Annotated in this window: 113 protein-coding genes (2 of these 113 only partly in view); 62 read left to right on the top strand and 51 right to left on the bottom strand. The window is 58.7% G+C overall.

Annotation, left to right across the window (positions count from 1 at the left end; all coding sequences use genetic code 11):
* Positions 1–419, bottom strand: partial view of an aconitate hydratase AcnA gene (acnA, locus tag ACR0L4_RS11505; RefSeq protein ID WP_480513054.1) — the start only. 2,272 nt of this gene lie to the left of the window's left edge; the window shows 419 of its 2,691 coding nt (coding positions 1–419); its start codon is at positions 417–419; its stop codon lies off the left edge, out of view.
* A gap of 226 nt (positions 420–645) precedes the next feature.
* On the opposite strand from acnA, the gene ACR0L4_RS11510 reads away from it, so the two are divergent.
* Complete coding sequence (locus tag ACR0L4_RS11510) at positions 646–1,347, top strand: DUF1223 domain-containing protein (RefSeq protein WP_480513056.1); 702 nt, start codon at positions 646–648, stop codon at positions 1,345–1,347.
* Here ACR0L4_RS11510 and ACR0L4_RS11515 read toward each other — a convergent pair whose 3' ends face one another.
* The 5 genes from ACR0L4_RS11515 to purB form a co-directional block, all read right to left on the bottom strand.
* On the bottom strand, positions 1,348–2,271 hold the full coding sequence (locus ACR0L4_RS11515) for a lysophospholipid acyltransferase family protein (protein WP_170750919.1): 924 nt from the start codon (positions 2,269–2,271) through the stop codon (positions 1,348–1,350).
* A gap of 83 nt (positions 2,272–2,354) precedes the next feature.
* Positions 2,355–3,401: a flagellar motor switch protein FliG gene (locus tag ACR0L4_RS11520; protein ID WP_480513232.1), complete on the bottom strand. Its 1,047-nt coding sequence runs from the start codon at positions 3,399–3,401 to the stop codon at positions 2,355–2,357.
* A 110-nt stretch (positions 3,402–3,511) separates the two neighbouring features.
* Positions 3,512–4,063, bottom strand: coding sequence for a tetratricopeptide repeat protein (locus ACR0L4_RS11525; RefSeq protein ID WP_480513058.1), 552 nt, complete (start codon positions 4,061–4,063; stop codon positions 3,512–3,514).
* 104 nt (positions 4,064–4,167) lie between these two features.
* On the bottom strand, positions 4,168–4,320 hold the full coding sequence (locus ACR0L4_RS11530) for a hypothetical protein (RefSeq protein ID WP_170750913.1): 153 nt from the start codon (positions 4,318–4,320) through the stop codon (positions 4,168–4,170).
* A gap of 110 nt (positions 4,321–4,430) precedes the next feature.
* Positions 4,431–5,735, bottom strand: a complete 1,305-nt coding sequence (purB, locus tag ACR0L4_RS11535) for an adenylosuccinate lyase (RefSeq protein ID WP_170750901.1) — start codon at positions 5,733–5,735, stop codon at positions 4,431–4,433.
* A 416-nt stretch (positions 5,736–6,151) separates the two neighbouring features.
* Between purB and ACR0L4_RS11540 the strand changes: the two genes are divergently transcribed.
* From ACR0L4_RS11540 to ACR0L4_RS11555, 4 genes are all read left to right on the top strand, one after another.
* Positions 6,152–6,601, top strand: coding sequence for a DUF6314 family protein (locus tag ACR0L4_RS11540; protein WP_480513061.1), 450 nt, complete (start codon positions 6,152–6,154; stop codon positions 6,599–6,601).
* Between the two features lie 49 nt (positions 6,602–6,650).
* Positions 6,651–7,238: a biotin transporter BioY gene (locus ACR0L4_RS11545; protein ID WP_480513063.1), complete on the top strand. Its 588-nt coding sequence runs from the start codon at positions 6,651–6,653 to the stop codon at positions 7,236–7,238.
* A 139-nt stretch (positions 7,239–7,377) separates the two neighbouring features.
* Positions 7,378–7,935: a hypothetical protein gene (locus ACR0L4_RS11550; RefSeq protein WP_480513065.1), complete on the top strand. Its 558-nt coding sequence runs from the start codon at positions 7,378–7,380 to the stop codon at positions 7,933–7,935.
* Between the two features lie 11 nt (positions 7,936–7,946).
* Entirely contained in the window at positions 7,947–8,282 is a 336-nt protein-coding gene (locus ACR0L4_RS11555) for a hypothetical protein (RefSeq protein WP_480513067.1), read from the top strand.
* Positions 8,283–8,293: 11 nt separating this feature from the next.
* Here the strand turns inward: ACR0L4_RS11555 and ACR0L4_RS11560 are convergent, their stop codons facing one another.
* Positions 8,294–9,508 carry a bifunctional alpha/beta hydrolase/OsmC family protein gene (locus ACR0L4_RS11560; protein ID WP_480513069.1) on the bottom strand — a complete coding sequence of 405 codons (1,215 nt, stop codon included), beginning with the start codon at positions 9,506–9,508 and terminating at the stop codon, positions 8,294–8,296.
* A gap of 216 nt (positions 9,509–9,724) precedes the next feature.
* Here ACR0L4_RS11560 and ACR0L4_RS11565 point away from each other — a divergent pair, with 216 nt between their 5' ends.
* Complete coding sequence (locus tag ACR0L4_RS11565) at positions 9,725–9,919, top strand: hypothetical protein (protein ID WP_480513071.1); 195 nt, start codon at positions 9,725–9,727, stop codon at positions 9,917–9,919.
* Positions 9,920–9,923: 4 nt separating this feature from the next.
* On the opposite strand, the gene dddP is transcribed toward ACR0L4_RS11565, so the two are convergent.
* Positions 9,924–11,267: a dimethylsulfonioproprionate lyase DddP gene (dddP, locus tag ACR0L4_RS11570; protein ID WP_480513073.1), complete on the bottom strand. Its 1,344-nt coding sequence runs from the start codon at positions 11,265–11,267 to the stop codon at positions 9,924–9,926.
* A gap of 123 nt (positions 11,268–11,390) precedes the next feature.
* On the opposite strand from dddP, the gene ACR0L4_RS11575 reads away from it, so the two are divergent.
* On the top strand, positions 11,391–12,134 hold the full coding sequence (locus tag ACR0L4_RS11575) for a heme-dependent oxidative N-demethylase family protein (RefSeq protein ID WP_480513074.1): 744 nt from the start codon (positions 11,391–11,393) through the stop codon (positions 12,132–12,134).
* 36 nt (positions 12,135–12,170) lie between these two features.
* On the opposite strand, the gene ACR0L4_RS11580 is transcribed toward ACR0L4_RS11575, so the two are convergent.
* From ACR0L4_RS11580 to ACR0L4_RS11600, 5 genes are all read right to left on the bottom strand, one after another.
* The gene (locus ACR0L4_RS11580; RefSeq protein WP_480513076.1) at positions 12,171–13,079 is read right to left on the bottom strand and encodes a hypothetical protein; all 909 of its coding nucleotides are present in this window, start codon (positions 13,077–13,079) and stop codon (positions 12,171–12,173) included.
* 199 nt (positions 13,080–13,278) lie between these two features.
* On the bottom strand, positions 13,279–14,070 hold the full coding sequence (locus ACR0L4_RS11585; protein ID WP_480513078.1) for a lytic murein transglycosylase: 792 nt from the start codon (positions 14,068–14,070) through the stop codon (positions 13,279–13,281).
* Positions 14,071–14,104: 34 nt separating this feature from the next.
* Positions 14,105–14,749, bottom strand: a complete 645-nt coding sequence (locus ACR0L4_RS11590; protein WP_170750878.1) for an MSMEG_1061 family FMN-dependent PPOX-type flavoprotein — start codon at positions 14,747–14,749, stop codon at positions 14,105–14,107.
* A gap of 101 nt (positions 14,750–14,850) precedes the next feature.
* Positions 14,851–16,257 carry a type I glutamate--ammonia ligase gene (gene glnA / locus ACR0L4_RS11595; protein ID WP_170750876.1) on the bottom strand — a complete coding sequence of 469 codons (1,407 nt, stop codon included), beginning with the start codon at positions 16,255–16,257 and terminating at the stop codon, positions 14,851–14,853.
* A gap of 33 nt (positions 16,258–16,290) precedes the next feature.
* Positions 16,291–16,629, bottom strand: coding sequence for a P-II family nitrogen regulator (locus ACR0L4_RS11600; RefSeq protein ID WP_170354532.1), 339 nt, complete (start codon positions 16,627–16,629; stop codon positions 16,291–16,293).
* 169 nt (positions 16,630–16,798) lie between these two features.
* On the opposite strand from ACR0L4_RS11600, the gene ACR0L4_RS11605 reads away from it, so the two are divergent.
* From ACR0L4_RS11605 to tig, 3 genes are all read left to right on the top strand, one after another.
* On the top strand, positions 16,799–18,376 hold the full coding sequence (locus ACR0L4_RS11605; RefSeq protein WP_480513081.1) for an NAD(P)H-hydrate dehydratase: 1,578 nt from the start codon (positions 16,799–16,801) through the stop codon (positions 18,374–18,376).
* A 308-nt stretch (positions 18,377–18,684) separates the two neighbouring features.
* Positions 18,685–19,809: a porin gene (locus ACR0L4_RS11610; RefSeq protein WP_480513083.1), complete on the top strand. Its 1,125-nt coding sequence runs from the start codon at positions 18,685–18,687 to the stop codon at positions 19,807–19,809.
* A gap of 183 nt (positions 19,810–19,992) precedes the next feature.
* Complete coding sequence (gene tig, locus ACR0L4_RS11615; protein WP_480513085.1) at positions 19,993–21,324, top strand: trigger factor; 1,332 nt, start codon at positions 19,993–19,995, stop codon at positions 21,322–21,324.
* A 94-nt stretch (positions 21,325–21,418) separates the two neighbouring features.
* Here tig and ACR0L4_RS11620 read toward each other — a convergent pair whose 3' ends face one another.
* The 6 genes from ACR0L4_RS11620 to rpsF form a co-directional block, all read right to left on the bottom strand.
* On the bottom strand, positions 21,419–22,273 hold the full coding sequence (locus ACR0L4_RS11620; protein WP_170750871.1) for an acyl-homoserine-lactone synthase: 855 nt from the start codon (positions 22,271–22,273) through the stop codon (positions 21,419–21,421).
* 107 nt (positions 22,274–22,380) lie between these two features.
* Positions 22,381–23,082, bottom strand: coding sequence for a LuxR family transcriptional regulator (locus ACR0L4_RS11625; protein WP_170750869.1), 702 nt, complete (start codon positions 23,080–23,082; stop codon positions 22,381–22,383).
* A 236-nt stretch (positions 23,083–23,318) separates the two neighbouring features.
* A complete protein-coding gene (locus ACR0L4_RS11630) occupies positions 23,319–23,804 on the bottom strand; it encodes a lytic transglycosylase domain-containing protein (protein WP_170750867.1) in 486 nt (161 codons plus the stop codon).
* 149 nt (positions 23,805–23,953) lie between these two features.
* Complete coding sequence (gene rplI, locus ACR0L4_RS11635; RefSeq protein WP_480513088.1) at positions 23,954–24,574, bottom strand: 50S ribosomal protein L9; 621 nt, start codon at positions 24,572–24,574, stop codon at positions 23,954–23,956.
* A gap of 12 nt (positions 24,575–24,586) precedes the next feature.
* Positions 24,587–24,814: a 30S ribosomal protein S18 gene (gene rpsR / locus ACR0L4_RS11640; RefSeq protein WP_005608650.1), complete on the bottom strand. Its 228-nt coding sequence runs from the start codon at positions 24,812–24,814 to the stop codon at positions 24,587–24,589.
* Positions 24,815–24,841: 27 nt separating this feature from the next.
* On the bottom strand, positions 24,842–25,195 hold the full coding sequence (gene rpsF, locus ACR0L4_RS11645) for a 30S ribosomal protein S6 (protein ID WP_170750863.1): 354 nt from the start codon (positions 25,193–25,195) through the stop codon (positions 24,842–24,844).
* Between the two features lie 284 nt (positions 25,196–25,479).
* Between rpsF and ACR0L4_RS11650 the strand changes: the two genes are divergently transcribed.
* Both ACR0L4_RS11650 and ACR0L4_RS11655 read left to right on the top strand, forming a co-directional pair.
* Positions 25,480–25,998 (top strand): hypothetical protein, encoded by a 519-nt coding sequence (locus ACR0L4_RS11650; RefSeq protein WP_170750861.1) that lies wholly within the window; start codon positions 25,480–25,482, stop codon positions 25,996–25,998.
* A gap of 140 nt (positions 25,999–26,138) precedes the next feature.
* On the top strand, positions 26,139–26,711 hold the full coding sequence (locus ACR0L4_RS11655; protein ID WP_480513091.1) for a YceI family protein: 573 nt from the start codon (positions 26,139–26,141) through the stop codon (positions 26,709–26,711).
* A 67-nt stretch (positions 26,712–26,778) separates the two neighbouring features.
* Here the strand turns inward: ACR0L4_RS11655 and ACR0L4_RS11660 are convergent, their stop codons facing one another.
* Complete coding sequence (locus ACR0L4_RS11660) at positions 26,779–28,005, bottom strand: cytochrome b/b6 domain-containing protein (RefSeq protein ID WP_480513093.1); 1,227 nt, start codon at positions 28,003–28,005, stop codon at positions 26,779–26,781.
* Between the two features lie 175 nt (positions 28,006–28,180).
* Between ACR0L4_RS11660 and fabD the strand changes: the two genes are divergently transcribed.
* The 7 genes from fabD to mltG all read left to right on the top strand — a co-directional run bounded on the left by fabD (position 28,181) and on the right by mltG (position 34,499).
* Positions 28,181–29,119 carry an ACP S-malonyltransferase gene (gene fabD / locus ACR0L4_RS11665; RefSeq protein ID WP_480513095.1) on the top strand — a complete coding sequence of 313 codons (939 nt, stop codon included), beginning with the start codon at positions 28,181–28,183 and terminating at the stop codon, positions 29,117–29,119.
* 43 nt (positions 29,120–29,162) lie between these two features.
* Positions 29,163–29,900, top strand: coding sequence for a 3-oxoacyl-[acyl-carrier-protein] reductase (gene fabG / locus ACR0L4_RS11670; RefSeq protein ID WP_480513097.1), 738 nt, complete (start codon positions 29,163–29,165; stop codon positions 29,898–29,900).
* Between the two features lie 210 nt (positions 29,901–30,110).
* Positions 30,111–30,344, top strand: coding sequence for an acyl carrier protein (locus tag ACR0L4_RS11675; protein WP_008756330.1), 234 nt, complete (start codon positions 30,111–30,113; stop codon positions 30,342–30,344).
* Positions 30,345–30,482: 138 nt separating this feature from the next.
* The gene (locus ACR0L4_RS11680) at positions 30,483–31,022 is read left to right on the top strand and encodes a GNAT family N-acetyltransferase (RefSeq protein ID WP_480513099.1); all 540 of its coding nucleotides are present in this window, start codon (positions 30,483–30,485) and stop codon (positions 31,020–31,022) included.
* Positions 31,023–31,145: 123 nt separating this feature from the next.
* Positions 31,146–31,889 (top strand): HisA/HisF-related TIM barrel protein, encoded by a 744-nt coding sequence (locus ACR0L4_RS11685; RefSeq protein WP_170750849.1) that lies wholly within the window; start codon positions 31,146–31,148, stop codon positions 31,887–31,889.
* A 186-nt stretch (positions 31,890–32,075) separates the two neighbouring features.
* Positions 32,076–33,341, top strand: a complete 1,266-nt coding sequence (gene fabF / locus ACR0L4_RS11690; protein ID WP_480513101.1) for a beta-ketoacyl-ACP synthase II — start codon at positions 32,076–32,078, stop codon at positions 33,339–33,341.
* On the top strand, positions 33,342–34,499 hold the full coding sequence (gene mltG, locus ACR0L4_RS11695; RefSeq protein ID WP_480513103.1) for an endolytic transglycosylase MltG: 1,158 nt from the start codon (positions 33,342–33,344) through the stop codon (positions 34,497–34,499). It begins immediately after the preceding gene.
* A 39-nt stretch (positions 34,500–34,538) separates the two neighbouring features.
* Here mltG and ACR0L4_RS11700 read toward each other — a convergent pair whose 3' ends face one another.
* Positions 34,539–35,801 carry a DEAD/DEAH box helicase gene (locus ACR0L4_RS11700; RefSeq protein ID WP_480513105.1) on the bottom strand — a complete coding sequence of 421 codons (1,263 nt, stop codon included), beginning with the start codon at positions 35,799–35,801 and terminating at the stop codon, positions 34,539–34,541.
* A 440-nt stretch (positions 35,802–36,241) separates the two neighbouring features.
* Here ACR0L4_RS11700 and ACR0L4_RS11705 point away from each other — a divergent pair, with 440 nt between their 5' ends.
* Together ACR0L4_RS11705 and ACR0L4_RS11710 are read left to right on the top strand one after the other, a co-directional pair.
* Positions 36,242–37,114: an EamA family transporter gene (locus ACR0L4_RS11705; RefSeq protein ID WP_170750841.1), complete on the top strand. Its 873-nt coding sequence runs from the start codon at positions 36,242–36,244 to the stop codon at positions 37,112–37,114.
* A gap of 548 nt (positions 37,115–37,662) precedes the next feature.
* The gene (locus ACR0L4_RS11710; RefSeq protein WP_480513234.1) at positions 37,663–38,949 is read left to right on the top strand and encodes a DNA-packaging protein; all 1,287 of its coding nucleotides are present in this window, start codon (positions 37,663–37,665) and stop codon (positions 38,947–38,949) included.
* Between the two features lie 187 nt (positions 38,950–39,136).
* Here ACR0L4_RS11710 and ACR0L4_RS11715 read toward each other — a convergent pair whose 3' ends face one another.
* Positions 39,137–39,334: a hypothetical protein gene (locus ACR0L4_RS11715; protein ID WP_480513108.1), complete on the bottom strand. Its 198-nt coding sequence runs from the start codon at positions 39,332–39,334 to the stop codon at positions 39,137–39,139.
* A 262-nt stretch (positions 39,335–39,596) separates the two neighbouring features.
* Here ACR0L4_RS11715 and ACR0L4_RS11720 point away from each other — a divergent pair, with 262 nt between their 5' ends.
* The 15 genes from ACR0L4_RS11720 to ACR0L4_RS11790 all read left to right on the top strand — a co-directional run bounded on the left by ACR0L4_RS11720 (position 39,597) and on the right by ACR0L4_RS11790 (position 51,850).
* Positions 39,597–40,760 (top strand): phage portal protein, encoded by a 1,164-nt coding sequence (locus ACR0L4_RS11720; RefSeq protein ID WP_170750837.1) that lies wholly within the window; start codon positions 39,597–39,599, stop codon positions 40,758–40,760.
* Entirely contained in the window at positions 40,753–40,971 is a 219-nt protein-coding gene (locus ACR0L4_RS11725; protein WP_170750835.1) for a GTA head formation protein, RCAP_rcc01685 family, read from the top strand. Before ACR0L4_RS11720 ends, ACR0L4_RS11725 begins: the two co-directional genes overlap by 8 nt.
* Before the next feature lie 14 nt (positions 40,972–40,985).
* Complete coding sequence (locus ACR0L4_RS11730) at positions 40,986–41,543, top strand: HK97 family phage prohead protease (protein ID WP_170750833.1); 558 nt, start codon at positions 40,986–40,988, stop codon at positions 41,541–41,543.
* Positions 41,544–41,576: 33 nt separating this feature from the next.
* On the top strand, positions 41,577–42,755 hold the full coding sequence (locus ACR0L4_RS11735) for a phage major capsid protein (protein WP_480513111.1): 1,179 nt from the start codon (positions 41,577–41,579) through the stop codon (positions 42,753–42,755).
* 174 nt (positions 42,756–42,929) lie between these two features.
* Positions 42,930–43,529, top strand: a complete 600-nt coding sequence (locus ACR0L4_RS11740) for a head-tail connector protein (RefSeq protein ID WP_480513113.1) — start codon at positions 42,930–42,932, stop codon at positions 43,527–43,529.
* The gene (locus ACR0L4_RS11745; RefSeq protein WP_170750827.1) at positions 43,526–43,864 is read left to right on the top strand and encodes a phage head closure protein; all 339 of its coding nucleotides are present in this window, start codon (positions 43,526–43,528) and stop codon (positions 43,862–43,864) included. The genes ACR0L4_RS11740 and ACR0L4_RS11745 overlap by 4 nt, the downstream gene beginning before the upstream one ends.
* Complete coding sequence (locus ACR0L4_RS11750) at positions 43,861–44,274, top strand: DUF3168 domain-containing protein (protein ID WP_170750825.1); 414 nt, start codon at positions 43,861–43,863, stop codon at positions 44,272–44,274. Before ACR0L4_RS11745 ends, ACR0L4_RS11750 begins: the two co-directional genes overlap by 4 nt.
* Positions 44,275–44,294: 20 nt before the next feature.
* A complete protein-coding gene (locus tag ACR0L4_RS11755) occupies positions 44,295–44,708 on the top strand; it encodes a phage major tail protein, TP901-1 family (RefSeq protein WP_170374021.1) in 414 nt (137 codons plus the stop codon).
* Complete coding sequence (locus tag ACR0L4_RS11760) at positions 44,708–45,022, top strand: gene transfer agent family protein (RefSeq protein ID WP_480513116.1); 315 nt, start codon at positions 44,708–44,710, stop codon at positions 45,020–45,022. The genes ACR0L4_RS11755 and ACR0L4_RS11760 overlap by 1 nt, the downstream gene beginning before the upstream one ends.
* Positions 45,019–45,228 carry a rcc01693 family protein gene (locus tag ACR0L4_RS11765; RefSeq protein ID WP_480513118.1) on the top strand — a complete coding sequence of 70 codons (210 nt, stop codon included), beginning with the start codon at positions 45,019–45,021 and terminating at the stop codon, positions 45,226–45,228. Before ACR0L4_RS11760 ends, ACR0L4_RS11765 begins: the two co-directional genes overlap by 4 nt.
* Entirely contained in the window at positions 45,215–45,877 is a 663-nt protein-coding gene (locus ACR0L4_RS11770) for a phage tail tape measure protein (protein ID WP_480513120.1), read from the top strand. The genes ACR0L4_RS11765 and ACR0L4_RS11770 overlap by 14 nt, the downstream gene beginning before the upstream one ends.
* Positions 45,878–45,889: 12 nt before the next feature.
* Positions 45,890–46,522, top strand: a complete 633-nt coding sequence (locus ACR0L4_RS11775) for a phage distal tail protein, Rcc01695 family (protein ID WP_480513122.1) — start codon at positions 45,890–45,892, stop codon at positions 46,520–46,522.
* Entirely contained in the window at positions 46,522–47,409 is an 888-nt protein-coding gene (locus ACR0L4_RS11780) for a DUF2163 domain-containing protein (protein WP_480513124.1), read from the top strand. The genes ACR0L4_RS11775 and ACR0L4_RS11780 overlap by 1 nt, the downstream gene beginning before the upstream one ends.
* Positions 47,406–47,852, top strand: coding sequence for an NlpC/P60 family protein (locus ACR0L4_RS11785; protein ID WP_170750813.1), 447 nt, complete (start codon positions 47,406–47,408; stop codon positions 47,850–47,852). The genes ACR0L4_RS11780 and ACR0L4_RS11785 overlap by 4 nt, the downstream gene beginning before the upstream one ends.
* Positions 47,852–51,850, top strand: coding sequence for a baseplate multidomain protein megatron (locus ACR0L4_RS11790; RefSeq protein WP_480513126.1), 3,999 nt, complete (start codon positions 47,852–47,854; stop codon positions 51,848–51,850). The genes ACR0L4_RS11785 and ACR0L4_RS11790 overlap by 1 nt, the downstream gene beginning before the upstream one ends.
* Positions 51,851–52,131: 281 nt before the next feature.
* Here the strand turns inward: ACR0L4_RS11790 and ACR0L4_RS11795 are convergent, their stop codons facing one another.
* Entirely contained in the window at positions 52,132–52,470 is a 339-nt protein-coding gene (locus tag ACR0L4_RS11795; RefSeq protein ID WP_480513128.1) for a TraR/DksA family transcriptional regulator, read from the bottom strand.
* Between the two features lie 84 nt (positions 52,471–52,554).
* On the opposite strand from ACR0L4_RS11795, the gene cysE reads away from it, so the two are divergent.
* Positions 52,555–53,364, top strand: a complete 810-nt coding sequence (gene cysE / locus ACR0L4_RS11800; protein ID WP_170750807.1) for a serine O-acetyltransferase — start codon at positions 52,555–52,557, stop codon at positions 53,362–53,364.
* Between the two features lie 70 nt (positions 53,365–53,434).
* Here the strand turns inward: cysE and ACR0L4_RS11805 are convergent, their stop codons facing one another.
* The 6 genes from ACR0L4_RS11805 to ACR0L4_RS11830 all read right to left on the bottom strand — a co-directional run bounded on the left by ACR0L4_RS11805 (position 53,435) and on the right by ACR0L4_RS11830 (position 59,197).
* Positions 53,435–54,733 carry a pyruvate dehydrogenase complex dihydrolipoamide acetyltransferase gene (locus ACR0L4_RS11805; RefSeq protein ID WP_480513131.1) on the bottom strand — a complete coding sequence of 433 codons (1,299 nt, stop codon included), beginning with the start codon at positions 54,731–54,733 and terminating at the stop codon, positions 53,435–53,437.
* Position 54,734: 1 nt separating this feature from the next.
* On the bottom strand, positions 54,735–54,995 hold the full coding sequence (locus ACR0L4_RS11810) for a hypothetical protein (RefSeq protein ID WP_480513133.1): 261 nt from the start codon (positions 54,993–54,995) through the stop codon (positions 54,735–54,737).
* Positions 54,995–56,365, bottom strand: a complete 1,371-nt coding sequence (locus tag ACR0L4_RS11815; RefSeq protein ID WP_480513135.1) for a pyruvate dehydrogenase complex E1 component subunit beta — start codon at positions 56,363–56,365, stop codon at positions 54,995–54,997. Before ACR0L4_RS11815 ends, ACR0L4_RS11810 begins: the two co-directional genes overlap by 1 nt.
* Before the next feature lie 15 nt (positions 56,366–56,380).
* Positions 56,381–57,370, bottom strand: coding sequence for a pyruvate dehydrogenase (acetyl-transferring) E1 component subunit alpha (pdhA, locus tag ACR0L4_RS11820; protein ID WP_480513137.1), 990 nt, complete (start codon positions 57,368–57,370; stop codon positions 56,381–56,383).
* Positions 57,371–57,546: 176 nt separating this feature from the next.
* Positions 57,547–57,846, bottom strand: coding sequence for an FtsB family cell division protein (locus ACR0L4_RS11825; protein WP_480513139.1), 300 nt, complete (start codon positions 57,844–57,846; stop codon positions 57,547–57,549).
* A gap of 160 nt (positions 57,847–58,006) precedes the next feature.
* Positions 58,007–59,197, bottom strand: coding sequence for a phosphoglycerate kinase (locus tag ACR0L4_RS11830; protein ID WP_480513141.1), 1,191 nt, complete (start codon positions 59,195–59,197; stop codon positions 58,007–58,009).
* 133 nt (positions 59,198–59,330) lie between these two features.
* Here ACR0L4_RS11830 and ACR0L4_RS11835 point away from each other — a divergent pair, with 133 nt between their 5' ends.
* Positions 59,331–59,837: a peptidylprolyl isomerase gene (locus ACR0L4_RS11835; RefSeq protein WP_480513143.1), complete on the top strand. Its 507-nt coding sequence runs from the start codon at positions 59,331–59,333 to the stop codon at positions 59,835–59,837.
* A complete protein-coding gene (locus ACR0L4_RS11840; protein WP_170750791.1) occupies positions 59,830–60,384 on the top strand; it encodes a peptidylprolyl isomerase in 555 nt (184 codons plus the stop codon). Before ACR0L4_RS11835 ends, ACR0L4_RS11840 begins: the two co-directional genes overlap by 8 nt.
* Positions 60,385–60,436: 52 nt before the next feature.
* On the opposite strand, the gene aqpZ is transcribed toward ACR0L4_RS11840, so the two are convergent.
* The 6 genes from aqpZ to ACR0L4_RS11870 all read right to left on the bottom strand — a co-directional run bounded on the left by aqpZ (position 60,437) and on the right by ACR0L4_RS11870 (position 65,514).
* The gene (gene aqpZ / locus ACR0L4_RS11845; RefSeq protein ID WP_480513145.1) at positions 60,437–61,123 is read right to left on the bottom strand and encodes an aquaporin Z; all 687 of its coding nucleotides are present in this window, start codon (positions 61,121–61,123) and stop codon (positions 60,437–60,439) included.
* A 101-nt stretch (positions 61,124–61,224) separates the two neighbouring features.
* A complete protein-coding gene (locus tag ACR0L4_RS11850; protein ID WP_480513147.1) occupies positions 61,225–62,034 on the bottom strand; it encodes a M90 family metallopeptidase in 810 nt (269 codons plus the stop codon).
* A 121-nt stretch (positions 62,035–62,155) separates the two neighbouring features.
* The gene (locus ACR0L4_RS11855; RefSeq protein WP_170750785.1) at positions 62,156–62,656 is read right to left on the bottom strand and encodes a polymer-forming cytoskeletal protein; all 501 of its coding nucleotides are present in this window, start codon (positions 62,654–62,656) and stop codon (positions 62,156–62,158) included.
* Complete coding sequence (locus tag ACR0L4_RS11860) at positions 62,646–63,974, bottom strand: DUF5930 domain-containing protein (RefSeq protein ID WP_480513150.1); 1,329 nt, start codon at positions 63,972–63,974, stop codon at positions 62,646–62,648. Before ACR0L4_RS11860 ends, ACR0L4_RS11855 begins: the two co-directional genes overlap by 11 nt.
* 174 nt (positions 63,975–64,148) lie before the next feature.
* The gene (locus tag ACR0L4_RS11865; RefSeq protein WP_480513152.1) at positions 64,149–65,024 is read right to left on the bottom strand and encodes a ferritin-like domain-containing protein; all 876 of its coding nucleotides are present in this window, start codon (positions 65,022–65,024) and stop codon (positions 64,149–64,151) included.
* Positions 65,025–65,052: 28 nt separating this feature from the next.
* Positions 65,053–65,514: a peroxiredoxin gene (locus tag ACR0L4_RS11870; RefSeq protein WP_480513154.1), complete on the bottom strand. Its 462-nt coding sequence runs from the start codon at positions 65,512–65,514 to the stop codon at positions 65,053–65,055.
* Between the two features lie 68 nt (positions 65,515–65,582).
* Between ACR0L4_RS11870 and ACR0L4_RS11875 the strand changes: the two genes are divergently transcribed.
* From ACR0L4_RS11875 to ACR0L4_RS11890, 4 genes are all read left to right on the top strand, one after another.
* Positions 65,583–68,966, top strand: a complete 3,384-nt coding sequence (locus ACR0L4_RS11875; RefSeq protein WP_480513156.1) for a YhdP family protein — start codon at positions 65,583–65,585, stop codon at positions 68,964–68,966.
* A gap of 42 nt (positions 68,967–69,008) precedes the next feature.
* A complete protein-coding gene (queA, locus tag ACR0L4_RS11880; protein ID WP_480513236.1) occupies positions 69,009–70,055 on the top strand; it encodes a tRNA preQ1(34) S-adenosylmethionine ribosyltransferase-isomerase QueA in 1,047 nt (348 codons plus the stop codon).
* Positions 70,056–70,166: 111 nt separating this feature from the next.
* A complete protein-coding gene (locus ACR0L4_RS11885; protein WP_170750775.1) occupies positions 70,167–71,441 on the top strand; it encodes an MFS transporter in 1,275 nt (424 codons plus the stop codon).
* Positions 71,442–71,547: 106 nt separating this feature from the next.
* The gene (locus ACR0L4_RS11890; RefSeq protein ID WP_170750773.1) at positions 71,548–72,126 is read left to right on the top strand and encodes a DUF924 family protein; all 579 of its coding nucleotides are present in this window, start codon (positions 71,548–71,550) and stop codon (positions 72,124–72,126) included.
* Here the strand turns inward: ACR0L4_RS11890 and ACR0L4_RS11895 are convergent.
* Positions 72,123–72,557 carry a hypothetical protein gene (locus ACR0L4_RS11895; protein WP_480513159.1) on the bottom strand — a complete coding sequence of 145 codons (435 nt, stop codon included), beginning with the start codon at positions 72,555–72,557 and terminating at the stop codon, positions 72,123–72,125. The two genes, ACR0L4_RS11890 and ACR0L4_RS11895, sit on opposite strands and share 4 nt — an antisense overlap.
* 215 nt (positions 72,558–72,772) lie before the next feature.
* Between ACR0L4_RS11895 and lpdA the strand changes: the two genes are divergently transcribed.
* On the top strand, positions 72,773–74,167 hold the full coding sequence (lpdA, locus tag ACR0L4_RS11900; protein ID WP_170750769.1) for a dihydrolipoyl dehydrogenase: 1,395 nt from the start codon (positions 72,773–72,775) through the stop codon (positions 74,165–74,167).
* Between the two features lie 136 nt (positions 74,168–74,303).
* Here the strand turns inward: lpdA and ACR0L4_RS11905 are convergent, their stop codons facing one another.
* Positions 74,304–75,689 carry a dipeptidase gene (locus ACR0L4_RS11905; protein ID WP_480513161.1) on the bottom strand — a complete coding sequence of 462 codons (1,386 nt, stop codon included), beginning with the start codon at positions 75,687–75,689 and terminating at the stop codon, positions 74,304–74,306.
* 332 nt (positions 75,690–76,021) lie between these two features.
* Between ACR0L4_RS11905 and hemA the strand changes: the two genes are divergently transcribed.
* The 3 genes from hemA to ispG all read left to right on the top strand — a co-directional run bounded on the left by hemA (position 76,022) and on the right by ispG (position 79,769).
* Positions 76,022–77,245 (top strand): 5-aminolevulinate synthase, encoded by a 1,224-nt coding sequence (gene hemA, locus ACR0L4_RS11910; RefSeq protein ID WP_480513238.1) that lies wholly within the window; start codon positions 76,022–76,024, stop codon positions 77,243–77,245.
* 128 nt (positions 77,246–77,373) lie between these two features.
* Entirely contained in the window at positions 77,374–78,576 is a 1,203-nt protein-coding gene (locus ACR0L4_RS11915; protein WP_170750765.1) for a helix-turn-helix domain-containing protein, read from the top strand.
* 71 nt (positions 78,577–78,647) lie between these two features.
* A complete protein-coding gene (gene ispG, locus ACR0L4_RS11920; protein WP_480513163.1) occupies positions 78,648–79,769 on the top strand; it encodes a flavodoxin-dependent (E)-4-hydroxy-3-methylbut-2-enyl-diphosphate synthase in 1,122 nt (373 codons plus the stop codon).
* A 13-nt stretch (positions 79,770–79,782) separates the two neighbouring features.
* Here the strand turns inward: ispG and ACR0L4_RS11925 are convergent, their stop codons facing one another.
* From ACR0L4_RS11925 to ACR0L4_RS11940, 4 genes are all read right to left on the bottom strand, one after another.
* Positions 79,783–80,355, bottom strand: a complete 573-nt coding sequence (locus ACR0L4_RS11925) for a Rieske (2Fe-2S) protein (protein WP_480513165.1) — start codon at positions 80,353–80,355, stop codon at positions 79,783–79,785.
* 125 nt (positions 80,356–80,480) lie between these two features.
* Positions 80,481–81,041 (bottom strand): CHAP domain-containing protein, encoded by a 561-nt coding sequence (locus ACR0L4_RS11930; RefSeq protein WP_480513167.1) that lies wholly within the window; start codon positions 81,039–81,041, stop codon positions 80,481–80,483.
* A gap of 278 nt (positions 81,042–81,319) precedes the next feature.
* Complete coding sequence (locus tag ACR0L4_RS11935) at positions 81,320–82,078, bottom strand: DsbA family protein (RefSeq protein ID WP_170750758.1); 759 nt, start codon at positions 82,076–82,078, stop codon at positions 81,320–81,322.
* A complete protein-coding gene (locus tag ACR0L4_RS11940) occupies positions 82,075–83,457 on the bottom strand; it encodes a M48 family metalloprotease (RefSeq protein ID WP_480513169.1) in 1,383 nt (460 codons plus the stop codon). Before ACR0L4_RS11940 ends, ACR0L4_RS11935 begins: the two co-directional genes overlap by 4 nt.
* Here ACR0L4_RS11940 and ACR0L4_RS11945 point away from each other — a divergent pair.
* The 3 genes from ACR0L4_RS11945 (at position 83,456) to ACR0L4_RS11955 (ending at position 88,490) form a co-directional block, all read left to right on the top strand.
* Positions 83,456–84,619 carry a pyridoxal phosphate-dependent aminotransferase gene (locus ACR0L4_RS11945; protein WP_480513171.1) on the top strand — a complete coding sequence of 388 codons (1,164 nt, stop codon included), beginning with the start codon at positions 83,456–83,458 and terminating at the stop codon, positions 84,617–84,619. The genes ACR0L4_RS11940 and ACR0L4_RS11945 overlap by 2 nt on opposite strands.
* Positions 84,620–84,685: 66 nt before the next feature.
* Complete coding sequence (locus ACR0L4_RS11950; RefSeq protein ID WP_480513173.1) at positions 84,686–85,906, top strand: N-acetylmuramoyl-L-alanine amidase; 1,221 nt, start codon at positions 84,686–84,688, stop codon at positions 85,904–85,906.
* Positions 85,907–86,000: 94 nt separating this feature from the next.
* The gene (locus tag ACR0L4_RS11955; RefSeq protein WP_480513175.1) at positions 86,001–88,490 is read left to right on the top strand and encodes a penicillin-binding protein 1A; all 2,490 of its coding nucleotides are present in this window, start codon (positions 86,001–86,003) and stop codon (positions 88,488–88,490) included.
* Here the strand turns inward: ACR0L4_RS11955 and ACR0L4_RS11960 are convergent.
* Entirely contained in the window at positions 88,484–89,317 is an 834-nt protein-coding gene (locus ACR0L4_RS11960) for an aminoglycoside phosphotransferase family protein (RefSeq protein WP_480513177.1), read from the bottom strand. The genes ACR0L4_RS11955 and ACR0L4_RS11960 overlap by 7 nt on opposite strands.
* A 77-nt stretch (positions 89,318–89,394) precedes the next feature.
* On the opposite strand from ACR0L4_RS11960, the gene prfB reads away from it, so the two are divergent.
* The 3 genes from prfB to ACR0L4_RS11975 all read left to right on the top strand — a co-directional run bounded on the left by prfB (position 89,395) and on the right by ACR0L4_RS11975 (position 92,908).
* Positions 89,395–90,519 carry a peptide chain release factor 2 gene (prfB, locus tag ACR0L4_RS11965; RefSeq protein WP_170750746.1) on the top strand — a complete coding sequence of 375 codons (1,125 nt, stop codon included), beginning with the start codon at positions 89,395–89,397 and terminating at the stop codon, positions 90,517–90,519.
* A 189-nt stretch (positions 90,520–90,708) separates the two neighbouring features.
* A complete protein-coding gene (locus ACR0L4_RS11970) occupies positions 90,709–92,112 on the top strand; it encodes an amidase (protein ID WP_480513179.1) in 1,404 nt (467 codons plus the stop codon).
* Positions 92,113–92,134: 22 nt separating this feature from the next.
* Positions 92,135–92,908: a DUF2189 domain-containing protein gene (locus tag ACR0L4_RS11975; RefSeq protein ID WP_480513181.1), complete on the top strand. Its 774-nt coding sequence runs from the start codon at positions 92,135–92,137 to the stop codon at positions 92,906–92,908.
* Here the strand turns inward: ACR0L4_RS11975 and ACR0L4_RS11980 are convergent.
* From ACR0L4_RS11980 to ACR0L4_RS11990, 3 genes are all read right to left on the bottom strand, one after another.
* Positions 92,905–93,624: a helix-turn-helix domain-containing protein gene (locus ACR0L4_RS11980; RefSeq protein ID WP_480513183.1), complete on the bottom strand. Its 720-nt coding sequence runs from the start codon at positions 93,622–93,624 to the stop codon at positions 92,905–92,907. The two genes, ACR0L4_RS11975 and ACR0L4_RS11980, sit on opposite strands and share 4 nt — an antisense overlap.
* Positions 93,625–93,928: 304 nt before the next feature.
* On the bottom strand, positions 93,929–94,489 hold the full coding sequence (gene ilvN, locus ACR0L4_RS11985; protein WP_170750738.1) for an acetolactate synthase small subunit: 561 nt from the start codon (positions 94,487–94,489) through the stop codon (positions 93,929–93,931).
* Positions 94,490–94,555: 66 nt separating this feature from the next.
* A complete protein-coding gene (locus ACR0L4_RS11990) occupies positions 94,556–96,307 on the bottom strand; it encodes an acetolactate synthase 3 large subunit (protein WP_170750736.1) in 1,752 nt (583 codons plus the stop codon).
* Positions 96,308–96,729: 422 nt separating this feature from the next.
* Here ACR0L4_RS11990 and ACR0L4_RS11995 point away from each other — a divergent pair, with 422 nt between their 5' ends.
* A complete protein-coding gene (locus ACR0L4_RS11995) occupies positions 96,730–97,575 on the top strand; it encodes a HalD/BesD family halogenase (protein WP_480513186.1) in 846 nt (281 codons plus the stop codon).
* 46 nt (positions 97,576–97,621) lie between these two features.
* Complete coding sequence (locus tag ACR0L4_RS12000) at positions 97,622–98,005, top strand: bleomycin resistance protein (RefSeq protein ID WP_170750732.1); 384 nt, start codon at positions 97,622–97,624, stop codon at positions 98,003–98,005.
* Between the two features lie 80 nt (positions 98,006–98,085).
* Here ACR0L4_RS12000 and ACR0L4_RS12005 read toward each other — a convergent pair whose 3' ends face one another.
* Both ACR0L4_RS12005 and ACR0L4_RS12010 read right to left on the bottom strand, forming a co-directional pair.
* Positions 98,086–98,724: a response regulator transcription factor gene (locus ACR0L4_RS12005; protein ID WP_170750730.1), complete on the bottom strand. Its 639-nt coding sequence runs from the start codon at positions 98,722–98,724 to the stop codon at positions 98,086–98,088.
* Positions 98,721–100,154, bottom strand: a complete 1,434-nt coding sequence (locus tag ACR0L4_RS12010) for a cache domain-containing protein (protein WP_480513188.1) — start codon at positions 100,152–100,154, stop codon at positions 98,721–98,723. The genes ACR0L4_RS12005 and ACR0L4_RS12010 overlap by 4 nt, the downstream gene beginning before the upstream one ends.
* 247 nt (positions 100,155–100,401) lie before the next feature.
* Between ACR0L4_RS12010 and ACR0L4_RS12015 the strand changes: the two genes are divergently transcribed.
* From ACR0L4_RS12015 to ACR0L4_RS12025, 3 genes are all read left to right on the top strand, one after another.
* Entirely contained in the window at positions 100,402–101,484 is a 1,083-nt protein-coding gene (locus ACR0L4_RS12015; RefSeq protein ID WP_170750727.1) for a TRAP transporter substrate-binding protein DctP, read from the top strand.
* Between the two features lie 121 nt (positions 101,485–101,605).
* On the top strand, positions 101,606–102,532 hold the full coding sequence (locus ACR0L4_RS12020) for a TRAP transporter small permease subunit (RefSeq protein WP_480513191.1): 927 nt from the start codon (positions 101,606–101,608) through the stop codon (positions 102,530–102,532).
* A gap of 18 nt (positions 102,533–102,550) precedes the next feature.
* Positions 102,551–104,905 carry a TRAP transporter large permease subunit gene (locus ACR0L4_RS12025; protein ID WP_170750725.1) on the top strand — a complete coding sequence of 785 codons (2,355 nt, stop codon included), beginning with the start codon at positions 102,551–102,553 and terminating at the stop codon, positions 104,903–104,905.
* Between the two features lie 137 nt (positions 104,906–105,042).
* Here ACR0L4_RS12025 and ACR0L4_RS12030 read toward each other — a convergent pair whose 3' ends face one another.
* The 4 genes from ACR0L4_RS12030 to ACR0L4_RS12045 form a co-directional block, all read right to left on the bottom strand.
* A complete protein-coding gene (locus ACR0L4_RS12030) occupies positions 105,043–105,432 on the bottom strand; it encodes a VOC family protein (protein ID WP_480513193.1) in 390 nt (129 codons plus the stop codon).
* Between the two features lie 7 nt (positions 105,433–105,439).
* Positions 105,440–106,264 (bottom strand): arginyltransferase, encoded by an 825-nt coding sequence (locus ACR0L4_RS12035; protein WP_170750719.1) that lies wholly within the window; start codon positions 106,262–106,264, stop codon positions 105,440–105,442.
* A 75-nt stretch (positions 106,265–106,339) separates the two neighbouring features.
* Entirely contained in the window at positions 106,340–106,771 is a 432-nt protein-coding gene (locus ACR0L4_RS12040; protein ID WP_480513195.1) for an RDD family protein, read from the bottom strand.
* 66 nt (positions 106,772–106,837) lie between these two features.
* Entirely contained in the window at positions 106,838–107,260 is a 423-nt protein-coding gene (locus tag ACR0L4_RS12045) for a DUF2852 domain-containing protein (protein WP_170750716.1), read from the bottom strand.
* A gap of 143 nt (positions 107,261–107,403) precedes the next feature.
* On the opposite strand from ACR0L4_RS12045, the gene ACR0L4_RS12050 reads away from it, so the two are divergent.
* The 4 genes in view from ACR0L4_RS12050 to ACR0L4_RS12065 are tightly spaced (at most 49 nt apart) and all read left to right on the top strand, a layout consistent with a single transcriptional unit that may run on beyond the window.
* Complete coding sequence (locus ACR0L4_RS12050; protein WP_480513197.1) at positions 107,404–107,793, top strand: DUF4440 domain-containing protein; 390 nt, start codon at positions 107,404–107,406, stop codon at positions 107,791–107,793.
* A 49-nt stretch (positions 107,794–107,842) separates the two neighbouring features.
* Entirely contained in the window at positions 107,843–110,638 is a 2,796-nt protein-coding gene (locus tag ACR0L4_RS12055; protein WP_480513199.1) for a [protein-PII] uridylyltransferase family protein, read from the top strand.
* On the top strand, positions 110,622–110,894 hold the full coding sequence (locus ACR0L4_RS12060; protein ID WP_480513201.1) for a hypothetical protein: 273 nt from the start codon (positions 110,622–110,624) through the stop codon (positions 110,892–110,894). The genes ACR0L4_RS12055 and ACR0L4_RS12060 overlap by 17 nt, the downstream gene beginning before the upstream one ends.
* Positions 110,895–110,932: 38 nt before the next feature.
* Positions 110,933–111,009: the start of an RSP_2647 family RNA methyltransferase gene (locus ACR0L4_RS12065; RefSeq protein ID WP_480513203.1), read on the top strand. Its footprint extends 1,126 nt past the window's final position; 77 of the gene's 1,203 nt are visible here — the first part of the coding sequence; the start codon lies at positions 110,933–110,935; the stop codon falls past the right edge of the window.

The raw sequence follows: 111,009 nt of genomic DNA on the forward strand, positions 1-111,009 counted from the left end.
TCAATCATGACCGAATGGTCGATCACCAGATCCACCGGGTTCAGGGGATTGATCTTTTGTGCGTCGCCCCCCAGTGCCTTGATACCGTCGCGCATCGCCGCCAGATCCACCACGGCGGGAACGCCGGTGAAATCCTGCATCAACACACGGGCAGGACGATACGCGATCTCGCGCGGGTTTTTACCGCCATTTGCGCCCCATTCGGCAAAGGCCTTGATGTCGTCGACCGAAACGGAAAACCCATCATCCTCGAACCGCAGCATGTTTTCGAGTACCACTTTCAGCGCGGCGGGAAGCCTGGAAAAATCGCCCAGGCCGGCCTCTTGCGCGGCAGGGATCGAATAATAGGAAATGGATTTGCCATTCACGCTTAGGCTTCGGCGTGTCTTGGCGGTGTCCTGTCCGACTTTGATGGGCATCTCGTGGCCTCCCTCTCAAATGGCTTGGATTTTGGGATTCGCTGAGGGTTATCTGTATCACGTTTGAGTGTGGTTCAAGGTCTAAGACGCCGAACCTTGGAAAAAATGTATACCATCGCATGCATTTTGCCCAACTCGGCCCGCGCGCGTTTCAAGAAACCTTGATTGGAGGTTGAACGGCAAAGTGTTTATTCCTTTCGCTCAGCCACCCAACCCGAGAGAAATCATGTTCAGAACCTCAGCTGCCACCGCTATCATGTCTGTCCTGTTGACCGTTGCGGCAGCCGCGCAGGATGACCCCGTGGTGATCGAGCTGTTTACCTCACAAGGGTGTTCGTCCTGTCCACCGGCAGATCGGATCATGCATGATCTTGCCAAGCGGGATGACGTGATCGGGTTGGCGCTGCATGTGGACTACTGGGACTACATCGGCTGGAAGGACGAGTATGCCGATCCCGATCATACTTTGCGCCAGCGCGCCTACGCACGAAATGGCGGGCGGTCGATGATCTATACGCCACAGATGGTCGTGAACGGGCAACAAGACGTGGTCGGCGCGCAATTGCGCGAGTTGAACAGTTTGATCGATGCCCACCAAAAGGCCCCCCCCGAAGCGTCTGTGGCAGCAACGCGTGCGGGGCAGGACGTGACAATAAGCGTTGCGCCAGTCGATCTGTCAGTGGCGGATGGTTATGACGTGAGGGTCGTGCAGTATTCCCCCTTGCGCCACGCGTCGATCCGGCGCGGAGAACTGGCCGGGCACGAGCTCGACTACGCCAATGTTGTGGACAGCTGGCAGATTGCCGGACGATGGGACGGGGCTACCCCCCAGGAGTTTTCGGCCCAGCTGGTGTCAGAGCTTCCGGCGGTTGTGTTGATCCAACGTACCGGGCACGGGCCGATTGTTGCGGCTGCGCATGTAAAATGATCAGGGCATATCCTCGGGCTGTACGCCCAGCCCGTTCCACGCCTTCCACCGCCGATGAATCCAGAACCATTGACCCATGTGCCGGCGCACAACCTGTTCCAGATCATCATTGATGTACTGCGTCATGGTCTTGGGGTCGGAATGCGGCACCGGGTCGTGCATCAATATCTCGAAATCCAGACCATTCGGTTGGCGCACGGCGTAGCAGGGGATCATCACCGCATTGTATTTCATCGCAAGTTCCGCATTCAGCACCGAAGTCACGGCAGGTTTTCCGAAGAACATCAACTCTTCGCCGCCATGCACGTGCAGGTCGGAAACGATGGCGATCATTTCTTTGCTTTTTAGTGAGCGCACCATCTCGACCATGCCCCGACGCCCCTGTTCAAACATGGGCGAGCCGGTTTTGTAGAATGCCTTGACGTATGCTTCGTTGAAATACGGGTTGGCCATGCGGCGATAGAGGCAGCCAAGGGGGCGGCCACTGCGCGCCTGCAGAGCAATCCGAATCGCCAGATAGTGGCCAAAATGCGCCGCGATGATCATAACCGGCCGCCCTTCGGCGGCGGCGGCGTCAAAAGCCGCCACACCGGGGCCGGACAGTTTGGCATCACGCTGTCGGGCTGTGAAACCCTCGGGCGAAAAATGCTCCATCATGGCCCGCCCCGCATTGTCCGAGACTTCGCTGCAGATACGGTTCACTTCACTGTCCGACAGATCCGGGCACGTCAGCTTCAGGTTTTGCCGCACCCGTTTGCGGAATCCGACCAGCGGGCCAAGACTTCGCACCATAGCACCCATAGTTGGAACGCGGCGCTCATACGGCAGCAGTCGCATTGCACCGATTATCCCTTTCAGGAACAGACTGGCGACATAGTATTTCCCAAGCTCAAACCGGCTGAGCTCCGACTTTTCGACGGGCATGGAGGTGTCTCACGGCGTGTTGCGAATTGCTGGCCCAGACATACAGGCCGCTGGCTGTAAGCTCAAGCACTCTGCCGCTCGCGTCAGTCCTCGTCCTGTTCAAGGTCGACCAATGTAAGCGTTCCGTCATCGACCAGGGCGCGGATGGCACCGACGATCTCGGCCATGGCGTCCTCGGCGTCTGCCTGTTTGACACGGCCACGCTCGGACATTTCTTCGCGTAGATTTTCGGCCATGCGTGATGAGATGTTGGACAAGATGAACTCGACCGACGCTTTGTCGTTGTCTGTGTCTGCGCCGGCCAGCGCGGTGACAAGTACCGCCTGATCCACACCGCGCAGAATGGCGGGGACATCGCGGGGGGCGATCCGGGCGGGGACATGGGCAAAGGTGAAAATCGATTGCCGCACAAGGTCCGCGAAATCGGCATCCTCTTCGTTCAGGGCGCTAAGCAGGCCGTCGCGTGTCGCTGCTGCGGACTGGTTCAGGATCGCCCCGACCCGTTCTCCGGGCCCGTCAGGGAACGCCTGCGAAGGACGTTGATCAAGTTGCGCGGCCAACGACCAGCCAATACGCTCTACCGCCTCAGGGGTTACATTTGCCGTTTTTGAGATCGCGTAGGTGATGCGCCGTGCGACAGGTCCGGGCAAGTGCCCCAACAATTGGGCGGCCTTGGCAGTGTCCAGCTTGGACAGCATGACGGCAGCGACTTCGGTGCTTTCGGCTTGGGCCATGCTGGCCAGATCCTCGGCTGGTATCTCGCGCAAGCGTTGCCAGGGATCGCCGATCTGTCGAACGCCCGCCACCTTGCGCAGACGGGCGGCAGTGGCCGGGGCAATCTTGCCATTCACAGCGTCCAGCGCGCCCGCAAGACCATGGGGAAAAGACAGGCCCACACTGGCCAGCGCATCGCCGAATTCTTGCGCGACCGCATCCAGTGTGACGCGATCCACCAACCCCATTTGACCAAGTTGATGGGTGAGTATTTCTTGAAGGTCGTCCGGCAATTCCTCAAGCGGAAAATCCGCGCCTTCATTCAGCAACAAACGCACGACAACAGCGGCTTTTTCACGATTGCTGAGCGTTCGCGGGACGACGCGAGGGGCCTCATCCTCAACGCTCGGAGGCATCGCCCCCGGCGCCATCTGTACCAAAGTATGTCTGTCCTGCATCTGCCTGCGGTGCCAAGAATCTGTTCCACAGGCAGACTAGAGGGAATCGGGTAAAGAAAGGCTGAACCCTAGTAGTTGTAGGTCAGCCCGGTCCGGATTGCTTCGCGCAAGGACGCCTCGGCCCATGTGCCTTCCCCGCCGCGCGCTTTGATCTCGCGCCATTGCGCGATGGCCAGATCGGTTTGGCCTTCGGCAACAAAACCCTGACCCATATAGCTGCGGGCCAGAATGTTGTCGGGATTGCTGGTGATGGCTTGTTCGTAATACGCATTCGCCAGATCAGTATTGCCCATCTTGCGGTGGGTGAAGCCCCAGTAAGTCAGGACACGGTCATCTGTCTGATCGCTCATCACGCGCAAGATGTTCTGCGCGTTTTCGAACTGGCCATCATAGGCCAACTCGCGCACTGCATCATAAAGTTCCTGATCGGTGAAATTCGTTTTGTCCGGTTTGACACAGCGTTCCCTCTCTTTGTCCCAGACCCGTCCAAAGAGGCATTTTTTTGTGGTGTTGGTGGGCTTAGGGGGATTGACACTGCCACCCCCGCCGGCCGCTTCGACCGCGATGGGGGAAAAGGCAAAAGAGGTCAGGGCGATTGCAGATGCGAGCACAAGGCGCATAATCTTACTCCGTTCAAAAAAGCTGTTGAGTCAACTTTAGTGCTTTTTACGCAAAAGCTAATAACAGAGTCGTGGTACTACTTCACAAAACGGAAAGAAAAACGTCAACTGTTGACGATTTTTTCGCAGCTATGGGTTGCGCTATCCCAGAAGAGGCCGGGTGCGCAGGATTGCGTCTGTTTCGAATGCGCGCCGCACGCCAGCCCGACCGAGGCTGTGCAGATCAAGGCGACAGAGCAGAGGAGGGTTCGGATCATCGTGTTTCTCCTTGGTGGAAAATACAACTGCATCCTACTTGATTTGTGCCAGTCTGGCAAAAGAAGAAGACCCCGCTTGCGACCGGCAAGCAGGGTCTTGCAGCGTCACGTTATTCGCCGAACACACGCTCGAAAATCGTGTCGACGTGTTTGGTGTGATAACCGAGGTCGAATTTCTCTTCGATCTCTTCGGCGCTCAGTGCAGCGGTAACATCAGCATCCGCCAACAGTTCTTCTTTGAAATCGGTGCGGTGTTCCCAGACTTTCAGCGCATTGCGTTGAACCATGGCATAAGCGTCTTCACGGCTGACGCCTGCTTGGGTCAGGGCCAACAGAACACGCTGGCTCATCACAAGACCGGGGAATTTGTTCATGTTCTCCAGCATGTTCTCGGGGAAGATCAGCATCTTGTCGATCACGCCTGTCAGTCGGGCCAGCGCAAAGTCCAGAGTGATCGTGGCATCCGGACCGATCATGCGCTCGACCGAGGAATGCGAGATGTCACGCTCGTGCCAGAGTGCTACGTTTTCCATAGCCGGGACCACTGCCGCGCGAACCATGCGCGCCAGACCGGTCAGGTTCTCGGTCAGCACCGGGTTCTTCTTGTGTGGCATCGCCGAGGAACCTTTTTGCCCCATCGAAAAGAACTCGGCCCCCTCCAGCACCTCGGTCCGCTGCATGTGGCGGATTTCGATGGCGATGTTTTCAATGCTGCTGGCGATGACGCCCAGTGTTGCAAAGAACGCGGCGTGGCGATCACGGGGGATCACCTGCGTGCTGATTGGTTCGGGCACCAGACCCAACTGATCGCAGACGTGCTCTTCGACGCGCGGATCGATATTGGCGAAAGTACCGACCGCACCGCTGATCGCGCCCGTTGCCACCTCGGCGCGCGCGTCGCGCATGCGGGACAGGTTGCGGTCCATCTCGGCATAGAAACGGGCAAAGGTCAGGCCCATTGTGGTCGGCTCGGCGTGGATACCGTGGCTGCGGCCGATGCGGATGGTGTTCTTGTGTTCGTACGCACGCCGCTTGAGGGCGGCCAACAGGCCTTCGAGATCGGCAATCAGAAGGTCGGCGGCGCGGGTCAGCTGAACGTTCAAGCAGGTGTCCAGCACGTCGGAAGACGTCATGCCCTGATGGACAAAGCGCGCTTCCTCGCTGCCAACATGCTCGGCCAGATGGGTGAGGAAGGCGATAACGTCGTGTTTGGTAACGGCTTCGATTTCGTCGATCCGTGCCACGTCGAATTCCACGTCCTTGGCCTTCCAAACGGCCTGTGCATTCTCACGCGGGATAACGCCCAGATCAGCCATGGCGTCACAGGCGTGCGCTTCGATCTCGTACCAGATGCGGAACTTGGTCTCGGGCGACCAGATGGCGACCATATCAGGGCGGGAATAGCGTGGAATCATTGGCGGCGAGACCTTTGTATGTTTGGAATAGGACGTTGGCGCGGGGTTTAGCCGCGCCTGCGCATCGGAACAAGGCATGAGTGCGTAAATGAGACGGTTTGCCCTGATTTTGGCGATTTTCCCCGGCTTTTGGCGGCGGAAGAGTTTCGTCCTCTTGGTGGGGATGAAATCCTGACTGCCTTGACCGATCAGAAAGTGGACTATGGCAATGGCAGTACGCAGGTATTTGAAGGCACAATGTTTTACCAGTATTTCGCCGACAGTCCGAGCGCGGGTCGATGGGCTGTGCGCGAAGACCGATATTGCTCGCTATGGCCTCCGTCGGATTTATGGGCCTGCTACGACGTTCACCAAAACGGCGATACAATCCGTTTCATCGATGATGTTGGCGGTTTTACGGATGGAGTTTTTGTGAAGTGAGCCTACCACGGCAATTGGCCGATTTTGAAGGACGTTGGGACCTCAAGCGCAGGATACAAGATGACCTCGCGGGACAGGTTATCGCGGCGTCGGGTCAGGCCCGTCTGTATCCCGCGGATGGTGGATTGATCTATGATGAGGAGGTCAAATTGCGCATACCCGGTCAACCCGAAATGACCGGTACGCGGCGCTATCATTGGCGCGACGCGGGCAACCGGGTCGCAATTCACTTCGACGACCAACGCTTTTTTCACAGCTTGAAACTGGGTGGCAAGGATGCGTCCGATCATCATGACTGTGCACCTGATAGCTACGATGCCGTCTATGATTTTTCGGACTGGCCTGTATGGAGTGTTTGCTGGACGGTTTCCGGTCCTCGGAAGTCCTACAGAATGATTACGGAATACCGGCCGCACGCAAGTAATCCTCTTGCAGTCGCAGAATGAAACGGGCATTTTCGCGATCAACGTTTTGCCCCTAAAGGGAGAGGTGACAATGAACACGAATGTTCTGGCCGGAGCTATCGGCCCACGCGAAGGCTCGGCCTTGCGCATAAAACAAGTGGTCCTGGTGACGCTGGGCATCTTGGTCCTGGCAGTTGCAGCCAAGATCAAAGTACCGATGTGGCCGGTTCCGATCACGATGGGCACATTTGCCATTCTGACCATCGGGACGGCCTATGGTACCCGTCTGGGGCTGATCACCATGTTTGGCTACCTGCTGGTTGGCGCGCTGGGCTTTGACGTGTTTGCAGGCTCTTCGGCTGAGAAATTCGGTCTGACTTATATGATGGGTGGCACCGGTGGGTATCTGGTCGGCTATGTGCTGGCAATTGCCTTGCTTGGAACGCTGGCCGCGCGCGGCTGGGACCGATCGTTTGGCAAACTGGCGTTGGCTTTGGTGCTGGCCAACGTGGTGATCTACGTGCCGGGCCTGTTGTGGCTGGGCCAGTTGTACGGTTGGGACCAGCCGATTCTGCAATGGGGCCTGACACCGTTCCTGTTGGGAGATGCCATCAAGCTGGGCCTTGCAGCGCTGCTGATCCCTGCTGTCTGGAAGCTGGTGGGCAACGCCCGGGGCTGACCCTATCTTGCATTGAACAAACGGACCCGCGCCCAGAGCACTCTGGCGCGGGTTTTTCTTTGCTGTGCGGCGCGGTACTGGACAAGGCCGCCCGGTGCGGGCCAATCTGAACGCAGTGGAACTATCAGGCAATTGAGATATGCATATTTGTTTAAGCTCGACATTGGCCGCCTGCACGGCCTTGTGGCTTGGGGCGGCGGCACCGGCTGAGGCAGAGACCCCGGTCACCTATACGGATGCAGGGCGTGCGCTGTTCAGCTTTGCGGTGCCGGATTTCTGGGTGCTGCGCACGGGTGGGCCGCGTGACATCGAAGACACCGAATTGGGAGACCCCCGTGCCGTGGCACGGGTGATGGGATTTCGGCCAGTTACAGATGAGTCGGTCTGGATGGGTTTCGTATCGCCTGCAGGCGTAACCAGCATTCAGGACGGGCTCCGGTATCTGGATGATATCGACAAGTTTCTGGTGAACGAACCAACCGTGACCAGCACCAGCGACACAAGGATTTCAGGCTTGCCTGCCAAAGTGATCCGGGGCACCGGCACGCGTGACGGAGGTGTGACCTTCACCGCGACTATCATAGATCTGCCGCGCAACCGTGTTGCCATCGCGGTGACAATCCTGCGGAACGCTGCTGACCCGGCCTATGTGGATGATCTGAACGCCGTTTTCGCGTCGTTCAGATCCTTGCAGTGAGAGGCGCGCAGATGACAGGTAAACTGATCAAACGGTCCGTTCTGGCGCTGGGTCTGGGTATCTCTGGTCTTACCCTATCCGGCTGCGATGGCGTCAGCGTTGGGGTGGGGGTCGGATACGGGTATGACCCGTTCTATGACTCGATGCTGTGGAATGATTATTACCACGATGTGGATGTGGATATCGACGTTGAACGTCCGGACAGGCCTGATCGCCCACCCACCGGCAAACCGCCTGCACGTCCACAGCCTCCGGTTGCAAAACCGCCCGCGCGTCCGCGTCCACCTGTGGCGCGACCGCCTGCGGCACGACCGCCGATCCATCGTCCGGCACCCCGACGGCGCTAGGCGCCGTCGGATTATGGAAGGAGTTCGGTTGTGATGTGGGCCGACCCTTCCAGTGTCCGATGTACCGGGCATTTATCCGCGATTTCCAACAGACGTCTGCGCTGGTCCTGATCCAGCGGGCCTTCGAGGCGGATTTTCCGTCTGAACTGATCGACCTTGGCATCACCTGCCAACCCGGCGTCCTGCGCGTGAACCTTGTTGTGACAAACATCCACGGTAATCCCGGTCAGTGGCCACCTTTTGCGCCGTGCGTACATGCGAATGGTCATCGACGTGCAAGCCCCCAAACCGGAGGACACAAAGCCATAGGGTGACATTCCGCGATCCGTTCCTCCGTAAGAGGCAGGTTCATCCGCAACCGCGTGATGACGTGGCCCGGCCTGAATGTCTTGCAGGAACCCGTCGGGGTCGGCTTCGGTCACACGAATGACCCCTTCGGGCGCGCCCGGCGGTGGCGCAGGAGGGTTGAGGGGCACATAACGCGACACCCAGGCCGTTATGACCTCGGCGGCATATTCAGCGTCGGCGGCCCGGCTGATCAGGTGGTCTGCGTCGTCCAGCGTGACGAAGCTTTTGGGGTGTTTGGCTGCCAAAAACAACGTGCTTGCATTGTCGATGCTGACCGTTTCATCGCGGGGGGCGTGCAGGATCAAGAGGGCGGCCCTGAGATCGGCAACTGCCGGCGTCAGGGTCGCTTGGGAGATGTCATCAACAAAGGCTTTGCCGATCCGGAAGGGCCGACCACCCAATGAAACATCGGCACTGCCGTCCCGTCGAATGTCGGGCAGGGCCTGTTCGAAATGGTGTGCGACATGACTGGGATCTGCGGGGGCACCAAGGGTCACCACTGCTTTGACCGAGGGGATACCTGCCCGCGCCCGCAACACCGCGGCACCGCCCAGTGAATGCCCGATCAGCACCGCAGGGGCCATGCCGCGATCCGCCAGAAACTGTGCTGCAGCAATCAGGTCTTCGACATTCGACGTAAAGGTTGTGTTCGCAAACTCGCCTTCGGAATGACCCAGACCGGTGAAATCAAACCGCAAAACAGCGATACCCATCACCGCAAGCCGCGCCGAAATGCGGCGCGCTGCCGGAATGTCCTTTGAGCAGGTGAAGCAATGCGCAAACAATGCGGTCGCCAGGACTGGGCCATCCGGCAGATCGAGACGAGCAGCCAAAAGGCTGCCGTCGTGACCGCCAAAAGTGATGCGTTCGGTGGGCATGGCATTTCCTTGAGTGTCGGTATGGTACCAATAGTGTGTAGTTATGCCGGATCGCTCAACCCCATTGTAGGAACCGTCACGGGAAGGTGAGCAAAAAAGCGGGAAATCGAGAGACTTCAAAAAATGTGATGCTTTATCGCTCAAATATTCGTTTTTATAATTTAATGAGTCTCCCCATGTTGCGAATGTCAGAGACAGCAATGTAAGGAGAGTCACATGGCCTATACTGATTGCACCCCACGCGGCAGCGCTTTTGTTCGCCCGGATTTGCTGGTCATTATCGCCCTGAGCGGGGTTCTGGGCTTTTCACTGGGCCAGTCTTGGCCACAAACCACACCATCCGCGTTCGAAGCGGCCATTCCGACCGAGGACTGGCACGGGAATGTCCGGCGCTCGACTTGGACAGACTAGGCGCTTACTCAAGACCCATCAATCGGGGGTCGAACGGGTATTTGGTCAGGTTCTCATACCCGTCCTCGGTTATCAGAACCTGATCCTCAAGCTTGATCGAGAAGTCGCCGCCCACTTCACCGACGGCGGCTTCGACGCAGAGCACCATGCCCGGCTCCAATGGATAGTCATAGGACCCGGCGACCGCCTTGTCGGGATAAGCGACGAGGGGCCATTCATCGCATAGACCGACGCCATGCATCAGGCAGCCGTACTTCTGAGCCTGGAACTTGTCGTCCAGCTTGTGGGTATTGGCGGTAAGTTCCGGGATCATCACGCCGGGTTTCAGCATGTCCATATTGGTCATGATGTGCTCATGTGCGTGTTGCATGGCATAGACCATGTCGGGTCTCGGTTTTTGGTCGCCGATCCACCACGTGCGTGAGATATCGACGCAAATACCATACGAGCCGATCAGGTCGGTATCAAAGGCGATGATCTCGTTTTGTTGGGTGATTCTTGGGCCGCATTCCTGAAACCAGGGATTGGTCCGCTGGCCCGAAGACAAAAGGCGCGTTTCAATCCACTCGCCACCGCGGCGGATGTTTTCGGCGTGCAGAACGGCCCAAATGTCATCTTCGGAGGTTTTTCCATCACCTACATTGGCGCGTGCGAAGGTCTCCATCTTTGCAACGGCGGTTTCGCAGGCATGGCTGGCACAGCGCATGGCCAGAATCTCATCCGGGCCTTTGATCGCGCGGGTCTTTTCTGTCAGTTCTTCGCCTTCCATGATTTCAAACCCCTGCGCTTCAAGCGCGCGCAGGCCGTGCAGCATGATCTTGTCCACGGCCAGGCGCATGTTGCCGCCGCCATGTGCGCTGATCAGAGCACGGACTTCGTTCGAAAAAACGTCCGCCGCAACATCCACTTTGTCGCCCCGATCAAAGTAGAACAGGTCGGCACCAGAGCGCTGTTCGCGCACAAGAGGGTTGAATTTGGACAGGAAGGGCGAGTTCTTGTAGTCCCAGATCACCATGTATCCGTCAGCGCAAAGCAATACGGCGCGGAACGGATTATGCGTATTCCAAAGTTGCATGTTGGTGCTGTCGGTCGCATAGCGGATATTGAGCGGGTCGAACATCAGCAGGCCGCCATAGTCGCGGTCGACAATGCCTGTAGTCAGCCGTTTCCACCGATAGGCGCGCATCTTCTCCAGATTTGGCAGGCTCAGTCCCGCGGCCGCCCATTCATCAAAGGCCAGTTGGGTCGGTCCGATCTCGATCCTGTCGTTGTCATTGGGTGTGCCATCCCCAAGCGTTGCCCCACGGCTGGGGTCGATCTTGCGCGTATCCCGGTAGTGCTGGTTCATGACGGGCCTCCCTGCCTACTGATAGAGCGTGCAAGCTTCTTTTTGAGGCGTCTGGAAAAAATGCGACGGCTGGTTGGTCGCTTTTTGACCGACAATCAAAAGGATGAGTGCTAGGGGGTGGGCATGGCCGTCATTTTGCAAACCGACATTCCCTATGATCCGCGAAAGCCGCGCGCGCTGCCCGGTATTCAGCCTGCAGATATGGAGAGCTGGCTGCATCAGGATGACGCCTTTGCGGCGCAGATGGCGCATCGCGCCGCCCTGTTGGAGACGCACCGAGACGATGTTCTGGCGCTTGATCCGGGGGCAGAACCGGTGGCGCACGAGCTGTTGGACCTGGTATTGCACCACAGCTATCCCGGGTCCACGGACGACGTTCTGCGCCCTGACGGTGTGCGGGTTGCGATTGACCGGGCGCATCCGTTGGACACCCTGTGCAAACTTGTGCAAGAGGATTTCTGCATTCTTCAAAAGCACGGGACTGAACATGTTCTGACCGGCGCAATTCTGTGTTTCCCAGCCAGTTGGCGACTTTCGGAAAAGTTCATGCGACCCTTGGTAGATATCCACCTGCCGGTTGGCAGCTACGACGACAACGTCGCACGGCGGGTACAACGGTTGTTTGACGGGATACAGCCCGGACGACCGCTATGGCGGTTCAATGCGCTGTGGTACGATGACCCAGAGCTTCATCAACCGCGCAGCGCCTGCGATCCGCGAGACATCCGTGACCGCGGTACGACACCTTACCTGCGAAGTGAACGCCAAACCCTTCTGCGACTGCCCAAAACCGGTGCCGTCGTGTTTTCCATTCACACCTACGTGTTAGCCTCAGACCGACTGCCCCAAATGGAAAACCCCGCCTGATGGCGGGGCCTCCAAGGAGGGTCTTCAGGAATTCTGTTACATGCCAAATGCAGTTGCGACCCCAGCAAAGGCGTTGCTGGCATTCAGGGCCACGATGGCGAAGGTAAAGACCAGAACCTGCGTGTTGAGCCGGAAGTCCTCGCCTCGGATCAGATTGACGGCAGCCATCGAAACCGCAATCGGGGCGGAAATGCTGGCGACAACGCCGGTCAGGCACCAGCTGCTAAGACGCAGCACGTCACTGGGGCGGTCCTCGGATGCGTCTTCGGTATCCGGCTGGATGGCCGCAAGGGAAGGTGTGTCATCCGTTGACCGAAACGCAATGCTGAGCAATTGGTCGTCAGTCAGTTGAATTGGACGGGCCGTAGGAGGGGGGGCTTCGGCCGTCGGCTCTGTCGGTTCGGAAAAGCTCAGCCCTGCAAACTGACCGGTCACCGATTGGAATATCTGCCGGCGGTTGCGCGGTTTGGTGGGGGCGAGCGTGTCGAACGCGCTCATGAATTGTTCAACCGTCAACACGGTGTTCGGGGACAGCCATTCCACACGCTGGGACGAGCAGATATCGACCATGCGGTAAAGAATGACAACCAGCATCAATTCGGAAATCTCAGCGTCATCCAGAAGGGCTGAAACCGGTGAAACCGTGATAACCAGACGGTTGCGTGGGCGCGTCGCGGCAGGTTTGACAAGAGTCTTCAGCCCCGCTGCGCGGTCCATGCGCTCGTAACGGTCCTGGGTCTCGGCACATTCGGTATCCAAACTCAGGCGCACAAGGTACTGGCTGGAAACGATGCTGGCCTCCGTGGCACTTAGCAACGCCTTACGCTCGACCAGATGACCGTAGTCTTCCAGCGTCGCGGCAACAATCGTCCCGAACCGCTCGACCGCGCCTTCGGTGTCACCGTCAAACTGCAGGCCGCCATGATAGCTGTGCTTCTTGGTCACCGCACATTCCTTTGTCGCATCCCGTCTAAAGCATCACTCTAGCGACTGATCTGGGGGAGAATTTGACGAAAATGCAAAAAAATGGATTTTCAGATGGATTGATTACGCTTTGGAAACCAAGAAAATGGGGCATTTCTTGTGTCACTGTGGCGGAAATGTGGCCAAACTGTGCGACACTTACGGCCAGAGGGCGACAAAGCTAGCCATCGATTCGGGCTGCCATAAGTGCGATGGACTGTTGGTAGACCGACGCGGCGTTCCACTGCTGAATAACTGCAAAATTGGGCTGACCCGGTTGATACCCGCGACCGGGTTTCCATCCTTTCTTGCGCAGAAAATTCGCGGTTGAGGCGAGTGCATCGGTCATGTTGTAGAAGTCCACCTTGCGATCTCCGGTGGCGTCAACGCCATAGGTCAGGGCGTTGCCCGGCAGGAATTGCGTGTGGCCCAGTTCGCCATGTTTTGCCCCTTTTGTCGCCATGGTGATGCTGCCTTGGTCGACCAGCTTCAGTGCCCCAATTGCGTGGGGGATGAAGAACTCGGATCGGCGACAATCATATGCCAGTGTGGTTATTGCTGACACAACCTGACTGTCGCCCATGAAGTTGCCAAACCCGGTTTCCATACCGTGGATGGCGATCAGAACACCGGCGGGGACGCCATACTGACGTTCAAGCGCGGCATAGAACTGGGGGTTTCTGGCCTTGCGCTTGCGCCCCTGCGCCACAATCGTATCGGCGCCGCGGACGCGCATGAATTTGTCCAGCGAGTATTTGAAGCTTTTCTGATTGCGGTCGGCGGCAATCGTCCGGGTTGCGTATTGCGTTTGGGCCAACGCCTGCAGCCCTCTTTTTTTCACGCCGGCCCGTTTCGCCTGTTTTGAAAAATCAGATTTCCAGACCTCAAACCCGGCGCTTGTGTTCCCGCACTGAGCGCCAAGGCCAAGCGTCGGCATCGTCAGGCCAAGGGTCAGGCATAGAATACGCAGCATTGGAATCCTCCACTTGAAGGCGAGTCTCATTTGTTCAATAGAGGTCCAACTCACCTGTACCTTTGAGGCTTTCGAACCATTCATCGGGCGTTTTGTCGATCTTAGCGTGTTTCACCATCATCGCATTCATATTCGGAAGGTTCGACGAGTCCGGCCAGTTTTCCGGGTGCCACAGGTTGGCGCGAATGACGCATTTGGGGCAATGGGCAAAAGCCGTCTCGACGTGGACAAGTAGCGCAAGTTTGGGGCGGCGGTTGTTGACGGTCATTTTGGCCAAAAGGTCTGTGTCGGCGCAAATGCGGGCTGTGCCACGGATGCGCAGTGTCTCCATCTTGCCCGGTACAAAAAAAATCATGCTGACACGTGGGTCTTTCAGGACGTTATGAAACGTGTCCACACGCTTGTTCCCCGGCCGGTCCGGGATCGCGAGCAAGCTGTCTGAAACAACCTGAACGAAGCCTTCGGGGTCGCCTCGTGGTGAAATGTCCAAATACCCGTCCGGATTGGCCGAAGCGATCAGGCAGAATGTCGATTTGTCTATGAAGTCTCTGCACATCTCATCCAAGGCGGGCAGTTCTTTGGCGATGATCTGAGGAAGTGGGGCACCAGTGATCTCTTCCAGATCTTCCGCCGAGGTCACAAAATCAGTGAAAGGCGCAAAGGTTGCGTCGGATGACATGCGATCTCTCCTAACAGGTCTGGGCCCGAGTTTGGAAGATCACGCCAAACGAAACAAGGGCGCCCTGTTGGGCGCCCTTGCAACTGTAGTCCCGAACCGGATCAGCAGCTGTAGTACATGCCGTATTCTACCGGGTGCGGGGTGTGCTCGTAGGTTTCGACCTCTTCCATCTTCAGTGCGATGTAGCCGTCGATCTGGTCTTTGGTGAACACGTCGCCCTGCAGCAGGAAGTCGTGATCGGATGCCAGAGCTTCCAGAGCCTCACGCAGCGAACCGCAAACGGTCGGGATGTCGGCCAGTTCTTCGGCAGGCAGATCGTACAGGTTCTTGTCCATGGCTTCGCCCGGATCGATCTTGTTCTTGATGCCGTCCAGACCAGCCATCAGCAGCGCAGCAAACGCCAGGTAGGGGTTCGCAGCTGGGTCAGGGAAGCGAGCCTCGACGCGCTTGGCTTTCGGGCTTTCGGTCCACGGAATACGGACACAACCCGAACGGTTACGAGCCGAGTAGGCGCGCAGAACAGGTGCTTCAAAGCCCGGGATCAAACGTTTGTAGCTGTTGGTCGACGGGTTGGTGAAGGCGTTCAGGGTCTTCGCGTGCTTCAGAACACCGCCGATGAAGTACAAGGCTTCGTCCGACAGGTCGGCGTATTTGTCGCCAGCGAACAGAGGCTTGCCGTCTTTCCAGATAGACATGTTCACGTGCATGCCAGTGCCGTTGTCACCTGCGATGGGCTTCGGCATGAAGGTTGCCGATTTGCCGTAGGCGTGGGCCACGTTGTGGATGACGTATTTGTATTTCTGCAGCTCGTCGGCTTGCTTGGTCAGGCTGTCAAAGATCAGGCCCAGCTCGTGCTGACAGGACGCAACCTCGTGGTGGTGCTTGTCGACCTTCATGCCCAGACGCTTCATGGTCGATAGCATTTCCGAACGCAGATCCTGTGCTTCGTCGACCGGGTTCACGGGGAAGTAGCCGCCCTTGACGCCCGGACGGTGGCCCATGTTGCCCATCTCGTATTCGGTGTCTGTGTTCCACGACGCGTCGGTTGCATCAACTTCGTAGGATACCTTGTTGATGCTGTTCGAAAACCGGACGTCGTCGAACAGGAAGAATTCGGCTTCGGGACCCATATAGGCAACGTCACCGATACCGGATGCTTTCAGGTAGGCTTCGGCTTTCTGTGCGGTGCCGCGGGGGTCACGCTCATAAGCTTCGCCGGTGTCGGGCTCAACAACCGAGCAGTGTAGACAGATTGTTTTTTCTGCATAGAACGGATCGACATAGGCGCTTTCGGTGTCGGGCATCAGTTTCATGTCGGAGGCTTCGATCGACTTCCAGCCCGCAATCGACGAGCCATCGAACATGAAGCCTTCATCCAGGAAGTCTTCGTCTACCTGGTCAGACATGATGGTGACGTGCTGAAGTTTGCCGCGCGGGTCGGTAAAGCGGATGTCGACGTATTCTGCGCCTTCGTCCTTGATCAGCTGAAGAACTGCGTCCTTGCTCATTCTCTTGTTTCCTCTGATTTGAAGATGGGTCTGTTACAGGGCTTCCGAACCGGTTTCGCCGGTGCGAATGCGAATGGCTTGTTCAACGGGCGAGACAAAGATCTTGCCGTCGCCGATCTTGTCGGTCTTTGCGGCCGAAACGATGGCGTCAATGGCCGCGTCAACCTGATCGTCGTCCAGAACAACTTCGACTTTCACTTTGGGCAGGAAGTCGACCACATATTCGGCGCCACGGTAGAGTTCCGTATGGCCCTTCTGGCGACCGAAGCCCTTGACTTCGATCACGCTGAGGCCCTGGACGCCCACGTCCTGCAGTGCCTCTTTTACTTCGTCCAGTTTGAACGGCTTGATGATCGCTTCGATCTTTTTCATCCCGGCTCACCTCGCATGGTTGTCAGAAGTGCTCTGATCACGTCTAAGATCAGGCAGCAATGTGAATGCGAAAATGTTGAGCTGCGGGCAGGATGATTTCGGGTCGTAGGTGAATTTTTGATCACGTTGCACAAAAAGTAGTCGAAATTGAATCGCGACGGAGATCGAGATGGCAGACTTGCTGACAGCGGCGCAAATGCGGGCGGTGGAACGGGCGGCCATGGACTCGGGGCAGGTCACGGGGCTGGAGTTGATGGAACGCGCCGGGCAGGGCGTTGTCGATGCGATTTTCGAACAATGGCCAGTGTTGCGCGATCGAGGGGCCAGCCCCTCGAGCTCCCCGGGATATTTCGGGCCAGATGAAGAAGATCCCTTGCGCGCGGTGGTGCTGTGTGGACCGGGGAATAACGGCGGCGATGGGTTTGTTGTAGCCCGGCTTTTGCACGAGTTGGGCTGGGTCGTGCGTGTTTGCCTGTATGGTGACCCGGAAAAGTTGCCCCCTGACGCACGCGTCAATTGTGATCGTTGGACCGCATTGGGTCAGGTGGAGGCGCCTGTTGACGCAGTGATCGACGCTGGGGGCGCGCATCTCGTTGTGGATGCATTGTTCGGCACGGGATTGGCCCGGCCTGTGGAGATCAACCTGCGAGACATTTGTAAAGTACAGCAGGGCGACAAGCAGCCGTTTTGGGTTGCTATCGACGTACCCAGCGGGCTGTGTTCTGACAGCGGACGGGTTTTGGGGTGCTGCCGCGCAGCCGATCTTACAGTCACCTTTCACACAGAAAAGCCGGGCCAACATCTGGCGGACGGTCCAGAGATGTGCGGTCGTTTGTCTGTACGGTCGATTGGATTGGAAGGGTGGACCGAAAGAGTATTGCAGGATGGAAGTGTTCAGCGCCTTGACGCCCCCACGGCGCCACTGAGCAAGGTTTCTGCGCACAAATTCTCGCATGGCCACGCTCTGATCCTGTCCGGCGGTTCCGGTAAAACCGGCGCGGCCCGGCTGTCCGCGCGCGGAGCGTTGCGGGTTGGGGCAGGGCTGGTGACGCTGGGGGTGCCTCCCGCTGCGCAGTTGGAAGTCGCGGCGCAAGTCACGGCCATCATGTTGGCACGGGTAGACGGGGCGCGTGGTTTGTCCGCTGTGCTTTCGGATCAAAGGCTGAACACACTTTGTTTGGGTCCGGGATTGGGGGTCGAGCGGTCGCGAGAACTGGTGCCCGTAGCTTTGAGCTACCGTCGCGCGACTGTGTTGGATGCGGATGCGTTGACGGCCTTTGCCGAGGACCCGTCGACCTTGTTTGCGCAATTGCATCAGACCTGTGTACTGACCCCGCATGGCGGAGAGTTCGCCCGCCTGTTCCCTGATTTGGCCGAGGCGCTGGCAGGGCCTGCCATCAAAGGTCCGGCCTTTTCCAAAACCGACGCGACCCGCGAAGCGGCCAAGCGTGCGGGGTGTATTGTCTTGTTCAAGGGGGCGGACACGGTGATTGCGGCCCCTGACGGGCGCTGTTCGATCCATGCCGCGACCTATGAACATGCAGCGCCCTGGTTGGCAACGGCGGGGGCGGGTGATGTGCTGGCCGGGTTCATTTCCGGATTGTTGGCGCGTGGATTTGAGCCCATGAGGGCGGCGGAAACAGGGGCTTGGTTGCATGCGGAATGTGCACGCAGCTTCGGACCGGGTCTCATCGCAGAGGATTTGCCCGAGGCCTTGCCTAAAATTCTAAAAGAGATGAATATCTGAGTGTGGTGTGACGGGAATAGTCGAAGCCGCGAATGCGGGCGCTGGTCCACGATAGGGCGTTCCCGGCGTGCATGGCGGGTATTTGCGTATCGCATAGCTGCGCCTTGGAATTTACTTGGAGGCAGCTTGGCGGGTTCGAGAGGCACTCTGCAACCTATTGTTAAAAAAGTTTAATTCTTGTGTTCTGCCAAGTTTGATGTGGCAGATTTGCAATAGTCTGGCGGCTCGAATGGCGGGCCATTGGAACGACTGCCCGCGATGCGCATGTGACAAAAAGCTGAAAACAAAACCCTTTCATGGTGAGTGATATGACCCTGAACCTGAAAACCTCTTCTATTGCGGCTGTTTTGGCAGCGACCACTGCTGTTCCGGCCGTTGCGGAACTGAAATACGAAAACAACACCGGCGGCTATGTCCTGCTGTACGGGCAGTTTAACCCGGCTTTGATCTCGGTTGACGATGGGCAGGACACGGACACCCGCGTACTTGACAACGACCTGTCCAACAGCCGGGTGGGTCTGCGCCTGCTGCAGCCGTTTGGAAGCAACGAATTCACTTTTCGGTTCGAAACCGGCCTGGGTTTGCCAAACTCGAGCGAATGGAACCAGTTGGGCACGGATTTCAGTGGCTGGACCCGAGAAGACCTTCGCCACGTCGATTTTGCCCTGAAGGGAAGCTATGGCAAGTTTTCTGCCGGTCAGGGCAGCATGTCCTCAGACGGCGCAGCCGAGGTGGATTTGTCCTATGTCGGAACCGCCCTGTATTCATATACGAATGACGAGAACTCGGGCTTTTTCTACCGGGGAACCGATGGCGTTCTGAGCGATATCACCATCGGGGATTCCAGCAGCAACCTTGATGGCAGCCGCCGCACGCGCGTGCGTTATGACACACCTGAATTCAACGGGTTCAGCGCAGCGGTCGCCTATGGCCAGAACGCGTTGTCCAGCAGTGATGACGACGACTACTACGACCTGGCCCTTTCCTACAACAACACCTTTGGCGGTGGCATAGAATTTGCCGCAAGCGTCGCCTATGCGGTGCGCGACTTCGACGATGGTTCGGGCGAGCGCAAGGATACGATCGGGTCCGCATCGGTGTTGTTGCCCAGCGGGTTCAGCTTTACAGCCGCTGCAGGGACACGTGACGACACCGCAAGCGGCGCGTCGGACCCAAGCTTCTGGTATGGAAAGGTCGCGTATGAGGGCGATTGGGTCTCGTGGGGGAAAACCGGCGTTGGGGTCGACTATTTCGATGGCGCAGACTTTGACAGCGACGGGTCTGACACCAAGGCCTGGGGGATTGCAGTGGTTCAGCGGATCGACGCGATCAACACGGATGCCTACCTGAAATACCGCAACCATGATTTCGACGATGGCACGTCCTTCGACAACAACGAAGCCTGGGTTCTGGGCGCACGCTGGCAGTTCTGAGGGAAGCTGGTCAATCTGAGAAACGCTCCGGCTTGGTCCGGGGCGTTTTTTGTCCATTGGAACGGTAAATCCGGGGTGATAGGGGCTTTGCCCCCTTGCACGCGGGCGGCTGGGCAAATAGAAGGCGTCAAATTTGCCCGGCGCGCCGTTTTGCGCGCCCCGAATCCTATGGGGACTACCATAATGCAGGTTACCGAGACGCTGAACGAAGGTCTGAAACGCGGCTACAACATCACCGTCACAGCGGCCGAGCTGGACGAGAAGGTCAACGAGAAGCTGACCGAGGCACAGCCCGAAGTTGAGATGAAGGGATTCCGCAAAGGCAAGGTGCCCATGGCGCTGCTGAAGAAGCAGTTTGGTCAGCGCCTGCTGGGCGAAGCGATGCAGGAAAGCATCGACGGGGCCATGAACAAGCATTTTGAAGACAGCGGTGAGCGTCCTGCGCTGCAGCCCGAGGTCAAGATGACCAACGAGGACTGGAAAGAAGGCGATGACGTCGAGGTCGCAATGTCCTACGAAGCGCTGCCTGAAATCCCCGAGGTCGACCTGAAATCGGTCGAGCTGGACAAGCTGGTTGTCAAGGCCGACGACGCGGCCGTCGAAGAAGCGCTGAACAATCTGGCCGAAACGGCTCAGGACTTCAAAGCGCGCCGCAAAGGATCGAAAGCCAAGGACGGCGACCAGATCGTGTTCGACTTTGTCGGCAAGGTCGACGGTGAAGAATTCGAAGGTGGGTCAGCGGAAGACTATCCTCTGGTTCTGGGTTCGAACAGCTTTATCCCCGGTTTCGAAGAGCAGTTGGTTGGCGTGAAGGCTGAGGAAGAAAAAGACGTCAACGTCACCTTCCCCGAAGAGTATGGTGCCGAGCATCTGGCCGGCAAAGACGCCGTCTTCAGCTGCACCATCAAAGAAGTGAAAGAGCCGGTCGCAGCCGAGGTCAACGATGAGCTGGCCAAGAAATTCGGTGCCGAGGATCTGGCCGGCCTGAAGGGTCAGATTTCCGAGCGTCTGGAGGCTGAATACACCGGTGCGTCGCGCGCTGTCATGAAACGCGCTTTGCTGGACGTGCTGGATGAGAAGGTCTCGTTCGACCTGCCGCCGTCGCTGGTTGACGCCGAAGCCAAGCAAATTGCGCATCAGCTGTTCCACGAGGAAAACCCAGACGTGGAAGGCCATGATCACGGTGAGATCGAGCCGACAGAAGAGCACACCAAGCTGGCCGAGCGTCGCGTGCGTCTGGGCTTGCTGCTGGCCGAGCTGGGTCAGAAGGCCGAAGTTGAGGTCACCGACGCCGAGATGACTCAGGCGATCATGAACCAGGCCCGCCAGTATCCGGGTCAGGAGCGCCAGTTCTTTGAGTTCGTGCAGCAGAACGCTCAGATGCAGCAGCAGCTGCGCGCGCCGATCTTTGAGGACAAAGTTGTCGACTATGTCTTTGAGCTGGCCACAGTTGCAGACAAGGAAGTCAGCAAGGACGACCTGCAAAAAGCCGTCGAGGCACTGGAAGAGGAGTAGTCCTCTTCCCCCCTTGTCTGGGGCGCAAAATAAAGCGGAGCCGCCTAGAAATGGCGACTCCGCATGGGTGGCTTTGTGCTATGAGGTGAGGGGGTCAGGCCTCATGAGCAAAAGCACGGGGGGTTTGTAGCAGAGCGGTCTTTTGCTCTGGTGTGAAGGTGTCAGTGAGCGCTTCGATCAGCTTGAGGACATCTTGTCTTTCAGCTTCATTTCGCGCAGCACTCATCTGTTCAACGAAATACTTCTCAAGCTCAGTGAGCGGCTTGTGATCGCGGTTCGCCGGGTTCGGCTCGACTGCCTTTTTGCTGTTGAACAGCGCCAAGGCCTCTTCTTCTTCAAGGAAGACGTTCTCATGGATGCCAGCGAATTCCCGGATGCCGGAAATGCGCTCATCCGTGCAATCCAGCAGGGCAGCGAGGGCCGAAACCTTGCCCATTGGCACGGTCTTTCCAACATAGTCATACGGCGCGCAGTTCGAACGCTTGAGGACCCGATCCATCACGGGATCGATAACGGTGATGATATCCTGCATACCCGCATTCTTGGCGAATTCCAGAGAGCCAATCATCAGTTCGCAGGTGGCATAAGACACAGAGTTTTTGTCTTTGCCGCGTTTGAGGCGTTGGGTATCGACGCAGAAGCGCGTGGATTCCCACATCGTCGCACTTCGAATTGGGGGTTCTCCATCCAGAATGGCCGAGAACACGTCTGAAAGCATGTGAGGTCCGGTGGTCTGCAGGGCACGCACGGCTGCGACGACATTCCCCCCGTCGTCGAGTCCGATTACGTATGCAGGATCCAGATGATCGAACTCATCGATCTCTTTGCCATCTTCGATATTAACGTCCCATCCTAGACGCCCACCAAATACGCGCGCTCTCAACTCGAACATTTCGTCAAGAACTTCGCTGAACAGATGTCTGTTCAACCCATCTACCACGATGATCATTTCTTCCCCCTTCGAGTGGTTGTTCGGTAAACTAGACGTTACCGTTTCGGGGGCGAATTTCTATTGGGGGTTTCCCGTATTTTGGCTGAATTGTGGGATTTATGTGTTTATCCCGGGGTGATAAGCCCGATTGCGATGGCACGCCCTACGGCTTGAGGGGTTGTCAGCGCGCTCAGCTTCTCTCGGCTGGAGCGCAGGTGGACCTCAACAGTGCGGTGCGAGATAGACAAAATATCACCGATATCCTGCTGCGACTTCCCCGCCGCGACCCATTGAAGGATCTCTGCCTCACGGGTCGAAAGGTTGGGGTGGTACAGCGCGCCTGTCAGCTCGTCCGAGGTGACGACACTGTCGTGAATATGGACCGCCATGGACTGAAGGTCGCTGATCACGTGCGTATACAGCTTGCGCCATTCTTCTTTGGTGCAGTCCCGTGTTGCGCTGAGAAAACCGATATCTCCATAAGGTCCGCGGACAGGAATCGTAACGCCTTGATTGGAAAGGCCAAAATCATGAGCATCCCGAAAGACGCGCTGAAAATCTGGGCTGCGTTCCAGGCGGCTCCAATCGACTGGAGCGATACTGCGCTTTGTCATGTGAAGGGTCGGATCGATCATAACCAGACCCTGTTTCTGGTAGTGTTCGTTCCAATCATCGTTGTACGTAACGAACCCGGCAACTTTCCCAGCGGCAGGGTTCATTCCGGCATAGGCTGCATGGTCCATGTCATGCTTTTCGCACACCTGCTTAAGAAACTCGGTATACCGAGTTTCTGAGTCCGGCAGAGTGCTCAGATCGACGATCTCCATGTTGCGCCTACGAACTGCGGCCTATCTTGAAGCCCGATGGTGGGGTCGGACTTGCAATTTACCTAGAGTGGAACCCAACTTACCTAACGGCACCAAGCACAACATATATTTTAAAACATGACAAGACAGTGCGGGAATTGTCTGCGCTTTTGGCAAGGATGCTTCGAACCGTAGAGCATTTTTGTCACTATTATGCCTAGACTGCAAATAGTGCGTCATACCTGCTGACCTTTAACCTAAGGCGCGGGCTGCAGACCGGTTTCGACCAGCATTCCCCTTGCTTTGGCCTCGGGCCAATAGCCTTTGGCATACAAAAAGATGGCGCGTTGCTGGTCACCATCCGACAGCAACCAGGCCCCACGCAGGTATTTCCCCGCGAATTCCAGATTTGTATCGGCATTCAAAAGGCCCTGTGCATTTCCGGAATACCCCATCGACCGTGCTGTGGCGGGCAGGATCTGAAGCAAACCATAGTACGGACGGTTCACAGCCCATGGTCTATGGGTGCTTTCCCGAACCGCCAGCTTGTGCACCAGTTCACGGGGCAATTCATAATGGTCGGCCCATGTGTTGATAGAAGCCCGAAGTTCCGGTGTCTCGTTGGGATAGAGCGGAGGATCAAATGTATTGGTTTCACCGCGCGACACCTCGGCACCGCTACAGGCCGCGACTGCGGACAATACAATGAAAGCGATGATGCTGCGGCGGGGGAAAACGGCCATCAAAATTCTCCAAGTGTCAGAGGCGCGATGATATGGATCGCGGTTCATGCCGCAACTGTAGCTTCGAATTTGGGCTGAATTTTGCCTGCTTGGAAAAGAAAAGGGCCGCGCAATCTGCGCGGCCCTTCGAAATGGTCGGCAAGACCCGATCAGGCCTTGGCTTCGTCTTCTTCTGCCGGAGCGGTTTCGGGTGCCAGATCTTCGTCTTCCGATGCAGCCGAGCCGATGTCGTCGAACAGTTCGGCGATTTCGAATTCAGCGGCGGCTTCTTCTTCGGCTGCCAGTTCCTGGATCGATTTGCCCGAAGCCTGCAATTCGGCCTCTTCTTCCGAACGGGCGACGTTCATCTTGATTTCAACGGCGACTTCGGGGTGCAGGTTCACTGCTACAGCGTGCAGACCCAGTTCTTTGATCGGTGCGACCAGAGCAATCTGTTTCTTGTCGACGGTGAAACCAGCGTCGGTCGCGGCATCTGCGGCGTCACGCGGGGTGACCGAACCGTACAGAGCGCCGGCATCCGATGCCGAGCGAATCACGATGAACTGCTGACCGTCCAGCTTTTCAGCCAGGGCTTCAGCTTCTTTCTTGGTTTCCAGGTTGCGGGCCTCAAGCTGCGCTTTCTGGGCTTCGAACGACGCGATGTTGGCGTTCGATGCGCTCAGGGCTTTGCCTTGGGGCAGCAGGAAGTTGCGGGCGTAGCCGGGCTTCACGTCAACGACGTCGCCCATCTGACCCAGTTTCGCAACGCGTTCCAGAAGGATAACTTGCATGTCAGTCTCTCCTTACTTCACAGCGTAGGGCAGCAGGGCGAGGAAGCGGGCGCGCTTGATAGCACGGGCCAGTTCACGCTGCTTTTTTGCCGAAACGGCGGTGATGCGCGAAGGTACGATCTTGCCACGCTCAGAGATATAGCGCTGCAGCAGACGGGTGTCTTTGTAGTCGATTTTCGGCGCGTTCTCACCCGAGAACGGGCAGACCTTGCGGCGGCGGAAAAATGGTTTTGCGGCCATGGTTTATGTCCTTTCGTCAGGCGTTGATCAGCGGCGCTCGCGGCGGCCTTCGCGCTCATCGCGCTTCTGCATCTGGACCGAGGGGCCCTCGTTATGCTCGTCGACCTTGATGGTCAGAACGCGCATGACGTCATCATGCAAGCGCATCAGGCGCTCCATTTCCTGAACGGCGCCAGCGGGGGCGTCGGTCTTCAGGAAGGAGTAGTGACCCTTGCGGTTCTTGTTGATCTTGTAAGCCATCGTCTTGACGCCCCAATACTCGCTGTCGACGACGTTGCCGCCATTGTCAGCCAGAACGGTGCCGAAATGTTCGACGAGGCTTTCTGCCTGCGCGTTGGACAGATCCTGACGCGCGATCATTACATGCTCATACAGTGGCATGTGCACTCCTGTTTATATCAAGGCGCATTTCAAAGGCGGGGCTATCTGGTCCTTCGCGACCCTGCCACGAGAGGCTGCGCGATTCATATGTATTGCGAAGGATGGCCCCATATACACGTTTCAGCGCCCGGGGCAAGGCCTGCCATAGATGCCTTGGTGAAGTCGCCCAATTTCCTTTGCCGCGCCCAATTCCTGACGCTTTTCGGCTCAAAGTTGTTTCTCAAACCGGCGACTAGCCAGAATGCTTAAACAACGAATGTAAGCCTTACAAAGGGTGACATGTTATGACCGCGATACACACAAATACCCTGGATCAGCAGAGAACAGGCGCGAATTTTGAAAATTCGGTTCCGGTCAAGATAGCGTTCGCGGCGAATTGGAAAGCCCGACTGATTTTGGCGCGCGCTGTCGGTGCATTTCTGATCGTGTCGGCCTTTTCGATGTGGCTGATGCCGGGCTCGATGATCGAGGCCGAGGTTTGGCCGATCAAGATGGTGGCTTCGATGCTGTTCCTGATCGTTGGTGTCAGCCTGTTGACCATCGAGGTGATGGACCCCCGTCCGGATGCCTATTTCGATCCCATTCGCCGCGAAGTTCGGGTGCTGCAAAAAAATGAAAACGGGCGCCCTCAGACAGTTTTGCGCCGCAGTTACGATACGCTTGGTGGTGCCAAGTTCGAAGATGATGAAGTGCAGTTGTACGATGTCGATGGCAGCCTGCTGATGAAACTTCCGCTTCAATCGGCGGATGTCAGCCGAGCACTCAAGGGTCAACTGAGCCAGAGTGTTACGATTTTCGCATAAAAACATAAAAAGCTGTCTCTGTTCAAAAAATAACAGAGCCTGTGGAGTAACAAGGATTGTGCGCTACCTCATCGGAGCGCATTTTCTTTTTTGAGCAGTCTACTACGATTGCGCCCACATATTTGATTGCGGAGACTATCATGAAAACCACCCTTATTGCTGCTGCCCTGGCCGTTTCGGCGACTGCTGCTTTTGCCAGCGCCGAGAAATACGTTCTGGACCCCAGCCACAGCCAGGTCATTTTCAGCTATGACCACCTGGGTTTTTCGACCACATATGGCATGTTCTCGGGCTTTGAAGGCGAGATCATGTTCAACCAGGAAGACCCGTCTGCATCCAGTGTGGCGGTTTCGATGCCCGTGATGTCGATGTTCACCGGCTGGGAAGCACGCGAAGATCACTTTATGACTGAAGATTTCTTTGGAGCGTCCGAAGGCGATCTGATCACCTTCACCTCGACCGGGATCGAAGTGACAGGTGACGGCACAGCCAACATCACCGGTGACCTGACCATGAACGGCGTTACCAAATCGGTTGTTCTGGATGCCAAACTCAACAAAGTGGACAACCATCCGATGGCGAACAAGCCATGGGCCGGTTTCAACGCCACCACAACTCTGACCCGCAGCGAATTTGATCTGGGCCAGTTCGCACCCTTCGTGGGTGACGAAGTACAGGTTCAAATCTCGGTTGAGGCACAAAAAGCCGACTAAAGCCGGACAAAACACCGAAGCCCAAACAAACCGCCGGTGGCCAAAGCCCCGGCGGTATTTTGTTGGGCTATTCGCTTTGGTTTGCGATCAGATCAACGGACACGATGACGTTGAAGCCCAGGGACTCCTCGGTCGGTTGGGATGTGCCGACGTTGTAGTCCATTCGGTTCAGTTCCAATGTGCCGGACATGGTTGCGGTGCCGTCCTCCATTTCCAGGGTAAACGGCAGAACAACATCCACCGAATTGTCTCGGATTGTCAGAGGGCCACGCGCCTCATAGCCGTTTTCCGTTTTGAACAGGTCGGCTTTGAATTGCGCCGTGGGAAATTGCGTGCTGTCGAAGAAATCTGCGCCCATGGCTTGGTCCGTGACCGTCCCAAGGCTCAGTGACTCGATGGCGATGACAACATCAACGGACCCCGCAAGGCCCGGCTCAGTCGGGTCTTCAAACGCTATTGCGGCTGTCCATTCGCTGAAACTGCCGGTTACAGGACTGCCCAACTGCGAGATTGTGATCGACAAGGTACCTTCCTGAACCTCCCAGTCTGATTGAACCTCGCCGAGTTCCACAGCCTCGACGGCGCCTTTCGAGTGATCGTCAAAGACGCCGATCGACCAACCACCGACAAGAACAGCGCCCCAAATTGCCAAAGCGGCAAAAGCAGGCACGGCAGAGTGATGCTGGGCTGGAGGTTCCGGCGCATCCGAACGGCCCGGCAGCATCCGGCGCAGGGTGCTGTCTTTGTCGACGATATGGTGTTTCAGGGCGCCTGCTATGTGCAGGGCCAGCGATCCGGCAAGAACCCAGATGAACAACCAATGCAGGGCCGCTGTCAGTTCAGCCAGATAGGCGGATTTAGGGACGAATGGCAGGTTTTGACCAAACGGCCACCAGATGGGCGCGAATCCCTCGGCAGCTGCGTGATGAATCCAACCGGTCAGGGGCACCAGAACAAGTGAGGCATAAAGCATCCAGTGCACGGTTTCGGCGGCAAAGGCTTCGGGCTTGTTCTCAGCGTTCAGCAAACCGGGCTTTGTCTGGGTCAGCGCCCAAAGGATACGTGCCATCGCGACAAAGAACACGGTAACCCCCACTGTTTTGTGCAGTGAGAAAAGTGCTGCGGCCCTGGCGATATCCCCTTCGTCAGTCGGGATGGCAGGATCGTAAATCGTGTGGGCCAGAGTGTTGGCAAACCAGCCCAGCGGCAGGGCTGTCAGGATCAACAATGCAGTCAACCAATGGAAAGTCTTGGTTACGCTGCCGTAGCTTGAGAAAGTATTGGTCGAGGGCATTGATTGAACGCTCCGGATTCGATTGGCTACGACGAACCTAAAGGCAGCGGGAATTGACACAAGTCCGACCACACGCACAGTCATAGTGCCCGAATGCAGAGCGCAGGCCCTACTTGTGCCGCGCGTTGACACGGTTTACACCCCGCCGCAACCTGACGTCATCCAAGAGGTTGCAATGACACGCGCGTTCGTTTTCCCGGGGCAGGGCGCCCAGACCATAGGCATGGGCAAAGCTCTGGCCGAGGCATACCCGGCCGCTCAGGCCATCTTTGACGAGGTGGACGACGCGTTAGGCGAAAAGCTAAGCCATCTGATCTGGGACGGCGACATTGCAGACCTTACGCTGACGCAAAACGCGCAGCCGGCGCTTATGGCAACTTCAATGGCCGTGATGCGCGCGCTTGAGGCAGAAGGTGTCTCGGTGACGGATGCGGCTTTCGTGGCGGGGCATTCCTTGGGAGAGTATTCGGCACTGGCCGCTGCCGGGGCGCTATCAGTGGCAGATACGGCCCGTTTGCTGCGCACCCGCGGTGAAGCCATGCAAAGCGCTGTGCCGGTCGGCGTGGGTGCAATGGCGGCTATCTTGGGTTTGGACCTCGCGGCAGTGCGTGCCGTGGCCGAGGAGGCTGCGCAGGGAGACGTCTGTCAGGCCGCCAACGACAATGATCCGACGCAGGTCGTTGTCTCGGGCAGCAAAGCCGCCGTTGAACGCGCGGCCGAAATTGCCAAGGAAAAAGGGGCCAAGCGGGCGGTGATGCTACCGGTCAGTGCGCCGTTCCACTGTGCGCTGATGCAACCGGCCGCTGATGTGATGGCCGAAGCGTTGGCTGCGGTCGAAATCAAGGCGCCCGCAGTTCCTGTGATTGCCAATGTACGGGCCGAAGCGGTCAGCGATCCCGTTCTGATCCGTCAATTGCTGGTCGAGCAGGTCACCGGTTCGGTTCGGTGGCGCGAAACTGTGCAGTATATGGCGGCGCAAGGCGTTACCGAGACCTGGGAAATCGGAGCGGGCAAGGCTTTGTCAGGCATGATCCGCAAGATCGACCAGGCTATTGCAGGCATGGCCGTAAGCACTCCGGAAGATGTTCAAAAGGTCCTTGGGGCCGAATCGTAAGCTATGAACGCGCCGGTTTTGGGCGCCTCACGAGGAAAACAGAATGTTTGATTTGACAGGTAAGAACGCGCTGATCACGGGCGCTTCGGGCGGGATCGGGGGCGATATTGCACGAGCCCTGCACCGCGCCGGTGCCACGGTTGGTCTGTCCGGTACACGGGTCGAACCCTTGCAGAAACTGGCAGATGAATTGGGCGAACGCGCCCATGTGTTGCCCTGCAACCTCAGCGATGCGGACGCTGTCGAGGCGTTGCCAAAGCAAGCGGCCGAAGCGATGGGGTCGGTCGACATTCTTGTCAACAACGCTGGTATTACCCGCGACAACCTGTTCATGCGCATGACCGATGACGAGTGGCAGAGTGTCATCGATGTCAACATGACCTCGACCATGAAGCTGTGCAAAGGCGTGATCCGCGGCATGATGAAAGCGCGTTGGGGCCGGATCGTGAATGTGTCGTCCGTCGTGGCGGCCATCGGCAACCCGGGACAAGCAAATTATGCCGCGTCCAAGGCGGGAATGATCGGCTTTTCCAAGGCCCTGGCGCATGAAGTTGCGACGCGCGGTATCACAGTGAATGCTGTGGCGCCGGGCTTTATTACGACGGCGATGACAGAGAAGTTGACTGATGAACAGAGAAAAGGTTTGCTGCTGAAGGTTCCGGCAGGTCGCATGGGCGATCCCGAGGAAATCGCGGCAGCCGTTCTGTATCTGGCCAGCCCCGAGGCCGGATACGTGACCGGCAGCACCTTGCATGTAAACGGCGGCATGGCCATGTTGTGAGCGCAGCCCAAGGCAGGCGCGAAAGCGTTTGCCTTGCGCGTCGACTGTGCTATAGGCGGCGCATAAATGCTGGGGCCGGACGTATCGGACGGCCCTAAAGTTGCCCGGTCAGCCGGGAGCCAAACCGCCCGGAACGGGCAAACCAAGTCCATCCCGAGCGGGCAAGGGCAGAACCGGGCGGACCGCCCTGAAAAAGAATGAGGAATAGACATGAGCGACGTCGCAGATCGCGTTAAGAAGATCGTTGTTGAGCACCTGGGTGTTGAAGAAGACAAAGTAGCGGAAAACGCTTCGTTCATCGACGATCTGGGCGCGGACAGCCTGGACACCGTTGAACTGGTCATGGCCTTCGAAGAAGAGTTCGGCATCGAGATTCCTGATGACGCAGCCGAGACCATCCAGACTTTTGGCGACGCCGTCAAATTCATCTCGGAAGCGTCCTAAGCGCTTCTAATCCGACAAAAACGGCGCTTCCGGGCAACGGAGGCGCCGTTTTTTTGTGCCCGCCCAAAATTCAGGCTTGCGTGGGGCCTTTTCGCTTCGCACTGTTTCCTCTGAGGCATAATTCAAGGTGGGCAGGGCATGATAAGATCCACCCCAATGATAAATACAGCGCGTCTGACACTGTGTGCGATGCGCCCCGAGGACTTTGAGCGGTTCGCTGAAATCTGGCGGGACCCGTGTGTGACGCGTCATATCGGCGGCGCGCCGCGTTCGCGTGGCGAGGCGTGGGATTCGTTTCTGCGCAATGCAGGACATTGGCAGATGGCCGGTTTCGGACAATGGGGCGTGTTGCAGCAGTCGAATCGCAAACTGATAGGCCAGGCTGGGTTCTTCTACGGAAACCGCGCGATGGGAGAGGATTTTGACATTTACCCTGAGGCGGGGTGGGTGCTCGCGCCCGAAGTTCAGGGCCAAGGGCTGGGTTACGAGGCTGCTCAGGCCGCTCATGACTGGTTTGACCGTATCATGCCGGGTAAATTGGTGGCGATGGTGAACGCAGCCAATCAATCCTCGCAGAAACTGGCGAAAAAGCTGGGCTACGTGGTGATGCGAGAAGCACAGTTCAATGGCACCCAGGTCCGTCTGCTGCGTCGCAACGGACCGCCTGCGCGGGCGTAAGTCCGCCTGTCGGCGTACATGCCGCAAATCAACCAAACTGTGCCGATCCCGGTCAAACAGGTTCAATTTGCTGCGGCTATGCTATTGTAGATTTTCAGGGCGATTGGGCGGAGGAGACAGCTCATGAGGATTTACCCCACAATGGAACTGCAGAATGGTCGCTGTGTCACGTTGGACAAGGGCCGTTTGGAAGATGCGATGATCTGGCACGTGAACCCGGTCGAAACTGCGCGTGGTTGGGCCGAGGCCGGGGCCGAATGGATGCATCTGACGGATTTTGACGCCGTCGAAGGCCGCAATACCAACTCTGAGCTGGTCGAAGAGATCATCCGGTCTGGTGAAATCCCCGTTCAATTGGCGGGTGGCATGCGCACACGGGAACAGGTCGAGCATTGGATCGACAAGGGCGCGGGTCGGATCGTGATCGGAACGCTTGCCGCCCGAGACCCGAATTTGGTCAAGGAATTGGCAAAGCTCTATCCCGACCAGATCGTACTGGCCGTTGATGTCTGGAAGGGTTTTGTCATGACCGATGGGTGGCGCAGCCAGAGCGCGTTTACCCCCGAAGCGTTCATTGACGCTTTCGAGGGTACGCCGTTCGCCGCCATTGTCGTAACAGATATTGATAGCGACATGGAGGATGTCGAAGCTCAGCTGGGTTTGATCTCAGGATTGGCTCAGCATTCGCGGACTCCTGTCATTGCAAGCGGCGTTGTGCGCACGGCGGACGATGTTTCCCGGCTGACATACATCCCCAATATCTCGGGCGCTTTGGTCGGTCGGGCGTTGTTCCGCAAAACGGTGGAACTGTCAGAGGTTTTGGATGTTGCCTCTGCCGCGCACGAACCGGTTGCACAGTTCCAGTAGCAGTTCGCCACTATTTTGAATCCGCCTTGTTGTTGGTCGCAACAGGGCGGATTTGATTTTTTTTGAACGGTTCAGTTGCTCAAAACCGGACGCGACAGAAGGATGCCGAAACCGTGGCTCTTGCCCCCGGACCCCGGGCCGGGGTATGAGCGGTTCTCATAACAGGAAGCAGGCAAGAGGCACTTCATGCGCAGAGTCGTTGTAACCGGTCTGGGATTGGTCACTCCTTTGGCCAGTGGGGTCGAGGAAACCTGGTCACGGCTGCTGGACGGAGAATCCGGCGCTGGCCCAATCACGCATTTCGATGCCAAGGCAAGTGGTGTCACCACGACATATGCCTGCGAAGTTCCCCGCGGGGACGGAACCAACGGAACGTTCAACCCTGATGACTGGATGCCGCCGAAAGAGCAGCGCAAGATCGAGGACTTTATCCTGTACTCTATCGCTGCGGCCGAAATGGCGTGCAAGGATGCGGGCTGGACGCCCGAGGACGAAGAAGACCGTCTGCGCACCGGTGTTTTGATCGGATCGGGCATTGGTGGTCTCGGTTCGATTGCCGATACAGCCAACCTGATCCGGGACAAAGGCCCGCGTCGGGTGTCTCCGTTCTTCATTCCCGGCGCGTTGATCAACTTGGCCTCGGGTCAGGTGTCTATCCGATTTGGCTTTAAGGGCCCCAACCATTCGGTCGTGACGGCCTGCTCGACCGGTGCTCACGCGATTGGCGACGCAAGCCGCATCATCCGCGCAGGTGACGCGGATGTCATGATTGCCGGGGGTGGTGAGGGCTGTATCTGCGAGATTGGCATTGCAGGCTTCAACGCGTGCAAGGCACTGTCGACCAAATACGCCGACGACCCCAAGAAAGCCAGCCGGCCCTATGATGTGGACCGCGACGGGTTTGTCATGGGGGAAGGCGCCGGCATCGTGGTTCTGGAGGATTACGAGCACGCCAAAGCGCGCGGTGCGAAGATTTATGCCGAGGTTCTGGGCTACGGCATGTCGGGTGACGCGTATCACATCACCGCGCCGTCGGAGGATGGCGATGGGGCAGAACGCTCGATGAAGGCTGCGTTGCGCAGTGCTGGTCTGGAACCCAAGGATCTGGACTATATCAACGCGCATGGCACCTCGACCATGGCGGATACGATCGAACTGGGCGCAGTGGAACGCCTTCTGGGTGAGCATGCCGCAGGCGCTACGATGACCTCGACCAAATCGGCCACTGGCCACCTGCTGGGCGCCGCGGGTGCGATCGAGGGGATATTTTCGATTCTGGCGATCCGTGATCAGGTCGCTCCGCCGACGATCAATCTGGACAACCCGGCCGTTGAAACGCCAATTGATCTGGCGCCGAACGCAAAGCGAGAGCGCGAGATCAACGTGGCCCTGTCGAACTCGTTCGGATTTGGCGGTACCAATGCCAGCGTGATCTTCGGAAAGGTCAGTTAAATGTGGCGGGCCATTGCATCGAACGCGCTGACCATTCTGGTGGTTGGCCTGTTTCTGATGGGCGGTCTGATCCTGTGGGGTCAGACCCAGTACAAGGCCGAAGGCCCGCTGGAAACCGCGATCTGTCTGCAAGTGCAAAGTGGTTCGAATATGACCCGCGTCAGCCGCGACTTGGAGGATCAGGGTGCGATCAGCAGCGCCACGATCTTCCGCATGGCGGCAGACTACACCGACCGGTCCCAGCAGTTGAAAGCGGGCAGCTTTCTGGTGCGCGAAGGCGCGTCGATGGAACAGATCATCGATGATATCACCAGCAGCGGTGCCAGCACATGTGGGTCCGAGATCGAGTATCGGATTGGCGTGACCCGTGCACAGACCCGTGTCCGCGAGTTGAATCCCGCGACGCTGGATTTTGACGAGATTGCCTCGTTCGATATGGCTGAAGAAGAACCGCCAGCGGCGTATTTGGAGAAACGCGAAGAGGCCGACACGCGCTATCGAGTGTCGCTGGCTGAAGGCGTGACCTCGTGGCAGGTTGTTGACTCGTTGAAAGCCTTTGAGGCATTGAGCGGCGAAGTGACCGAAATCCCGGCCGAAGGGTCACTGGCACCGGACAGCTATGACGTTGTCTCTGGGCAGGACCGGAACGACATCATTCGGGCCATGCAAGAGAAGCAGCAACTGCGGATCAACGCAGCTTGGGAGAACCGGCAGGAAGGTCTGCCACTGCAAAGCCCCGAGGAAATGCTGATCCTTGCCTCGATCATCGAAAAGGAAACCGGTGTTTCGCAAGAGCGGGGTCAGGTCGCGAGTGTATTTGTGAACCGACTGAACCAGGGTATGCGTTTGCAGACAGACCCAACCGTGATCTACGGTGTGACCAAAGGCCAAGGCACGTTGGGTCGAGGATTGCGGCGCAGTGAATTGAACCGTCCAACCCCTTGGAACACCTATCAAATCGACGGTTTGCCCCCAACACCGATAGCAAACCCCGGTCAAGCCAGTCTTGAGGCAGCCGTTGCCCCCGACAACACGGACTACATCTTCTTTGTTGCTGACGGCACCGGAGGCCACGCGTTTGCCGAGACTTTGCAGGAACACAACCGCAATGTCGCGAAATGGCGTGAGATCGAGGCTGAAAGGAACTCGGGCAACTAAAAAAACAGCGCCAAAACTGGCGCTGTTTTTTGTTTGCGATCAAGCCGCGGGTTTGCGACGCGACCGCCGCCGTTTGAATTGCGTTGGTTTGGAACTTCCGTTCGCGGGCTTTGGTTTGAAACCCCGGCGACGGTTGTTTTGCCGGCGCGCCGGGCGATCAACCTGAACCGCTTCGGGCAGGGTGCCGCTGGCCACCGGGATGTCGATCTTCATAAGTTTCTGAATCTGGCGCAGCAGATCGACCTCTTCTGGGGAGCAGAAGGCAATGGCTTCACCTTCGCGACCGGCCCGTGCCGTGCGGCCAATACGGTGGACATAGTTGTCCGGAACTTCGGGCAAGTCGTAGTTGATCACATAGGCGACGCCCGGAATGTCGATTCCGCGTGCGGCGACATCCGTGGCAACCAGCACGTTGATCTCTCCGGCGCGGAAGGCTTTGATCGCACGATCACGCTGTCCCTGGCTTTTGTTGCCGTGGATCGACGCGGCGTTGTAGCCATCCTCAACCAAACCCTTCATGAGTTTCTCGGCCCCGTGTTTGGTGCGCGAGAAGACGAGGGTCAGGGCGTCGGTATCCTGCGACAGGATTTCACGCAGTTTGCCGGGCTTTTGCGGCTTGCTGACAAAGTGAATCGACTGGGTGATCTTGTCGGCCGCCTTGCCCGGAGGCGAGACCTGTACCCGCTGTGGGTTTGTCAGATAGGCATTGCTGAGCTCTTCCATCTGCTTTGGCATGGTGGCCGAGAACAGCATGGTCTGGCGTGGGGTGCCCAAAGCAGGCGCGATCTTGCGGAGCGCGTGGATGAAACCCATGTCCAGCATCTGGTCAGCTTCGTCCAACACCAGATGGCGGACCGAGCCAAGATCGACGGCTTTGCGTTCCATCAGATCGATCAAACGTCCAGGTGTGGCGACCAGAATGTCTGTGCCACGCGACAGAAACATGATTTGCTTGTTGATCGATTGCCCGCCAACCACGGTGGCAACACGCAGCTTGGTCTTTTTTGTCAGGTTGCGAAGGCTGTCGGCGATCTGGTTCACCAATTCGCGCGTTGGCGCAAGGATCAGGGCTTTGGCGGTTTTTGGGTCAGGCTTGCCCGGCTGGGCCAGCAGGTGATCGATCAGGGGCAGGCCAAACGCCAGGGTTTTACCTGTGCCTGTCTGGGCGAGGCCCAGAATGTCGTGCCCATTCAAGGCCAACGGAATGGCCTGGTTCTGAATGGGTGTAGGTTGTGAGAAGTTCGCGCGTTTCAGAGCGTCATTCAGGGCTGGCGCAAGGCCAAGCATGTCGAAGTCGAACAAATAACTATCCTTTGCTGCCCGAGGCTTTGGCCGACGGGCAAGTCGTAATGGGCCGCATCAGCGACCGGCAGGGGTTGTGCGAGACCTCGGGATGCGCAGGCGAGTCCTGCGGCATCTGGCCGTCGCGTCAAGAACCCTGCGTGAAGGGGAACTATGGGATGGATCGGGCGCTGTGGGGCGGGGAGGTCCCGCCGATGCTCACGCGTCAGCGCTGTGTTTGAGGGGCAGATGAAGGTTCTTGAGAGGAATGTCAAGGACAGGTGCGGGTTGCCGCCACCGGCACTGCGTCGGATCTGTAACGGAGGTTGCATATTCAGCACATTTTTCTGCTGGCCTTCATGTTCGGTTTAGGTCATCGATCAGCTGAACATGATCGGGACAGAGACCTGTTCATGCGTGACCATCTGTAGATTTCAGGATGCGCGATGACGACCAGAGGCATGCCTAGTCCAAGTTTAAGAGTTGCCAGCATTGCACTGGTTTTTGGTGGCATGATGTGGGGGCTCTATTGGGTTCCCGTCCGGTACTTTGTTGATCAGGGGCTTAACGGCGCTTGGACCGGTATCGTGATGTATTCGGCGGCGATCGCGGGACTGCTGCCCTTTCTGTGGAAAGGCAGGGCCGCCCTGATCCGGAATTGGCGCGACCTGATCATCAGCGGTGTGTTTACCGGCGCAGCATTCGGCTTGTTCACAATCAGTCTCGTCCATACCGATGTGGTCAGGGCGATCCTGCTGTTCTATCTGACCCCGGTCTGGGGCACGATTGTCGGGGTCATTTTTCTGGGCGAGCGCCTGAACCCTTTTCGTATCCTGTGCCTTTTGTTCGGGCTTGGAGGCATGGTTATTGTGTTGGGGGGCGATCAGGCGTTTCCCTGGCCAGACAATTCCGGTGACTGGTTGGCCCTGATTTCGGGTCTGGCCTGGGCGATTGGATCGCTGGGGCTGTATCGTGCGTCTGGCATCACCGTCACAGGGCAGGTATTCGCATTTCTGACGGGCGCCTTGTTGTTGTCCGTCATCAGTCTGGCGTTCAGTGGCGGAGCATCGGTGTCGGTCTTCGAGGGCTCATTCGCGTCGGGCATATTGCCGGTTGCGGTGCTGTCTGTCTTTTACACGTTGCCCATGATCTTTCTAACGATTTGGCCTGCAACCCAGTTGACCCCTGCGCGGGTTGGGTTGCTGCTGATGAGTGAAGTTGTCGTGGGCCTTGTCTCTGCGGCGATCTATTCGGGCGAGCCGTTCGGCCTGCGTGAGCTTTTTGGCGCTTCGCTGATCGTCACTGCCGCGTTTCTGGAAATCGTTCGGGGGTGACGATTGTCGCGGTGTCGTGCGGGCAGATCGTAAAGGCGGCGTACGGTCCCTGTTGCGCTTGTGTTGCGTAAAACATTGACTTTGCGTACTTTTTGAGATAGGTGTTGTGTCATGCTAGAAGAAGTGGGCAACGGCCCCGGGGTAACTCCCGGCGGCCGTTTTTCGTTTCTCTCGTGCGGAGAAAACTCACGCATGAGGTCAATACGCAAACATGACTTTAATTACCCCGGAAGAGCGGATTTCCCAGACGGCTGACTTGTTGCGGTCGCTCGAGACATCCATTCGCGATCTGCGCAAAGCAGCGGAAGAACTGCGCAGGCAGATCGGTGCCGGGGAGGATGCAGATCTTGCAGGTACAGGCAAGCAACTGGGGCAGCTTGAGGGGCTGATCCGAAGTTGCCAAAAAGTGGAGACAAGCTTTGTCGAACAACATCACAGACAAGCCGGAATTGCCCAAGGGGGCTACGCGCTCGACCTTGATCGGGCACGATCTGAGATCGGGTGCAGGCTGGCTCGCCTCCGCGCCTGCTGCGGTGCAGGACAGATTTCTGAGTGAGATCGGGGAGGGGGGGCTTTGCGCCCTCCCTTTCCTGTTTGAGTTTTGGGCGCTGCCGCATCAGTTGCCGCCCGAGGGCGACTGGCGGTCATGGGTGATCATGGGCGGGCGCGGGGCTGGCAAGACCCGCGCCGGGGCCGAATGGGTGCGGTCTGTAGTCGAGGGGTCTTTGCCGTTGGACAAGGGGGCGGCCCGTCGTGTGGCCTTGGTCGGTGAGACCTTTGATCAGGTGCGCGATGTGATGATTTTCGGCGATAGCGGGATATTACAGTGTTCACCGCCGGATCGGCGGCCCACGTGGAAAGCGTCGGAGCGCAAGTTGGTCTGGCCCAACGGGGCCGAGGCGCAGGCGTTTTCAGCGCATGACCCTGAGGGGTTGCGGGGGCCGCAATTCGATGCGGCCTGGGTGGATGAGCTGGCCAAGTGGAAAAAGGCCGGGGAGACCTGGGATATGTTGCAATTTGCGCTGCGACTGGGGGATCAGCCTCGGGTCTGTGTGACGACCACGCCGCGCAATGTGAAGGTTCTGAAGGATTTGCTGGCGTCGCCCTCCACGGTGCAAACCCATGCGCCGACCGAGGCGAACCGGGCCAATCTGGCGGGCTCGTTTCTGGCCGAAGTGCGCGCGCGCTATGCCGGTACACGGCTGGGGCGGCAGGAGTTGGACGGGGTGTTGCTCTCGGATGCCGACGGCGCGCTGTGGACCGGATCGATGCTGGAGGTGGCGCGCTGTGCGCGGGTGCCCGAGTTGGACCGCATCGTTGTGGCGTTGGATCCGGCGGTGACGGCGGGGGCGGATGCGGATGCCTGCGGGATCGTGGTCGTGGGGGCTCAGGTGCAGGGGCCGCCCGAGGAGTGGCGGGCCTATGTGCTGGCCGACCGGACTGTGCAGGGCGTGGGCCCGGCGGGCTGGGCGCAGGCGGCGATCGATGCGATGGATGAATTCGGAGCCGAGCGGCTGGTGGCCGAGGTCAATCAGGGCGGGCAACTGGTGGAAGAGGTGGTGCGGCAGGTGGACCCTCTGGTCCCTTATCGCGCGGTACGGGCGTCTCGCGGCAAGGTTGCACGGGCCGAACCTGTGGCGGCCCTGTACGAACAGGGGCGGGTAAGCCATGTGGCGGGGCTGGACGCGCTGGAGGAACAGATGTGCCAGATGACCGCGCGCGGGTTCGAGGGGCAGGGCTCACCCGACAGGGTCGATGCGCTGGTCTGGGCGTTACATGAGCTGGTTGTGGGGCCTGCAGGGGCGAATCGGCGGCCGAGGGTAAGGAGTTTGTAACTGTCGCAGTCAAGCGGTTGAACGAAATCTCTCCAAATCGGAGAAACCATCTCAACGTCCAAAAGATCTACTAAGCTATGATCTACCCCCTAAATACACTTAGCTTTTTGGTGTGGTGAAATTAGTTGGCGTTACTTGCTCTGCCCAACTTAGCAGGATTCCCCGATGCTACGTTTTTCAATTTAGTTTAAATCTTTCTGAGCTGTTCTTGGTACTCTGTAGGCAGTAGGTCTTCAGCATCGCGTGCGGCTCGTGCCACCCGCTGGTAGTATCCGTCGAAACTTTTTTTGTAGTCGTCGATAGTGTTCATTTCTTTGTGCAACACATAGCGTAGGTCGCACAGAACTTCGTAGATCTCGATTATCTTATCGTCTTGTTCGCTCATTATTTGTTTCTCAAGTTTGACTGATGGGAAGACAGATTTTCTCCATGCAGTTCGGAAACGCAATTGAATTGCAAAAAAACACTTTGCTTTCCAGTTTTTCAAGTTGTTTTGTCATTCAACTTTGTACTGAAACTACAAACTGGCGTCTTCTTTGACCTACCCGTTGCCCAACCCCCGTACGCCCCATTCCCAAGGCTTAAACTTCTTTCCGTCATAACTCCTTTCAACAAGCCGGGCAGAGCGGCGGTAGAAAGGAGCACAGATGGTATTCGATTTCTTGCGTCGTGGATCGGCTGATGAGGCGCCCGAGGCGAAGGCGAGCGCGGCGGGGCCTGTGGTGGCGTGGCAGACGGGCGGGCGCGTGGCGTGGAGCCCGCGGGATGCGGTGTCGCTGACGCGGACGGGGTTTGCGGGGAACCCGGTGGGGTTTCGCTCGGTCAAGTTGATTGCCGAGGCGGCGGCGGCGTTGCCATTGGTGCTGCAGGATCAGGTGCAGCGGTTTGATACCCATCCGATCCTGTCGTTGATACGGCGCCCGAATGCCGCACAGGGACGGGCAGAGTTGATGGAGGCCTTGTTCGGGCAGTTGCTGCTGTCGGGCAACGCCTATGTCGAGGCGGTGCAGGCCGAGGAAGGGCTGCCGGTTGAGCTGCATGTGCTGCGATCTGACCGGATGAGCGTGGTGCCGGGGGCGGATGGGTGGCCCAAGGCGTATGACTATGCGGTCGGTGGCAAAAAGCATCGGTTTGCAGCGGAAAACATCTGTCATATCAAGTCGTTCCACCCGCAAGACGATCATTACGGGTTTTCGCCGATGCAGGCGGCGGCGATGGCGATTGATGTGCATAACAGCGCATCCAGATGGTCGAAATCGCTGCTGGACAATGCGGCGCGGCCTTCAGGGGCGCTGGTCTGGAAGGGCGGTGATGGCCATGGGGTGATGGCCGAGGATCAGTTCCGTCGTCTGTCCGATGAGATTGAGCAGAACTATCGCGGGGCGCGCAATGCTGGTCGTCCGATGGTTCTGGAAGGAGGCCTGGATTGGAAGCCGATGGGCTTTTCGCCCTCGGACATGGAGTTCCAGAAGACCAAGGAAGCCGCCGCCCGCGAGATCGCGCTGGCCTTTGGGGTCCCGCCGATGTTGCTGGGGATCCAGGGCGACGCGACCTATTCGAACTATCAGGAGGCCAATCGGGCGTTTTATCGCCTGACCGTGCTGCCTCTGGTGACGCGGGTGGCGGCGGCGGTGTCGGAGTGGCTGGCGCGGTTCTCGGGTGAGGATTTGGTGCTGAAGCCGGATCTGGATCAGGTGCCGGCGTTGTCAGCGGAGCGCGATGCGCAATGGGCGCGGGTCAATGGGGCCGATTTCCTGAGCGATGCCGAAAAGCGCGCGTTGCTGGGGCTGCCGGAGCGTGGCGATGGGTGACGGATATCCTCCGTTCGACTGCGCGCCGGGCTTGCGTCTGGCCGCGCATGAGCGGGTGGCTGAGATCCAACATGCGCATCTGTGCAGGCGGCTGGATCAGATCGAAGAGATGATGGAGCGGCTGGAGAAGCGGTTGTGGCTGACGGTTTACGGTGTGGCGGCAGTGATCCTGGCGCAGGTGTTTCAGTCGTTCTTGGTAGTAACGCCATAAATACAATGTATTGCATGGAGAAGTTCATGGATTTGGAGCACAAATTTGCGCGGTTCGGTGACGGCTTGTCCGTATCCGAGGACGCCGTGATAGCGGGCTATGCCAGCCTGTTCGGTCAGGTCGATCAGCGCAGCGATGTGGTGCAGAAAGGCGCGTATCGCGGATCACTTGAGGGGCTGGCCACAGCAGGCCAGCGGGTCAAGATGTTGTGGCAGCACGACCCGGCGCAGCCCATCGGTGTCTGGGACGAGGTGCGCGAGGACGACCGGGGCCTGTGGGTCAAGGGGCGCCTGCTGGAAAGCACGCAAAAGGGACGCGAGGCGGCGGAGCTGATCCGTGCAGGGGCTATTGACGGGCTGTCGATTGGCTATCGCACCAAGCAGGCCGTGAAGAATGACAAGGGCCAGCGGCTCTTGACGGAACTGGAGCTGTGGGAGGTGTCATTGGTGACCTTCCCGATGCTGCCCAGTGCGCGGGTGGCGGCGAAGGGGACGGACCCCGAGGCCGAGAACACTTGGCGCAGTATTGCCGAGGTGTTCAGCGACGCCCGGCAGGAGCTGGCGCGGATCTAGCGCGCCTCAATCCCACCCAAGAAGGAAGTGCTGATGAGCAAGACCGAGACCCCGGCCTTGACCGGAGAGGGTGCGCCCCTGGTTCAGGAGGTGAAGCAGGCGATGACTGGCTTCGTGAACGAATTCAAGGGCCTGCAGGCTGAAGTTAAAACCAAATTGCAACAGACAGAAGAGCGACTGACCATGCTGGATCGTAAATCAACCATCGCGGCGCGCCCGCATCTTGCGGCCTCAATCGAGGACGGCGCACCGCATCAGAAGGCCTTTGATGCCTATGTGCGTTCGGGTGAGGATGACGGCCTGCGTGGGCTTGAGATGGAAGTGAAATCCCTCTCGAGCGCTGTGAACAGCGATGGTGGGTACCTGATCGACCCGCAGACAGCCGAGATCATCAAATCGGTGCTGAAATCGACGGCTTCTATCCGCTCGATTGCGTCGATCGAGAATGTTGAGGCGAACTCGTTCGATGTACTGATCGACCACACGGATGTCGGCGCAGGTTGGGCCGATGAGAATGCGACCGCGACTGAAACCAGCACCCCGTCTATTGAACGCATCTCGATCCCGCTGCACGAGCTGAGCGCGCTTCCCAAAGCCTCGCAGCGACTGCTGGATGACAGCGCGTTTGATGTCGAGGGTTGGCTGGCCGGTCGTATCGCGGACAAGTTCGCACGTGCCGAGGCCTCGGCCTTTATCAACGGCGATGGTGCGGACAAGCCCAAAGGCATTCTGAACCACGCCAAGGTCGACAACGATGTCTGGGATTGGGGTAGCATTGGCTATGTCCCCACCGGTATCGATGGCGGTGTCGAAGCGGATGCCATCGTGGACGTGGTTTATGCGCTGGGTGCGCAGTACCGGGTCAACGGTACCTTCGTCATGAACTCGAAAACTGCGGGTCTGATCCGCAAGCTGAAAGACAGCGATGGCCGCTTCTTGTGGTCGGACGGTCTGGCGGCTGGTGAGCCGGCACGGCTGATGGGTTATCCGGTGCTGATCGCCGAAGATATGCCGGATGCGGGAACTGACAGTTTCTCGATTGCCTTCGGTGATTTCCAGGCGGGCTATACCATCGCCGAGCGCCCGGACCTGCGCGTGTTGCGCGATCCCTTCAGCGCCAAACCGCATGTCCTGTTCTATGCGACCAAGCGCGTCGGCGGTGATGTCAGTGACTTTGCTGCAATCAAGCTGGTGAAATTCGGCACCGCGTAAAGCGGGCTGAATTCCCGGGGGGCTTTTGCCCCTCGGGGCGGCGGGCGCGGGTCGGGGTGAGATCCCCTGCGTTGTCTAGCTGCTCCCCTCCGTCCGAGCAACGTGGGGCGGCGCGTGCCCGTCATTTTCCAAGGATACGGCCCCCGGAGGGGTCCGAGATTGCGGAGTGAATGGATGATGTTGATCGAAGAAACCGCCATCGCGGATGCGGCGCTGCCGGTGGATCAGTTCAAGGCGCATCTGCGGCTAGGCACGGGGTTTGCCGAGGGCAATGTGCAGGACGAGGTGTTGAAGGGCTTTCTGCGCGCGGCCATTGCGGCGATTGAGGCGCGCACCGGCAAGGTGCTGATCGAACGCGATTTCTCGTGGAGCCTGAACGGTTGGCGCGATCCAGCAGGTGAAGTGCTGCCGGTGGCCCCGGTGTTCTCGGTTACTGCGGTCACGCTGGCCGATGCGGCAGGGACCGAGACGGTTGTGGACGCCGAAGATTACCGGTTGGAGCGCGACATGCAGCGCCCTCGGTTGCGTCTGGCGGGGTCCTGCTTACGGAGGGTGCAGACCGGGGGATCGGTGAAGATCGTCTTTACCGCCGGGATGGCTGCGGATTGGGGCGGGCTGCCCGCTGATCTGGGGCAAGCGGTGCTGCTGTTGGCGGCGCATTACTACGAATATCGCGATGAGACGGCGCTTGGCGCGGGGTGCATGCCCTTTGGCGTGACCAGCCTGATTCAGCGCTATCGCACAGTGCGCTTTGGCGCAGGGGCGACGCAATGAGCGCGCCGCGACTGAACCGCAAACTGGTGCTGGAGGCTCCGGTGCGCAGCGCGGATGGCGCGGGAGGCTACACCGAAACCTGGGCCGCGCTGGGTTCGCTTTGGGCCGAGGTGATGGCGCGCAGCGGGGCGGAGCGGGCTCTTGGTGGCGCCTCGGTCTCGCGCGTTGGCTACCGGATCGTTGTGCGTGGCGCGCCTGAAGGGTCGAGCATGCGACCCGCTCCGGACCAGCGGTTCCGCGAAGGTGCCCGGCGGTTCGTGATCCGGGCGGTCGCTGAGCGGGACCCGCGCGGCCAGTACCTGACCTGTTTTGCAGATGAAGAGGTGGCAGCATGAGCTATGGCGTTTCATCCGCTTTGCAGGCGGCGGTGTTTCAACAGCTGTCAGGCGACGCGCAGGTCAGCACGCTTTCGGGTGGGGCGATCTATGACGCGGTTCCATCAGGGGTGTTGCCGCAGACCTATGTGACGCTGGGACCGGAGGAGGTGCGAGAGGCATCAGACCGGTCGGGCGCAGGTGCGGTGCACAGATTCACGGTTTCAGTGGTGTCCGAGGCAGCTGGCTTTGGCGCGGCCAAGACGCTGGCAGGCGCGGTGTGTGACGCGCTGGAAGGCGCGGCGTTGTCTTTGGCCCGGGGCCGCCTTGTAGGGCTGTGGTTCGAACGCGCCTCGGCCCGGCGCACGGGAACCGGCGGCGCAATCCGCCAGATCGATCTGAGATTCCGCGCGCGCGTGGAAGACGACTAAGCAATCAACGGAGAGAGCATATGGCTGCCCAGAACGGAAAAGACCTGTTGGTCAAAGTGGATATGAACGGCACGGGCCTGTTCGAGACCATCGCGGGCCTGCGCGCCACGCGGATCAGTTTCAACGCGGAAAGCGTCGATGTCACCAGCCTGGAAAGCCAAGGTGGGTGGCGCGAGCTTCTGTCGGGGGCGGGGGTCAAGTCGGCTTCGATCTCAGGCTCAGGCGTGTTCAAGGATGAAGGCACGGATGAGCGGGCTCGTCAGCTGTTCTTTGACGGTGAGACGCCCGGTTTTCAGGTGATCATCCCGGATTTCGGCATCGTCGAAGGCCCGTTCCAAGTCAGCAGTATCGAATATGCGGGCTCGCATAACGGTGAAGCGACCTATGAGATGAGCATGGCAAGCGCCGGTGCGCTGAGCTTTACGGCGCTCTGATGGCCAATCCGTGGACGGGCGAGGTGGCGTTGACCATCGATGGGGAGCAGCGGGTGCTCAAACTGACATTGGGTGCCTTGGCGGAGTTGGAGCAGGAGCTGCAGGCGGGGTCTCTGGTCGAATTGGTGAAGCGGTTTGAAGGCGGGGCCTATTCCAGTGGGGATGTTCTGGCCTTGCTGGTCGCCGGCTTGCGCGGAGGAGGGGCGCAGGTGACCCGCGATGACCTGCTGCACGCCGAGATCAAAGGCGGGCCGATGGCGGGGGCCAAAGCCGCCGCCGAGTTGCTGGCGCGGGCCTTCATGGTGCCCGAGTGAGCGGGTTCGATTGGCATGTTCTGATGCGGGCCGGGTTCCTCGGCTTGCGTCTGACGCCGGATCAGTTCTGGCGTATGACCCCAGCTGAGCTGCGGTTGATGCTGGGGCAGGACGCTGGGATGCCGACGATGAACCGGGCCGGGCTGGATGCGCTGCTGGCTGCCTATCCGGATAAGACACAAGGAGAGCGTGATGACGGATCGTGAGGGGTTTGGCGACCTGCAGGAGCGAGGAGAGGCGCTGGGCGACGCGCTGGGCGACGCCGCAACCATGGCGTCGGCGTTTGACAGCCAGATGAAGCGGATCAGCGCGGCTTTTGAGGAGACCGGCAAGGATGTTGCCACTCTGGAGCGCGGCATGTCGGGCGGGTTACGCAAGGCGTTTGACGGCGTGGTGTTGGACGGGATGAACCTGTCGGATGCGCTGGACGTGCTGAAGAACTCGATGATCCGCACGGCTTTTTCGGCGGCGATCAAGCCGGTGACAGATCATTTTGGCGGCATGCTGGCCAACGGGGTTGGCAGTCTGGTGCAGGGCATTCTGCCCTTTGCAGATGGCGGCAGTTTTTCACAGGGCCGTGTGATGCCGTTTGCCAATGGCGGAGTCGTCAGCGGCCCGACCATGTTTCCGATGCGCGGCGGCACCGGATTGATGGGCGAGGCGGGCCCCGAAGCGATCATGCCGCTCGCGCGCGGTGCCGATGGCAAGCTGGGTGTGCGGACACAAGGCGGCGGGCGCGCCGTGAATGTCGTGATGAACATCTCAACGCCGGACGTGCAGGGGTTTCGTCGATCTCAGGGCCAGATCACGGCGCAGATGAGCCGCGCATTGGGCCGCGGAAATCGCAACAGATAAGGGGAGCAGAGAATGAATTTCCACGAGGTGAGATTTCCGGCCAGCCTGAGCTTTGGCTCGGTTGGCGGTCCCGAACGACGCACGGATATTGTGACGCTGGCCAACGGGTTCGAGGAACGCAATACCCCCTGGGCGCATTCGCGCAGGCGCTATGACGCCGGGTTGGGTATGCGGTCATTGGATGACATTGAAACGATGATCTCGTTCTTTGAGGCGCGGCAAGGCCAGATGTTTGGATTCCGATGGAAAGACTGGTCAGACTATAAATCCGCCGCCGCAACAGCCGAAATTGACAAGGGCGATCAGGTCATTGCACGAGGTGACGGAGAGCGCATTACCTTTCAGCTTGTGAAGATCTACTTGTCGGGCGGTGTCAGCTATGTGCGCCCGATTGCCAAACCGGTATTGGGCAGTGTGCGTCTTGGCTTGGATCAGGACGAACTGCGCGACGGAGTCGATTTTGAAGTTGATGTGACCAGCGGGCAGGTCACATTTGCTGATCCGCCGCCGGAACAGGTTGAGATCACCGCCGGTTTCGAATTTGACGTGCCGGTGCGCTTTGATACCGACAAGATCCAGACAAGCGTGGCAAGTTTTCAGGCTGGGGATGTGCCGAACGTACCAGTGGTCGAGGTGCGGGTCTGATGAACGGAGATGCACAGGCGCTACAGGATCATCTGGCAAGTGGCTTGACTACTGTTTGCCGATGCTGGGCAATCACACGCTCAGATGGGCAGGTGTTCGGCTTCACCGATCACGACAGGGAACTGGCCTTCGACGGGCTGACCTTCAAAGCCAGCACCGGTTTGACCGCAACAGCAATCGAGCAGGCAACGGGGCTGTCGATCGACAACACCGAGGCAATGGGCGCGTTGTCCGATGCTTCGGTACGCGAGGATGATATCGAGGCAGGTCGATTTGACGGGGCCGAGGTACGTTCCTGGCTGATCAACTGGGCGGAACCAGAGCTGCGCGTGCTTCAGTTTAGGGGTTCAATCGGCGAATTGCGCCGGGCAGGGGGGGCGTTTCACGCCGAATTGCGTGGGTTGACCGACCTGCTGAACCGCCCGCTAGGGCGTATCTACCAAAAACCCTGTACGGCGGTTCTGGGGGATCGGTCCTGTCGGTTCGACACAACGCTCGCCGGCTATCAGGCCTACGCTGAAGTCACCGGCATCGACAGCACAACGTCGCTTCAACTGCAGGGCGGGAGCTCGTCAGAAGAGGCCTGGTTCGAACGGGGGCGACTGGATGTCAGCTCGGGCTCTGCCATTGGGCTTTGGGGGGCGATCAAACAAGACCGTCGGACCGACGACGGGCGCGAGATCACCCTGTGGTCCGGCATCGGCGGTGGATTGGCCGTAGGTGATCGGGTCAAACTGACTGCCGGCTGTGACAAGCGCATGGAGACGTGTCGATTGAAGTTCAACAATTTGCTGAACTTTCAGGGTTTTCCGGATCTGCCCGGCGAAGACTGGGTGATGGCGGTGCCCAAGAAAGGCAACGCGAACGGAGGTGGAAGCAGACGATGACGATTTGCAGGCAGGATATCGTGGACACGGCGCGCGCTTGGCTGGGTACGCCCTATGTCCATCAGGCCTCGGTTCGCGGCGCGGGCACGGATTGTCTGGGCCTTTTGCGCGGTGTCTGGCGCGAGGTGATCGGGCACGAGCCCGAAGCTGTGCCGGTTTACAGCATGGACTGGTCTGAACCCCAAGGCGAAGAACGCATGTGGGCGGCGGCGCGACGCCATCTGGCCGAAAAACCTTTGGCCCGCATGATGGCGGGCGATGTTTTCTTGTTCCGGATGCGCGACAGCAGTGTCGCAAAACATCTGGGCATCGTCAGCAGCACAGGAGATGTGCCGCGTTTCATTCATGCTTATTCCGGACATGGCGTGGTCGAAAACGCCCTGAGCGATCCCTGGCGTCGCCGGGTGGTCGCCTGTTTTGAATTCCCGTTGGAGGGGCACTGATGGCTACGATTCTTCTTTCCGCAGCAGGGGCCGCCTTGGGGGGCTCGATCGGGGGCACGGTTGCCGGCCTGTCAACTGCAATTGTCGGACGCGCGGTAGGGGCCACATTGGGGCGTGTGATCGATCAACGGATCATGAGCCAGTCGGTCCTGGGCGGCGGCAGTGAAGTTGTTGAAACCGGTCGAATGGATCGTTTTCGGTTGACCGAGACCGGCGAAGGTGCACCGGTTGCCACAGTCTTTGGACGTATGCGCGTGGGGGGGCAGGTGATCTGGTCCTCGGATTTTCTGGAAACCCGGACGTCGAGCACTCAGTCTGCGGGCGGAGGTGGCAAAGGATCACCCAAACCACCCGAGGTGACAACGACCAGCTACAGCTACTCGATCTCGCTTGCCATTGCTGTGGGTGGTGGTGAAATCGCCGATGTTTCGCGCGTCTGGGCAGACGGGGAAGAACAGGAGCGCGCTGGGCTCAATTTCCGGGTGTACACCGGAACGCGGGATCAACTTCCCGACCCGCTTATCGAAGCGATTGAAGGTGCAGGCAACGTGCCCGCCTACCGGGGTACGGCTTATGTGGTGATCGAGGATTTCCAGCTTGCCTCGTTCGGCAACCGGGTTCCGCAGTTTTCCTTTGAGGTCGTGCGTCCGACCCAGCCGGATATGCCGGATCACGCGCAGGACCTGAGCCAGATCGTTCAGAGCGTTGCCTTGATGCCGGGCACCGGTGAATACGCGCTGGCCAGCACGCAGGTGAACTACTCAAAACAGCGTGGCAGCACCTGGGCCGCAAATGTCCATTCAGCCTCGGGTGAACCGGATCTGATTGCCTCGACGCGGGCGCTGGAGCGCGAACTGCCGAGTTGCAAAGCGGCTTCGCTCATCGTTTCCTGGTTTGGAAGCGATCTGCGGTGCGGCGAGTGTCAGATCAAGCCAAAGGTTGTTCGCGACGACATAGATGGCAAGAACATGCCTTGGCTTGTTTCTGGCGAACATCGCGGCGTCGGGCGGCGGTTTTTCCAGAACAGTTTCTGGAGAAGACAGGGTCAGGAGCAGGGAACGGCAGACGTCGTGCCCTACCAAAACGAACGGCCGGTCTATGGCGGCACTCCGGCTGATGATGCGGTTGTGCAGGCTATTCAACACCTGAAATCCCGAGAAAAATCAGTTATGTTCTATCCGTTCATCCTCATGGAGCAGTTGCAGGAGAATGGTTTGCCCGACCCGTGGTCGGATGGGGATCAACCCCATCTGCCCTGGCGCGGTCGGATCACGCTGGATGTGGCCCCCGGGCGTGACGGATCGTCCGATCAGACAGCGGCGGCTGACGCACAGGTGGCGGCATTTTTCGGCTCGGCGCAAATTGGCGACTTTGTGGTCCGAGACGGACGTGTTGACTATGAAGGCCCGCAAGACTGGGGTCTGCGTCGTTTCATTCTGCACTACGCAAACCTTTGCAAACTTGCAGGCGGCGTGGCTTCTTTCTGTATCAGTTCGGAAATGCGCGGCCTGACCCAGATCCGCGGCCTGAGCGGTTTTCCAGCGGTCGAAAAACTGCGTGCACTGGCGGCTGATGTGCGCCAGATTCTGGGACCTGATACCAAGATCGGATATGCTGCAGATTGGAGCGAGTATTTCGGCTATCAACCCGCCGGAACCGGGGATCGGTTCTTTCATCTCGATCCACTCTGGGCCGATGACAACATCGATTTCATCGGTATCGACAACTACATGCCTCTGTCCGATTGGCGCGATGGTGAGGATCATCAGGACGCCGAGGCCAGGTCAATTTACAATCTGGATTATCTGCGCGCCAATATCGAAGGCGGCGAGGGGTATGACTGGTACTATGCTTCACACGAAGAGGCAGACGCTCAAATTCGAACTCCGATCGAAGACAGCAGTTATGATGAGCCTTGGATCTGGCGCTATAAGGATCTGCGCAACTGGTGGTCCAACTGGCACCATGAACGGGTCGATGGTGTTCGTCAGGAAAACCCGACCGCCTGGGTGCCCGGGTCAAAACCGATTTGGTTCACCGAACTGGGCTGCGCCGCAATCGACAAGGGCACCAATCAGCCCAACAAGTTTCTGGACCCCAAATCTTCGGAATCGAGCGTGCCGTCCCATTCGAACGGCTTGAGGGATGACTTTATTCAGGTGCAGTACCTGACGGCGATGTTGGGCTATTGGTCCGAACCAAAAAACAACCCCGTCTCCGAAATCTATGGCGGCCCCATGCTGGACATGTCCAACGCCTATGTCTGGGCCTGGGATGCCCGTCCTTTCCCCACGTTTCCGAACCTGCGCAGTCAGTGGGATGATGGCGAGAATTATGCTCGGGGCCATTGGCTCAACGGGCGTTCGGGGTCGCGAACGCTGGCGTCGGTGGTGACCGAAATCTGCCATGGGGCAGGGGTCACGGATATCGATGTCTCACAGCTTTATGGGGTTGTCCGGGGATATGCGATTGAAGATGTCGCGGACGCGCGCTCGGCGCTGCAACCATTGATGCTGAGATACGGGTTTGACGCGATCGAGCGCGACGGCGTTCTGCGCTTTCAGATGCGCAACGGTGTAGGGGCTGTCGCGCTGGAGGCAGATCATCTGGCGGTCAGCCCCGATCTGGATGGCACCGTGGAGTACCGCCGCGAGGCCGAGGCCGAAATGACCGGTCGGGTCCGGTTGCGGTTTGTTCAATCGGATGCGGATCACGATCTGATCGCGGAAGAGGCCGTTCTGCCGGATGCGCGAACCCATGCTGTTGCCGTCAACGAGATGCCGCTGTCCATGACCCGCGCGGAAGGGCGCCAAACAACAGAACGCTGGCTCAGCGAAGCGCGAGTGTCCCGGGATACCGTTCGCTTTGCCTTGCCTCCGTCCCTGATGCATCTGGGGGCCGGTGATGTGGTGCGACTGTCAGAAGATGACGCCGGCGCGCTTTACCGGATCGATCGTCTTGAAAAAGCAGACCTGCAACTGGCCGAAGCCGTGCGGATCGAGCGGGGCATCTACACTGCGAACGGGTTGCAGGACGACCCGGTTGCAGAGAAGCCATTCCAGGCCCCTGTTCCCGTTGTGCCAATCTTTCTGGACTTGCCACTGATCACGGGGACCGAAGCACCGCACGCACCGTATCTTGCGGTTTCTGCGGACCCCTGGCCCGGCAGTGTTGCCGTCCACGCGTCGGCCAGCGACGAGGACTATGCGCTGCGCGATGTCATCACGGGTCAGGCGGTTATGGGATATACGGAAACACCTCTGCGCCATGCAGCGACAGGCATTTGGGACGAGGGCGGAGCGCTGCGGGTCAACCTGATCGACGGTGTTCTCGAATCCCGCCCGCGCGCCTCGTTGTTGAATGGGGCCAATCTGGCTGCCATTGGTGACGGAACGCCGGGGAATTGGGAACTGTTTCAGTTTTCAGAGGCCACATTGCAAGAGCAGGGGGTCTATAGCCTGTCCGGTCGTCTGCGAGGGCAGTTGGGCACGGATGCTCTGATGCCCGAGGCCTGGCCCGAAGGGTCGACTTTTGTTTTGCTGGACGAGCGTGTCGTGCAAACCAGCCTGTTGCCAAGTGAACGTCGCGTCGCCAGACACTATCGCATTGGTCCAGCCACTCGGGGCTATGATGACCCGTCTTTCGAGTATCTGGTCGAGGCCTTCGACGGCAATGGGCTTCGACCCTACGCGCCTGTTCACTTGAAGGTGTCTTCAAACGACAACGTCGACGCGTTCTCATGGATACGACGCTCGCGTATCGACGGAGACGATTGGGCTGCACTGGATATTCCCTTAGGCGAGGAAAGTGAATCCTATCTGATCCGCGTGCGTGCCGGTGGTGTGGTGTTGCGCGAGGCAATCGCGACCGAACCCCATTGGGACTACACGCCCGCAATGAAGGCAGCAGATGGTCTGGCCGGAGGTTTCGACGTTGACGTGGCTCAGATATCGGCCACATACGGACCTGGGCCCGCCGCCCGGATACGGATCGTATAGGCATAATACGCTGGGTCTTTTACGGTGACGTTAGCGCTGCGACACCGGCCTTGTCGGGCGTGGCGCAGCGCGACCGGTAGTCCTTGTGTATCGAAATTCTGGTCGAGGCCGAGCTGGTCGGACTGCATGTCTGGTGCACCGGACATTCTCATTCCGGCTGCGGCGACGGTTTCTGATGGCGGCGGCCCGCGTTCGGTCGCTGGCCGATGAACCAGACTTTGAAGACTGTGATCATTGTCGGTGTTTCGAACTGGTTCTGCGTCACCGGATCCGATTTCAGGTCAACCGGACGCGCAACTGACACATTTGCTGGCCGCAAAGTCCAAACGCAGACGCCCCTCGGGGATTTCATCGCCGCAGTCCTTGCAATAGCCGTACTCATCTTCCTCAATGCGTCTCAGCGCAGCCTGAAGGCGGCGGGTCTCGAGATCGCGATTGGCCTGTTGCGCCTTCGCCATTGCCTGGTTCTGTAGCGCATCCATCCGGCTGAGGCGACCGACCGCTTGCTGGTCCAACTCGACGATGGATTGCGCCTCTTGTGCCAGGGCAGATTGCTGTGCCAACTCTGCCAGTAGCTCGCGTATTTGTGTCTGGAAATAGGTGCGCTTGGACTCATTCATTTTGGTTAAGATGCCGATCACGGGTTTGCGTTTGGTGTTTTTCCCACTAAATGGCATTCTAGGCGCAGCAAAGGATCAAAAGCCATGTTTGAAAAGCGCAGCCACGTTACCCCTGTCGATCCGGTGTGGAACCGTATCACGACCGAGGCACATGCCGCAGTAGAACAAGAGCCACTGATGGGTGGGCTTGTGCACGCCTGTGTCCTACATCATCGCAGTCTTGAGCGTGCTCTGTCCTATCGGATTTCGGCCAAACTGTGTTCGAACGAGATGTCGATGATGGTGCTGCGCGAGATCGTGGATGAGTCCTATGCCGACGATCCCAGCCTGATCGAGGCCGCGCGGGCTGACCTGATGGCCGTCTATGAACGCGACCCGGCCTGCCACCGTCTGTTGCAGCCGATCCTTTATTTCAAGGGCTACCAGGCGATGCAGGCCTATCGCGTCGCGCATTGGCTTTGGCGCAAGGGTCGCCATGATCTGGCCTATTTTTTCCAGATGCGATCATCCGAGATTTTCGGGATCGACATCCACCCGGCCGCCAGGATCGGCAAGGGCATCATGATCGACCACGCGCATTCCATTGTCATTGGTGAGACCGCGGTTGTTGGCGACAACGTCTCGATGCTGCATTCCGTGACGCTGGGCGGCACCGGAAAAGAAGAAGAACAGCGCCATCCCACAATCGGCAATGGCGTCCTGATCGGAGCCGGTGCCAAGGTATTGGGCAATATCGAGGTTGGCCATTGCAGCCGCATCGCGGCGGGATCAGTGGTACTTCAGCCTGTCCCGCCCTGTAAAACTGTCGCTGGCATCCCCGCGAAAATCGTGGGCGAGGCGGGATGCGACCAGCCCTCGATCTCGATGGATCATATGCTGGGCAAAGATCAGTAACTCAACAAAAACCAAAGCAAAGGCCGCCCCGGAAATCGAGGCGGCCTTTGTCTTTCCAAAATCATTTGGCCTAGGCCAGCATGACCATCGGGTTTTCAAGATTGTCGACGATGGCCTGCAGCAACTCTGCCCCAAGCGCGCCGTCGATAACCCGGTGGTCGACCGACATTGTGACCGACATGACGGTCGCAACAGTAAGCTCTCCGTCATCACCAACGACCGGCTTTTTGACACCCGAACCAACCGCCAGAATACCGGCATGCGGCGGGTTCACGATGGCGTCGAAATTGTCGATGCCAAACATGCCGAGGTTCGAAACCGCAAAGGTGCCGCCCTGATATTCATGCGGCGCCAGCTTGCGCTCGCGGGCGCGGGCAGCAAGGTCCTTCATTTCGGTCGACAGGGCCGACAGGGATTTGGTATCGGCATCCTGCAGAACCGGCGTGAAAAGGCCCCCTTCGATTGCGACTGCAACGGCCACATCCGACGGTTTCAGTTGCAGCACGCGATCGCCTGCCCACACAGCATTGCAGGCGGGCACCTGTTGCAACGCGTTGGCGACGGCCTTGATGATAAAGTCGTTCACGCTGAGCTTCACGCCCCGGCCTTCCAGCTGCTTGTTCAGTTGGCCCCGGAACTTGAGCAACGCGTCCAGCTTGATATCGCGGCGCAGGTAGAAATGCGGGATGGTCTGCTTGGCTTCGGACAGGCGTGCCGCAATGGTCTTGCGCATGCCATCGAGCTTGATTTCCTCGAATTCGCGACCCTCGTACATGCGGGCCACCATATCCGCAGAAGGGCCAGCCGGAACGGGCGCCGCCGGGGCTGGTGCTGCAGCGGCGGGGGCAGCAGCCGGAGCCGATGCGGTTGCGCCTTCGACGTCGGCCTTGACGATACGACCATGCGGGCCGGAGCCGGCGATCTGCGTCAGGTCCAGACCTTTTTGTGCGGCAATTCGACGAGCGAGGGGTGAGGCAAAGATACGACCACCGTCCGCTTTGGCAGGCGCTGCCGGGGCAGGGGCGGGCGCCTCGGATGCCGCTGGCGCGGCGGCCTCGTTGCCCGCAGCGGCGGGGGCCGCATCGGGAGCTTTGGCAGGTGCAGCTGCGATATCATCCGCGCTTTCACCATCTTCCAGCAGAACTGCGATGGCGGTGTTGACCTTGACCCCTTCAGATCCTTCAGGGATGAGGATTTTGCCGATGGTGCCTTCGTCAACGGCCTCAAACTCCATCGTGGCCTTGTCGGTCTCGATCTCGGCCAGCAGGTCACCGGAGGAGACGGTGTCGCCCTCTTTGACAAGCCATTTTGCAAGTGTGCCTTCCTCCATCGTCGGGGACAGGGCAGGCATCAGGATTTCGGTGGGCATCTCAGCGCTCCTCAATCAGAGTAATTTGGTCAAAGGGCGCCTTGGGGCGCCCGGTGCCGCGTGCGAGGGTCGCAATCGCAGCCTCGATTTTATCGTTGTTCTCAGCCATCCAGACATAGGCGGTCTGGTGAGAGGGGCGCGCACCGATCAAACGCATATCCGCCGCCAGCCGTTCGGGCACAAGCGCCCTTACGGTCCGGTCGCCGAGATTGATCTCGACACGGTAGCATTCGGTTGCTGGATCGCGGCCCCTGATCTCCATTACCGGTAGGTCACCTGTTTGACGGCAGCGATCACCTCATCCGTGGTGATCAGGGCCAGCTTTTCGAGGTTCGCGGCATAGGGCATCGGAACATCCTTGCCGGTGCAGTTGATGACGGGCGCGTCGAGATAGTCGAACGCCTCCTGCATCACGACCGAGCTGATGTAGCTGCCGACCGAGCCTTGCGGCCAGCCTTCTTCGACGGTCACGAGACGGTTGGTTTTCATCACCGAGTTGATGATCGCGCCGGTATCCATCGGGCGGATGGTGCGCAGGTCGATCACTTCGGCGCTGATGCCGTCCTCGGCCAGTTTGTCGGCGGCCTCCAGCGCGTATTGCATGCCGATGCCGAAGCTGACGATGGTCACGTCCGAGCCTTCTCGCCAGATGCGAGCCTTGCCCAAGGGGATGGCCAGGTCTTCCACCTGTGGCACATCGAACGAGCGGCCATAGAGGATTTCGTTTTCCAGGAAGATCACCGGATTGGGGTCGCGGATCGCAGATTTCAGCAGGCCTTTGGCATCGGCTGCCGAATAGGGCATCACAACTTTCAGGCCGGGGATTTGCATGTACCACGCCGCGTAGTCCTGAGAGTGCTGCGCACCGACGCGGGCGGCGGCACCGTTGGGGCCCCGGAACACGATGGGACAGCCCATCTGACCGCCGGACATATAGAGCGTCTTCGCGGCCGAGTTGATGATCTGGTCAATCGCCTGCATGGCGAAGTTGAAGGTCATGAACTCGACAATCGGTTTCAAACCACCAAAGGCCGAACCCACTGCAATACCAGCAAAACCATGTTCTGTGATCGGGGTGTCGATCACGCGCTTGGCGCCGAATTCATCCAGCAGGCCTTGCGAGATTTTATAGGCGCCCTGGTACTCGGCGACTTCCTCGCCCATCAGATAGACATCTTCGTCGTTGCGCATTTCCTCGGCCATCGCATCGCGGAGCGCTTCGCGGACGGTTTCGGACTTCATTTCGGCATCAGCAGGCCAGTCGGGCGACAGGTCCACCACTGGCGCCGCGGGAGCAGCGGCAGGAGCGGGGGTCTCAACCGCCGCAGGGGCGGCCTCGGCCACCGCTGCAGCTGCGGGCGCAGCCGCAGGCAGGGCGGAGGCGTCTTCGCCTTCTTCCACGAGGACGGCGATGGGGGTGTTCACTTTCACACCCTCGGTGCCCTCGGCGATCAGGATCTTGCCGACAATGCCTTCATCGACGGCTTCGAACTCCATCGTGGCCTTGTCGGTTTCGATCTCGGCCATGATGTCGCCCGAGGATACGGTGTCGCCTTCCTTGACCAGCCATTTGGCCAGCGTGCCCTCTTCCATCGTGGGCGAAAGGGCGGGCATGAGAATTTCGGTTGCCATGTCTTATTCGTCCTCTCAGGCGTAGATATCTGTCCAGAGCTCGTCCAGCGACGGCTCAGGGCTTTCTTTAGAGAATTCGGCGGCCTGGTTGACGACCTCTTTGATCTCCTTGTCGATCGCCTTCAGGTCATCCTCGGTCGCGTGTTTGCCAGTCAGCAGCAGCTCGCGCACATGTTCGATCGGGTCGCTTTGCTCGCGAACCTTCTGAACCTCTTCTCGGGTACGGTATTTGGCCGGATCCGACATCGAGTGGCCACGGTAGCGGTAGGTTTTGACTTCAAGGATGTAGGGGCCTTTGCCGGACCGACAGTGGGCAACGGCTTTTTCGCCTGCGGCTTTGACCGCCAGAACATCCATTCCATCGACCATTTCACCCGGTATCCCGAAGGCTTGGCCGCGATGGTAGATGTCAGCCGACGAGGTCGAGCGCGCCTGCGCTGTGCCCATGGCATACTGGTTGTTTTCGATCACGAAAACCACCGGCAATTCCCAAAGGGCCGCCATGTTGAACGTCTCATAAACCTGACCCTGGTTGGCGGCACCGTCGCCGAAATAGGTGAAGGTCACGCCGCCGTTCTCTTTGTACTTGTCAGCAAAGGCCAGACCGGCGCCCAACGGGACCTGAGCACCAACAATGCCGTGGCCGCCGTAAAAATGCTTCTCTTTCGAGAACATGTGCATCGAGCCGCCTTTGCCTTTGGACAGGCCGCCCTCACGCCCGGTCAGTTCGGCCATCACGCCGCCCGGGTCCATGCCACAAGCCAACATATGGCCGTGGTCGCGATATGAAGTGATGCGCTTGTCGCCTTCCTTGGCTGCGGCCTCAAGCCCGACAACAACCGCTTCCTGTCCGATATAAAGATGGCAGAAGCCGCCGATCAGACCCATACCGTAAAGCTGGCCGGCCTTTTCCTCGAATCGGCGGATCAGCAGCATTTCGCGGTAGTAGGTTTTGAGTTCTTCCGCAGAAACGTTTGGTTTCTTTGTGGTTTTTCGCGCGGCCATCGTGGCGATCTCCCCCTTTCGGACAGATAGTTTAGCGTTAAACTATCTTTTAGTGTATTTCGGGTGATCTGGCGAGTGTTAATGTGACGCAGCGTCCGTGTGCGCAAATCCCGGCCGCGTGCATGCTATCAAAGGCGTGAAGTTTGTGATTTCATGACATGCTTTGGTCAGCGATCTCAGCGGATGACGATCTCATCCGCGCGGATCATGCCCAGAACCGAGCGGGCCTGTTGGTCCAGCAGGTCGAGATCCAGAAAAGTGTCCGAAAGACGTCTGGTCAGGTTTTCCATCTCAGCGATCTCGGCTTCAAGATTGGCCAGATCGCGCGACAGGGCATCCCGTTCCGCCGAAATCTCGACCCGCCGAAACAGGCCATAGTCTCCTTGCACGGCGGCGAAGGTGAAATACACACCCAGCATGAAAGCCACCGAAAAGAAAAAAACTGCGCCCAAACCGGGCCGATGGGAACGGGACACTCTGTTGACCGCCGTATGAAGTCTGCCTCAAGAACGGGCCCTTTGTGGGCCTCTGAACACACTATGTCACAGGTGATTCGGGATGTGAATCCCCTGATTCGCAAAATTGCGTGGTTGAGTCAGATTGTCTCGCGGCGCGGGGTTGAGCGCGCCGCGATGATCACTGCTCCAGTGCCGCGACGCCGGGCAGGGCCTTGCCCTCCATCCATTCCAGAAAGGCGCCACCAGCGGTCGAGATATAGGAAAAGTCGCGCGCCGCGCCTGAGGCGTTCAAGGCAGCAACCGTATCCCCGCCACCCGCGACCGAGATCAACTGACCCGCGCGTGTCAGTGCCGCGGCTTTGAGCGCGGCGGCGTTGGTAGCGGCGTCAAATGGCTCCAATTCGAACGCGCCGAGCGGGCCGTTCCAGATCAAGGTCTGGCTTTTTGCAAAGATTTCGGTGATTGCAGCGACGCTTTCCGGACCAGCGTCCAGGATCATCCCGGTTTCAGTGCATTGGTCTGCGGGCAGGACCTGATGCGAAGCATTGGCTTCGAACTTTTCTGCGACGACGACATCAATAGGCAGCACGATGGTGCAGCCGGATGTTTCGGCCTTGGCGAGGATCTCTGCGGCGGTGTCCTTCATCGCGGTTTCGGCCAGCGATTTGCCGACATCAACACCCTTGGCGACAAGGAACGTGTTCGCCATACCGCCGCCGATGACCAGATAGTCCACCTTATCGATCAGGTTGCCCAACAGCTCCAGCTTGGTCGACACTTTCGCGCCACCAACAACGGCTGTTACAGGGCGTTTAGGCGCGCTCAGAGCGCCCTCCAGCGCCTCAAGCTCGGCCTGCATCAGGCGACCGGCGCAGGCGGGCAGCAAACGGGCCAGCGCCTCGGTCGAGCTATGGGCGCGGTGCGCGGCCGAGAACGCGTCATTGCAGTAGACATCGCCCAGACGCGCCATGCCAGCGGCCAGATCCGGATCGTTCTTGGTTTCAGCCGCGTGGAAGCGGGTGTTTTCCAGCAGCAGCACGTGACCGGGCTGCAGAGCATCGGCGGCCAGTTCAGCCTCAGTGCCCACGCAATCAGCGGCGAACAGGACCTTCGCGCCGAATGCAGACTCCAAGGTCGGGACAAGTTGGTTCAGCGACAGGTTTTCGCGTCGCTCACCGCCGGGACGGCCGAAATGGGCCAGCAGGATGGGTTTGCCACCAGATGCCAGGATGTGCTGCACCGTTGGGACAATGCGCTGAATGCGGGTGGCGTCCGTCACAACACCGTCAACGACCGGCACGTTGATGTCCACGCGCACCAGCACGCGTTTGTCGTTCAGATCCATATCGTCCAGTGTTTTCCAGCCCATCGTGTGATCCTCGCCCTTTGATACCCGCTTGGGCGGTTCTTTTCCTGCATTTTGCCGTCAGGTCAATGCGTCACTTGGCATTCACGCGCTTGGCGCATAGGTATTTGCGCAAGATAAACGACAGGAGGGCCAGATGGCCGAGATCAAGGATCCCGAAAACACAATCATCATTGAGCTGACAGGCGGCAACGTTGTCATCGAGCTGCTGCCCGACGTAGCACCCTTGCACAGCGCCCGGATGAAGGAACTGGCCCGCGGGGGCGAGTATGACAACGTGGCCTTCCACCGTGTGATTGACGGCTTCATGGCCCAGACCGGCGACGTTCAACACGGCGATATGGAAGACGGGTTCAACATTCGCATGGTGGGCACGGGTGGCTCGTCGTTGCCGAACGTTCCGGCAGAGTTCTCGAAGCTGCCACATGACCGAGGAACTCTGGGCGCGGCGCGGTCGCAAAACCCGGACTCGGCAAACTCGCAGTTTTTCATCAACTTCAAGGACAACCACTTTCTGAACGGCCAATACACTGTCTACGGGCGCGTTATCGACGGGATGGAGCATGTGGACGCTATTGTACGGGGCGAGCCGCCTGCGAGCCCGGACCGCATGATCAGCGTCAAGGTGGCAGCAGATGCGTAAGCTGGCCGCCGCATTTGCCCTGTTGGCCAGCCCCGCGCTGGCAACCGGGCTGCAGATCGAGGTTGAGGGTGATGCCAACGGGACAATCACTGTCGACTTGTTCGAAGACGTCGCGCCGCAGCACGTCGAGCAAATCACGGCGCTCGCCAATGCCGGGGAATATGACGGGGTTGTGTTCCATCGGGTGATTGATGGGTTCATGGCCCAGACCGGCGATGTACAGTTCGGCAACCAGACCAAGGATGGGTTCAACGTGTCTCAGGCCGGTCGCGGTGGTTCGGATCGCCCCGATCTACCCGCCGAGTTTTCGGACATCACCTTTGACCGGGGTGTTGTGGGTATGGCGCGGGCGCAGAACCCGAACAGCGCGAACTCGCAGTTCTTCATCATGTTTGAACCGGGCCCGTTTCTGGATGGCCAGTACACCGTTGTCGGGCAGGTTACGGACGGGATGGATGTGGTCGACGCAATCAAACGCGGAACGGGCCAGAACGGCTCGGTCGTGGGTCAGCCGGACGCGATGAAAAAGGTCACTGTGACCGAGTAGGAAAAAGCCCCGGCGCAGGCCATGCGCCGGGGCCGTCTCTGAGGGTGCAGGATCAGTCGTCGCCCATCATTTTCCAGATCACAGCGCCAAGGGCTCCGCCGATCAGCGGGGCGACCCAGAACAGCCAAAGCTGTGCCAGGGCAGGCCCATCCGCAAACAGAGCCACGCCGGTTGAGCGTGCCGGGTTGACCGAGGTGTTGGTCACCGGAATGGACACCAGATGGATCAGTGTCAGCGCCAGACCAATGGCGATCGGGGCAAAGCCCGCAGGCGCTCCGCTGGATGTGGCCCCCAGTATGATCACGATGAAAAAGGCGGTCAGAACGATCTCGATGATCAACGCGGACATCATCGAGTATCCTTCGGGTGACGCTTCGCCATACCCGTTCGAGGCAAAACCACCGACACCTTCAAAACCCGGTGCGCCGCTTACGATCAGATACAGTACAAGTGCCGCCGCAATCGCGCCGATCACCTGTGCAGCCCAGTAGGGCAGCAGGTCCTTGGCCGGAAACCGACCGCCGATCATCAGGCCCAGACTGACCGCCGGGTTAAAATGCCCGCCCGAGATGTGACCCACGGTATAGGCCATGGTCAGAACGGTCAGGCCGAAGGCGAACGATACGCCCAGCCATCCGATCCCCACATCCGCCACACCGGCGGCCAGAACTGCGCTGCCGCAGCCGCCGAGAACAAGCCAGAATGTGCCGAAAAATTCAGCCAATAACTTTGATGACATTGAATGCCCTCCAAAAAACCATGGAGTTGAGGGTAATTCAAAAAATGCGTTTTGTTAAATTGTGCGATTGGGGACGCCCGCAAGCGCGGGCATCACCGCGCTCAGTGCCACGCGACGGGATCAAGGCGAAACAGGTTTGACAATTGGTCGTAAACTTCTGGCTCACTGGCTTTCAACGCGGCAGGTCTTTCAAAAAACACTTCGACAGACACCGCGAAAAACTCTTCGTGGCCTGTCGCGCCATAGGGGTCGATCACCGTGGCGCGGCCGTGCTCTACAGCGTTCACATGCGCGTCATAGGCAGCAAGAAAAACACGTTCCCAATCGCTGTAGCTTTGGCCGGCCCCCAGCACGGGGACCCCATTGGTGCCGCCAGACAAATCATCGATCTGATGCGCAAACTCGTGAAAGACGACGTTTTGCCCGTCATGATCATTCAGCGCGCCTTTTCTGCTGTGTGCCCAGGACAGGATCACCGGCCCGCGATCCCAGCTTTCGCCTGTGCGCACAATCTCTTTCTCGGTGACGACATAGCCGCTGCGCCTTTGTTGCCGGGACTTGAACGCGTTGGGGTAGATCAGCACCGTTGTCAGGTTGTCGTACCACGTATCCGAATTGACGACGAGCAGGCAGGCCTGAGCGGCAATGGACAGGCGCATCTCATCCGTTACGTCAAGACCATCGCAACCATGAAAGCTCACCTGTTTCAGAAACAGGTTGATCTTGCCATCCAGTTTCGCGCGAAGATCGACGGGCAGGCGCCCAACAATTGGAACCTGAGTTTCGATGATGCGGTGTTTGTCCGCGCTAAGCGGCGTGGCCAACAACGCAGCGCGCGCCTGTTTCTTGGACCAGCTCCAGTAAAACACCGCGCCGATCACCAACACCAGAAGGGCAAAAAACATCCACATGAAAAGAGCTTAGCTGGATCAAGCCTGCCTTGGAACTGGAATCGGTGCATACCCGGTTTTTACAAAAAAAACGCCGCAGGGGGGTTCTGCGGCGTTTCGGCAATCCTGTTGGGATTGGTGCTTACTGTTTGACTTCCGCTGCTGGGTTCGCACCAGATTTGGCGCTGCGGCCCGGGTTCAGCGGATCGTCCTGACGCTGTACCGATCCTTCGAAATGCGCGCCGCTTTCGATGGCTATGGTTTTGTGGATGATGTCGCCTTCGACACGTGCGGTCGAGGTCAGGCGCACTTTCAGACCACGCACACGACCCACGATACGGCCGTTGACCACAACGTCGTCAGCAGTGACTTCGCCTTTGATGGTCGCGGTCTCGCCGATGGTCAGCAGGTGGGCGCGGATGTCACCCTCGACGGTGCCTTCGACCTGAATATCGCCGGTTGTCTTGATGTTGCCGGTGATGTGCAGATCCGATGACAGGACCGATGCGGGCGGCTTCGGCTTGGGCGCAGTGCTGGCCTTGGGTTCCGAAGGGGCAGGGGCCGCCGGAGTTGCCGGAGCGGCAGGTTTCGCCGCCTCGGATTCCTTGGATGCGGGCTCGTTGATTTTGCTCTTAGAAAACATTTCTCGCAGCCTTGATGTAAGTCATTGGGTTTACAGGTTTTCCGTTCACGCGCACCTCATAGTGCAGATGCGTGCCGGTGGACCGTCCGGTGCTACCCATATCAGCAATATGATCCCCGCGCGAGACCCTTTGGCCGACCTTTACGTTGATCTTGGTGTTATGGGCATAAAGTGTCTCAATTCCGAATGCGTGTTTGATCTTAACAAGGCGACCAAAACCCGATTGCCAGCCGGCGTGGGTCACAACACCATCAGCGGTGGCGAAGATGTCCGTGCCGTGAGCCCCTGCGAAATCGGCACCATTATGCATGCGGCGGCCACCCGTCTTGGGGTCGCGGCGGGTGCCGTAACCACTGGTGAACCGCACGGCTGCATTCACCGGGCTTGCAAACGGCGCTTTTTCGGCAGCAATCCGGTAGAGGTTCAGCTGATCCATCTGTTGCAACAGGGTGTTGGCGCGAATTTCATCAGCAGTTGGTTCTTCTTCGCCACGCGAGCTGAACGAGATCGGCGTCAGGGGTCCACCCATGCCGCTGTAGCCGCGACGGACCTCTTCGATGATGCGATCCGTGGGCATTCCGGCCTGTCTGAACATCTTGTCCAGAGGTTCGACCGAGATCACCATCGCCTCTTCCAGCTGACGGAAAATCTCGTCACTGCGTTCTTGCATCAGCCGGATTTCCAGTTCCAGATCGTCCCGCTGATCCAGGGCGTCCCGCGCATTGGCGGCGATCTCATCCCGCTGCTCTGCAGTGCGGGCCAGCGCCTGGGTCATGAACTCCATCTGCACCGGGTTGGCGGAGGCGGTCATAGACACGTCCGTTCCGTCACCATCCTGCTGCAGTTTGGCCAGTTCACTGCGCGCCGTTTCGCGTTGCTTCATGGTGGCACGCAAAGTGGTCTGGATCACCTCGATCCCGGTTTCCAACTCACGCCGACGGTTTTCCGAGGCCAGCAATTCCGATTGCATCGTTGAAATCTGGGCCAGAGCGGCGTTGAAGCGGTCTTGTGCAGCCAGTGCTTCCTGGGCACGCGCATCGCGTTCCGCAGACAGGATGTTCAGGCGTTCCTGATAGGTGGCCTGATCCCGCTTGGCCTGCTCGCGGAAGTTGCCTGACCCAATGCTGTCCATCAGCAGGATCGCGGTCGCGACGGCGGTCCATCCAATCATGATCGCCACACCGGACACCGCAATGATCTGCGTTTCCGAGCTCAGGCGGATAAAGCGTGTATCTTTGTCAGATTTCAGAAAGACCCGGCGTTCCGGGAAGTGCCGTTCAAGCAGTGCGTGAAATTTTATTGCCAGACGTGTTCGCACGCGTCTTACCTCTCATTCCCCAAGATCGGAACCGGTCGTGAGTGCCTGCCGTCCCTTGGGGCGATTGCATAAAGGCGCAGCCGCCTTGGGGCAAGTTTGTTGACCAATCTGCGGCAAACAGCGCAGAATTCCCCCATAGATCGGCGGGAATTTGCCGATATTTCCCCATTCGCCTCAGTCTGAGACTTGTCCGGGTGCTGGCATGTCCTCGGTCAGTGGCCAATAGAAATCCGGCGGCAATCCAGCCTCGGCGCGCTTTTCTTCGTTAAAGGGTGGTTTCAACGCACCGTGGAAATAGCGCCGAACCAGCTGGTGAAACACATCTTTCGGATCTGCGTCTTCACGACCGCACAAGAAATGAAACCATTTCGAACCATAAGCGACATGCCCAACTTCTTCAGCGTAGATCACTTCGAGCGCGGCAATCGCCTGCTCGGCCTTGGCTTTTCGGAAGATGTCGATCATGCCCGGGGTCACGTCCAGCCCGCGGGCCTCCAGAACCATGGGAACCACGGCCAGACGCCCCATCAGGTCCTCAGCCGTGTCTTCGGCGGCCCGCCACATTCCGGCATGCGCAGGCAGGGCACCATAAAAGCTGCCCATCTGCTCCAGACACTCGCACACCATCTCGAAATGCCGCGATTCTTCTTCGGCGCATTTGACCCAGTCGTCGTAAAATCCGATCGGCATGGGAACATGCCCGAACCGCGCAATGATGTCCCAATGCAGGTCCACTGCGTTTAGCTCGATATGGGCAACCGCGTGCAGCAGGGCGATCCGCCCGGCCTCGGTTCCCGGTTTCCGCTTTGGTACGTCTCGGGGCGACAGCAGTTCGGGCTTGTCCGGGCGTGCCGGGTTCAGGGGCGGATGTGCGGTGCCGATTTCGATGGGCGCGCCATCGCCGTTTCGGGCGGCAAACCAGGCCGCGGCATGGCGTTTGGACAGGGCGGTTTTTTCCCGCCCGTCCGCTGTCGTCAGAACCTCGGTCGCCATCTGGGCGAGTGATTTCGGCACTGGTTTGCTCCGCCTGCTCATTTCAGGGCGCGACATAAACCGGATGGCGCACGGGGTCGAGGGTTTACATCGCCTTCACAGCCTCAAGCACGGCATCCACATGGCCTGGCACTTTGACCTTGCGCCAGACCTGAGCGATGCGGCCGTCAGCGTCGATCAGAAAGGTCGAACGCTCAATCCCCATGGACTTGCGGCCATACATGTTCTTCTCGACCCAGACACCATAGTCTTCACAAACGGTCGAATTTTCATCCGACAGCAACGGGGTGGTCAGCCCGTGTTTGGCGACGAATTTATCATGCTTGGTGACGCTATCGCGTGAAATGCCAAACACCTGAGCGCCGGCATCCCCAAAGGCCTGAAGATGTTCCGAGAAACCGATGGATTCCTTGGTGCAGCCCGGCGTATCATCCCGAGGATAGAAGAACAGTACGACAGCGCTGCCGCGCAGGTCCGAAAGGGACACTTCGCCGCCGCCGTCGCGCGGTAGGGTGAAGTCAGGTGCCATGTCTGAAATGTCGGGCATTGGAATCTCCGCTGAAGGTTTTTAAACGCTGCCCGATATCATAGGGCAACGTGAACGGGTTAAAAGGCGTGGACAGCAAATTGGTTCAGCAGGATCAGGAGGGTAGCGGGGAGGGTCCCAAACCGAAACGCCGCCGTTCGCGCCGTCGTGCCGCTGGTCTATGGACGCTGCGCGGTGTTGTTTTGCTGGTTGTTCTGGCCCTGGTTACCGGTTTCATGGTTCTTGGTCAGCGCCTCCATGCACCCGCCTGGCTGCGCCACCATATCGAGACGCGGCTGGATCAGAGCTTGGGTGGTTTTCAGATCCGGTTTGGCGATGTCAGCTTTATCATTCACGAAGGATGGCGCCCGCGTCTGCGTCTGACGGATGTGATCATCAGCGACGTCGCCGGGCAGCAGATTGCGCAGGTCTCGGATATGCGGGCCAGCCTGGCGATGCGTCCCTTGCTGCGCGGCCATGTGCGCCCCAAACGGATCATACTCAGCGGTGCGCAAATTGACCTGACACGCGGTGAGGATGGAGCGCTGACCCTGACTGTAGGTGCAGGCAGTGCTCCGGTTCAGAGCGCGTCGAATCTGGCTGAACTGATCGAGGAGGGGGATGAGGTAATTTTGTCTCCGCCCCTATCCGCGTTGACCTCGGTGCAGCTTGACGCGATCACACTGGATTATCGCGATTTGCGTTTGGGCCGGTCGTGGACTTTGGATGGCGGTCACATCCAGTTGACCCGCAACGCCAACGATATGCGTCTGGCCACCGGCTTCTCGGTCTTGTCAGGGCGCGACTATGTCAGTCAGATCGAGGCCAATTATACAAGCGTTTTGGGGACCCCCGAGGCGCAATTCGGGGTCACCATTACCGATCTGCCCGCCGAAGACGTTTACGGCCAAAGCCCGGCGCTTGCCTGGTTGCAAGTGCTGAAAACCCCGATCTCGGGCGCGGTGCGGGGGAGTGTCGATGGCGCGGGTGCGTTTGGTCCGGTTTTTGCTACGCTGAACCTTGGGGCAGGGGCGGTCCAACCCAACCCGGAAACGCGTCCGATCCCATTCGATTCCGCGCGCACCTATTTTACCTATAACCCTGTTCAGCAGGTGCTGGACTTCAACGAAGTCTCGGTCGACTCCGCGTGGGGGTCGGTTCAGGGTGTTGGCATGGCATTTCTGCAGGGGGTAGAGAACGGTACCCTGGACAGTCTGGCGGCGCAGATGCGGCTGACCGGGATCAATGTGAACCCGGCCAACCTGTTCCCCGAACCGCTGAATCTGAAACGCGCGGATCTGGACATTCAGATGAAGTTTGCGCCCTTCCGGGTGCGGATCGGACAGATGACTGTCGAGGATGAAGGTCACAGAGTCCGAGCCTCGGGATTGCTGGTCGGATTGCCTGATGGCTGGTCCGCCGACCTGGATGCGCATCTGGATCAGATGACCTCGGACAGGGTTCTCAATTATTGGCCTGAACGTCTTGCCGCAAAACCCCGGGAATGGGTGACGAAGAACCTTTACAAGGGCAAACTGTCGGATATGGATTTCGCTCTGCGGCTTCGGCCCGAGCAGAAACCGGATATCTATCTGGATTTCGGGTTCGAAGAGGCAACGATCCGCTTTGCCAAGACTTTACCTCCGATCGAGAACGCGCAGGGGCAGGCCAGTCTGATCGACAGTCGATTTACGGCCACTGCACAACAAGGTGTGGTGATGGCGGATCAGGGCGGCGCGGTGGACGCGTCAGGCACGTCCTTCATCATTCCTGACACAGAGATCAAGAAAGCAGCGCCAGCGATTGCGCGGATCAACGCTGCGGGCAGTGTCACCGCCGCCTTGTCGCTGCTGGACCGTCCACCGCTGAGCCTGCTCAGCAAGGCAGGACTGCCGGTTGATCTGGCACAGGGGTCCGTCGGGCTAAGCGGCACCTTGTCTCTGCCAATGATAAAGGGTTTGCAGTTTCAGGACACGCAGTTCCATTTCGACGGGGAACTCGGCAATCTCAGCAGTGACAGGCTGGTTCCGGGGTTTTCGGTCAGTGCAGCGTTGCTGGATCTCTCTGGCGATCAGACTGGGGTGCAGATCGACGGCCAGGGTCTGTTCGGAGATGTGCCGTTACAGGCGCGGTGGCGCCAACCCATCGATGGCAAGACCGCGCAACGCAGTACATTGACTGGACAGATTGAGCTGTCACCGCGATTGATGCAGGAACTCAACGCGGGCCTGCCCAACGGATTTCTGACCGGGGTGGGGATTGCCGATATCGATCTGGGCATTGGCGCGGGCGAGCCGCCAAAACTGACGGCGTCGTCCGATCTGGTGGGCGTCGCGCTGGCCATCCCTGAATTGGGGTGGCGCAAGGCAGCGCGCACCAGCGGCACAATGACAGCCGAGGCAACATTGGGCGCAGGGCTGAAAGTCGACGCGCTGCGTCTGGATGCAGCGGGATTGCGAACATCAGCGTCGATCACCTTCCGCGATGGCGGGCTGGATCGCGTCGTCTTCAGCTCATTTGATCTGGGCAATTGGCTGGCCGTTCCGGCAGAGTTGATCGGACGCGGCGATGCGGTGCCGAACATCCGGGTGTTGGGCGGTGTGCTGAACCTGAACCGCGCCACATTTGGGCAAGGTGGCGGCGGTGGCAGCGGATCGGGGGCCGGGCCCAAGCTGGACGTGGTTCTCGACCGTCTGCAAATCACTGACAGCGTTGCGCTCACAGGATTCAAGGGCGCGTTTGAAACGACCGGTGGCCTGAACGGAGACTTCACGGCGCAGGTCAATGGTGGGGCCTCGGTGAGTGGGCAGGTGATCCCGCGCGGGGCGCGCAGTGCGGTCAAGCTGACATCCCAAAACGCCGGAGCAGTTCTGCGATCTGCGGGTCTGCTGACGCAGGCGCGGGGCGGAACGCTTGATCTGCAATTGGAACCCGTTACGGCACCGGGCAGCTACGATGTGATCCTGCAAATCGTTAGCACACGCATCCAGGATGCCCCGGCCATGGCCGCGCTGCTGAACGCGATCAGTCTGGTCGGTCTGATAGACGAAATGGCCGGGCAGGGCATCTTTTTCTCGACCATCGACAGCCGAATGCGGATCACGCCAACCGAAATCAAAGTCCTCAGCGGCAGTGCTGTGGGCCCTTCGATGGGTTTGTCTTTCGACGGTATGATCAACACGGTGGCCGGCACGCTGGACCTGCGCGGGGCGATCTCTCCAATTTATCTGCTGAATGCCATCGGCAGTGTCTTTACCAAAAAAGGCGAGGGGGTCATCGGCTTTAACTACACCCTTAAGGGACCCTTTGCGAAACCGCAGGTCTCGGTCAATCCGCTGTCCGGGCTGGCACCGCTGTTTTTGCGAAACCTCATGCGGGCACCGGCTCCGACGGTGTCAGACGGGCCAAATGCGCAGCGGCAAAAACCGGATGAACCAAAGCGCACATTCGGAGCCCCCAAAAGCGACCGATAAGGGGATATGGCCGAATCTCTTGCGGCCTTGTATGGCGCGGCCATGAAACTCAGCGATTTTGATTTCCACCTGCCCGAAGACCTGATTGCCACCCGGCCCGCCAATCCGCGTTCGTCGGCGCGGTTGTTGGTGGCGCACGGGGACGCGGTCTCGGACAGCCATGTGTTCGATCTGCCCGACTGGTTGCGTCCGGGCGACCGTCTGGTGCTGAATGATACCCGCGTCATTCCGGCGCGTTTGAGCGGGCGGCGCCATCGCGACAGCGCGCAGGGGCTGGTGTCCGCGGCAATCGAGGCAACATTGCTGGACCCTCAGGCCGACAATTCGTGGTCTGCGTTGATCAGACCGCTGAAGAAGGTGAAACCGGGCGAAGAGATTGTCTTCTCTGACGACCTCAGCGCCACGCTGGACCGGGTCGAAAACGGGCAAGCCTATCTGCGGTTCAACCTGAGCGGCGCGGATTTCGATGCAGCGCTGGAACAGGCCGGAGCCATGCCGCTTCCGCCCTATATTGCCGCCAAGCGCCCTGCGGACGAACGGGACAAGACAGATTACCAAACCATTTGGGCCCGGAATTCAGGCGCTGTGGCGGCACCGACCGCATCCTTGCATTTTGACGAACCGCTGTTGCAGGCGTTGGCCGAACGCGGCATCACGTTCAGCCATGTCACCCTTCATGTCGGGGCGGGCACGTTCCTGCCGGTCAAGGTCGAGGATGTGACCACGCATAAAATGCACGCGGAATGGGGTTGTGTCAGTGATGCAGCGGCCGCCGAAATCCGTGCGACCAAAGCGGCTGGTGGACGTGTCATCCCCGTCGGCACCACCGCCCTGCGCCTGATCGAAAGCGCAGCGCGCAACGGGGTGATCGAGCCCTGGGAGGGTGAGACCGATATCTTCATCTATCCGGGTTTCCAATTCCATGTGACGGATGCATTGATGACGAATTTCCACCTTCCGAAATCGACCTTGCTTATGCTGGTGTCTGCGCTCATGGGGCAGGACCGGATGCGCGACGTCTACGCTCATGCGATTGAGAAGAAATATCGTTTCTTTTCATATGGTGACTCGTCGCTTTTGATCCCGTGAAAGGCGCTGAGGCGACATCATTTCCTGGGAATGTCGTAGACAAACGCGATCAGCGTGGGTTTTGATCGCATTACAAGACTCAATTCAGGTTGGCATTTCCCGGAGGCCCCGATGATTCAGGTTCTGTCCAGCGCGTGGGCGCTTCTTCTTGGCATGGGGCTATTGATGGTCGGCAATGGCCTTCAGGGCACGATCCTTGGGGTTCGGGGCGAAATCGAAGGGTTCTCGACCCTTCAGATGTCTTTTGTGATGTCGGCCTATTTCGTGGGGTTTCTTGGCGGTTCGCGTCTTGCACCTGAGATGATCCGCAGGGTCGGTCATGTCCGTGTGTTTGCGGCGTTGGCCTCGTTCATTTCCGCCGTCATGATCATGTACCCGATGCTGACCGATCCGATTGCATGGTCTCTTGGTCGCGTGGTGATCGGTTTCTGTTTCTCGGGCGTGTATGTCACCGCCGAAAGCTGGCTGAACAACGCTGCCAGCAATGAAAACCGAGGCCAGGCCCTGTCGCTGTATATGATTGTGCAAATGACGGGTATCGTCACCGCACAGGCCTTGCTGCTGATCGGAGATCCGGCCGGATACGAGACGTTCGTGATCGCATCCATTCTGGTTTCGGTGTCCTTCGCGCCCATTCTGCTGTCAATTTCTCCAACACCCGCTTTCGATACGACCAAGCCAATGACGTTGCGCAAGCTGATGGAAACATCGCCGTTGGGCTGTGTCGGCATGTTTCTTCTGGGTGGGATATTTTCGGCCCAGTTCGGAATGAGCGCGGTGTATGGCGCGCAGGCCGGATTGTCGCTGGTCGAAATCTCAACCTTTGTCGCCGCGTTCTATGTCGGCGCGGTCTTGTTGCAATACCCGGTTGGCTGGTTGTCAGACCGCATGGATCGCCGCATTCTGATCTTGGCCGTATCCGTCGTCGGAGGATGCGGGGCGCTGGTGGGCATGTTCTTTGGCGCGACTTTCCCGATCCTTATGGTCGGGGCGTTTTTTATTGGAGGCATGACAAGCCCGCTTTACTCGCTGCTGATCGCCTATACCAACGACTACCTCGAATATGATGACATGTCCGCAGCGTCGGGCGGGCTGGTTTTCATCAATGGAATGGGGGCGATTGCCGGACCGCTGATAACGGGCTGGCTTATGGGCACCGGGGTGCTGGGTCCGGCAGGCTTTTTCCTGTTCATTGCAACCTTGATGTTTGCGATGGCTATCTACGCGCTGTATCGGATGACGCAACGCGCCTATGTGCCGGTGGACGAAACCGGATCGATCGCGCCGATCATGCCCACATCGTCGCCGGTTGCGCTTGAGGTCGCACAGGAGGTTGTGATCGAAGCGGCACAGGACGAGCAAGATGCGCAAGATGTTGCCCAATAGCCCAAAATATGTCGTAAATGTTGCAATATTTTACTGTCATAAATCTGTAAAACGAATTTAAATGACCTTACGTCCCTGGGGAGGGCAACAGACGGAGTTTAGGGCAATGGTAGGGCCTGAAGACGTATTGAGTTTTTGGTTGGATGAGGTTGGACCCAGCGGGTGGTATCTGCAGGATGACGCATTGGATGCTAGAATCCGGGACCGGTTCCTAAGTACATGGAACGCCGCAAATGAGGGCAGGTTTTCGCTCTGGCTGACCTATCCCAGCGGATCGCTGGCCTATATCATCCTGATGGATCAGTTTCCACGCAACATGTTCCGGGGCGAGGCACGGGCCTTCGCATCAGACCGGGCCGCCCTTGCCGCCGCCAAATGTGCCGTGGACAAGGGATGGGATCTCAAGATCGACGAACCTGCGCGACAGTTTTTCTATCTGCCGATGATGCATTCCGAAAACCTGTGTGATCAGGAACGCTGTGTGCGTCTGATGTGCCAAAATCTCAGCAGTGAGGATTCAAGCAACCTGCTGCACGCCCGAGCGCATCGTGAGGTGATCCGCAAGTTCGGTCGCTTCCCGTACCGCAACGAGGCTCTGTCACGTCCCACGACTGAACATGAGGCGGCATATGTGAACATGGGTGGCTATGGGGCCACCGTAAGAGAGTTGCAGGCCGCCGGTTAACTCTCCGGTCCGCATCCCCGAATGGTGACAAAGCGGTCGGCGACAGCGTCGGCCGCTCTTTCTACGGCCTGATCAACAAGCATGTCAGGGGAATCCGCCAAATCCGCAAACCGCGTCTGTACCGTTTGCAGTTTGGTTTCCAGCGCATCCAGTTTGTCCAGCACTGTTGTCACTCTTTGTTCGTTGATCCCGTCGATCAGGTCGCCGTCGGTCTGAAGGAGGGCCAATTCGTCGCGCAGCGCCGCAAGCTCTCCGCGAATTCCCTGTGCTTCGTCGCGCAGCGGGGCAACGACTTGCAGTTTTTCCGACAGGTTCGTGGTGACGCCGTCCACTGTCGAGGCCAATTTCCATCCCAGAAACAGGCACAGGGCCACCAGGATAAGTGTTGCGTTCAACAGGGCCAGCAAGAGATCCTTGAGCGTTTTGGCCATGGTAAGCCTTTCGTTTTTATTGTGAATACGGAAGTTCCAGAATGTCCGTTCCTTCTTTTCTAGCCTTTGCAACTATGTGGGTATAGGCTGAAAGCAGCAGAATCCGACCGAACTGACCCGGCGTCGCTTTTGTCGCGGGGCAGCTGTATTGATGCGTTGTAGAATTTAGTTTAATGGTAAACTAAATTTCAACCGACCTGCGCCGAGAGGGACACATGGCTGCACAATCTTTTGATCTGATCGTAATCGGGGCTGGTCCGGGCGGCTATGTCGCGGCAATCCGCGCGGCGCAGCTGGGGCTGAAGACTGTCGTGGTCGAACGTGAGCATCTGGGCGGCATCTGCCTGAACTGGGGTTGTATTCCGACCAAAGCGTTGTTGCGATCTTCTGAGGTCTTCCACCTGATGGAACGCGCCAAGGATTTCGGCCTGAAAGCCGACAAGGTCGGGTATGATCTGGATGCCGTCGTCAAGCGGTCGCGCGGGGTTGCAGGTCAGCTTTCTGGTGGGATCGGCCACCTTTTGAAGAAAAACAAAGTCAGCGTTGTTATGGGTGAGGCGACGATCCCGGCCAAGGGCAAGGTCACCGTCAAGACCGAAAAGGGGACGGAAGAACTGACCGCCAAAAACATCGTCCTTGCAACCGGCGCGCGCGCGCGCGAATTGCCGGGGCTTGAGGCCGATGGTGATCTGGTCTGGACCTACAAGCATGCGCTGCAACCGCCCCGGATGCCAAAGAAACTGCTCGTCATCGGGTCCGGCGCCATCGGTATCGAATTCGCCAGCTTCTACAACACGCTGGGCGCGGAAACGACCGTTGTCGAGGTGATGGACCGTGTGCTTCCGGTCGAAGACGCCGAAATCAGCGCGTTCGCCAAGAAGGCCTTCACCAAGCAAGGCATGACCATCATGGAAAAGGCAATGGTCAAACAACTTGACCGCGCCAAGGGCAAAGTCACCGCGCATATCGAGGTCAAGGGCAAGGTCGAGAAACACGACTTTGACACCGTGATTTCAGCCGTCGGCATCGTGGGAAATGTCGAAAACCTGGGGCTTGAGGCATTGGGCGTGAAAATTGATCGTACTCATGTGGTTACAGATGAATTCTGTCGGACGGGCGTTGACGGGCTCTATGCGATTGGCGATATCGCCGGTGCGCCCTGGCTGGCGCACAAGGCCAGCCATGAAGGTGTCATGGTGGCCGACCTGATTGCCGGCAAACACGCCCATCCGGTGAAACCTGAAAGCATTGCGGGATGCACTTACTGCCAGCCGCAGGTCGCGTCAGTCGGTTATTCCGAAGCAAAGGCCAAGGAACTGGGCTATGACATAAAAGTCGGCCGTTTCCCGTTCATCGGCAACGGCAAGGCCATCGCTTTGGGTGAGCCTGAGGGCATGATCAAAACCGTATTCGATGCCAAAACCGGGGAGTTGCTGGGCGCCCATATGATTGGCGCGGAAGTGACCGAGTTGATCCAGGGCTATGTCGTGGGGCGCCAGTTGGAAACCACAGAAGAAGACCTGATGAACACCGTCTTCCCGCATCCGACCTTGTCAGAAATGATGCATGAAAGCGTTCTGGATGCTTACGGGCGCGTGATCCACATGTAGGGCAAAAGGGGGCTCTGCCCCCGCCGCGGCATGCCGCGACTCCCCCGGGATATTTATAGCCAGATGAAGCAAGGGATCCACACTTCATCTGGCCGAAAATATCCCGGAGCGCGAGGCGGAGCCTCGCAAGATACTCTTACTTGTTCAACGCATCCAGAATGCGAGCCCACGAGCGTATGCCTTTGTGGAAGCTTTTGACGTCGTATTTTTCGTTCGGCGAGTGAATGGCGTCGTCGTCATTGGCGTAGCCGACCAGCATTGAATCCAGTCCAAGCACCGTGTTGAAGTAGCCGACCACCGGGATTGATCCTCCCATTCCGGTAAAGACGGCTTCGCGATCCCACTCGTCAGACAGCGCGCCCCGCGCGGCTTCAAATTCGGGTCGGTCCAGGTTCATGACTGAGGCAGGTGACCCTTCCAGGTCGTTGTCCCAGACAACTTTGGCATCGGGCGACAGGCGCGTTTCGACATGTTTGCGGATTTTGTCGCGAAGGGCATCCGGGTCCATGTCGCCGACCAGGCGGCACGTGATTTTGCAATGAGCCTCGGACGGGATCACCGTTTTTGATCCCGCGCCATTGTATCCCCCCCAAAGCCCGTTGACCTCAAGCGTCGGGCGCGCCCATTGCTGTTCCAGTGTGGAATAGCCTTTTTCCCCATGCGGTTGGCTGTATCCCACCGCGTTCAGGTACTCGGCTTCGTCAAAGCCGCAGTTCTCCCACTGGCGCAGTTGGTCCGCGGGTACTTCGTGGACGCCATCATAAAAGCCTTCAACTGCGACGCGACCGGATTCGTCGTCGTAGAAAGAATCGACAATTTTTGCCAATTCGCGCAGCGGGTTCAAACCGGGGCCGCCATAGTGGCCGGAATGCAGGTCGATGCGTGGCCCGACAATCGTAAACTCGTCTTTCAGCATCCCGCGGAGTTGCGATGCGATCGAAGGAACACCCCGCGACACCATCGAGGTATCGCAAACCAATGCCAGGTCGGCCTGCAACTCTTCCTTGTTGGCCTTAAGGAAGGGCACCAGCGAAGGTGAGCCTGATTCCTCTTCGCCTTCGAAGAAAAAGGTGATGCGGCAGGGCAGGGTGCCGTGTACGGCTTTCCAGGCGCGGCAGGCTTCGACAAAGGTCATCAACTGGCCCTTGTCATCCGAAGATCCGCGCCCACGAATGACCGGACCATTTTCCGTCTCTTCGATCGCCGGGTCGAACGGGTCGCGGGTCCACAGGTTCAGCGGATCAACCGGCTGAACGTCATAGTGCCCGTAGAACAGAACATGCGGGCCTTCGATGTCTTCCCCGACGTGACCCACGACCATCGGATGACCCGGTGTTTCACGCTTTTCAGCGGTGATTCCCATGCTTTGCAAATCAGCGACCAGCCAGTCTGCGGCCTGATCCACCTGTTCTGTGAACGCCGGGTCGGTCGAGATCGAGGGGATGCGCAACAGTTCCATCAAACGGTCGATCGAGGTTTGCAGATCGGAATCGATCCGGCTCAGCACGGCGTCTAGCGACATAACAGGGCTCCTGCTTGGGGTTGAATCGGGGCGACCCTATCAGCGTGGCGGCTGCCGTCTAGAGCGGTTGAATCCGTTTTTGGTTTACCTTCGGAAACTTGCCGGGCTAAGGTGTGGTCCCTGCGTCGTTTCCTCGCGTCTGAGGGGCGTAACTTTACTTGTCTGGATGGCCCTTAGCCTCTATTTGATGCAAATCAAAGTTGGGTTCTCTCGTTAGGCTGTAGGCAGGTATAGTGAAAGAACGCAAAGCCGCCGGAAAGCCAAGGCTGAGGAACGCGGTTGAATAAGGGCTTGGGATGAACATCACATTCCGGGCGATCAAGGAGGGTCCGTTGGACTATACTGCTCAGCTCGATACAGCGATTGCCAGGCTGCATGACGAAGGACGCTACCGGACCTTCATCGACATCGAACGCCGGAACGGGCATTTCCCGCATGCGGTGCGGACCCGTCCCGACGGGTCGCAGCAGAATATCACCGTCTGGTGTGGCAATGACTATCTGGGCATGGGTCAACATCCGGTCGTCCTGAACGCAATGCACGAAGCCGTCGATGCAGCGGGCGCAGGCTCGGGCGGCACGCGCAATATCTCGGGCACCACCGTTTATCACAAACGGCTTGAGGCCGAACTGGCCGATTTGCACGGCAAGGAATCGGCGCTGCTGTTCACCAGTGCCTACATTGCCAACGACGCGACACTCAGTACGCTGCCCAAGCTGTTCCCTGGCCTGATCATCTATTCGGACTCGTTGAACCACGCCTCGATGATTGAGGGCGTGCGCCGCAATGGCGGGTCCAAGCGCATATTCCGCCACAATGATGTTGCCCATCTGCGGGAGTTGCTGGAGGCCGACGACCCGGCCGCGCCCAAGCTGATCGCGTTCGAATCGGTGTATTCCATGGACGGCGATTTTGGCCCGATTGAGGAGATCTGCGATCTGGCCGACGAATTTGGTGCGCTGACTTACATCGACGAAGTTCACGCAGTTGGCATGTACGGCCCGCGCGGCGGCGGCGTGACCGAGCGTGATCGTCTGGCCTATCGCATCGATATCATCAACGGGACGCTGGCCAAGGCCTATGGCGTCATGGGCGGTTACATTGCAGCCAGTGAAAAAATGTGCGACGCCGTGCGCTCTTATGCGCCGGGCTTCATCTTCACGACCTCTTTGCCGCCGGCCGTTGCGGCAGGGGCGGCGGCGTCCGTCGCATATCTTAAAACGGCGCCCGAGCTGCGCGAACGGCATCAGACACAGGCCAGCATTCTCAAGCTGCGGCTGAAAGGAATGGGTCTGCCTCTGATTGACCACGGCAGCCACATCGTTCCGGTGATTGTTGGCAACCCGGTGCACACCAAAAAGCTCAGCGATATGCTGTTGGATGACTATGGTATCTATGTGCAACCGATCAATTTTCCGACCGTACCGCGCGGAACGGAACGTCTGCGGTTCACGCCGTCTCCGGTCCACGGGCCGGGCGAAATGAACCGATTGGTACAGGCCATGGACGAACTTTGGTCACATTGTGCGCTAAATCGCGCCGAACTTGCCGGTTAACCTAACGCCAAAGTGTGCAACTTATTTGCCACGTGTTAAGCTTACGCTAACAAAAGTGACGGACGAATCGTTATGGGGGCGATTCGCCGTTAACGCGAAACGCGTGACAGGCAGAATGGGGCAGCAGGATGATTGGGCGCAGATCACAGCGCGAGGCCGATGAAGACGTAGACGTTAGACCAAAGGGTTTTGACGATTACGAAGTGCGGCTCGGTGATCAGATGCGCGGCGAACGCGCCACCATGGGTAAGTCGCTGCTGGACGTTCAGCGCGAGCTTAGGATCAAAGCCAACTATATCGCTGCCATTGAAAACGCCGATCCTGACGCGTTTGACACACCCGGCTTTATCGCCGGGTATGTGCGGTCCTACGCCCGGTATCTTGGCATGAACCCCGATGAAACTTTTGCTGCGTTCTGCAAGGAAAGCGGATTCGAAGTCGCACATGGCATGTCCGCCGAGGCATCAGTTGTGCGCAAGCCGACAGGCGATCTGCCCTCACGCGGCCCGATGGGGCGGGATCCGTTTATCTCGCCGAATACGCCTTACATTCCGGGCAAAGAATCCTTCGTCAGCCAGCTTGAGCCGCGCGCCATTGGTTCGTCGCTTGTGTTGTTGGCCGTCATCGGCGGCATCGGCTATGGTGGCTGGTCAGTATTGAACAAGATCCAGCAGGTACAGGTCAGCCCGGTCGAGCAAGCCCCCGTGGTTCTGTCGGATCTCGATCCGCTGGATGCAGCCCGCAACACCGAAGTGGTTGAAACCGCTGCGGCATCCACCGAAGCTCTGGATCGCCTCTACCGTCCGCAAGCGCTGGACGTGCCGGTTCTGGTCGCGCGCGATGCCCCGATCTCCACGCTTGATCCCCGCACTGTCGGCACATTCCGTCCTCCGGAATTGCCCCGTGTCGAGGTGGCCGAGCTTCATACGGTCGAGCGCCCGGCCTTGCCGCAGGTTGTCGAACAGATCGATACGACGTTAAAAATCGTGGCTGTGAATCCCGCCTGGATGCGCGTCACAGCGGCCGATGGCAGCGTGATCTTCGAAGGCACGCTGGGAACGGTCGAACAAGGCAATGTATTCGAGGTCCCCTTGACCGAAGAACCGCCTCTGTTGCGGGCAGGGGCGTCAGGCTCGGTGTTCTTTTCGATGAACGGAGAGCACTACGGGCCGGTCGGTGCACCGGGAACGGTCGCCAAGGGTGTTGTCCTGTCCAAAGACGCGGTTTCGGACACCTACACCGTTGCCGATCTGGAGGCCGAGCAGAACAGCGCCCTCAAGCAACTGGTCGCCGAGCTTCAGACACAGGCGACAGAAGAGCCCGCCGAGTGATCTAGCCATTGCGATGCCCCGGTTGCCGAACTATCTAAAGTCACAACCCAGATAGACGCGGATCCGCTTACATGTCCCTCAATCACGTGCGCCCTTGGCGCGACATATATCGACGGAAATCCCGCCAGATCATGGTCGGCAATGTGCCGGTCGGGGGCGACGCGCCTATCGCGGTGCAGACCATGACCAACACGTTGACCACGGATGTGGCTGCAACGGTCGCGCAGGTTCAGGCAGCAGCCGAGGCGGGGGCGGACATCGTCCGCATATCGGTGCCGGATGAAGCTTCGGCCAAGGCGCTGAAAGAGATCGTGCGCGAAAGCCCGGTGCCGATTGTCGCCGATATTCATTTTCATTATCGCCGCGGCATCGAGGCCGCCGAGGCTGGGGCGGCCTGCCTTCGGATCAACCCCGGCAACATCGGAGATGAAAACAGGGTCAAGGAGGTCATCAAGGCCGCCCGCGACCACAACTGCTCGATCCGCATTGGGGTGAACGCAGGCTCTTTGGAAAAGCATTTGCTTGAGAAATATGGCGAGCCTTGCCCCGAGGCGATGGTTGAAAGTGGGCTGGAACATATTCGTATCCTTCAGGATAACGACTTCCACGAATTCAAGATCAGCGTGAAAGCCAGCGACGTGTTCCTGTCGGCCGCAGCCTATCAAGGGATTGCCGAGGCCACCGACGCACCGATCCATCTGGGCATCACCGAGGCCGGCGGGTTGGTCAGCGGCACGATCAAATCCGCCATTGGTCTGGGAAACCTGCTGTGGATGGGTATCGGGGATACGATCCGCGTCAGCCTGTCAGCCGATCCCGTGGAAGAAGTGAAAGTGGGTTTTGAAATCCTCAAGTCACTGGGCTTGCGCCATCGTGGGGTGAACATCATCTCATGCCCCTCCTGCGCCCGGCAAGGGTTCGACGTGATCAAGACGGTCGAGAAACTGGAACAACGGCTGGAACACATCAAGACACCCATGAGCCTCTCGATCATCGGCTGCGTCGTGAACGGCCCGGGCGAGGCGCTGATGACCGATGTCGGCTTTACCGGCGGCGGGGCCGGTTCGGGTATGGTGTATCTGGCGGGCAAGGCCAGTCACAAGATGTCCAACGATCAGATGATCGATCACATCGTGGAACAGGTCGAGAAGAAGGCGTCGGAACTGGATGCGGCGGCCGAGGCGGCAGAGTAGGCGCGAGGGGTGTCTATCTCGGAGATGGCAGTCTTGAGATGTCAATGACAAGGGCCTGCCCAGATTCGGTGAAATAAATTGGGTGTGACGGTAGCCTGTCAAGGCTTGGGCCTTTTTGAGGGCGGCCCAACATGTCAAAATGAACACCTTGGCACGGGTCTAGGAACCCGCCGTAGTCGCCAGCCTGAGAAAGAACGATACATCCAAAGCTCGCTGTAGTTATGGCGCTGACGATAAACCATTCCAAACGGGTAAAATCTTGAGAACCCAGCGCGTCCTCAAGCGATCCGTCGTTCAAATACTGCTCCCAATCCTCCACAGAAATGCTTGGCTCGGCCTGCGCCATTGCAGTTGCTATTTCCGTTGAGCTACGACGCCAAATAATAGCAGGCCTCCCTTCGATGCTCAGGCGTTTGACGTCTCCAGGCTTCCAGCTTTCTATCGGAAACGTGTGCAGTATGGCTTGATACCTGGATTTGACATCGGCGGATGGGTCCATACTGGACAACAAAAAGTGCAGACCAATCGCGGCCGTCAAAAGCGCCCACCCGGCTGTTACATAGTAAAGAAGTACGCCTTTTTTCATCACAATTGATCTTCTCAAAACCGGTGCAGTAAATCGCGCTTTGGATTAATGCCTAGCGAAACGCCCCTCTGATGGAAAGCGCGTTCCAGTGTAACTATTTGATTTAGAATCAAAGGAAAATTGGGTTACTCGTCGAAGTTCGGATAGATGAACCCGTTCACCGGATAGAAACTTCCATATTGCCCCGGCTGGCTTTCGACCCGGACCAGCGTCCAATCGTTGTTTTTGGATACGTCCTTGACGCTCATTTGCAAGGATACCCTGTTGCGGTGCCAGTTGGCGTGGTTAATGATGACTTCCCTGTCGGCAACAATATCGGATACGACTGCGACATGGCCCAAGGGCATTCCGTTGGTTGCCCGAAAGGACATCACCGAGCCCACAACAGGTTCATTGCCCCGATCAAAGATATTGTGTGCCTTGCCCCACCAGTCTTTGGCGTTACCGCGAATTTCGATACCGCTGAGATTGCGTGCGTAGGGTACACACCACACTCTTTGCCCTCGGGCCTGCTTTTTCGAGACCTCTTGCAGCGCCATCACCTGACGTTGCGGATCAAGATCCGTGTCGTTTGAGCTTTGAGAGCAGGCAGACACAAGAACAACCAGCCCCAGCGCGACCACAGCGCGAGCTGTTCCGGGACGGCGCGGCCAAATCGAATTCGTTGTTCTGTCGCTGTTATGCAAGAAACTTCATTGCCGGTTTGAGTGGTACCAGAGTTTTATTGTGATCTTGTGGACTATGAAAAGGGGTTTGCGAGGTCCCCGGCAAGATTTTGCCAGTTGCGATGGCTGGATGTGGGCCAATGACCACATAACAACACCGACACACGTCCTGAGTGACAAACGATAGTCAGAAATCGAGCCTCTGCAAAAAGGCGCAAACCCGGGAGCGGCGGCTTTTGGGTCAAAGCCGCCTGAACCACATATCAACGTGGACTGAGGGGTGCCGTGCCCCCCAGCTTTTATCCCTGTTCCGCGCGAACACCATCCGCGATCTGCTTCATTTGATCGGCGGGCAGGAAACCACGCAGCATCTCGGTGCCCAGAACAAAGGACGGCGTTCCGGAAATCTGCATCCGTTGCGCCAGTGCACGGGTGCGGGTGATCTCATCCGTCACGCGATCGCTGTCCATCGCGGCTATGATCGCGTCGCTGTCCAGTGCCAGACCGTCCGAGATGCGGCGCAGCGTAACCTCGCTTGGTTCTCCGCTGAATTCCAGCAAAGCGTCATGCACCTGTTTATAGGCGTCGTCACCCGCCACATGTTTGGTCGCGACTGCAAACCGCGACGACAGGACCGACGCATCGCCCAGAATCGGGAACTCTTTGATCACCAGACGGATATTGCCATCTTCGGCCAACAGGCTGGCCACCTCGGGCACCGCGCGGCGGCAATAGCCACAGCGGTAGTCCATGAACTCGACCAGAGTGATATCTCCGTCCGGGTTTCCGCCGACCCAGCTGTAGCCGTCATTGAACAGTTCCTCGGCATTGGCGGCAACCAGCTCGCGGTCCGCCAGTTCCTGCGTGGCGGCGTTGCGCTGTTCCAGAATGTTGATCGCCTCGATGATCACTTCGGGGTTCTCCAACAGGTATTCGCGGACCTGCGCGCCGAACTCGGCCTTTTCGGCATCGCTCATCGCGTTAAGATCCAGCGCATGTGCGGGCGCTGAAATCAAGGTGAGCCCCAGAAGGGCGGGGGCTGCATGTCTGAGGATCATTTGCGTTTCCTTTTCGCTTTCTCTGCGCGTTCTGCGGCAATCAACACATCTTGTGCTCTTTGCCAACCCGGCGAGCCTTCGGGCAACTGCCCGATGGCCCGTTTTGCGTGAATGCCCGCATCGGCCAGTCGACCTTGCAAAGCATACCTTTCTGCGGTGACGGTCGACGCCATCCCGTTATTGCCAACTTTGGAATAGGCCACACCCAGATCACGCATCAATCGCGCGTTGCGGTAGTCGCGGGCCCGGGCCTTTTCCAATGCGTCCAACGCCTTGTCCGTTTGTCCCTGATGCAGCAGGGCCCGTCCGTATCCGGCCAGGATCAATGCGTCATTCGGGGCCATCTCAACAGCTTGGGCATAGGCTGCAACAGCGTCCGACATCTGTCTGTTTTCCAACAGGATCTGGCCTTTTAACTCATAGTAGAATGGGTCACCCGGTCGCATCTTCAGGGCTTTGTCGATGGCCGCCCTGGCCTGAACCAGATCGTGGTTCTGATGGTGGGCCGAAGCCTCGCGCATCAGGCGTATGTCCTGGTCTGTTTCCTCTTTGGCGCGGCGCAGGGTCCAGCTCGGAGACCGCAGAAAGGCCGACAGCTTGCCTTTGACCCGGGCAAACCAATAGTCGGCATTGGCGTCGGGTTGGGCCTTGTCGCCGAATTCGTCCAGAAACGCCTTGGCCGCGCGCAGGCGTTCCCTGCTTGTGGGATGCGATCGCATATAGGGGTCCTGGTTGACGGTGCTCAGCAATTCCTGACCCGCGAATTTCTGGTGTATCTTGACCATGCCGCTGGGCGAGATACCGGCCCATCGCAGATAGCTGGCGGCGCTGCGATCCGCCGCTGCTTCTTCGGCGCGTGTGTGTCCGAGGAACCCGCGCAACGCCGCACTCTGGGTCCCGGCAGCGATTCCCGCGGCAGCCTCGCCGCCACCCGCTGCGGCCGCGATCAGGGCAAGTGCCGTGCCCAACCCGGCTTTGCGCTTGGCGTCCTCCAGGTTCTGCATCCGGCGGGCCAGATGTCCGTTGGCGATATGGGCAGCCTCATGCGCGATAACGGCTTGCAGCATCTCGGGGCTGTCGACGGACAGGATCAGGCCATAGTTCAGATAGATGGCGTTGTAGTCGATGACAAAGGCGTTGAACGTGCTGTCATTGACCACCAGTATCCGCACCTGTTTGGTGTTCAACCCCGCTGCGCGCAGCACCGGAAAGGCAAGCTCGCGCAGCCCATGTTCGATATCCGGATCGCGGATCAGGCTTTGGGCATGACTTTGTGCCGCGGCCGCCAGCCAAACGGCGGCCGCAAGTATCAGGGCCGGGATTGACGCCAGCCGGGATACACGTTCAAAAGCCATGGCTGCAACATGGGAGATGGGCATGAGAAACTCAACCCGGTCCGGGGTCGATCCGTTTATTGTGATGGACGTGATGGAGGCCGCGCGCAAAGCGGAAGAGGCGGGACGCCACATCATCCATATGGAGGTCGGCCAACCCGGAACCGGCGCCCCAAAAGGTGCGACCGAAGCTCTGGCAAAGGCCATGCAGCAAGGCCCGCTGGGCTATACGGTGGCTTTGGGTCTTCCGGCGCTGCGGCAGCGGATCGCGCGGATGTATGGCGAATGGTACAATGTCGATCTGAACCCGGACCGCGTGGTTGTGACACCTGGGTCTTCCGGCGGTTTTCTGCTGGCGTTCACCGCTTTGTTCGACAGCGGGGATCGCGTCGGCATCGGCGCGCCGGGCTATCCATCCTATCGCCAGATCCTCAAAGCGCTGGGTCTGGTGCCGGTCGATTTGCCCACCGCACCGGAAAATCGGCTACAGCCTGTGGCCACAGATATTCAGGGGATGGACTTGAAAGGCCTGATGGTGGCCTCACCCGCAAATCCCACTGGTACCATGCTGGACCACGCAGCCATGCGCGCTTTGATCGAGGCCGCCGGGGCGCAGGGTGCCTCTTTCATCAGTGACGAGATTTATCACGGGCTGGAATATGAGGCCAAGGCTGTCACCGCGTTGGAACTGACCGATGAGTGTTATGTCATCAATTCCTTCTCGAAATATTTCTCGATGACCGGCTGGCGGGTTGGCTGGATGGTGGTGCCCGAAGATCACGTTCGCGTGGTTGAAAGGATTGCCCAGAACATGTTCATCTGCGCACCCCATGCCAGCCAGGTGGCTGCGCTGGCCGCGATGGAGTGTGAGGACGAGTTGCAGTCCAATCTGGATGTCTATCGCCAGAACCGGAGCTTGATGCTGGAAGGATTGCCCAAGGCAGGGTTCACCAATATCGCGCCGCCGGACGGGGCGTTTTACGTGTATGCAGATGTCTCTGACCTGACCCAGGACAGTCACGCCTTTGCCGCCGAAATTCTGGAAAAGGCAGGCGTCGCGGTCACGCCGGGGCTGGATTTCGACCCTGAACGCGGGCACACGACCCTGCGGTTTTCTTATGCTCGTGCCACGGCTGACATTCAGGACGGCCTGGACCGCTTGTGCGGCTTCATGGCGGATCGGGGTGCGCTGACACAGAAGGGGTAAAGCGTTCACAAACCGCAAAGGATGCGATACTGTCCAGCTCAAACGATCTCGGGAAAACTTGAGGCCATGAGCAGGATTTTCTATTGCATCGCGCTGATCTGGGCGCTGTCCGGTGCTGCCGTCGCGCAGGAGTTCACTGCACTGGCGCGTATCCAGCCGGACCAAAGCCGCATCGTGGATGCCGGGCGCAACGCTGTGCGTGTAGAGCTTGGGCTAAGCCAGGGCGTCCCGTACCGCATCTTCACCCTGCGCGATCCGTATCGCATGGTTATCGATTTCCAAGAGGTCGACTGGACGGGACTTGCCCCCGAGGTCTTTCTGCAAACAGATCGGATCAGCGGCGTACAGTTCGGTGCCTATGTTCCGGGCTGGTCGCGTCTGGTGCTTGAACTTGGGGCTCCGATGGCTGTTGAGACGGCTGAACTGCGACTGGACGCCCGTTCGGGTGCAGCTTTATTGTCGTTGCAGCTTATGGGGACGGATTTCGATACGTTCAACGCGTCGGCGGGCGTGCCTGACAATCCCGGATGGGATCTGCCTGAACCGGCATTTGCGAGCAGGGATGTTCAGCACAATCCGAACAGGGCCTTGCGTGTGATGCTGGACCCGGGTCATGGCGGTATCGATCCGGGGGCCGAGGTGGGCGGAATTGACGAGAAGACAATGATGCTGACCTTTGCGCGCGAGTTGCGCGAGTTGCTTTTGCGTTCAGGCGGTTACGAGGTGGTCCTGACGCGCGTCGAGGATCAGTTCGTGTCACTGGAACGGCGCATCTCGCTGGCGCATCGGGCGGGCGCCGATGTGTTCATCTCGCTTCACGCAGATTCGCTGTCCGAGGGCCAGGCCCATGGCGCGGCGGTTTACACGTTGTCCACGGATGCCTCGGACGTGGCCAGCGTGAAACTGGCCGAACGGCATGATCGCGGGGATCTTCTGTCTGGAATTGACCTCAACGGTGCTGACGATCAGATCACGGATGTCTTGTTGGACATGGCGCGTCAGGAAACCAAGCCGCGCACCCACTCCCTGGCCCGCGCGCTTGCCAACGGTATGGCGCAGCAGGGCGGCCCGATGAACCGCAAGCCTTTGCGCACCGCATCCTTCTCAGTGCTCAAGGCCGCAGATATACCATCGGTGCTGGTCGAACTAGGATTTTTGTCCAGCCCCAGAGATTTGAAAAACATCAAAAATCCCGAATGGCGGGCCAAGATGGCATTGGGGATCTATCAGGGACTGGAAGACTGGCGGCAGCAAGATGTGATCAGACGCGCCTTGATTGGACAGTGACCTGACGGCGCAAAGCGGCTAGAATACGCTTGTGGTTTTGACCCTTGGGCGGTGCGACCTTATATAGGCGGCAGCGCGAGAAAAAGGCAGTAACGTGATCCGGTTCATTCTTTCGATTTTCGGGGCGATTTTCAGCCTCGTGACTTTGGGTATCTTCATGGCCGCATTGGTGGTTGGTGCGGTGTTCTGGATGTATGGCCGTGATTTGCCAAGCCATGAATCGCTGGCGCAATACAAGCCGCCGACAATCAGCCGGATCTACTCGGGCAAAGGCCAGTTGATCGACGAATTTGCGCAGGAACGCCGCCTGTTTACGCCGTCCGAAGAAATCCCCGATCTGGTAAAACAGGCCTTCATCTCGGCCGAAGACAAGAATTTCTACACCCATCAGGGCTATGATCCGCGCGGCATCATCGCCGCCGGGGTCGAGGCGGTGCGGACCAAGGGTGAAACCGTGCGCGGGGCCTCGACTATCACGCAGCAGGTGATGAAGAACTTTCTGCTGTCGGGCGATCGGCAAGCCGAACGCAAGATCAAAGAGATCATTCTTGCGACCCGGCTTGAGGATACGCTGGACAAGGAACAGATCCTCGAACTTTACATGAATGAGATTTTCCTTGGTCAAAACTCTTACGGGGTGACTGCTGCCGCACAAACCTATTTCAACAAAACCCTTCAGGAACTGGCTCCGCACGAGGCCGCGATGCTGGCCGCCATGCCCAAAGCGCCGTCCAGTTACCATCCGGTTCGCCGCAAGCAACGCCTTTTGGATCGCCGCAACTATGTGCTGCGCGAGATGAACCAGAACGGGTACATTGATCAGGCGACCTATGAGGTCGAGGTCGAAATGCCTCTGCGGTCGGTCCAGAACGGTGATTTTGAAAGCTTCCGCACCGCCTTGCCCCCGCGTGACTATTTCACCGACGAAATCCGGCGTCAGTTGAGCGACGATTTCGGCGAAGGTGAGTTCTTCACCGGTGGCTTCACCATTCGCGCCTCGGTCGACGAAGAGATGCAGGTCGAGGCTGCGAGGGCGTTGCGCGAGGCGTTGCAGAAATACGATCTGTCGCGCGGCAAGTGGCGCGGGACCGGCGAGGTGATCGCCGAAGACCAGTTGGCGGATGAGGCGCAGTGGCGCGAGGCGCTGTCGCTGATGGAAATCCCCCGCGATGTGGTGCTGCCGACCCAGTGGTATCCGGCAGTTGTGATGGACGTAGCCGAGCAGCAACTGACCGTCGGAATCGAGGATGGCCCCTCGGATGGCATCATCCCACGCTCGGACATCAAATGGATGCAGGGCAACTTCTTTGACAATTTCAAACGTGGCGATGTGATCCTTGTCATGGCAGGGGAAGAAGGCCAGTGGTCCGCTCGTCAGGTGCCCGAAGTGCAGGGTGGCTTTGTGGCGATGGACGTGAATTCGGGCCGCGTTCTCGCCATGCAGGGCGGGTTTTCGTATCAGGACACAGTGTTCAACCGCGCCACGCAGGCGCAGCGCCAGCCGGGATCATCCTTCAAGCCCTTCGTCTATGCGGCCGCCTTGGACAGCGGATACAGCCCGGCAACAATTGTTGTGGATGCGCCGATCGAGGTGAACACGCCGCAGGGTCTGTGGCGCCCCAAGAACTCATCAAACAAATTCTATGGCCCGACGCCGTTGCGGACCGGGATCGAACAGTCCCGGAACCTGATGACGATCCGACTGGCGCAAGAGGTCACGATGCCGGTTGTCGCAGGCTATGCGGAGCGGTTTGGTGTCTACGACCGCATGGGGGCATTTCTGGCCAACTCGCTGGGGTCCGAGGAAACGACACTGTACAAGATGGTTGCGGCTTATGCGATGTTCGCCAATGGGGGCGAGCGGGTCGAACCCACGCTGGTTGACCGAATTCAGGACCGGTTTGGCAAAACAATCTACCGCCATGACGATCGTCAATGTCTGGATTGCAACTCCAGCTGGTTGCAGCCTGACGAGTCGCCTACCATCGAAACCAACCGCTCACAGGTTATGGATGCGATCACCGCCTATCAGCTGACGTCAATGATGAAAGGCGTTGTAGACCGCGGAACGGCATCGCGGTTCGTGGACCTGCCGGTGCCAACTGCAGGCAAGACCGGCACCACCAACGAATCCAAGGACGCGTGGTTCATCGGCTTTACCTCGAACATCGTGGCGGGATGCTATATCGGCTATGACCGCCCGCGACCGATGGGCCGGGGGGCCTATGGTGGTACGATGTGTGGCCCGGTCTTCCAAAGCTTCATGGAAAAAGCCGTCGAGAAATACGGGGGTGGACCGTTCGAAGTGCCTGAAGGTGGTCACTTTATCAAGATCGACCGCTTCAGCGGCGCGCGCCTGCCAGCGGATGCGACCGGCGACTATGTCGTGGCCGAGTATTTCCGGGACGGTGTCGACGGGTTTATCGACCGGATCTATGATGGTGGATTCGCCATTGGATCGGACTTGCCACTGTTCGAAGAGGTGCAGCGTGCCGGGGTTCAGGTGCAGACCTCAACCGGCCAGACCGTCACGGTTGGACCCAAGGCAACGCAAGGCGACGTGACGACGGGTGGCCTCTACTGACCTGAAACTGACAGCAGCAAGCGCAACAGATCGGCTTCCTTGTCGTCGGCGATGGGCCCGTTTGCCCTCCAGAAGATTGACAAGGCGCATTTGACGGCTGCCCATTCTGCCAGGCGTTGTCTTTGGACGCCGAGCGCATCGGCATAAAGCGACAGGCATCTTTCCATGTGTTGCGGCTGGCGCACCAGATCCGGCATCCCTTTCGGGTGGCGGATCGCATTGGCCAGTTCGAATGCGGGATCGCCCAGATACCCTTTGGCATCTATCACGCGCGGCCCGGTCTGTGTGAGGATGATGTTGTCCGGGTGCAGGTCGCCATGCAGCGCAACACCCGGTGCCAGGGTCTCCAGCAGGTTCTGGGCCAGTTGCGTGGCGCGCCTCATATCCCGAGCCAGACCGGCAGGGCAAGTCTTGTCGAAGCGGCAATCCAACAGTGGATTGATCACTTCGGTCAGCGGGCGCATCCCGGCAACCCGACAAAGCGGTGGTGCGTGCAGACGCCCGGCCGTTTCCGCCAGAATGTCCAGAGCCCGAGCAACCTCACCCTGTCGCGCGATGTCGCCGAGTGTTGGGCCCTCAAGCCATTCCATCAGGATAGCCGTCTCGGTTTCCTTGAGGACATGGACGGCGCCCCGGTCCTGCCACGCGATCAAAAGATTGGTTCCCGGCGCTTCGTTCCCGCGATGTGCACGGCGATAGAGCTTGAGTGCTGCGGTCGCGCCGTCCGGGTCACGAACTTTCCAAACCTGGGCCGATCCGGTTTCCGCAACCGGCTTGATCAAGGTCAGTTGCCAATGATCCAGAATCTCTTGCGGTGGGCTTTGCATTCCCTGGTTGCCTGTCTTGTGGTGACCTTCGCCTCTTGCTATCACGCAGGCCTGATTGAGCAAGTTGGGACAAGACGATGCGCGCTGAAACCCAGAATACCGTGGCGGAAATTGAAAAGTCGCTGGAGCTGTTGGCGCAGCGCATGGACTATGACACCGCGCCACACCGGCTTGAAGAATTCAACGCGCGCGTCGAAGACCCGAACCTGTGGGACAACCCCGAAAACGCGCAAAAGCTGATGCGCGAACGTCAGATGCTGGTTGACGCGATCGAGACCTATGAAACTATAAAGACCGATCTCAGCGACAATATCGAGCTGATCGAACTGGGCGAAATGGAAGAGGACGAAGAGGTCGTCACCGACGCCGAGGACGCCATCAAAAAGCTGGGTGCAAAAGCCGCCAAGAAAGAGCTGGAGGCCCTGCTGGACGGAGAAGCCGACAGCAATGACACGTTCCTCGAAATCAACTCGGGCGCGGGGGGTACCGAAAGCTGCGACTGGGCGTCGATGCTGGCGCGAATGTATGTGCGCTGGGCCGAGAAAAAGGGCTATACGGTCGAACTGCAATCCGAGACTGCGGGCGAAGAGGCGGGGATCAAATCCGCAGCCTACAAGATTTCGGGACACAACGCCTATGGCTGGCTGAAATCGGAAAGTGGCGTCCATCGTCTGGTCCGGATTTCGCCCTACGACTCGGCGGCCAAGCGGCATACCTCGTTCAGTTCGGTTTGGGTCTACCCGGTGGTCGATGACAATATCGAGATCGAAGTGAACCCCTCGGACATTCGGATTGATACCTACCGGTCCTCAGGCGCCGGTGGCCAGCACGTGAACACGACAGACTCGGCGGTGCGGATCACGCATATCCCGACCGGGATTGTGGTGACCAGCTCCGAAAAATCGCAGCACCAGAACCGCGATATCGCGATGAAGGCGCTGAAATCCCGGCTGTATCAGCAGGAGTTGGACCGTCGCAACGCCGATATCAACGCTGCTCATGAGGCCAAGGGCGATGCGGGATGGGGCAACCAGATCCGGTCATACGTGTTGCAGCCCTATCAGATGGTGAAGGACCTGCGAACCAATCACGAGACCTCGGACACCAAAGGGGTGTTGGACGGTGATCTGGATGAGTTCATGGCGGCAACGCTTGCCCTGGACGTGGCAGGCAAGAGCCGGTCCGAGGCGCAAGGCGACTAGGTCGGGCAGGGGGCTCTGCCCCCGCCGCGGCAGGCCGCGACTCCCCCGGGATATTTTTGGCCAGATGAAAAGGATCCGCGCCGTGCGGGCTGCGCCGGGAAAAGATGTATTTAAACAGTGGGTTTTTTTGCCTGAGTGGCCCGGCTAGGCTGGGTTTGAGGTCAACAGATCGAGGCGTGTGAACCCCAGATGGATTTAACTCAGTGGTCTGCAACGGTGTTGGCCGACAATCTGTCATCGGGTGAGGTTTCCGCCGCCGAAGTGATGCGCGCAACGCTGGATCGAATTGATGCGGTGAACGGCACTGTCAATGCGATCGTGGCCTTGAGGGACGAGGGCGCGCTTATGACTGAAGCGGCCGCGCTGGATGCCGGACCCGGTCGGCGGGGACCATTGCACGGTGTTCCCATCGCCGTGAAGGACCTCGTCAATGTGGCGGGTGTGGTCTCGTCCCAGGGATCGCCGTTGTTTCGCGCGTATGTGTCGGATCGGGATGACTTGATCGCTGCTCGGATGCGTGCTGCGGGGGCGATATTGATTGGCAAGACCAACTCGCCGGAGTTTGGCCTGGGTTCAAACACGTTCAATCCCGTCTACGGAGCGACCCGGAACCCGTATGACGCGGCGCTGAGTTGCGGAGGGTCGTCCGGCGGAGCTGCAGTGGCGCTGGCGACGGGAATGGTCTCGCTGGCCGATGGGTCCGATATGATGGGCAGCCTGCGCAATCCGGCGGCGTGGAACAATGTCTACGGATTTCGCCCAAGCTGGGGTCGGGTGCCCTCGGAACCCGACGGCGACGGGTTTCTACACCAGATTTCGACATTGGGCCCTATGGCGCGCAGCCCGCAGGACCTGGGGCTGTTGCTTGATGTAATATCGGGGCCGGATCCCCGCCAGCCACTGACGGCGAGCGCCTCGGCGGTGTCGCCCGTACGACCTGCCGATCTGAAAGGGATACGGATTGGCTGGTTGGGAAACTGGGGCGGTGCGTTTCCGATGGAGGATGGTGTTTTGGAACTGTGCCGCGATGCCCTGGCCGTATTCGAAGCACAAGGCGCCGTGGTCGACGCGGTGGAACCGCCCTTTAATGCCGAGCAGATGTGGGAAAGTTGGATCACGCTGCGTTCATGGACTGTTGTGGCCAAGTTATTGCCGTTGCGCGACAAAGCTGCCGCGCTGAAAGACACCGCGCAGTGGGAGTTGGAGCGCGGATTGAACCTGACCGCGATTCAGGTTCACGATGCCAGCGTCGTCCGGTCGGAGTGGTACCGCCGAGCGGTAGAAGTACTTCAAAGCTATGATGCGCTGGTTCTGCCTGCAGCTCAGGTCTGGCCATTCGATATCGACACGCCATATCCGACCGAGATCGCAGGTCGCGCGTTGGACACGTATCATCGTTGGATGCATGTGACTGTGCCGGTCAGCCTGATCGGATTGCCCTGTCTGGCAGCACCTGCCGGGTTTGGTGCGGCGGGGCTGCCGATGGGATTTCAGCTGTTTGGCCCCAAAGGCGCTGATTCACGTTTGTTGTCGCTGGGGGCAGCCTATCACGCAGCGACCGATTGGCCGAAACAAAGACCGGCGATGCGATAGAGCTGGCAGGGAGGAAGAAGAGATGGACAAACCTTTCGGAGTGCCCGAGATGCGACCCGTGGACGCCTCGATGGTACGAGAGGCACTGCGGCGCGCGTGGGGTGACTTTCGGCGCGCCCCTCAGTTCGGATTGATTTTCGCGGGGTTCTACGTTCTGGCGGGATGGGCGATGGCCTGGGTAACCCTGCAGACGGGAACCAGTTTCTGGCTGGTTTTGGCCGCGATTGGCTTTCCGCTCATCGGGCCCTTCGCCGCCGTTGGACTATATGAGGTCTCTCATCGGCTGGAACGGGGCGAGGCGCTGGATTTCGGAGCGATCTTCGGGGTCGTTCTGCAACAAAGTCGCCGCCAGTTGCCTTCGATCTGCGCCATCATTGTTGTGATGTTTTTGTTTTGGTTCTTTCTTGGCCACATGATTTTTGCCTTGTTCATGGGCCTGTCGACGTTAACCAACGTCTCCTCTTCGGTTGAAGTGTATCTGACGGCCAACGGGTTGATGATGCTGGCTGTGGGCTCGGTCGTTGGTGGGATCTTTGCGACCGTCTTGTACATGATTACCGTTCTGTCGATCCCGATGTTGCTGGATCGAGAGCTGGATTTTGTGACAGCGATGATTTCCAGCTATTCCTATGTCGCCGCCAATTTGCCCGTGATGCTGGCATGGGGGATTTTCATCGCGGTTGTGACATTCGCCGCAATGATTCCATGGTTTCTGGGCTTGTTGGTGATCTTGCCTCTGCTGGGTCATGCCAGCTGGCATTTGTACCGCCAGATCACGGATGACAGCGAAACCTAGCCTTCGGCCTTTGACGCCGGTTTTGGGTGCCTGGTCTGTGTTCGGGACACTTGCCGAGCGGCCTTGAGCACGGTGCTTGTGTCGTGACCGAGATGTTTTAGAACCACCGGCTTGGGATCACGTCCGTTAAACGGGCTGAAGACCGTGCCCCGCCAAAGCTTGCCGTCTTGCGATACGGCATAGATCTTGCTGTCGTGACCGTCGCGATGAGAAATCAGAATATAGACATACTCGCCCGAAATTGTTGCAATCCCGCGCAGTTCGCGGGCTTTGGGCGTGTCTTCCGGCATCGCATCGGGCGGTGCGTGACCTCGGATCAAGGTACATTGCGGCAGTTTTTTTGCGTAGAGCAGTATAGTCGATTGGTTTTCGGACACTGCGTAGAACCCGGACGGGAATACACAACCCGAGGCGGCGTCAGTGCCCGACCCAAGAAATTCGGTCAGGGTCGCGTTCACATCAAGAGGTTCGGAACTCGGGATGTCATCAAGCGGCGCCAGCACGATGCGGGCATCCACATCAAAAAACCGGCACAGTCGATCCAGAACATCGGCGCGCGGAAAGCTTTCGCCGGCCAGGTATCTGTTGAACTGCGTGCGGTTGATGCCAAGCTCTCGACACAGGGCCGAGACAGAGGGGTACTTTCGCGCCAGCCGTCTGAGGTTCTCACCAAACATGGCGCGAAGTTCAGCGGGGCTGCGGGTATTGTCAGTCATAGTCGTCCCAAGGCTTGGCGGTTTCTTCTTTGAAAACAGCGGCGAAGGCCGGCGGACCGTGCTTATGACCGAAATCGTACAGATAACCCCAAGCAACGTTCCCCACGTCGCGTTGCAGCTGAGAGGCTAGCGCCGACCAAGACAAACGCAACAAGTTTTGTCTGTTCAATGCAGTCTTTATGTTGAGAAAGTGGTGTTATTGCACATTTGACGCATAAAATACCGCATCGGAATGACTGGCGTGTTTGGTCTGACTGACGGTGGTCCGGCCTCGGCTGGTTGGCCGAGACCGGTAAAAAGGGGATCAGTCGCCGCGCAGCAGGGCGGCAACGCCCGTCCGGGCGACTTCGACAAGGCCCAGAGGGCGCATGAGATCAGCGAAGGCGTCGATCTTGTCGGGCGCGCCTGTGATCTCGAAAATGAAAGAATTCAACGTGCTGTCGACCACATTGGCGCGGAAGATGTCCGCAAGACGCAGCGCCTCGACGCGTTTGTCGCCGCCTCCAACGACTTTGATAATCGCCAACTCGCGCTCGACCGAGGGGCCTTCGACCGTCAGGTCATGAACCTCATGCACGGTCACGATCCGGCCCAGCTGTGCCTTGATCTGCTCGATCACCTGCGGCGTGCCGGTGGTGACAATAGTGATGCGGCTGAGGTGGCCGGTATGATCCACCTCGGCCACGGTCAGGCTTTCGATATTGTAGCCACGGCCCGAGAACAGTCCGATGACGCGAGCCAGAACACCCGGCTCGTTCTCGACCAGAACCGCAATTGTATGCCGTTCCTGCACGTCCGAAAACGTGGGTCGTAGGTTGTAGGCCGAATGGCGGGTAGAGCCTTTTTTGATATGTAGGGCAGACATTTATGTCCCTTTCATCATCTTAAGATGTCAGGCGCGCGAGCGCCCGACAGAATTCGTCGAGAAGGTTTAAACCAGAACCGACCCTTTGGAATCGATCACGCCCTGCGTCTCGGATTCGCCCAGCAGCATCTCGTTGTGGGCTTTGCCCGACGGGATCATGGGAAAGCAGTTCTCGTGCTTTTCGACCAGACAGTCGAAAATCACCGGACCGTCGTAGTTGATCATCTCCATGATCGCATCGTCCAGATCAGCGGGGTCGGAACACAAGATACCCTTGGCCCCAAATGCCTCGGCGAGTTTGACGAAATCGGGGAGAGCCTCGGACCAGGAATGCGAGTACCGCTCGCCATGCAGCAGCTCTTGCCATTGGCGGACCATGCCGAGGCGTTCGTTGTTCAGAATGAATTGCTTGACGGGCAGGCGGTACTGAACGGCGGTGCCCATCTCCTGCATGTTCATCAGCCATGAGGCTTCGCCTGCGACGTTGATCACCAACGCATCCGGGTGCGCCATCTGCACGCCGATGGAGGCGGGGAAGCCGTATCCCATCGTGCCCAGCCCTCCGGATGTCATCCAGCGGTTAGGGTCTTCGAACCCCAGATATTGCGCTGCCCACATCTGGTGCTGGCCCACTTCCGTGGTGATATAGCGGTCGCGCTTTTTGGTCAGTTCTTCCAGACGTACCAATGCATGCTGAGGTTTGATCGACTTTTCACTGTTGGTATAGGCAAGGCAATTGACCTTGCGCCAGTTACTGATCTGCGCCTGCCACTGTTTGACATTCGCCGCATCGGTCTTGCGACCACGCGCTTTCCAAACCTTGAGGATATCCTCAAGTACATGGGCCACATCCCCGACAATCGGGATGTCCACGCGGATCACCTTGTTGATCGACGAGGGGTCGATATCGATATGTGCTTTCTTCGAATTGGGCGAGAACGCGTCTATCCGCCCGGTGATCCGGTCATCGAACCGCGCGCCGATATTGATCATCAGATCGCAATCATGCATCGCCAGATTAGCCTCGTACAGCCCGTGCATCCCCAGCATGCCCAACCAGTTCTCGCCGGAGGCGGGGTAGGCCCCCAGACCCATCAGGGTCGAGGTGATCGGGAATCCCGTGGCATCCACCAGCTCGCGCAGCAACTGGCTGGCCGCAGGGCCCGAATTGATGACGCCACCACCAGTATAGAAGACGGGCTTTTTTGCCGTTTCAATCGCGGCGACCAGTTCGGTGATCTCTTCCAGATCCCCTTTCAGAACCGGCTGGTAGTGGGACGTGGACGGTTTCGGTGGGCTGTATTCGCCAGAGGCAAACTGAACGTCCTTCGGAATGTCGATCAGAACCGGACCCGGCCGGCCGGATGTGGCAACATGGAAGGCTTCGTGCATGGTTTCAGACAGCGAATCCGTGTCCTTCACCAGCCAGTTATGCTTGGTGCAGGGGCGGGTGATACCAACGGTGTCAGCCTCTTGAAACGCGTCCGAGCCGATCATGAAGGTCGGAACCTGACCGGTCAGAACCACAATCGGGATTGAATCCAGCAGCGCGTCTGTCAGGCCGGTGACCGCATTGGTCGCGCCGGGGCCCGAAGTCACCAGCGCAACGCCCGGCTTGCCGGTTGACCGCGCATAGCCTTCGGCGGCATGCACGGCGCCTTGTTCGTGACGCACCAGAATGTGGCGAATGTCGTTTTGCAGAAAGATCTCGTCATAGATCGGTAGGACGGCGCCACCGGGGTATCCAAATACCGTGTCCACGCCCTGATCCTTGAGGGCTTGAACTACCATCTTTGCGCCGGTCATCTCACGTGTCATCTGCTTTGCTCCGTTCGCGACATGTGTCTTGCGTTTCGCATAAAAAAAGCCCCCGATGTTTTCGGAGGCGCATGGGTTCGATTATGGTTTACCGTTACCGGCCCATGCGCGTGGTTCCTACGATTACGACTAGCGTTCTCATCGCCAGAGGCTCCTTCTTTACGTGCAGGGACATTATGGTCGGGGGAAAGGGGCGTCAACAGGCAATTGCACCAATTTTCTATCTCCATGCCCCTGTTTTGCGACATTTTGTTGCGCAGATTGCCGCACGTTGGGAATTTCCGGGAATTCTGAGAGCAGATTTGCAGATTCTCGTGAAACCGGACTGGTCTGAAAGCGTCAAGCGAATGTCCGAAACGAGCATGATAGGCGGCTGCGACTGGGTCAGGCTGAGAGGGACGGGACACTCAGGGAGGCACAAGATGCTGCAGGATGTGGTGGATTTGGGGCGGTATCCGATCGACCGTCCGGGGTCACACGCCTATGACAGGTTGATCAGCGACATTCAGCGTGAATTGGCGCAGGACGGTTGCGCAGTCCTGCCGGGTTTCGTCCATCAGGACGGTTTGGATCTGCTGGTACACGAAGCCGATGCCGCCGCACCCAATGCGCATCGGTCTTTCAACCGTACAAACGCATATTTCTCCAAGGATGACACGCGCTTTGGGATCGGCCACCCGATCCGACGTTTCTATGACCGGTCAAACGCCTTTGTTCCGGCGGATAACTTCCCGGCCTCGGGCCCGCTGCGCCGGATTTACGAGTTTGACGGGTTCATGCCATTTATCCGCCTTGCACTGGGCGAACCGGTCGACAGGTTTTTTCGCTATGATGACCCTCTGGCGGATGTGATTATCAATGTCGTGGAAGAGGGACAGGGTTTTCCCTGGCATTTCGACACCAACAATTTCACCGTGACTCTGGCCATTCAGAACGGAGAGCAAGGCGGCGCGTTCGAATATGTGCCAAACCTGCGAACCCCTGAAGACGAAAACTTCAACGCCGTGGCGTCCGTGTTGGATGGTGATAGGTCCCGCGTGCGTTGTCTGGAGTTGCAGCCCGGTGATCTTCAAATCTTCAAGGGCCGGTATTCGCTGCACCGGGTCGCACCGGTCATTGGCGCCCGCAGCCGGTATGTGGGTATCTTTTCCTTTGTTGAGGCCGAAGGGATGTGCGGCGGTATCGAACGCACGCAACAACTTTATGGTCGCGTGCTTCCACATCACTACAAACGCGAAGGGACACGCAGGGATCAATTGCTGGATTGACGGATTGCCTGATGTAGCATGATCATATGTCGGACCGGAGGTTTTGATGTCGAAGCTGCTGCACCTCACACCATTTGTTCTGTGCTCATCGCTGGACGCCCAAATCGCGTTCTATTGCAGGCGGCTGAAGTTCGAATGCGGGTTTCGTCAGGACAACTACGCGTTTCTGTCGCAAGGTCCGATTGCGATACGCTTGCTGGAATGTCCGCCCCGAAAAGATGGCAAGCCTCTGGGAGACTCTCAGTCCTATTACATTGATGTCGAGGGTATCGACGCGCTCTATGACCGTCTGAAAGACGGGTTGAGCGATTTGCCAAAGGGTCGTGTCCGCCCGCCGTTCGACCAGCCATATTTGCAACGTGAGTTCCACGTCATTGATGAAGATGGAACCCTGATCTTTTTCGGCGAAGATATCCGTCCGAGAACGTAGCGGCTCCCGCCCATCGTCAAAGCGCCTGCGGCGCGTCTCCTCTGGTTGGGCCGCGCAGCGCGTGCCGCGCTGCGGTGGGATCAGTAGCCGACACCGGTGCCCTGCAGGACGCCATGTTCCAGTGCATAGCGGGTCAGACCCGCAGTTGAGGAAATCCCCAGCTTGCGCTTGATGTTCTTGCGGTGTGTCTCGACCGTGCGAACCGAGATATCCAGGGCGAGAGCGACTTCTTTGTTGGATTTGCCTTGTGCCAGTTCCAGCAGGATTGTCTGTTCCCGCCCGGTCAGGGCCTCGCGCGCGCTGCCGCCCTTGGGCTTGAGCGACCCGCTTGCGCCGGTGCACAAGTATTGCTCGCCCTTCATCACAGCATCGATGGCCAGCTTGATCTCATCCGTGGGCACGTCCTTCAGCACATACCCCTTGGCCCCGTGACTGAGCGCGGTCGAGATGTATTCCGGGCTGTCATGCATCGACAGGATCAGGATCCGCGTTTCCGGCAACCGTTCGAGGATGATTTCGGTCGCGCTGAGCCCCCCAAGGCCGGGCATGTTCAGGTCCATCAGGATTACGTCGGGGGCAAGATCGACCGCCTGATCCACCGCAGCCTGGCCGCTGCCGAGCGTGCCGACCACGTCGATCTCATCATAGCTTTCGAGGATCGACTGGATGCCCTCGGCCACCATTGGGTGATCATCGACGATGAGGACTCGGATAGTCATGTGGCGACCTTTCGGATCGGGTTTGCGTCTTCCTGCGGCGGCAGAAGGTGGCTGAGCGGCAGGCTGGCTTCGATCACCGTCCCCCCATGCGGGCCGCGTGATGACAGAATACGCAACGATCCGTCAAGCTGTTCGATGCGTTCCTGCATGTTGCGCAGCCCAATTCCAGAGTTCATGGAATCGGGTTCGGCCTCAAGACCGCGGCCGTTGTCGATGATCCGCATTGTAGCACCCTTTTTGTGCCCGCGCAGATCAATCGTCACCTGCGAGGCCTCGGCGTGGCGTTCGATATTGGTCAGGGCCTCCTGAGCGATACGGTACAGAGCGATCTTGCTGTCATGGTCCAGACGGTTGCGAAAGACAACGGTCGAAAACTCGGTCTCGATGCCCGTCCGGTCGCGGAAGTCATCGGTCAGGGCCTTGAGCGCAGGGCCGAGCCCCAGATCGTCCAGGACGCCGGGGCGCAGGTCCCGGCTGATGCGACGTACTTCGGTGATCGCGCTTCCAAGGTGGTCGATGCCCTTGTCCAGCGGAGCCTGTGCGCCTGCATCATCGCCTCGGGACAGGCGGCGGCGCGCGTTGTCGAGCGCGTAGCGCACACCTACAAGAATTTGACTGATACCGTCATGTAGTTCTCGTGCAACCCGGCCACGTTCTTCTTCCTGCGCGTCAAAGACGCGTTGGGTCAATTCCTTGAGCTTGGCATCTGCAAGACGTCGTTCGCGAATGTTCAAAAACCAGCCCGAGGCGAAGACAATCAGAACGGCGGCCAGAACGATACCGCCGATATACATGAAAGTGCGTCTTACGCGGGTTTCGACTTCGGCGCGGGCATTTGCGACAGTGACAAGAATGTCGTCAATGAAAACACCGGTACCCACCGCCCACCGCCAATCCTGTAGGCCGACGACATAGGCGATCATCTGCGCCTCTTCCCCGGTTGAGGGCTTTTGCCACATGAAACTGTGCCAACCTGCACCCTGGCGGGCCAGTCGGATGAATTCATCAACAATCGGCGTGCCGTCGCTGTCGGTCAGACCCTCCCAATTGCGGTTGATGAACTGGGTCTGACGGGGGCTGACAAGGTTGTTTCCGTCGTAGTCATAGACAAAGAAGAACCCGTCCTGACCATAGATCATCGCCGACAGAATCTGTGTGACAAGAGTTTTGGCGACATCGTCGTCCGGTTCGGCGCGGCCATAGATATAGGCAAAGCCATTGCGGGCCTGGGTGACGTAGTTCTTGAGCTCTTCTTTTTTTGCTTCGATCAGGCGCAGCTCAAGCGCTTGTATTTCGCGCTCGGCGGTGGCGCGGGCTTGGTAGGCGACCAGAATGGCAATGGCTGCCACGGCGACGACCAGGGGGATGGCCGCAACCAGAGACAATTTCTGCCCGTAGGTGAGTGAAACCAGGTTTCTTAGTTTCTGCATGGTCGAATCGATACGCAAGCGGCAACAAAATTGCAAAAAGATTGGACGTTATCGTCCAAAATGAATGGGAAATCCGGATTGAACTGGCATTCCTGAGTAATTTGCCTGTGAAAAACTGTCAGAAACCCGGGTTTCTACGCAGTAGTAGGTATTTTCTTTCACTTCTCTGCCATTACCCTCCCGATCATTGAATACGACAGACCCGGACTAGTCCGGGGTACGACCAATGAAGGGGAGGAATACTCATATGGATCGTCGTTCATTTCTGAAAAAATCCGCTTTGGGCGGCTCGGCTGCTGCTGCAACGGCACTGGCGGCGCCGGCCTACGCGCAGGGTCAGCGGACCCTGACCATGGTGACCTCGTGGGGTCGTGGTCTGGCGGGTGTGTTTGATGCGGCGCAGCGCAGCGCCGACAGCATCAACGCGATGTCCGATGGGAACCTGACGGTTGAGATCAAGGCCGCAGGTGAGCTGGTTGGCGCGTTCGAAGTGTTTGATGCCGTATCCTCGGGTCAGGCCGACATGTATCACGCGGCAGACTACTACTTTGTGGGTCAGCACCCGGGCTATGCCTTCTTCACCGCTGTTCCGTTCGGCATGACCGCGCAGGAACTGGTGAACTGGTACTACCATGACGGCGGTATGGAACTGCATGACGAGCTGGGCTCGATCTTCGGACTGAAATCCTTCCTGGCGGGGAACACCGGTGCGCAGGCAGGCGGCTGGTACTCGAAAGAGATCAACGGCCCGGAAGATTTCCAGGGTTTGAAGTTCCGTATGCCGGGTCTGGGCGGTCAGGCGCTGGGCAAACTGGGCGCATCGGTTCAGAACATTCCGGGCTCAGAGGTGTATCAGGCGCTGTCCTCGGGTGCGATTGACGGCACCGAGTGGATCGGCCCCTGGGCGGACGAAAAAGCGGGCTTCCAGGAAATCACCAAGACCTACTACACCGCGGGCTTCCACGAGCCGGGCGCGGGTCTGTCTCTGGCCACCAACCGCGATGTCTATGACAGCCTGACGCCAGCTCAGCAGAAGATCATCGAGATCGCAGCAGCCGAAGCGCACCAGTGGAATCTGGCGCAATTCCTGGCCAACAACGGTGCAGCCCTGCAGCGTCTGCAGTCAGGCGGCGTAAAGGTTATGGAATTCCCGGACAGCGTTTGGGATGCATTTGGTCAGGCGTCGCAGGAAGTTCTGGACGAGAACATGGGCGATGAACTGTTCAAGAAGATCCATGACAGCGCGATGTCCTCGATGGCATCTTCCTCGGGCTGGCTGAACCTGTCGTCCGGTGCCTACACCGAACAGCGCGACCGCGTTCGGGGCTAAATTCAAGCCAGATGAATAATCGGTTTCCCCGCAACAGCGGGGGAACCTTTCCTGTTGCATATACGCGGACCCATCATGCCGCTTACAACAACTGATGCAACTGACGCGACCCGGGGACAACATGCAGGACGACAACGGTATCTCGTTTTTCGGCGCCCTGTGGAATGGACTGATCTGGTTCATTCAGAACATTGCCGAAGCCTTCTATAACTTTGGATATGCGATCACGCATCCGCAGCTCTGGCTGGACTGGTCGGACAAAGAATCCATCATGCGCTTTGTCTACTATGGCGGCTCGGTCGAGTTCTTCTTTGTGATCTTTACCCTGTTTCTGGTGTTGACGGCCATCGGCCTTTACTATCGGAACTTCATGTGGGGCATGGTCCGCGGGCTTGAGGCCTTTGCCAACACAACCGGGCGCTTCTTTGCCTGGGCGGGGCTGTTGATGGTGATCCAGCAGATCGTCATCGTGTTTATGCAACGGGTCTTTGCGCGACCTGACATGTCCTTTGGGCTGGGTATACCTTTCAGTCAGGATATCAGTTGGTTCGCGGAAGAACTTAAACTGTATAACGCCATGGTTGTCTGTCTGTGCTGTGCCTACACCTTCGTGCAGGGCGGACATGTGCGCGTTGATCTGATTTACGCCGGTATCAGCCACCGTGCCAAGCGCGTGGTGGATATGTGCGGTTCCGTGTTGTTCATGATGCCGATGGCCGTGCTGACCTGGATGTATGGCTGGTACTTCATGTGGCGGCACCTGATTGTGCCGAAACCCTCGGCCAGCGACACTCTGGACAGGTTGGTACAGAAATCGCTCGCGCTACGCTGGAATGTGGAAACCATTGGGTTCAGCCCGAACGGTTTCGATGCTTATTTCCTGTTCAAGATCCTGCTTGTTGCCTTTGCGGGCATGGTGTTCTTGCATGCGGTTGCCTTCCTGTGGCGTTCGTATCTGGAATTCGTGGAAGGGCCGGAAAGCGCCGGGAAATACCTCGACAAGGACAGCCTTGGCGACGGTGAAGAAGCCTTTGAAGGCGCACATTAGGGACGGAGACCCAAGACAATGCTATTCGGACTTGATGGCGTCGAGATAGGCCTCATTATCGTATTCTTCTGCCTTTTCGGAGGCATCCTGTCTGGTTTCCCGGTGGCCTTTGCCATCGGTGGGGCCGGTGTGATTTCGTTTGGGATCATCGCCGCGCTGGACAGTGCCGGGCTGCTGATCCACCAGGCCATCGATACCAGTTCGCAAATGTATCGCGATCTGGTAGCGACCGGGGTGAAACCGGATTCGGTTTCAGTGTTCCGATACCCGGATTTGCCCAGAATCGGTGAACCGGTCTTTCCCTCGGGCTGGGAAACCGCGCTGGATCGCAACGTCTCGTTCATCGTGAACCGCATGAACGAGCGTGTTCTGGCCGGACAATCCATCGAGACGCTGCTGGCTGTTCTGATGTTCGTGCTGATGGGCATCACGCTGGAACGCTCGAAGATCGCCAATGATCTGCTGACCACAATGGCGCGCGTCTTTGGCCCGTTGCCAGGTGGTCTGGCCGTGTCGATCGTGGTCGTGGGCGCATTTCTGGCTGCATCCACCGGAATCGTGGGGGCAACGGTCGTGACAATGGGGCTGCTGGCCCTGCCGACCATGTTGCGGAACAACTACTCACCGGAGCTGGCGACGGGCGTGATTGCGGCCTCGGGGACCTTGGGTCAGATCATCCCGCCTTCGATCGTAATCGTTCTGCTGGGGACGCTGGCTGGCGATTTGTATTCGACCGCACAGGAAACCCGCGCCGTCGAGGCCGGGTGTACCGACGCGTTGACCTTTCTTGGCGAACCCGCCGTGGTTTCAGTCGGTACGTTGTTTCAGGCAGCGTTGCTGCCGGGGATCATGCTGGCGCTGCTGTATGCGCTATATGCGTTTGGATATGCCCTGCTGAACCCGGACAAGGCCCCGGCAGTAGAGCTTTCGGGCGGTTCTGGTGAGACGATCACCCGCTCGGAAGGTTTGACCTGGCTGCTGGGTGCTCCGGTTGCGATCATTGTCGGTGCGGTGCTTTTGGGCAGTGCAGGTGTTATCGGCAGCCAGAACATCACGGTCTCGGCTTTCTCGGATGTGGGGCAGGGTGCGTCGCTGCGCACCAACGTGTCGCAAGAGTGTCAGGCATCGATGATCGACCTGCATGGCCAGACGGCCTGGGATCAGGCAGTGGCCGAGCAGGAAGAAATCGACGCCGCTGGCGGGATCGCCAGTGCCGAACGTCTGAGCGAAGATGAGCTTGCAGCCGCCCGCGAAGCCAAAATCGCCGACGCGGCGCCGATTGGCAATGGCGTGGCGGTCGTCGTGGTTCTGTTGGCGCTGACACTGGTTCTGGGTCGCGGTATTGCTCCGTCGCGCGCGCCTCAGCCGCTGATCGTTGGTGCGATTGGCTTGCTGCTGACGCTGCTGGTCGACATTCTGCTTGTCACGCCGACGACATCATCCGGGGCGACGTTCCTGATGTTGGCGATCCCTCTCGCCATAGCATTGTACGGCTGCAAGGAGGCCGCCGCGCGCTGCGCTACGAACGATCTGATCCGTGTTGTCTTTCCACCGCTGGTTTTGATCATTGCCGTGCTCGGTTCGATCCTAGGAGGCATTACCAACCCGACACCGGCCGCGGCTTTGGGCGCGGGTGGGGCGATCATGCTGGCAGCCTATCGCAAGCTGCAAGATCAAGGTCGGTCCGGACAGGTGATTATCTGGTCGACATTTGCCGTGATCATCTGCCTGTTGATGGGTGTGAATTTCGATCTGCGTATCAGTCAGGGGAACGTTCCCGCCGAGACATGGATTGCCTTTATCCTTGCTTATGCTACGTATCTCTACGCCTTGTTCGGGTTGATCTATGGCTGCTGGGTGCTGTTCTCAAGCGGGGTTCTGACCCCGGTGGTTCGCGAGACCGCCAAGGTAACCTCGATGGTGTTCACCATCCTGATCGGGTCTCAGTTGCTGAATCTGGTCGTAATCTCCTTCGGGGGCGAGCACTATATCCAACAGTTCCTGAAGAGCTTTGACAACGAGTTCACGGTCTTCCTGATCGTGATGCTGGTGCTGTTCATCCTGGGCTTTGTGCTGGATTTCCTCGAGATCATCTACATCGTGATTCCCATCGTCGGTCCGGTGATCTATGGCGGGTCCTTCGATCCGAAATGGGTCACGATCATGGTGGCGGTGAACCTTCAGACGTCGTTCCTGACGCCGCCCTTCGGGTTTGCGCTATTCTACCTGCGGGGGGTTGCGCCGAAAGAAGTCACCACCGGCCACATCTATCGCGGGGTTGTTCCCTTTGTGATCATTCAGGTCGTAGGCATCGCAATCCTGTGGTCGTTCCCCGCGATTGTAACCATCATTCCGGATCTGATCCCGAATTGATCACGTGATGGGATCCAATGGAAAAAGGGGGCCGACCGGCCCCCTTTTGCTTTGATTTTCATGGTAGAACGGGCCAGCCCCTTCTTGGCCTGCGGCCAATTCATCCCCGGGATATTTTTGGCCAGATGAAGAGGGGATCAGGTGAACTGGATCAGATCCCAGCGATTTCCGAATGGATCGCGCCAAACAGCAACGGCGCCATAGGGTTCGAAGCGTGGATCTTCTTCGAACTGGACGCCTTGGGCGCGCATTTTTGAGTGGTCGCGTTGGAAGTCGTCCGTTTGCAGGAAAAAGCCTACGCGGCCGCCGGTTTGATTGCCGATGGCCGCAATTTGATCTGAACCGTCGGCTTTCGCCAGCAAAAGAGACGTGCCGTCCGAACCCGGCGGGGTGACAAGCACCCAGCGTTTGCCGCCGCCCAGATCGATGTCTTTGGTGAGGGTGAATTCGAGCGTTTCGGTGTAGAAGGCGATCGCGGCGTCATAGTCCGGCACCACGAGGGTGACGGCGTGAACAATTTGTTTCATTCGAAGATCAGCCTTTGGTCGGGTGTCGATCCGGCAGTTGAATGCTGGCCACCTGTTCTGCGATGGGTGCCGAGGACAGCGGGTGGTGCGAGGAGTCGCAGAATGATGCGGGATCCTTTATCTTTTGCCATTGGCCCTGAACATAGGCCTCAAGGCCCGAGAATTTGGCCTTATAGCCCATCTTTGGGCTGCCGGGGACCCAGTAGCCCAGATAGATATAGGGCAGGCCCGCTTCGCGCGCGATCTCGATATGATCGAGGATCATATAGGTGCCCAGAGAGTTTTGCGGTGGCTGAGGATCGTAGAACGAGTAGACCATGCTCAGCCCGTCATCGAGCACATCGGTGAGGCTGACGGCAATCAGGTTTCCGGTTTCTGGGTCCGCGTATTCCACGACGCGGCTGCGGATTGGCGTTTCCTCGATCATCGCGGCGAATTCGAACACGTCCATATCTGCCATGCCACCGTCGGCGTGGCGGTTGTCGAGGTATTTGCGAAACAGCTCGTATTGATCATCCGTAGCCCAGGGCGATGTCGCGCGGCGTTGCAAGTAGCCGTTACGTTTCATCGCGCGTTTCTGGCTTTTGGTCGGTTGGAAAGCCGCGACGTCGATCCGCGCAGACAAACAGGCTGCGCAGTCGGTGCAAGAGGGGCGGTAGAGAACGTTCTGTGACCTGCGAAACCCTTGTTGCGACAGTGAATTGTTCAATTGGTCCGCGCCTTCGCCTTGCAGCGCGGTGAACAGTTTCCGCTCCATCCTGCCGTCAAGGTAAGGACAGGGCTGGGGGGCCGTCACATAGAATTGTGGCGCTATTGGCAGCGTGTGTCGCATGAAGGTCCCATGTTGCTTAGGACCGGATGATAGCAACGGTTTTTCAAGCCGCCAAGTGATTCACGCGCAGTGTATTCAAGCCCGCTGGTTGATCATGACTGTACCCAGGAAGGCGTCTGTCAGACCTTGGCACCGGGCGCTGGTCAGCATCATGATGACCGATACGATCTGGACAACAAAAAACGCCATGCTGATGAAATACCCGGCGGTGTGGGCGACGGCTTTGCCCATGTCCATACGCCCGCCGAAGGCGTCGCGCAGTTCGATGCCCATGAATCGCATGCCCAGCGTGGCCGAGCCGTTCGAGATCGTGATCACCCTGTAGACAAAGCTGATCACGGCATAGATCAGCGGCAGGAAGAACAGCCCTGCACCGAATGTCAGGAAGACGGGCACAATGCACAGAAGTGAAATAAAGGCGATGTCGAACAACCAGGCCACAAAACGTTTGGTTGCTACGGACTGGTAGAATTCGGGCTGGCGGTCAGGATCGGGCAGGTGGGTCATGTTTTGCTGTCTCAGAGATAGGGTCGTGTCACCCTGTCCCGAAACTCCGGGACAGGGCAAGGGCCATTAGGCAGGCTCGGCTTTGCCGTCTTCTTCGTGGTTCTCGCGTGCGCGTTCATCCATGAACTGATCGAACTCGGCCTTGTCTTTGGCTTCACGCAGGCGGTGGAGGAAGGCCTCAAAGTCCTGCTGCTCCCGTTCCAGCCGCGCCAGTGTGTCCGCCTTGTAGGCGTCGAACGCGCTGTTGCCCGAAGGCTTCATGGCGCTCATATGGCTGTGCCAGGATTTGCGGCGGCTACAGGATTTGCTGAACATGCGTTTGCTCCAGATCATGTAGGCCAGTAGGGCAAGGCCCACGGGCCAGAAGAAGATGAAACCAAGCACCATGGCTGCGATCCAGGCACCTTTGCCTTTGTCGTCCATCCAGGCCTCGGCACGGTGAAGCCATCCCGGGTTTGATGGGACGGCGGGTTCGGACAATGCGGTCATGTGGTCTCTCCAGGGGTTGATGTAAATTCCTTTCACATCGTCTAGATGGGGAGTCGCCGGACCATTGCAAGGGGTCGATGTGAAAAAGATTTACATTTTGGGATTTGGTTGACGGGGCAGGGCTTGCCGCGCAGGGTGCTGGTATGACTATGGAAGAGAAAAATATTGCTCCGTCGCTTGCCGAGATGCTGGATTTGGAAAAACAAGTCTGGCGCGCATTGATCGATGGCAATGCCGACGCTGACCGGGCGCTTTTGAGCGCCGATTTTCTGGGGGTGTACCCCACGGGTTTTGCCAACCGCGATGATCATGTCGGTCAGTTTGCGGATGAACCGACAATGGCGGAATTCAAATTGAGCCAGGAAAAACTGAGGGTTCTGACGCCCGATGTCGTTTTGCTGTGCTATCGCGCAGATTATCTGCGCCCCGGAATGATTGACTGGGATGCCATGCTGATTTCGTCGCTGTGGGAGCGGCGGCTTGGGGTTTGGATCAACAGCTTTAGTCAGGACACTCCTCTTCAGGACACTTGATGCGTTTGAGCCATTGACCTTGCCATGCCGCGATGCGCAGGGTCCGGTTATGAGTGATAGCTTGAACATCCGGCGTTTGCCTCGCGCGTTTGACCCATCTTTGGGCGATGAGGCCCGTGCTTTGGTTCCCGATCTGACTGCGGAACAAGGCGACCTGATTGCCGGTACGGCCGGGTCCAGCCCTTATCTGAAAGGTCTGATCGAGCGCGAAAAGACGTGGCTGCCACACGCGCTGTACCATCCCGATCAAGCGTTGGCAGAGGTCATGGCAGAGGTCCGTGGGCTGCCTTCGGACCAGTTGAAGCCCGGGCTGCGGCTGGCCAAGCGGCGCATCGCGGTGCTGACGGCGCTGGCAGATATCGCTGGTGCGTGGCCGTTGGAAAAGGTGACGGCCGCGTTGACTGATTTCGGTGCCTTGGCCGCAGATGTGGCCGCCAAGGCCGAGATCGCGGCATTGATCCGGCGCAAGAAACTACCAGGCATGACGGAGGATGACGTCGAGACGGCCGCAGGGATGGTCATTCTTGCCATGGGCAAGATGGGCGCACATGAGCTGAACTACAGCTCGGACATCGATCTCATCGTGCTGTTCGATGAGACGCGGTTTGATCCGGACGATTTCTACGACGCACGGCATGGGATGGTACGCGCCACACGGAATTTCTGCGCCGCGCTCAGCGACAAGACCGCCGATGGCTATGTCTTCCGCACCGATCTGCGTTTGCGCCCTGATCCGGCGGTCACGCCGGTCTGCATGGCGATGGAAGCAGCCGAGCGCTATTACGAAAGCCTTGGCCGGACCTGGGAGCGTGCAGCCTATATCAAGGCACGTGCCTGCGCGGGTGACATGGATGCGGGGCATCGCTTTCTTGAGGCCCTGCGCCCCTTTGTCTGGCGCCGCCATCTGGACTTTGCCGCCATTCAGGACGCCCATGACATGCGACTGCGCATTCGGGAGAACAAGGGAACGGGCGGCAGCCTCTCGATCCCCGGGCATGACATGAAACTCGGACAGGGTGGTATTCGTGAGATCGAGTTCTTCACCCAGACACGTCAACTGATTGCAGGTGGGCGCGACCCCGATCTGCGTGTGCGGGGGACGGTGCCCGGGTTGGCGGCCTTGGCTGGCAAAGGCTGGGTACCCGAGGACGTTGCCGAAAAGCTGACGGGTCACTATCGCGCGCATCGTGAGGTCGAGCATCGCATACAGATGATCCATGACGCCCAAACCCACAAAGTTCCACAATCCGAAGACGGGATCGAACGCGTCGCCTGCCTGATGGGGATCGGCAGCGCAGAGCTAACCCAGGATCTGACGCGCCGCCTGACCGAAGTGCATGAACTGACCGAGGGGTTCTTTGTCCCCGGATCCGGCGCATCCCCGTCGCCGGACCAGGAGACTACGTTCGACAAAAGCGTCCTTGCGCGGTGGGCAACCTATCCGGCCCTGCGGTCGCAACGGGGCAGGCGGATTTTTGACCGGCTCAAACCCGAGCTTCTGTCGCGCCTTGCCAAGACGGCCAAGCCGGAAGAGGCCTTGGTGGCTTTGGACGGATTTCTGGCCGGTCTGCCCGCTGGCGTGCAATTGTTTTCGCTGTTCGAAGCCAATCCCCAACTGATCGATCTGCTTATCGACATCGTGGGCACGTCCCACGCGCTGGCCTCACACTTGTCTCGCAATGCCTCTGTATTTGATGCCGTCATAGGTGGCAGTTTCTTTGCAGATTGGCCTGGGCAAGACGCATTGCAGTTGGAATTGGCGCAGGCCCTGACGCAAGAGACTGATTATGAAACGAAACTCGATCTGGCGCGACGGTGGTGCAAAGAGTGGCACTTTCGGGTTGGGGTGCATCACCTGCGCGGCCTGATCGACGGCGCGCAGGCCGGGCGCCAATACGCTGATCTGGCACAGTGCGTCATCGCCGCGATCCTGCCGCATGTGGCGGAAAATTTCGCCCGCAAACATGGGCCCGCACCGGGACGTGGTGCTGCGGTTCTTGGCATGGGATCGCTGGGGGCAGGGCGGATCAATTCACAATCAGATCTGGACATGATCGTAATCTATGATCCGCTCGATCAGGACATGTCCGACGGTCCGCGCCCGCTGGCAACTCGCACCTACTATGCGCGGTTTACGCAGGCCCTGATAACGGCGCTCTCGGCCCCGATGTCTCAGGGGCGGCTCTATGAGGTTGACATGCGTCTGCGCCCGTCGGGCAATCAGGGCCCGGTGGCAACCAGTTGGGCCAGTTTCACGCACTATCAACAGGAAGATGCCTGGGTGTGGGAGCATCTTGCCCTTACGCGTGCCCATGTGGTCGCGGGCGATGATGAGTTGGCCAAAGACATAGAAGCCTTTCGAGCCGGTTTTTTGTCGCAGCCGCGAGACGCCGACAAGGTTCTGCGCGAGGTGGCCGAGATGCGCACGCGTCTGGCGGCTGCCAAAGCCCCTGCAGGTGTTTGGGACGCCAAGAACGGTCCGGGCCGGATGATGGATATCGAACTGATGGCCGAGACAGGCGCGCTGATGGCGGGCATCGCAGACCGCGATGTTCGGTCCGGCCTTGAGGGCGCGGTCGCTGCTGGTTTGCTGGATGTCGCCCAGGCACAAGAGCTGCAGGACAGCTATGATCTATGTTGGTCCACGCAATGCGCGGCACGGCTGCTCTCGGGCAAGGTGATCGAGGCCGACAAGATCGGCCAAGGCGGTGCGGCTTTCCTGTGCCGGGCCACAGGGTTCGAACAGGTCGGGCAACTGCAATCCGCGCTGCAAGACAGGTACACGACTGCAGCCGAGATCATCGGCAACGTAATCAAAGAGGGCGAAGATGGCGCGCAGCACTGATCCCAACGACCCAAAGGGCCTGATCCGCGAGGCTTACAACATCGAAGGCATCGCCTTGCCGGAATGCCGCAGCATCTTCCTCGACTGGGCGCTGAGCCTGCCTGATGGTGTCGACCAGATTGAGGCGCTGACCCCGTTGCACGCAGCCTATGCCGCGCAGGATGCCGATCATCCGATGACTCAGGTGTTGGCCGAGGGGCTTCAGGCAGCGCAGGCTCCGAAACGGCGCGGAGGCTGGCGCGCGCGCTCTCGCTAGGGCTTCCCCCCCGGCGCGTTCGCGACTAAGAGGGCGCCATGACCCAAACCGCCGACCGTCCCCGTATCCGCCTGAAACCCAAAGCCAATGCGCGCGGCCTGCGCCATGGGTTTCC

The sequence above is a fragment of the Ruegeria sp. AB5 genome (assembly GCF_056542645.1).

What these genes read in the sequence shown, in the direction of transcription:
- ACR0L4_RS11510 (WP_480513056.1), top strand. Translation starts at nt 646, where the DNA reads ATGTTCAGAACCTCAGCTGCCACCGCTATCATGTCTGTCCTGTTGACC.
- ACR0L4_RS11515 (WP_170750919.1), bottom strand. Translation starts at nt 2,271, where the DNA reads ATGCCCGTCGAAAAGTCGGAGCTCAGCCGGTTTGAGCTTGGGAAATAC.
- ACR0L4_RS11520 (WP_480513232.1), bottom strand. Translation starts at nt 3,401, where the DNA reads ATGCCTCCGAGCGTTGAGGATGAGGCCCCTCGCGTCGTCCCGCGAACG.
- ACR0L4_RS11525 (WP_480513058.1), bottom strand. Translation starts at nt 4,063, where the DNA reads ATGCGCCTTGTGCTCGCATCTGCAATCGCCCTGACCTCTTTTGCCTTT.
- ACR0L4_RS11530 (WP_170750913.1), bottom strand. Translation starts at nt 4,320, where the DNA reads ATGATCCGAACCCTCCTCTGCTCTGTCGCCTTGATCTGCACAGCCTCG.
- purB (WP_170750901.1), bottom strand. Translation starts at nt 5,735, where the DNA reads ATGATTCCACGCTATTCCCGCCCTGATATGGTCGCCATCTGGTCGCCC.
- ACR0L4_RS11545 (WP_480513063.1), top strand. Translation starts at nt 6,651, where the DNA reads ATGAACACGAATGTTCTGGCCGGAGCTATCGGCCCACGCGAAGGCTCG.
- ACR0L4_RS11550 (WP_480513065.1), top strand. Translation starts at nt 7,378, where the DNA reads ATGCATATTTGTTTAAGCTCGACATTGGCCGCCTGCACGGCCTTGTGG.
- ACR0L4_RS11555 (WP_480513067.1), top strand. Translation starts at nt 7,947, where the DNA reads ATGACAGGTAAACTGATCAAACGGTCCGTTCTGGCGCTGGGTCTGGGT.
- ACR0L4_RS11560 (WP_480513069.1), bottom strand. Translation starts at nt 9,508, where the DNA reads ATGCCCACCGAACGCATCACTTTTGGCGGTCACGACGGCAGCCTTTTG.
- ACR0L4_RS11565 (WP_480513071.1), top strand. Translation starts at nt 9,725, where the DNA reads ATGGCCTATACTGATTGCACCCCACGCGGCAGCGCTTTTGTTCGCCCG.
- dddP (WP_480513073.1), bottom strand. Translation starts at nt 11,267, where the DNA reads ATGAACCAGCACTACCGGGATACGCGCAAGATCGACCCCAGCCGTGGG.
- ACR0L4_RS11575 (WP_480513074.1), top strand. Translation starts at nt 11,391, where the DNA reads ATGGCCGTCATTTTGCAAACCGACATTCCCTATGATCCGCGAAAGCCG.
- ACR0L4_RS11585 (WP_480513078.1), bottom strand. Translation starts at nt 14,070, where the DNA reads ATGCTGCGTATTCTATGCCTGACCCTTGGCCTGACGATGCCGACGCTT.
- ACR0L4_RS11590 (WP_170750878.1), bottom strand. Translation starts at nt 14,749, where the DNA reads ATGTCATCCGACGCAACCTTTGCGCCTTTCACTGATTTTGTGACCTCG.
- glnA (WP_170750876.1), bottom strand. Translation starts at nt 16,257, where the DNA reads ATGAGCAAGGACGCAGTTCTTCAGCTGATCAAGGACGAAGGCGCAGAA.
- ACR0L4_RS11600 (WP_170354532.1), bottom strand. Translation starts at nt 16,629, where the DNA reads ATGAAAAAGATCGAAGCGATCATCAAGCCGTTCAAACTGGACGAAGTA.
- ACR0L4_RS11605 (WP_480513081.1), top strand. Translation starts at nt 16,799, where the DNA reads ATGGCAGACTTGCTGACAGCGGCGCAAATGCGGGCGGTGGAACGGGCG.
- ACR0L4_RS11610 (WP_480513083.1), top strand. Translation starts at nt 18,685, where the DNA reads ATGACCCTGAACCTGAAAACCTCTTCTATTGCGGCTGTTTTGGCAGCG.
- tig (WP_480513085.1), top strand. Translation starts at nt 19,993, where the DNA reads ATGCAGGTTACCGAGACGCTGAACGAAGGTCTGAAACGCGGCTACAAC.
- ACR0L4_RS11620 (WP_170750871.1), bottom strand. Translation starts at nt 22,273, where the DNA reads ATGATCATCGTGGTAGATGGGTTGAACAGACATCTGTTCAGCGAAGTT.
- ACR0L4_RS11625 (WP_170750869.1), bottom strand. Translation starts at nt 23,082, where the DNA reads ATGGAGATCGTCGATCTGAGCACTCTGCCGGACTCAGAAACTCGGTAT.
- ACR0L4_RS11630 (WP_170750867.1), bottom strand. Translation starts at nt 23,804, where the DNA reads ATGGCCGTTTTCCCCCGCCGCAGCATCATCGCTTTCATTGTATTGTCC.
- rplI (WP_480513088.1), bottom strand. Translation starts at nt 24,574, where the DNA reads ATGCAAGTTATCCTTCTGGAACGCGTTGCGAAACTGGGTCAGATGGGC.
- rpsR (WP_005608650.1), bottom strand. Translation starts at nt 24,814, where the DNA reads ATGGCCGCAAAACCATTTTTCCGCCGCCGCAAGGTCTGCCCGTTCTCG.
- rpsF (WP_170750863.1), bottom strand. Translation starts at nt 25,195, where the DNA reads ATGCCACTGTATGAGCATGTAATGATCGCGCGTCAGGATCTGTCCAAC.
- ACR0L4_RS11650 (WP_170750861.1), top strand. Translation starts at nt 25,480, where the DNA reads ATGACCGCGATACACACAAATACCCTGGATCAGCAGAGAACAGGCGCG.
- ACR0L4_RS11655 (WP_480513091.1), top strand. Translation starts at nt 26,139, where the DNA reads ATGAAAACCACCCTTATTGCTGCTGCCCTGGCCGTTTCGGCGACTGCT.
- ACR0L4_RS11660 (WP_480513093.1), bottom strand. Translation starts at nt 28,005, where the DNA reads ATGCCCTCGACCAATACTTTCTCAAGCTACGGCAGCGTAACCAAGACT.
- fabD (WP_480513095.1), top strand. Translation starts at nt 28,181, where the DNA reads ATGACACGCGCGTTCGTTTTCCCGGGGCAGGGCGCCCAGACCATAGGC.
- fabG (WP_480513097.1), top strand. Translation starts at nt 29,163, where the DNA reads ATGTTTGATTTGACAGGTAAGAACGCGCTGATCACGGGCGCTTCGGGC.
- ACR0L4_RS11675 (WP_008756330.1), top strand. Translation starts at nt 30,111, where the DNA reads ATGAGCGACGTCGCAGATCGCGTTAAGAAGATCGTTGTTGAGCACCTG.
- ACR0L4_RS11680 (WP_480513099.1), top strand. Translation starts at nt 30,483, where the DNA reads ATGATAAGATCCACCCCAATGATAAATACAGCGCGTCTGACACTGTGT.
- ACR0L4_RS11685 (WP_170750849.1), top strand. Translation starts at nt 31,146, where the DNA reads ATGAGGATTTACCCCACAATGGAACTGCAGAATGGTCGCTGTGTCACG.
- fabF (WP_480513101.1), top strand. Translation starts at nt 32,076, where the DNA reads ATGCGCAGAGTCGTTGTAACCGGTCTGGGATTGGTCACTCCTTTGGCC.
- mltG (WP_480513103.1), top strand. Translation starts at nt 33,342, where the DNA reads ATGTGGCGGGCCATTGCATCGAACGCGCTGACCATTCTGGTGGTTGGC.
- ACR0L4_RS11705 (WP_170750841.1), top strand. Translation starts at nt 36,242, where the DNA reads ATGCCTAGTCCAAGTTTAAGAGTTGCCAGCATTGCACTGGTTTTTGGT.
- ACR0L4_RS11715 (WP_480513108.1), bottom strand. Translation starts at nt 39,334, where the DNA reads ATGAGCGAACAAGACGATAAGATAATCGAGATCTACGAAGTTCTGTGC.
- ACR0L4_RS11720 (WP_170750837.1), top strand. Translation starts at nt 39,597, where the DNA reads ATGGTATTCGATTTCTTGCGTCGTGGATCGGCTGATGAGGCGCCCGAG.
- ACR0L4_RS11725 (WP_170750835.1), top strand. Translation starts at nt 40,753, where the DNA reads ATGGGTGACGGATATCCTCCGTTCGACTGCGCGCCGGGCTTGCGTCTG.
- ACR0L4_RS11730 (WP_170750833.1), top strand. Translation starts at nt 40,986, where the DNA reads ATGGAGAAGTTCATGGATTTGGAGCACAAATTTGCGCGGTTCGGTGAC.
- ACR0L4_RS11735 (WP_480513111.1), top strand. Translation starts at nt 41,577, where the DNA reads ATGAGCAAGACCGAGACCCCGGCCTTGACCGGAGAGGGTGCGCCCCTG.
- ACR0L4_RS11740 (WP_480513113.1), top strand. Translation starts at nt 42,930, where the DNA reads ATGATGTTGATCGAAGAAACCGCCATCGCGGATGCGGCGCTGCCGGTG.
- ACR0L4_RS11745 (WP_170750827.1), top strand. Translation starts at nt 43,526, where the DNA reads ATGAGCGCGCCGCGACTGAACCGCAAACTGGTGCTGGAGGCTCCGGTG.
- ACR0L4_RS11750 (WP_170750825.1), top strand. Translation starts at nt 43,861, where the DNA reads ATGAGCTATGGCGTTTCATCCGCTTTGCAGGCGGCGGTGTTTCAACAG.
- ACR0L4_RS11755 (WP_170374021.1), top strand. Translation starts at nt 44,295, where the DNA reads ATGGCTGCCCAGAACGGAAAAGACCTGTTGGTCAAAGTGGATATGAAC.
- ACR0L4_RS11760 (WP_480513116.1), top strand. Translation starts at nt 44,708, where the DNA reads ATGGCCAATCCGTGGACGGGCGAGGTGGCGTTGACCATCGATGGGGAG.
- ACR0L4_RS11770 (WP_480513120.1), top strand. Translation starts at nt 45,215, where the DNA reads ATGACGGATCGTGAGGGGTTTGGCGACCTGCAGGAGCGAGGAGAGGCG.
- ACR0L4_RS11775 (WP_480513122.1), top strand. Translation starts at nt 45,890, where the DNA reads ATGAATTTCCACGAGGTGAGATTTCCGGCCAGCCTGAGCTTTGGCTCG.
- ACR0L4_RS11780 (WP_480513124.1), top strand. Translation starts at nt 46,522, where the DNA reads ATGAACGGAGATGCACAGGCGCTACAGGATCATCTGGCAAGTGGCTTG.
- ACR0L4_RS11785 (WP_170750813.1), top strand. Translation starts at nt 47,406, where the DNA reads ATGACGATTTGCAGGCAGGATATCGTGGACACGGCGCGCGCTTGGCTG.
- ACR0L4_RS11790 (WP_480513126.1), top strand. Translation starts at nt 47,852, where the DNA reads ATGGCTACGATTCTTCTTTCCGCAGCAGGGGCCGCCTTGGGGGGCTCG.
- ACR0L4_RS11795 (WP_480513128.1), bottom strand. Translation starts at nt 52,470, where the DNA reads ATGAATGAGTCCAAGCGCACCTATTTCCAGACACAAATACGCGAGCTA.
- cysE (WP_170750807.1), top strand. Translation starts at nt 52,555, where the DNA reads ATGTTTGAAAAGCGCAGCCACGTTACCCCTGTCGATCCGGTGTGGAAC.
- ACR0L4_RS11805 (WP_480513131.1), bottom strand. Translation starts at nt 54,733, where the DNA reads ATGCCCACCGAAATCCTGATGCCTGCCCTGTCCCCGACGATGGAGGAA.
- ACR0L4_RS11810 (WP_480513133.1), bottom strand. Translation starts at nt 54,995, where the DNA reads ATGGAGATCAGGGGCCGCGATCCAGCAACCGAATGCTACCGTGTCGAG.
- ACR0L4_RS11815 (WP_480513135.1), bottom strand. Translation starts at nt 56,365, where the DNA reads ATGGCAACCGAAATTCTCATGCCCGCCCTTTCGCCCACGATGGAAGAG.
- pdhA (WP_480513137.1), bottom strand. Translation starts at nt 57,370, where the DNA reads ATGGCCGCGCGAAAAACCACAAAGAAACCAAACGTTTCTGCGGAAGAA.
- ACR0L4_RS11830 (WP_480513141.1), bottom strand. Translation starts at nt 59,197, where the DNA reads ATGGGCTGGAAAACACTGGACGATATGGATCTGAACGACAAACGCGTG.
- ACR0L4_RS11835 (WP_480513143.1), top strand. Translation starts at nt 59,331, where the DNA reads ATGGCCGAGATCAAGGATCCCGAAAACACAATCATCATTGAGCTGACA.
- ACR0L4_RS11840 (WP_170750791.1), top strand. Translation starts at nt 59,830, where the DNA reads ATGCGTAAGCTGGCCGCCGCATTTGCCCTGTTGGCCAGCCCCGCGCTG.
- aqpZ (WP_480513145.1), bottom strand. Translation starts at nt 61,123, where the DNA reads ATGTCATCAAAGTTATTGGCTGAATTTTTCGGCACATTCTGGCTTGTT.
- ACR0L4_RS11850 (WP_480513147.1), bottom strand. Translation starts at nt 62,034, where the DNA reads ATGTGGATGTTTTTTGCCCTTCTGGTGTTGGTGATCGGCGCGGTGTTT.
- ACR0L4_RS11855 (WP_170750785.1), bottom strand. Translation starts at nt 62,656, where the DNA reads ATGTTTTCTAAGAGCAAAATCAACGAGCCCGCATCCAAGGAATCCGAG.
- ACR0L4_RS11865 (WP_480513152.1), bottom strand. Translation starts at nt 65,024, where the DNA reads ATGTCGCGCCCTGAAATGAGCAGGCGGAGCAAACCAGTGCCGAAATCA.
- ACR0L4_RS11870 (WP_480513154.1), bottom strand. Translation starts at nt 65,514, where the DNA reads ATGCCCGACATTTCAGACATGGCACCTGACTTCACCCTACCGCGCGAC.
- queA (WP_480513236.1), top strand. Translation starts at nt 69,009, where the DNA reads ATGAAACTCAGCGATTTTGATTTCCACCTGCCCGAAGACCTGATTGCC.
- ACR0L4_RS11885 (WP_170750775.1), top strand. Translation starts at nt 70,167, where the DNA reads ATGATTCAGGTTCTGTCCAGCGCGTGGGCGCTTCTTCTTGGCATGGGG.
- ACR0L4_RS11890 (WP_170750773.1), top strand. Translation starts at nt 71,548, where the DNA reads ATGGTAGGGCCTGAAGACGTATTGAGTTTTTGGTTGGATGAGGTTGGA.
- ACR0L4_RS11895 (WP_480513159.1), bottom strand. Translation starts at nt 72,557, where the DNA reads ATGGCCAAAACGCTCAAGGATCTCTTGCTGGCCCTGTTGAACGCAACA.
- lpdA (WP_170750769.1), top strand. Translation starts at nt 72,773, where the DNA reads ATGGCTGCACAATCTTTTGATCTGATCGTAATCGGGGCTGGTCCGGGC.
- ACR0L4_RS11905 (WP_480513161.1), bottom strand. Translation starts at nt 75,689, where the DNA reads ATGTCGCTAGACGCCGTGCTGAGCCGGATCGATTCCGATCTGCAAACC.
- ACR0L4_RS11915 (WP_170750765.1), top strand. Translation starts at nt 77,374, where the DNA reads ATGATTGGGCGCAGATCACAGCGCGAGGCCGATGAAGACGTAGACGTT.
- ispG (WP_480513163.1), top strand. Translation starts at nt 78,648, where the DNA reads ATGTCCCTCAATCACGTGCGCCCTTGGCGCGACATATATCGACGGAAA.
- ACR0L4_RS11925 (WP_480513165.1), bottom strand. Translation starts at nt 80,355, where the DNA reads ATGAAAAAAGGCGTACTTCTTTACTATGTAACAGCCGGGTGGGCGCTT.
- ACR0L4_RS11935 (WP_170750758.1), bottom strand. Translation starts at nt 82,078, where the DNA reads ATGATCCTCAGACATGCAGCCCCCGCCCTTCTGGGGCTCACCTTGATT.
- ACR0L4_RS11945 (WP_480513171.1), top strand. Translation starts at nt 83,456, where the DNA reads ATGAGAAACTCAACCCGGTCCGGGGTCGATCCGTTTATTGTGATGGAC.
- ACR0L4_RS11940 (WP_480513169.1), bottom strand. Translation starts at nt 83,457, where the DNA reads ATGCCCATCTCCCATGTTGCAGCCATGGCTTTTGAACGTGTATCCCGG.
- ACR0L4_RS11950 (WP_480513173.1), top strand. Translation starts at nt 84,686, where the DNA reads ATGAGCAGGATTTTCTATTGCATCGCGCTGATCTGGGCGCTGTCCGGT.
- ACR0L4_RS11960 (WP_480513177.1), bottom strand. Translation starts at nt 89,317, where the DNA reads ATGCAAAGCCCACCGCAAGAGATTCTGGATCATTGGCAACTGACCTTG.
- prfB (WP_170750746.1), top strand. Translation starts at nt 89,395, where the DNA reads ATGCGCGCTGAAACCCAGAATACCGTGGCGGAAATTGAAAAGTCGCTG.
- ACR0L4_RS11970 (WP_480513179.1), top strand. Translation starts at nt 90,709, where the DNA reads ATGGATTTAACTCAGTGGTCTGCAACGGTGTTGGCCGACAATCTGTCA.
- ACR0L4_RS11975 (WP_480513181.1), top strand. Translation starts at nt 92,135, where the DNA reads ATGGACAAACCTTTCGGAGTGCCCGAGATGCGACCCGTGGACGCCTCG.
- ACR0L4_RS11980 (WP_480513183.1), bottom strand. Translation starts at nt 93,624, where the DNA reads ATGACTGACAATACCCGCAGCCCCGCTGAACTTCGCGCCATGTTTGGT.
- ilvN (WP_170750738.1), bottom strand. Translation starts at nt 94,489, where the DNA reads ATGTCTGCCCTACATATCAAAAAAGGCTCTACCCGCCATTCGGCCTAC.
- ACR0L4_RS11990 (WP_170750736.1), bottom strand. Translation starts at nt 96,307, where the DNA reads ATGACACGTGAGATGACCGGCGCAAAGATGGTAGTTCAAGCCCTCAAG.
- ACR0L4_RS11995 (WP_480513186.1), top strand. Translation starts at nt 96,730, where the DNA reads ATGCTGCAGGATGTGGTGGATTTGGGGCGGTATCCGATCGACCGTCCG.
- ACR0L4_RS12000 (WP_170750732.1), top strand. Translation starts at nt 97,622, where the DNA reads ATGTCGAAGCTGCTGCACCTCACACCATTTGTTCTGTGCTCATCGCTG.
- ACR0L4_RS12005 (WP_170750730.1), bottom strand. Translation starts at nt 98,724, where the DNA reads ATGACTATCCGAGTCCTCATCGTCGATGATCACCCAATGGTGGCCGAG.
- ACR0L4_RS12010 (WP_480513188.1), bottom strand. Translation starts at nt 100,154, where the DNA reads ATGCAGAAACTAAGAAACCTGGTTTCACTCACCTACGGGCAGAAATTG.
- ACR0L4_RS12015 (WP_170750727.1), top strand. Translation starts at nt 100,402, where the DNA reads ATGGATCGTCGTTCATTTCTGAAAAAATCCGCTTTGGGCGGCTCGGCT.
- ACR0L4_RS12020 (WP_480513191.1), top strand. Translation starts at nt 101,606, where the DNA reads ATGCAGGACGACAACGGTATCTCGTTTTTCGGCGCCCTGTGGAATGGA.
- ACR0L4_RS12025 (WP_170750725.1), top strand. Translation starts at nt 102,551, where the DNA reads ATGCTATTCGGACTTGATGGCGTCGAGATAGGCCTCATTATCGTATTC.
- ACR0L4_RS12030 (WP_480513193.1), bottom strand. Translation starts at nt 105,432, where the DNA reads ATGAAACAAATTGTTCACGCCGTCACCCTCGTGGTGCCGGACTATGAC.
- ACR0L4_RS12035 (WP_170750719.1), bottom strand. Translation starts at nt 106,264, where the DNA reads ATGCGACACACGCTGCCAATAGCGCCACAATTCTATGTGACGGCCCCC.
- ACR0L4_RS12040 (WP_480513195.1), bottom strand. Translation starts at nt 106,771, where the DNA reads ATGACCCACCTGCCCGATCCTGACCGCCAGCCCGAATTCTACCAGTCC.
- ACR0L4_RS12045 (WP_170750716.1), bottom strand. Translation starts at nt 107,260, where the DNA reads ATGACCGCATTGTCCGAACCCGCCGTCCCATCAAACCCGGGATGGCTT.
- ACR0L4_RS12050 (WP_480513197.1), top strand. Translation starts at nt 107,404, where the DNA reads ATGACTATGGAAGAGAAAAATATTGCTCCGTCGCTTGCCGAGATGCTG.
- ACR0L4_RS12055 (WP_480513199.1), top strand. Translation starts at nt 107,843, where the DNA reads ATGAGTGATAGCTTGAACATCCGGCGTTTGCCTCGCGCGTTTGACCCA.
- ACR0L4_RS12060 (WP_480513201.1), top strand. Translation starts at nt 110,622, where the DNA reads ATGGCGCGCAGCACTGATCCCAACGACCCAAAGGGCCTGATCCGCGAG.